This window comes from Sphingobium indicum BiD32, assembly GCF_000382885.1.
Classification (GTDB): Bacteria; Pseudomonadota; Alphaproteobacteria; order Sphingomonadales; family Sphingomonadaceae; genus Sphingobium; species Sphingobium japonicum_C.
Genome location: NZ_CAVK010000150.1, coordinates 1 through 86423 on the forward strand (window position 1 = coordinate 1; position 86423 = coordinate 86423).

Annotated in this window: 79 protein-coding genes, 2 tRNA genes and 3 pseudogenes; 42 read left to right on the plus strand and 42 right to left on the minus strand. The window is 63.1% G+C overall.

Features of this window, described 5'->3' with window-relative positions; all coding sequences use genetic code 11:
* The 3 genes and pseudogenes from EBBID32_RS14935 to EBBID32_RS23685 form a co-directional block, all read right to left on the minus strand.
* Positions 1-842 (minus strand): annotated as a pseudogene (locus tag EBBID32_RS14935) (ribonuclease R); the annotation flags it as partial.
* 288 nt (positions 843-1130) lie between these two features.
* Complete coding sequence (locus EBBID32_RS14940; protein WP_006959867.1) at positions 1131-1784, minus strand: MOSC domain-containing protein; 654 nt, start codon at positions 1782-1784, stop codon at positions 1131-1133.
* Positions 1785-1842: 58 nt separating this feature from the next.
* A complete protein-coding gene (locus EBBID32_RS23685; protein WP_006959868.1) occupies positions 1843-2061 on the minus strand; it encodes a DUF2945 domain-containing protein in 219 nt (72 codons plus the stop codon).
* A gap of 127 nt (positions 2062-2188) precedes the next feature.
* Between EBBID32_RS23685 and EBBID32_RS14950 the strand changes: the two genes are divergently transcribed.
* The 5 genes from EBBID32_RS14950 to EBBID32_RS14975 all read left to right on the plus strand — a co-directional run bounded on the left by EBBID32_RS14950 (position 2189) and on the right by EBBID32_RS14975 (position 6644).
* Positions 2189-3367, plus strand: a complete 1179-nt coding sequence (locus EBBID32_RS14950; protein ID WP_006959872.1) for a glycosyltransferase family 4 protein — start codon at positions 2189-2191, stop codon at positions 3365-3367.
* A gap of 28 nt (positions 3368-3395) precedes the next feature.
* A complete protein-coding gene (locus tag EBBID32_RS14955) occupies positions 3396-4718 on the plus strand; it encodes a replication-associated recombination protein A (RefSeq protein WP_037491006.1) in 1323 nt (440 codons plus the stop codon).
* On the plus strand, positions 4715-5572 hold the full coding sequence (locus EBBID32_RS14960) for a hypothetical protein (protein WP_006959875.1): 858 nt from the start codon (positions 4715-4717) through the stop codon (positions 5570-5572). The genes EBBID32_RS14955 and EBBID32_RS14960 overlap by 4 nt, the downstream gene beginning before the upstream one ends.
* Before the next feature lie 28 nt (positions 5573-5600).
* Positions 5601-5675: transfer RNA gene (locus EBBID32_RS14965), tRNA-Thr, on the plus strand.
* A gap of 666 nt (positions 5676-6341) precedes the next feature.
* Entirely contained in the window at positions 6342-6644 is a 303-nt protein-coding gene (locus EBBID32_RS14975) for a glycine zipper 2TM domain-containing protein (RefSeq protein WP_006959876.1), read from the plus strand.
* A 69-nt stretch (positions 6645-6713) separates the two neighbouring features.
* Here the strand turns inward: EBBID32_RS14975 and EBBID32_RS14980 are convergent, their stop codons facing one another.
* Both EBBID32_RS14980 and EBBID32_RS14985 read right to left on the minus strand, forming a co-directional pair.
* The gene (locus EBBID32_RS14980) at positions 6714-6995 is read right to left on the minus strand and encodes a hypothetical protein (protein WP_037491046.1); all 282 of its coding nucleotides are present in this window, start codon (positions 6993-6995) and stop codon (positions 6714-6716) included.
* A gap of 152 nt (positions 6996-7147) precedes the next feature.
* Positions 7148-7555: an EVE domain-containing protein gene (locus EBBID32_RS14985; protein WP_006959878.1), complete on the minus strand. Its 408-nt coding sequence runs from the start codon at positions 7553-7555 to the stop codon at positions 7148-7150.
* 118 nt (positions 7556-7673) lie between these two features.
* On the opposite strand from EBBID32_RS14985, the gene EBBID32_RS14990 reads away from it, so the two are divergent.
* Entirely contained in the window at positions 7674-8618 is a 945-nt protein-coding gene (locus EBBID32_RS14990; protein WP_037491049.1) for an isopenicillin N synthase family dioxygenase, read from the plus strand.
* A 209-nt stretch (positions 8619-8827) separates the two neighbouring features.
* Here the strand turns inward: EBBID32_RS14990 and EBBID32_RS14995 are convergent, their stop codons facing one another.
* Positions 8828-9211, minus strand: a complete 384-nt coding sequence (locus EBBID32_RS14995) for a dihydroneopterin aldolase (RefSeq protein WP_006959881.1) — start codon at positions 9209-9211, stop codon at positions 8828-8830.
* 134 nt (positions 9212-9345) lie between these two features.
* Here EBBID32_RS14995 and EBBID32_RS15000 point away from each other — a divergent pair, with 134 nt between their 5' ends.
* The 4 genes from EBBID32_RS15000 to EBBID32_RS15015 are packed head-to-tail and all read left to right on the plus strand — an operon-like array spanning position 9346 to position 12270.
* Entirely contained in the window at positions 9346-9858 is a 513-nt protein-coding gene (locus EBBID32_RS15000; RefSeq protein ID WP_006959885.1) for a GNAT family N-acetyltransferase, read from the plus strand.
* Positions 9859-9902: 44 nt separating this feature from the next.
* Positions 9903-10469: a DUF1285 domain-containing protein gene (locus EBBID32_RS15005; RefSeq protein ID WP_037491012.1), complete on the plus strand. Its 567-nt coding sequence runs from the start codon at positions 9903-9905 to the stop codon at positions 10467-10469.
* On the plus strand, positions 10466-11062 hold the full coding sequence (locus EBBID32_RS15010; protein ID WP_006959887.1) for a CoA pyrophosphatase: 597 nt from the start codon (positions 10466-10468) through the stop codon (positions 11060-11062). The genes EBBID32_RS15005 and EBBID32_RS15010 overlap by 4 nt, the downstream gene beginning before the upstream one ends.
* A complete protein-coding gene (locus EBBID32_RS15015; RefSeq protein ID WP_006959888.1) occupies positions 11059-12270 on the plus strand; it encodes a CCA tRNA nucleotidyltransferase in 1212 nt (403 codons plus the stop codon). Before EBBID32_RS15010 ends, EBBID32_RS15015 begins: the two co-directional genes overlap by 4 nt.
* Here the strand turns inward: EBBID32_RS15015 and EBBID32_RS15020 are convergent.
* The 5 genes from EBBID32_RS15020 to EBBID32_RS15040 form a co-directional block, all read right to left on the minus strand.
* Positions 12234-13988 (minus strand): putative bifunctional diguanylate cyclase/phosphodiesterase, encoded by a 1755-nt coding sequence (locus EBBID32_RS15020; protein ID WP_006959889.1) that lies wholly within the window; start codon positions 13986-13988, stop codon positions 12234-12236. The two genes, EBBID32_RS15015 and EBBID32_RS15020, sit on opposite strands and share 37 nt — an antisense overlap.
* Before the next feature lie 68 nt (positions 13989-14056).
* Positions 14057-16384: a DNA topoisomerase IV subunit A gene (parC, locus tag EBBID32_RS15025; protein ID WP_037491014.1), complete on the minus strand. Its 2328-nt coding sequence runs from the start codon at positions 16382-16384 to the stop codon at positions 14057-14059.
* 66 nt (positions 16385-16450) lie between these two features.
* Positions 16451-16747: a CcdB family protein gene (locus tag EBBID32_RS15030; protein WP_006959897.1), complete on the minus strand. Its 297-nt coding sequence runs from the start codon at positions 16745-16747 to the stop codon at positions 16451-16453.
* Complete coding sequence (locus tag EBBID32_RS15035) at positions 16747-16995, minus strand: type II toxin-antitoxin system CcdA family antitoxin (protein ID WP_006959898.1); 249 nt, start codon at positions 16993-16995, stop codon at positions 16747-16749. The genes EBBID32_RS15030 and EBBID32_RS15035 overlap by 1 nt, the downstream gene beginning before the upstream one ends.
* Positions 16996-17037: 42 nt before the next feature.
* Positions 17038-17964 (minus strand): LysR substrate-binding domain-containing protein, encoded by a 927-nt coding sequence (locus EBBID32_RS15040; protein WP_006959899.1) that lies wholly within the window; start codon positions 17962-17964, stop codon positions 17038-17040.
* Positions 17965-18081: 117 nt separating this feature from the next.
* Between EBBID32_RS15040 and EBBID32_RS24605 the strand changes: the two genes are divergently transcribed.
* The 6 genes from EBBID32_RS24605 (at position 18082) to purC (ending at position 23375) form a co-directional block, all read left to right on the plus strand.
* Positions 18082-18240, plus strand: a complete 159-nt coding sequence (locus tag EBBID32_RS24605; protein WP_196805673.1) for a hypothetical protein — start codon at positions 18082-18084, stop codon at positions 18238-18240.
* Positions 18241-18247: 7 nt separating this feature from the next.
* Positions 18248-19048 (plus strand): trehalose-phosphatase, encoded by an 801-nt coding sequence (gene otsB, locus EBBID32_RS15045; protein WP_006959903.1) that lies wholly within the window; start codon positions 18248-18250, stop codon positions 19046-19048.
* 29 nt (positions 19049-19077) lie between these two features.
* Positions 19078-20922 (plus strand): glycoside hydrolase family 15 protein, encoded by a 1845-nt coding sequence (locus EBBID32_RS15050; protein WP_006959905.1) that lies wholly within the window; start codon positions 19078-19080, stop codon positions 20920-20922.
* Entirely contained in the window at positions 20919-22325 is a 1407-nt protein-coding gene (gene otsA / locus EBBID32_RS15055) for an alpha,alpha-trehalose-phosphate synthase (UDP-forming) (protein WP_006959907.1), read from the plus strand. The genes EBBID32_RS15050 and otsA overlap by 4 nt, the downstream gene beginning before the upstream one ends.
* A gap of 9 nt (positions 22326-22334) precedes the next feature.
* On the plus strand, positions 22335-22466 hold the full coding sequence (locus EBBID32_RS25145; RefSeq protein WP_006959909.1) for a hypothetical protein: 132 nt from the start codon (positions 22335-22337) through the stop codon (positions 22464-22466).
* 126 nt (positions 22467-22592) lie between these two features.
* On the plus strand, positions 22593-23375 hold the full coding sequence (gene purC / locus EBBID32_RS15060) for a phosphoribosylaminoimidazolesuccinocarboxamide synthase (RefSeq protein ID WP_006959912.1): 783 nt from the start codon (positions 22593-22595) through the stop codon (positions 23373-23375).
* A gap of 50 nt (positions 23376-23425) precedes the next feature.
* Here purC and EBBID32_RS15065 read toward each other — a convergent pair whose 3' ends face one another.
* Complete coding sequence (locus tag EBBID32_RS15065) at positions 23426-24178, minus strand: sulfite exporter TauE/SafE family protein (RefSeq protein WP_006959914.1); 753 nt, start codon at positions 24176-24178, stop codon at positions 23426-23428.
* A gap of 46 nt (positions 24179-24224) precedes the next feature.
* Positions 24225-24374, minus strand: coding sequence for a hypothetical protein (locus EBBID32_RS24610; protein ID WP_006959916.1), 150 nt, complete (start codon positions 24372-24374; stop codon positions 24225-24227).
* A gap of 166 nt (positions 24375-24540) precedes the next feature.
* Between EBBID32_RS24610 and purS the strand changes: the two genes are divergently transcribed.
* Entirely contained in the window at positions 24541-24774 is a 234-nt protein-coding gene (gene purS / locus EBBID32_RS15070; protein WP_006959918.1) for a phosphoribosylformylglycinamidine synthase subunit PurS, read from the plus strand.
* A 3-nt stretch (positions 24775-24777) separates the two neighbouring features.
* On the plus strand, positions 24778-25452 hold the full coding sequence (gene purQ, locus EBBID32_RS15075; protein WP_006959920.1) for a phosphoribosylformylglycinamidine synthase subunit PurQ: 675 nt from the start codon (positions 24778-24780) through the stop codon (positions 25450-25452).
* Positions 25453-25498: 46 nt separating this feature from the next.
* Here purQ and EBBID32_RS15080 read toward each other — a convergent pair whose 3' ends face one another.
* The 4 genes from EBBID32_RS15080 to wecB all read right to left on the minus strand — a co-directional run bounded on the left by EBBID32_RS15080 (position 25499) and on the right by wecB (position 31053).
* Positions 25499-27583 (minus strand): GumC family protein, encoded by a 2085-nt coding sequence (locus EBBID32_RS15080; RefSeq protein ID WP_006959922.1) that lies wholly within the window; start codon positions 27581-27583, stop codon positions 25499-25501.
* A complete protein-coding gene (locus EBBID32_RS15085; protein WP_006959924.1) occupies positions 27583-28278 on the minus strand; it encodes a polysaccharide biosynthesis/export family protein in 696 nt (231 codons plus the stop codon). The genes EBBID32_RS15080 and EBBID32_RS15085 overlap by 1 nt, the downstream gene beginning before the upstream one ends.
* 102 nt (positions 28279-28380) lie before the next feature.
* Positions 28381-29676 carry a UDP-N-acetyl-D-mannosamine dehydrogenase gene (gene wecC / locus EBBID32_RS15090; RefSeq protein ID WP_006959926.1) on the minus strand — a complete coding sequence of 432 codons (1296 nt, stop codon included), beginning with the start codon at positions 29674-29676 and terminating at the stop codon, positions 28381-28383.
* A gap of 267 nt (positions 29677-29943) precedes the next feature.
* Positions 29944-31053: a non-hydrolyzing UDP-N-acetylglucosamine 2-epimerase gene (wecB, locus tag EBBID32_RS15100; RefSeq protein ID WP_006959927.1), complete on the minus strand. Its 1110-nt coding sequence runs from the start codon at positions 31051-31053 to the stop codon at positions 29944-29946.
* Between the two features lie 220 nt (positions 31054-31273).
* Here wecB and EBBID32_RS25150 point away from each other — a divergent pair, with 220 nt between their 5' ends.
* Complete coding sequence (locus EBBID32_RS25150) at positions 31274-31399, plus strand: hypothetical protein (RefSeq protein ID WP_269213077.1); 126 nt, start codon at positions 31274-31276, stop codon at positions 31397-31399.
* A gap of 3 nt (positions 31400-31402) precedes the next feature.
* Here EBBID32_RS25150 and EBBID32_RS15105 read toward each other — a convergent pair whose 3' ends face one another.
* Positions 31403-32263, minus strand: a complete 861-nt coding sequence (locus tag EBBID32_RS15105) for an ABC transporter permease (protein ID WP_006959931.1) — start codon at positions 32261-32263, stop codon at positions 31403-31405.
* Between the two features lie 115 nt (positions 32264-32378).
* On the opposite strand from EBBID32_RS15105, the gene EBBID32_RS15110 reads away from it, so the two are divergent.
* Positions 32379-33083 carry a GcrA family cell cycle regulator gene (locus tag EBBID32_RS15110; RefSeq protein WP_006959933.1) on the plus strand — a complete coding sequence of 235 codons (705 nt, stop codon included), beginning with the start codon at positions 32379-32381 and terminating at the stop codon, positions 33081-33083.
* 68 nt (positions 33084-33151) lie between these two features.
* Here the strand turns inward: EBBID32_RS15110 and EBBID32_RS15115 are convergent, their stop codons facing one another.
* On the minus strand, positions 33152-33994 hold the full coding sequence (locus EBBID32_RS15115) for an outer membrane protein (protein ID WP_006959935.1): 843 nt from the start codon (positions 33992-33994) through the stop codon (positions 33152-33154).
* Positions 33995-34153: 159 nt separating this feature from the next.
* Here EBBID32_RS15115 and parE point away from each other — a divergent pair, with 159 nt between their 5' ends.
* Both parE and EBBID32_RS15125 read left to right on the plus strand, forming a co-directional pair.
* Complete coding sequence (gene parE, locus EBBID32_RS15120; RefSeq protein ID WP_006959942.1) at positions 34154-36130, plus strand: DNA topoisomerase IV subunit B; 1977 nt, start codon at positions 34154-34156, stop codon at positions 36128-36130.
* 125 nt (positions 36131-36255) lie between these two features.
* Positions 36256-37509: a serine hydrolase gene (locus tag EBBID32_RS15125; RefSeq protein ID WP_440590967.1), complete on the plus strand. Its 1254-nt coding sequence runs from the start codon at positions 36256-36258 to the stop codon at positions 37507-37509.
* A gap of 35 nt (positions 37510-37544) precedes the next feature.
* Here EBBID32_RS15125 and ccoS read toward each other — a convergent pair whose 3' ends face one another.
* The 13 genes from ccoS to EBBID32_RS15190 all read right to left on the minus strand — a co-directional run bounded on the left by ccoS (position 37545) and on the right by EBBID32_RS15190 (position 50325).
* A complete protein-coding gene (gene ccoS / locus EBBID32_RS15130; RefSeq protein WP_006959946.1) occupies positions 37545-37685 on the minus strand; it encodes a cbb3-type cytochrome oxidase assembly protein CcoS in 141 nt (46 codons plus the stop codon).
* The gene (locus tag EBBID32_RS15135) at positions 37682-39817 is read right to left on the minus strand and encodes a heavy metal translocating P-type ATPase (protein WP_006959948.1); all 2136 of its coding nucleotides are present in this window, start codon (positions 39815-39817) and stop codon (positions 37682-37684) included. The genes ccoS and EBBID32_RS15135 overlap by 4 nt, the downstream gene beginning before the upstream one ends.
* On the minus strand, positions 39817-40272 hold the full coding sequence (locus EBBID32_RS15140; protein WP_037491020.1) for a FixH family protein: 456 nt from the start codon (positions 40270-40272) through the stop codon (positions 39817-39819). Before EBBID32_RS15140 ends, EBBID32_RS15135 begins: the two co-directional genes overlap by 1 nt.
* Entirely contained in the window at positions 40269-41699 is a 1431-nt protein-coding gene (gene ccoG / locus EBBID32_RS15145; protein ID WP_006959952.1) for a cytochrome c oxidase accessory protein CcoG, read from the minus strand. Before ccoG ends, EBBID32_RS15140 begins: the two co-directional genes overlap by 4 nt.
* A gap of 142 nt (positions 41700-41841) precedes the next feature.
* Positions 41842-42732: a cytochrome-c oxidase, cbb3-type subunit III gene (gene ccoP, locus EBBID32_RS15150; protein ID WP_037491023.1), complete on the minus strand. Its 891-nt coding sequence runs from the start codon at positions 42730-42732 to the stop codon at positions 41842-41844.
* Entirely contained in the window at positions 42725-42898 is a 174-nt protein-coding gene (locus EBBID32_RS15155) for a cbb3-type cytochrome c oxidase subunit 3 (RefSeq protein WP_006959956.1), read from the minus strand. The genes ccoP and EBBID32_RS15155 overlap by 8 nt, the downstream gene beginning before the upstream one ends.
* Positions 42895-43641, minus strand: a complete 747-nt coding sequence (gene ccoO / locus EBBID32_RS15160; RefSeq protein ID WP_006959958.1) for a cytochrome-c oxidase, cbb3-type subunit II — start codon at positions 43639-43641, stop codon at positions 42895-42897. Before ccoO ends, EBBID32_RS15155 begins: the two co-directional genes overlap by 4 nt.
* Before the next feature lie 13 nt (positions 43642-43654).
* On the minus strand, positions 43655-45307 hold the full coding sequence (ccoN, locus tag EBBID32_RS15165) for a cytochrome-c oxidase, cbb3-type subunit I (protein ID WP_006959959.1): 1653 nt from the start codon (positions 45305-45307) through the stop codon (positions 43655-43657).
* Positions 45308-45435: 128 nt separating this feature from the next.
* Positions 45436-46188 (minus strand): Crp/Fnr family transcriptional regulator, encoded by a 753-nt coding sequence (locus tag EBBID32_RS15170; protein ID WP_006959961.1) that lies wholly within the window; start codon positions 46186-46188, stop codon positions 45436-45438.
* 58 nt (positions 46189-46246) lie between these two features.
* On the minus strand, positions 46247-46855 hold the full coding sequence (gene fixJ / locus EBBID32_RS15175; RefSeq protein ID WP_006959964.1) for a response regulator FixJ: 609 nt from the start codon (positions 46853-46855) through the stop codon (positions 46247-46249).
* A gap of 4 nt (positions 46856-46859) precedes the next feature.
* Positions 46860-47996, minus strand: a complete 1137-nt coding sequence (locus EBBID32_RS15180; RefSeq protein WP_006959969.1) for a sensor histidine kinase — start codon at positions 47994-47996, stop codon at positions 46860-46862.
* Between the two features lie 20 nt (positions 47997-48016).
* A complete protein-coding gene (locus EBBID32_RS15185) occupies positions 48017-48832 on the minus strand; it encodes a universal stress protein (protein WP_006959971.1) in 816 nt (271 codons plus the stop codon).
* Positions 48833-48960: 128 nt separating this feature from the next.
* Positions 48961-50325: a methyl-accepting chemotaxis protein gene (locus EBBID32_RS15190; RefSeq protein WP_006959973.1), complete on the minus strand. Its 1365-nt coding sequence runs from the start codon at positions 50323-50325 to the stop codon at positions 48961-48963.
* Between the two features lie 143 nt (positions 50326-50468).
* Here EBBID32_RS15190 and EBBID32_RS15195 point away from each other — a divergent pair, with 143 nt between their 5' ends.
* The 3 genes from EBBID32_RS15195 to EBBID32_RS15205 are packed head-to-tail and all read left to right on the plus strand — an operon-like array spanning position 50469 to position 53490.
* On the plus strand, positions 50469-51644 hold the full coding sequence (locus EBBID32_RS15195; RefSeq protein WP_006959976.1) for a vWA domain-containing protein: 1176 nt from the start codon (positions 50469-50471) through the stop codon (positions 51642-51644).
* A complete protein-coding gene (locus EBBID32_RS15200; protein WP_006959978.1) occupies positions 51644-52624 on the plus strand; it encodes a 2OG-Fe(II) oxygenase in 981 nt (326 codons plus the stop codon). Before EBBID32_RS15195 ends, EBBID32_RS15200 begins: the two co-directional genes overlap by 1 nt.
* Positions 52621-53490, plus strand: a complete 870-nt coding sequence (locus tag EBBID32_RS15205) for a DUF817 domain-containing protein (protein ID WP_006959979.1) — start codon at positions 52621-52623, stop codon at positions 53488-53490. The genes EBBID32_RS15200 and EBBID32_RS15205 overlap by 4 nt, the downstream gene beginning before the upstream one ends.
* A gap of 71 nt (positions 53491-53561) precedes the next feature.
* On the opposite strand, the gene EBBID32_RS15210 is transcribed toward EBBID32_RS15205, so the two are convergent.
* Entirely contained in the window at positions 53562-54647 is a 1086-nt protein-coding gene (locus EBBID32_RS15210) for an anhydro-N-acetylmuramic acid kinase (protein WP_006959981.1), read from the minus strand.
* Between the two features lie 54 nt (positions 54648-54701).
* On the opposite strand from EBBID32_RS15210, the gene tyrS reads away from it, so the two are divergent.
* Positions 54702-55919: a tyrosine--tRNA ligase gene (tyrS, locus tag EBBID32_RS15215; protein ID WP_006959983.1), complete on the plus strand. Its 1218-nt coding sequence runs from the start codon at positions 54702-54704 to the stop codon at positions 55917-55919.
* 76 nt (positions 55920-55995) lie between these two features.
* Positions 55996-56349: a PilZ domain-containing protein gene (locus EBBID32_RS15220; RefSeq protein ID WP_006959984.1), complete on the plus strand. Its 354-nt coding sequence runs from the start codon at positions 55996-55998 to the stop codon at positions 56347-56349.
* On the opposite strand, the gene EBBID32_RS15225 is transcribed toward EBBID32_RS15220, so the two are convergent.
* The gene (locus EBBID32_RS15225; RefSeq protein ID WP_037491030.1) at positions 56321-57394 is read right to left on the minus strand and encodes a mechanosensitive ion channel family protein; all 1074 of its coding nucleotides are present in this window, start codon (positions 57392-57394) and stop codon (positions 56321-56323) included. The genes EBBID32_RS15220 and EBBID32_RS15225 overlap by 29 nt on opposite strands.
* A 54-nt stretch (positions 57395-57448) precedes the next feature.
* Positions 57449-59512 carry an ATP-dependent DNA helicase RecG gene (recG, locus tag EBBID32_RS15230; RefSeq protein ID WP_037491032.1) on the minus strand — a complete coding sequence of 688 codons (2064 nt, stop codon included), beginning with the start codon at positions 59510-59512 and terminating at the stop codon, positions 57449-57451.
* An 87-nt stretch (positions 59513-59599) separates the two neighbouring features.
* Between recG and EBBID32_RS15235 the strand changes: the two genes are divergently transcribed.
* From EBBID32_RS15235 to EBBID32_RS15245, 3 genes are all read left to right on the plus strand, one after another.
* Positions 59600-59866, plus strand: a complete 267-nt coding sequence (locus EBBID32_RS15235; protein ID WP_019053692.1) for an FAD assembly factor SdhE — start codon at positions 59600-59602, stop codon at positions 59864-59866.
* Positions 59867-60037: 171 nt separating this feature from the next.
* A complete protein-coding gene (gene mfd, locus EBBID32_RS15240) occupies positions 60038-63502 on the plus strand; it encodes a transcription-repair coupling factor (protein WP_037491035.1) in 3465 nt (1154 codons plus the stop codon).
* A gap of 62 nt (positions 63503-63564) precedes the next feature.
* A complete protein-coding gene (locus EBBID32_RS15245) occupies positions 63565-63960 on the plus strand; it encodes an MAPEG family protein (RefSeq protein ID WP_037491062.1) in 396 nt (131 codons plus the stop codon).
* A gap of 179 nt (positions 63961-64139) precedes the next feature.
* Here the strand turns inward: EBBID32_RS15245 and EBBID32_RS15250 are convergent, their stop codons facing one another.
* The gene (locus EBBID32_RS15250; protein WP_006959991.1) at positions 64140-66155 is read right to left on the minus strand and encodes a putative bifunctional diguanylate cyclase/phosphodiesterase; all 2016 of its coding nucleotides are present in this window, start codon (positions 66153-66155) and stop codon (positions 64140-64142) included.
* A 120-nt stretch (positions 66156-66275) separates the two neighbouring features.
* On the opposite strand from EBBID32_RS15250, the gene moaA reads away from it, so the two are divergent.
* The 4 genes from moaA to EBBID32_RS24615 all read left to right on the plus strand — a co-directional run bounded on the left by moaA (position 66276) and on the right by EBBID32_RS24615 (position 68745).
* On the plus strand, positions 66276-67289 hold the full coding sequence (gene moaA, locus EBBID32_RS15255; RefSeq protein ID WP_006959992.1) for a GTP 3',8-cyclase MoaA: 1014 nt from the start codon (positions 66276-66278) through the stop codon (positions 67287-67289).
* Positions 67286-68062, plus strand: coding sequence for an NAD kinase (locus EBBID32_RS15260; RefSeq protein WP_006959993.1), 777 nt, complete (start codon positions 67286-67288; stop codon positions 68060-68062). Before moaA ends, EBBID32_RS15260 begins: the two co-directional genes overlap by 4 nt.
* 124 nt (positions 68063-68186) lie before the next feature.
* A tRNA-Asn gene (locus EBBID32_RS15265) sits at positions 68187-68261 on the plus strand.
* 319 nt (positions 68262-68580) lie between these two features.
* Positions 68581-68745 (plus strand): hypothetical protein, encoded by a 165-nt coding sequence (locus EBBID32_RS24615; RefSeq protein WP_196805674.1) that lies wholly within the window; start codon positions 68581-68583, stop codon positions 68743-68745.
* Between the two features lie 33 nt (positions 68746-68778).
* Here EBBID32_RS24615 and EBBID32_RS23690 read toward each other — a convergent pair.
* A pseudogene (locus tag EBBID32_RS23690) lies at positions 68779-69816 on the minus strand (recombinase family protein); the annotation flags it as partial.
* A gap of 472 nt (positions 69817-70288) precedes the next feature.
* Positions 70289-70798, minus strand: a complete 510-nt coding sequence (locus EBBID32_RS15270) for a lytic transglycosylase domain-containing protein (RefSeq protein WP_006959997.1) — start codon at positions 70796-70798, stop codon at positions 70289-70291.
* A 592-nt stretch (positions 70799-71390) separates the two neighbouring features.
* On the opposite strand from EBBID32_RS15270, the pseudogene EBBID32_RS15280 reads away from it, so the two are divergent.
* Both EBBID32_RS15280 and EBBID32_RS15285 read left to right on the plus strand, forming a co-directional pair.
* A pseudogene (locus tag EBBID32_RS15280) lies at positions 71391-72428 on the plus strand (conjugal transfer protein TraH); the annotation flags it as partial.
* Between the two features lie 14 nt (positions 72429-72442).
* Positions 72443-76183 (plus strand): conjugal transfer protein TraG N-terminal domain-containing protein, encoded by a 3741-nt coding sequence (locus EBBID32_RS15285; RefSeq protein ID WP_006960003.1) that lies wholly within the window; start codon positions 72443-72445, stop codon positions 76181-76183.
* On the opposite strand, the gene EBBID32_RS15290 is transcribed toward EBBID32_RS15285, so the two are convergent.
* Positions 76180-76698, minus strand: a complete 519-nt coding sequence (locus tag EBBID32_RS15290; protein WP_231382214.1) for a hypothetical protein — start codon at positions 76696-76698, stop codon at positions 76180-76182. The genes EBBID32_RS15285 and EBBID32_RS15290 overlap by 4 nt on opposite strands.
* Before the next feature lie 194 nt (positions 76699-76892).
* On the opposite strand from EBBID32_RS15290, the gene EBBID32_RS15295 reads away from it, so the two are divergent.
* The 6 genes from EBBID32_RS15295 (at position 76893) to EBBID32_RS15320 (ending at position 84042) form a co-directional block, all read left to right on the plus strand.
* Positions 76893-77180, plus strand: a complete 288-nt coding sequence (locus EBBID32_RS15295; protein WP_006960007.1) for a type II toxin-antitoxin system TacA family antitoxin — start codon at positions 76893-76895, stop codon at positions 77178-77180.
* A gap of 8 nt (positions 77181-77188) precedes the next feature.
* Positions 77189-77692, plus strand: a complete 504-nt coding sequence (locus EBBID32_RS15300) for a GNAT family N-acetyltransferase (RefSeq protein WP_006960008.1) — start codon at positions 77189-77191, stop codon at positions 77690-77692.
* Positions 77693-77719: 27 nt separating this feature from the next.
* Positions 77720-78634 carry a nucleotidyltransferase domain-containing protein gene (locus EBBID32_RS15305; protein WP_006960009.1) on the plus strand — a complete coding sequence of 305 codons (915 nt, stop codon included), beginning with the start codon at positions 77720-77722 and terminating at the stop codon, positions 78632-78634.
* Positions 78635-79113: 479 nt separating this feature from the next.
* Positions 79114-80184 (plus strand): AAA family ATPase, encoded by a 1071-nt coding sequence (locus EBBID32_RS15310; protein ID WP_037491039.1) that lies wholly within the window; start codon positions 79114-79116, stop codon positions 80182-80184.
* The gene (locus EBBID32_RS15315) at positions 80159-82606 is read left to right on the plus strand and encodes a S8 family peptidase (RefSeq protein WP_231382215.1); all 2448 of its coding nucleotides are present in this window, start codon (positions 80159-80161) and stop codon (positions 82604-82606) included. The genes EBBID32_RS15310 and EBBID32_RS15315 overlap by 26 nt, the downstream gene beginning before the upstream one ends.
* A gap of 26 nt (positions 82607-82632) precedes the next feature.
* On the plus strand, positions 82633-84042 hold the full coding sequence (locus tag EBBID32_RS15320; protein WP_231382216.1) for a hypothetical protein: 1410 nt from the start codon (positions 82633-82635) through the stop codon (positions 84040-84042).
* A 63-nt stretch (positions 84043-84105) separates the two neighbouring features.
* Here the strand turns inward: EBBID32_RS15320 and EBBID32_RS15325 are convergent, their stop codons facing one another.
* The 3 genes from EBBID32_RS15325 to EBBID32_RS23695 all read right to left on the minus strand — a co-directional run.
* Entirely contained in the window at positions 84106-85464 is a 1359-nt protein-coding gene (locus EBBID32_RS15325) for a hypothetical protein (protein WP_006960015.1), read from the minus strand.
* 123 nt (positions 85465-85587) lie between these two features.
* Positions 85588-85827 (minus strand): hypothetical protein, encoded by a 240-nt coding sequence (locus EBBID32_RS15330; protein ID WP_006960016.1) that lies wholly within the window; start codon positions 85825-85827, stop codon positions 85588-85590.
* Between the two features lie 157 nt (positions 85828-85984).
* Positions 85985-86423 (minus strand): helix-turn-helix transcriptional regulator (locus EBBID32_RS23695; RefSeq protein ID WP_231382217.1); only part of this gene is annotated, 439 nt, incomplete at its 5' end.

Genomic DNA, 86423 nt, shown 5'->3' on the forward strand with positions numbered 1-86423 from the left:
GACACCCCTCCGTCAGCACTTCGTGCTGCCACCTCCCCTGCAAGGGGAGGAGCGATGGGGCCAAGGTCGATCTTGGAAGCCGCCACGGCTTCCTCCTCCACCGCATCGGGAAAGACGTGGGGGATGCCATGTTTGTGGATGGCGATCATGCTGAAGCTGCGCGGGGCGAAGGGATCGCCGAGAATGTCGGTGACGCGGGCGGAAATGCGCGGCGGCCGGCCGGTTGGTTCGGCGAGGACAAGGTCGCCCTTTTTGGCCAAGCCAAGGTCGCTGATCGGCGTGTCCTTGCGGATGCGCTTGTCGACCGGGCGGAGCCACAGCTTGCCGTCGGCCATTTCCTCGACCACGCCCAGCAGCATTTCGGTCGCCTTGGGCAGCTTCTTCATAGGATGGGCAATCCAGCCCTTCCCGGCTTCCTCGGTACGGGCGAGGATGCGGTCGCCGACCGTCAATGCTCCACGTTTGCCGCGCTCCACTATGCGCAGGCGGGGTGCGCGCTGGCCTTCGGCTTCCCAGCGTTCGGGGGTGGCGATCAGGGTAGTGTCGTCCACGTCGATAATGCGCAGCACGGTAACCTTGGGCACGCCGCCCAGCTTGTGGAAGGCGCGGGCCGGGCCGAGGTCGATCAAGCCTTCGTCTGCCATATCCTTGAGCAGGGCTTTGAGGGCGATTTTTTCCTGGCCCTTCAGGCCGAATGCCCTGGCGATTTCGCGTTTGCCAGCGGGCTGGTCGGACGTGGTGATGAAGTCCATGATTTCGTTGCGGGTCGGGAAACCGGCGGGACGCACCTTGTCGCGGACGGGGCGCCTGGGGGGCGAAACCTTTTTATCGTTCGATGTCATGGGAAAGCTATAGGGACGGCGCTGGCGCTGCGCCAGAGGGATGGCGGTATGCGGAACTTCGCAAACTTCGCCCATATCGCATATGAGGAATTTGGGTGAAGTTTGCCGGTCGACCGTGTGGTGTGCGGTCGTGCTTGGGTGCGGACGATAGGAAGGAGCCGCGCAGGTGTGTAGCAGTTTGGTAGGGCGTAGGACAGAGAACAGCGCGCCGTTCCCCCTCTTCCAACTTCGCCTAAACTCACGGCGTTCGTTAAGGCTTCTTATCCTTCTCCTCCAAGGGGAGAAGGGTTAAGGGACTAGCCTGCGGGCGCGGTCTCGCCAGGCTTCGGCGAGGACGGATGTGTTGGCGAGGGCGCGGACGGCAGACGGGTCGCTTTTGTGGCCACCGCTGATCAGCAGGTGAAAGACGCGGGCGATGCTCCAGTCGGGGAGCGGACGGTCGATCAGGGTCATGGCGGTCCCTGCCTGCGCCTGCCCTTCGCGAATGACGCGGAAATAGAGGCCGCAGCGGCCGGTCTTGACGATGGTGGCCAGGACATCGCGCGCAGCGAAGCGATGGTCGAGTTTCCAGCAGGGCTGGCGGCCATGGCTGACCTCCACGATGGCGCTGCCCAAAGTGAAGCGATCGCCCAGACAAATCTGATCCTCGGTCATCCCGCGCGAGGCGATATTTTCGCCAAAGGCGCCGGGCGCGTCCAGCAGCTTCTGACCGGGCTTGCGGTCGCGCCACCAGTCATAATGGTCCTGCGGGTAGAGGTGGATCGCCTTGTCCCAACCGCCATGGTGGATGGGGTCGGCGACCTGATTGCCGACGAAGCCGTCCCATGTGATCTGCACCGGGCCATCGACCGGGGTTTTGGCTATGGCGCTATAGTCACCGTCGCGAAAAGGGACGGGCGTACCGACGAGCAAAGCGTCGATAGTCATGAAGGGCGTGTCCATGCCCCGTCATGCCATGGCTGCACCGATGATGCGAGGGGCCGATCCGAAGTCAGTGGCGTCAGGCGGCGTCGATTTCCGAGCTGAGCTTCAGCACCTGCCCTCCGGTATCAGCGTGGATAAGGAAGGCAGGATTGTCGGGCGATCCGTTGCGGCGGACAGGCACGCCTTCAATATGGCGCTCTACGGGACGGTCGAACCGTTCCGCTATATGTCCCCGGCCGACGCCCTGCCCCCAATTCCATCTGACTCGCGCACCTTTACGGAATGTCTGCGGCATCGGGGCATCCTCTTTCCCTTGGGCGCAACCGCGTCAGCCGGTGTCCCAATCCTAACGAAGGGCATAATTCCCAAAGGCTTACCCGGTTCCCTTGGGTTTTCACATTTCTTGGGCTAAGGGGGCTGCGATGGATGCTAGCGGCCTTCGCATTGCCCTGTTCAGCGGCAATTATAATTATGTGCGCGATGGGGCCAATCAGGCGCTCAATCGCTTCGTGGGCTATTTGTTGCAGCAGGGCGCGGCGGTGCGGGTCTATTCGCCCACCACCGATACGCCGGCCTTTTCGCCCGCTGGCGATCTGGTCAGCACGCCCTCCGTGCCGGTACCGGGGCGCAAGGAATATCGCATTCCCTACGCCATGTCGGCCAGGGTTCGCCGCGATCTCAAGGCGTTCGCGCCCAATCTGATCCATCTGTCCAGCCCCGATCCGCTGGGTCATCGCGCGCTCAGTTGGGCGCGGGACAATGGTTTGCCGACGGTCGCGTCGGTGCATACGCGGTTCGAGACCTATCCGCGCTATTATGGCCTCGCTTTTCTGGAACCGGTGATCGAAGGGATATTGCGCCGCTTCTATCGCCGCTGCGACGCGATCGTCGCGCCATCCGAATCGATGGCGCAACTGCTGCGCGAACAGCGGATGAGCTATGATGTCGGCATATGGACGCGGGGGATAGACCGGGAGATTTTCAATCCGGGGCGGCGCGATCTGGACTGGCGGCGCTCCATCGGCATTGGTGACGATATGCCGACCATCGGCTTTATCGGTCGGCTGGTGATGGAAAAAGGGCTGGACGTTTTTTCCGACACGATCGACCAGCTGACCGCGCGCCAGATAGCGCACAAGGTGCTGGTCGTAGGCGAAGGCCCGGCGCGCGAATGGTTCCAGAACCGCCTGCCCGGTGCGATCTTCACCGGATTCCAGCAGGGGCATGATCTGGGCCGTGCGGTCGCCAGCATGGACATGCTGTTCAACCCGTCGGTGACCGAGACGTTCGGCAATGTCACGCTGGAGGCGATGGCGTGCGGCGTGCCGACTGTTGCGGCGCGCGCGACGGGCAGCGAAAGCCTGCTGAGCGATCGGGTTACCGGGCGGCTGATCCGCCCCGGTGCGATCGGGGCGTTTGCCGATGCCTTGCAGGATTATTGCCTGGATAGCGATGCACGGGCGCAGGCGGGTGCGGCGGCGCAGACGCGAGCGGAGCGCAACGGATGGGATCAGGTCAATCAGGCCCTGGTCGATACCTATTTGCGGATCATCCGCCAGCGCGAACAGGGCATGATGCCGCGATCCAGCCCGGTTCCCTGAGCGCGCTTTCGTCCCTATATCAACTGGCATGGCCGATCTTTTCGCTTCCGATGACGCCCTGACCGGCGCTGATGCCGTCAGCGATACCGCGCCGCTGGCCGACCGATTGCGTCCGCGCACTTTGGCGGAAGTGGTGGGTCAGGAACATCTGACCGGATCGGAGGGGGCGATCGGGCGGATGGTGGCGGCGGGGCGCTTGTCCTCCATCATCCTGTGGGGACCGCCCGGCACCGGCAAGACCACGACGGCGCGCCTGCTGGCCGATGCAGTGGGGATGCGGTTTGAGCCGATTTCGGCGGTGTTTTCCGGCGTCGCGGACCTCAAGAAGGTATTTGCCGCGGCCAAGGAGCATGGGCGGCGGGGCGACAAGACCCTCTTGTTCGTGGACGAGATCCACCGCTTCAACCGGGCGCAACAGGACGGGTTTCTGCCCTTTGTCGAAAATGGCACGGTGACGCTGGTTGGCGCGACGACCGAGAATCCGAGTTTCGAGCTGAACGCGGCCTTGCTGTCGCGGGCGCAGGTATTGATCCTGCGGCGACTGGATGCGGCGGCGCTGGAGCAGTTGCTGGACCGGGCCGAAGCCGTGACGGGACGCGCCCTGCCGCTGGACGCCGACGCGCGCGAGGCATTGGTGGCGAGCGCGGATGGCGACGGGCGGTTTTTGCTCAATCAGGTCGAGACGCTCTATGCGATCGACATAGCAGAGCCGCTCGATCCGGCAGGGCTGTCCGCGCTGCTCCACCGCCGGGTTGCGGTATATGACAAGGATCGGGAGGGGCATTATAACCTCATCTCGGCGCTGCATAAGTCGCTGCGCGGGTCGGACCCGCAGGCCGCGCTCTACTATATGGCGCGGATGCTGGTGGCGGGCGAGCAGCCGCTTTATGTGCTGCGGCGGCTGGTGCGCTTTGCGGCGGAAGATATCGGGCTGGCGGACCCGCAGGCGCTGGTCCAGTGTCTGGCGGCCAAGGAAGCCTATGATTTTCTGGGCAGTCCCGAAGGCGAAGTGGCGATCGTGCAGGCCTGCCTCTATTGCGCGACCGCGCCCAAATCCAACGCAGCCTATATGGCGATGAAGGCGTCGTTCAAATCGGCGCGCGACACCGGATCGCTGATGCCGCCGCAGAATATATTGAACGCCCCCACCAAGCTGATGAAGGATGTCGGCTATGGCAAAGGCTATCAATATGACCATGACGCGGCAGACGGCTTTTCGGGGGCGAATTACTGGCCGGACGAGATGGTGCCGCAGACCTTCTATGCGCCCACAGATCGGGGATATGAGGCGCGGATTGCCGAGCGGATCGCCTATTGGCAACGGCTGCGGGCGGAGCGCGGCGCGGGGTGACGCCCGGTTTCACGCGCTTTGCCGCGATCGACTGGTCCGGAGCGAAGGGCGCGCGGCACAGGGGGATTGCGGTCGCGCTGTGCGAGGCGGGGTGCGCGGTGCCACGATTGGTGGAAGCGCCGGATGGCGCATGGTCGCGGACGGGCGTGGCCGACTGGCTGATGGGAATCGCGGGTGACGCCCCTACCCTGTTCGGATTTGATTTCAGCTTTGCGCCGCCCTTTGTGGCGCGTGGCGGCTATCTGCCGGGCGATCATGTGCCCAACAATGGACCAGCCTTCTGGGCCTATGTCGATACGCTGTGTCAGGACGAGGATCTGGGCGCGGCGAGCCTGCTGGAAGTGGCACACCGGCGGCATTTCTATTTCGGCAAGGCGGACGGGGTGAAGGCCGACTATATGCATCATCGCGCGTGCGAGGCGCGCTATCTGGCCGGTGGCGGGGGCAAGCCGTCCACCGTCTATGACGCGATCGGCGCGGCCCAGGTGGCCAAGGCGAGCTTTGCCGGGATGCGATTGCTGCACCGGGTGCGGGGCGATGTGCCGGTGTGGCCGTTCGATCCTGTCCCGGCGCGCGGGTCGCTGATCGTGGAAATCTATACCAGCCTTGCAGCGTCAGCGGCAGGACGGACGAAGGGGCGAGCCAAGATGCGCGATCTGGCGGCGCTCAACGACGCGCTGGGGGTGATCGGATCTGCGCCGCATGAAGGTGCGGCGCCGGACGACCATGGCGCGGACGCAATCCTGACGGCGGCGTGGATGCGGGCGGTGGCGGGGCAGAACGCGCTGTGGACGCCAGCGACGCTCGATCGACAAATTGCTGCAACGGAGGGCTGGACGTTCGGCGTCATCTGATAGTAAGGGCGTGTCGCCTGACTGGTGCGCCGGATTAGCACAGTGGTAGTGCAGCGGTTTTGTAAACCGAAGGTCGCGGGTTCAAATCCTGCATCCGGCACCAGCCAGCGCAATGCCCCCGATTCGATGATGTCCGCTGCCCCAAACGCAAAATGGGGGCCGACATTGCTGTCGGTCCCCACTGCCGTCGGGTCAAGCGATCCGCTTCTCTTGCCGAGAGGCGATCATCGGCCCGGCGTTGTCCTGGCACCGGCCTGAAAGGCTGTTTGCCAAGGACTGCTCCAGATCGGGCCAAGGGCAGCCAATCTGGCTCTGGTCCGCAATATCCGATGCCCGACGTTCACTTTCGCGCGTACCCGGCTACGGTCTTTTGGACCGGCCCGTTGGTTGGTGCCGTCTTTGCGAACGACGCCTTCCAGCAGACCTTCGAGACAGGTTAAATTCCTGTTTTACCAGGGATTTCTGAAAATGGATCGCTCCGTTTCCTGCTGTTTCGATAGGAGGATGGTCTCACCAAAAGCGAGTCGCGCAAAGCGGAATCGGCGGTCGCCCGTATCAAAACTGTCATAAAGCTGTGGATAAGTTTTCGGCTTGTTCAGGTTCACCGAAATTGGCAGCTGTGAATCCCGTTCACCGCGGTCCGCCACCAATTCATCTTAAGTTTTAATCGATGATAAACAACGGCTTATCTCGTTGTGAGACGTTCATGCAACTTCCATCAAGATGCAGGGGTTCAAGCGTCAAATCAACGCAATTGGAGGAGATACTCATGCGTAAAGCCCTACTCGCCCTGGCCGCCGTCTCGCTGGCCGTTCCGCTGTCCATGGCCGTGCCGACCGATGGCGCACAGGCGCGCAAGGATTATCGGTACAAGGAATGGCGCGGTCGCGATGGCCGGACCTATTGCCGCAAGTCCAATGGCACTACGGGCCTGATCGTCGGTGCCGCCGGTGGCGCGCTGCTGGGCCGGGCGATCGACACACGCGGCGAACGCACGACGGGTACGATCCTGGGCGCAGTTGGTGGCGGCCTGCTCGGCAAGGAAGTCGACAGCAAGCGTCGCTGCCGCTGAACCTGGCCCAATGAAAAAGGCCGCTTCCCGTCGGAAGCGGCCTTTTTAATGGCTCAAGAGGCGTGACGCTCAGTTCGCGGCAGCGCCGCGAGCTTCGTCGACCTTGAAGGCAACCGACTGGCCGCCCGATACGCCGGAAACCTTGCCGTTCTTGATCGAGAGGTTGAAGGCAACCGCATCGGGAAAACGACGGCCGGAAATAACCTGGCCAGCCTTGGTGTCCTTCACCTGATAGACATAGGTATAGCCTTCGTGGGTGAAGCGCTGCTTGCCGGCTTCTTCAGCCTGGGCAGGAGCAACGATGGCAACAAGAGCGCCGAGGGCGCTGGCGGCAACAAACTTGGACAGCATTCGCATGGGTAAACTCCTTGTGAATGCCGATCAAACACCTCTGAAATATTCTTATTCTGTTGAGGCGCTTCTATGTCGCAGCGCAGCATAGCGACAATCGCAAAAAGCGCCGAAACAGTTGCGCGGAACGCAACCGGAACGGTTTCGGCGCCTTAAGCCTTTGATAGCGCAACAATATGATCAAATTCAACCTTTGATACAGGCGACACGGACAGGCGCGACTGGCGCAGCATGACCATGCCCGCCAGGGCCGAATCAGCTTTCATCGTCTTGAGCGTCACCGGTTTGGCAAGCTTTTCGCGCGCATGGACATGCACCGCCATCCATTTGCCGGTCTCGTCCGTACTGTCGGGCGCGGCTTCCTCGACAATCTCCATGATGCCGACCGCCTCGACCCCGATATTGCTGTGGTAGAAGATCGCCAGATCGCCCTTGCGCATCGCCTTCATATTGATTTGGGCGGTGTGATTGCGCACGCCGTCCCATTCCGCCTTCCCCTTGGCGACGAGGTCGTCATAGGAAAAAACATCGGGTTCCGATTTCATCAGCCAATAGTTCATTTTGCCTCCTTGCATCACCGCCTCGCCGCGATCAAGGATGGGAATATCGGTGCACGATCCTTATGTTGCGCGCCCTGCCCCCAGCGTTTTCGGACCTGAATTTTCGGAGAAGTGCAAAGTGTCGCAATCGGTGCTGGATCAGGTGCCCGTCCTGTCGATGGCGGAGTTGAGCAAGGCTGATTTCGCGCAAGGGTTCGGCGAATCCTTTCAGCGATTCGGCTTCGCCATGGTGCGCGACCATGGCATGGACCCGGCGCTGATCGATGCAGGATGGACGCTGGCGCGCGATTTTTTCGCCCTGCCCGAAGCGGCCAAGCGCGCCTATGATGCCAAATATAATGGTGGTCAGCGCGGCTATACCGCGTTCGGCACGGAAATTGCCAAGGGCGCGAGCGAGAATGACCTGAAGGAATTCTGGCATGTCGGACGCGATTTGCCGCCGGGCGATCCGCTGGCGGAAACGATGCCACCCAATGTCTGGCCGGATGAATTGCCCGGCTTTCAGGCCATTTTCACGAAACTCTATGCCGAGTTCGACCGGGTCGGCGCGGAATTGCTGTCGGCCATCGCGCTTTATCTGGGGCTGGAGGAACGCTGGTTCGACGGGCCGATCGACCGGGGCAATTCGATCCTGCGGCTGCTCCATTATCCTCCTGTCTCGCCGGAAGCGCCGGGCATCCGCGCGGGTGCGCACGAGGATATCAACCTGATCACGCTGCTGCTGGGCGCCGAGGAAGGCGGGCTGGAGTTGAAGGACCGTAATGGCAACTGGCTGCCGGTGGTGCCGCCCCCCGGCGCGCTGGCGATCAATGTCGGCGACATGCTCCAGCGGCTGACCAACCATGTTCTGCCATCGACCAGCCATCGCGTGGTCAATCCGCCACCGGAGCGGCGTGGCCATTCGCGCTATTCGATGCCCTTCTTCCTGCACCTGCGCCCCGATGTGATGATCGACGCGCTGCCGCAATGTGTGAGCGAGGCCAACCCGCGCCGCGACCCGCCGATCAGTGCGCATGATTATCTGACCGAGCGGCTGATCGAGATCGGGCTGATCAAGAAATAGGCGGGCCATGTGGTTTGCAAACGCATATTGGCGTGTGGAACAAAGCTGATCCTCCCCTGCAAGGGGAGGTGGATGGCCGCAGGCCAGACGGAGGGGTGTCGCCCTCTCGATAGGGTGCCCCCCCTCCACCACTGGCTACGCCAGCGGTCCCCCTCCCCTTGCAGGGGAGGATTTTGATGGCGGAATTACAAACTAAGAAATAAGGGGCGCTATTTCCGGCTACGCCCCAGGGTGATGCCGATTTCCTCGCCCCGTTCGGACAGGGCCAGCTTGACGATCTTCACCTCGACATGGGTGACATCGTCGCCCTGAAGGAAGATGGTGTCGATGACATGGTCGGCCACCGCCTCGATCAGGGTGAAGTGGACGCCATCGGGCAGCGCGGTCGAAGCCGCATGTTTTAGGTCCATATAGTTTTTGGACTGCGACAGCGGCGTGCCGGGATCATAATGATCCGCGATCGTCAGCCGCGCACGGATGGAGATTCGCAGCGGCTGGGGGAGATGGGTCTCCTCCGAATAAATGCCGGTCAGCACATCGACATGGAGGTTATTGACCTCCAGCGTCAAAAAATCGTCAAATCCAGTCTGCATGGCCCGCCATATCCGGCCCTTTCCTGCTGTCAGGCGGGGCCAGTTTAGTCTTTCATTTTGCGAAGCGGGCGGTAAAGCCCGCCGCTCCCGGCGCGGTCCATGCGCCATTGATGGCGGATCGGCAAGACGTGTCTATGATTGTCCCTCTTGAAAGCCAGCGGCCAGACGCGATCGAGCGGCTGCTCGACGATGCGTTCGGTGCGGATCGGCATGGGCGGACAGCTTATCTGATTCGCGGGAAGGCCGCATGGATTCCCGCGCTCTCCTTTGCCGTGGTGGATGATGACGGCGCTCTGATCGGATCGCTGCAAAGCTGGCCGGTTGCGCTGACCCAGGCCGATGGGTCGCGCAGTCCCTATATCATGGTGGGACCGGTTGCAGTCGATCCCTCGCATCAGGGTGGCGGCCATGGCCGGGCGATGATGGACGCTGTGGTCGCGGCCGCGCGGGTGCAGGGGACGCCGCCACTGATGATGATCGGTGACCCGGAATATTATGGCCGCTTCTGGGGCTTTAGCGCGAATGATACCAACGGATGGCGCGCCCCCGGGCCGGTCGAGCAACGGCGCCTGCTGGCACTGTCGGTCGATGGCCGCGCGGTGGGCGGCAGCGGGATGCTTGGCCCCGATATTCGCGTCACCGCCTGAATACCCCTTTGCCATCGGGGCGTAGCGATCCTATCTGCTAGGCCATGCCGATGGACCCGATACCTGACCTTGCCGATCTGTCGCTCAGCGACATAGCGCGCCTGCTTGCCGAAAAAAAACTGCCGCCGGTGGAGAAATGGAACCCGGACCATTGCGGTGACAGCGAGATGCGGATCGCGCGCGACGGGACATGGTTTCATCAGGGATCGCCGATCGGCCGCGAGGCGATGGTGCGGCTGTTTTCCACCATATTGCGGCGCGAGGCGGACGGCAGCTATGTGCTGGTCACACCGGTCGAGAAATTGAGCATCGCGGTCGAGGATGCGCCGTTCGTGGCGGTCGAACTCAAGAGCGAGGGCGAAGGGCGTGCGCGGGCGCTGGCGTTCCGGCTGAACACCGGCGATCTGGTCGCGGCGGGACCGGACAATGCGCTGCTGATCCGTGAGACGGCGGATGGGCCGCACCCCTATCTGCATGTCCGCGCGGGGCTGGAGGCGCTGGTCGTGCGCAGCGTCTATTATGAGCTGATGAACATGGCGCTGGATGAAGGGGCCGAGCGGGTCGGCCTGTGGAGCAATGGCGCCTTCTTCCCGCTGGACGGCGCGGCATGACTCTCGCGGAGCGGCTGCGCGCCGCGCTGGCCGAGGGACACCGGCGTGGTGGCGAATTCCTGCTGTCCGACACGCGCGATCCGCGCATTGATGAAGAAATTGCGCTGGCACCTGCGGCCGTGCTGGTGGCGATTACCGACCGGGCCGAACCGGGGCTTATCCTGACCCAGCGATCGGAGCGTCTGCGCACACATGCGGGGCAGGTCGCCTTTCCGGGCGGCCGCGTCGATGCCAGCGATGCCGACGAGATTGCCGGGGCACTGAGGGAAGCGGAGGAGGAGATCGGCCTGCCGCCGCATCTGGCGCAGGTGATCGGCACGTCCGACCGCTATCATACCTATACCGGCTTCGACATCGTGCCGGTGTTGGCGGTAATTCCCCCCGACCTGCCGCTGCGGCCGCAGGAAAGCGAAGTCGCCGACTGGTTTGAGCTGCCGCTTGCCTATGCGCTCGATCCAGCCAACCGGACCCAGCATGCCGTGGAGTTTGAGGGGGCGGTGCGGCATTATTATGAGATTCTGTGGCAGGAGCGCCGCATCTGGGGCGTGACCGCCGCGATTCTGGCGAACCTGTCACGCAGGCTGGGCGCATGAGCGCGCTGCTGCCCGATGCCGAATGGCGGCATCGCCCCGGTCTGGATGCGTTGCTCAGGGCGCTGGATGCGGCCGGCGGCAAGGCACGCTTTGTTGGCGGCGCGGTGCGCGACGGGTTGCTGGGGCTGCCGGTCAACGATCTGGATATTGCCACGACGCTGGACCCGCATGATGTGGTCGACCGGCTGAAGGCGGCGGGAATCAAGGCGGTGCCGACCGGAATCGAGCATGGCACGATTACGGCGGTGATTGCGGGCTGGCCGGTGGAGATCACGACGCTGCGCCGTGATGTCAGCACCGACGGGCGACGCGCGATCATCGCCTATACCGACGACTGGCGCGAGGATGCGGCGCGGCGGGACTTTACGATCAACGCGCTGTACGCCGATCCGCTGAGCCGGGAGGTGACGGATTTTTTCGGCGGGGTCGCTGATCTGGAGGCGCGGCGGTTGCGCTTCATCGGCGACGCCGACGCGCGGATTGCCGAGGATCATCTGCGCATATTGCGCTATTTCCGCTTCCTGGCGCGCTATGGCGACGATGAGCTGGACAATGTGGCTTATGCCGCCTGCGTCGCCGCAGCCAACAGCCTGATGGCTTTGTCTCGCGAACGGATTGCCGATGAGCTGCTGAAATTGCTGGGGGTGGCGGCGCCGATCCATGCGCTGCGGCTGATGGTCGATGGCGGGATATTGATACCGGTTTTGCCCGAAGTGGATGGCGCGGGGATTGACCGGCTGAAGCGGTTGATGGCGCGGGAGGCAGCGGCCGGAGTGGCGCCGTCCGCGCTGCGGCGGCTGGCGGCGTTGTTGCCGCCCGATGCGGCGCGGGCCGATCTGGTGGGCGCGCGGCTCAAATTGTCGAACAAGGCGCGCAAGCGGCTGGTCACCGCCCTGGAGGACGGATTGGGCAATGCGCCGATCCGGGCGCTGGCGTGGCATATCGGGGTGGAGGGGACGATCGACCGGTTGCTGCTGGATGCGGAGGCGCCCTTGTCGGGCGTCGCCATGCTGGAAAAATGGACGCCGCCCAAGCTGCCGATCAGCGGTGGCGCGTTGATTGCGCGCGGGCTGGTGCCCGGCCCGGATGTCGCCAAAGCATTGAATATCGTGCAGGAACTATGGGTAGCCGAGAGTTTTCCCGATGCGGCGCGGGTTGGCGAAATTGCCGATCAGACCGTCTCGAAATTCCAGCGGGCGCGCCAATAGTCGAAGGCGTCCTGTTCCGTCATGGCTTTGGCGAAATGATAGCCCTGCCCCTGCCAGCAGCCCATTTGCTGGAGCGCATGGGCCAGTTCCTGCGTCTCTATCCCTTCGGCCGTGACCTTGAGGTTCAGCGATTCGGCGAGCGAGAGGATGGTGCGGACGATGACCGCCTTGTCGCGATCCTCCAGCATGGACGACACGAAGCTGCGGTCGATCTTCAATATGTCGATCGGCAGGCTGTGCAGGCTGGCGAGGTTGGAAAAGCCGGTGCCAAAATCGTCCATCGCGATCGGCATATGCAGATCCTTGAGCGCGAACAGCAATTTGCGCGCCTTGTCGGGATCGGCGATGATCGCACTTTCGGTGACTTCGGCGGTCAGGCGGTGGCCAGCGATACCGGAATAGCGCAACGCTTCCTCGAACATGGAAGCAACGTCATCGCGCGCCATCTGGATGGGCGAGAGGTTGACGTTGACGCCGACGGGCATGGGCTGGCCGAATTTGGCGTCCCAGCGCGATAAGGTCTGCGCCGCTTCATAGGCCGCCCAGCGACCCAGCGGGGTGATGAGGCCGCTTTCCTCAGCCACGGCGATGAATTCGACCGGGGATACGTGCCCCAGTTCCTCGTCATCCCAGCGGGCGAGCGCCTCGAATCCGGTAATCTCGCCGGTTTGCAGGTGGATGAGCGGTTGATAGGCGAGCGAAAGGCCACCCTGTGCCAGCGCGTCGCGCAGGCGGCTTTCGATCGAAAAGCGGCGCTGCGCTTCCTTGAGGACGCCGTTACGGTAGATTTCCACCTTGCCGCTGCGCTTGGCGATCTTGACCGCGGCCTGCGCCTTGCGGACGATATCGTCAGGGTCATCGCTCAGGTTGGTCGACAGGGCGCAGCCGATCGCGCAGTCGACCCGGATTTGCAGATCGCTCAACCGAATCGGCGAACTGAGCGCTTCCTTGATACGCTGAACGATATGAAGAGCGTCCGACAAGCCATTGTTAAGACGCGCAAATATTGCAAAATCATTGCCGCCGATGCGGGCCAGGACATCGCCCTGCCGCAGGCTGGATTTCAGCCGCTTGGCGACCGTGATCAGCAATTCATCGCCTGCCATCGGGCCGAGCGATTCATTGACCCTGCTGAACCGGCTAAGATCAATGGCGATGATGCCGAACTGGGCGTTGTCGGGCCAGACAGTGTTGGCGATCCGGTCGTCAATTTCCTCGCCAAAGCCGGTGCGGTTGGGCAGCGCGGTCAGACCGTCGGACAAAAGCTCACGACGCAGATTTTTCTCGATCGTCCGCTCATTGGTGCGGTCGGTCGCGGTGAGCAGATAGAGTTCTGGGTGGTTCGCATCGGCCGGTAGTCGGCCAAGCGTGCACATAAAATATTCCGGGCCGAGTTTTCCGTCGCGACGCAGTTCAAAACTGTCACATATCCGATTCGACTGGACGAACTGACGGACCCGTTCGATCCATTCGCTACTCGTTGTCGGGTTGGCCCCGGTCAATTCCTGCTGACGACTGAAGGCGGCGGCAAAACGCTCATTGGCGTTGAGTACATTTATCTGGTCATTTTCAAACGACAAAACCGCAGAATATTGCGGCATGGCTTCGAGCCATTGGCTGACGTCGACCATCGGCGACAGGTGCGCGCCCGCATCCCCTGACGAGGGGTCACTGCTGGTCTTGCCGACTGGCCAGTTGCGCGCCGAAATGGATTCCATGCGTTGGCCATATCGGGAAGCGGTAAATTTTCAGGAAACGATCCGGCAAGCATTGTAAAAAATGGTCATTAAAAGCGATTGTCGCGCGGAAAACCGGTCGGCGGCATGCGTCCGGCAGCCCCTCGCGCCACTTTCCATGGCGTCATGTCCGATTCGGTGCGGGTCCGCCCGGTTTCGCCACCCATGGTCCAGCTGAGGCCATCGGCGAGGCGGAAGGCGATGGCGTCGGACAGGCCGCCGTCACGATAGCGCTGCATCTGCACCCCCTGCCCGCGCGCCATACGGGGCATTTCATCAAGGGCAAAAACCAGCAATTTGCGATTTTCGCCGATCACCGCGACGCTATCCGCCCCCGGCGCGATCGGGCGGATGACGGCGAGCTTGGCACCGGGGCGGATATTCACGACCTGACGGCCCTTACGGGTTTCAGCCATGATCTCCGCTACGGCCGCAATGAAGCCACGCCCGTCGGACGAAGCCAGCAACAGGTCCGTGCCAGCGCGCGCGGGCATGAAGGCGACGATCGTGCCTTCATTGTCCATGTCCACGAGCGAACGCACCGGATCGCCAAAGCCGCGTCCGCCGGGCAGCTTGTCCGACCCCAGCGTATAGATGCGGCCGGTGGAGGTGGCGAGCAGCAGCTTGTCCGTCGTATAGGCGTGGAACGCATATTGCGGCCCGTCGCCTTCCTTGAATTTCAGCGTATCGGCGGCAGCCAGATCGCGGTGGCCGCTCATCGCCCTGATCCAGCCGCGTTCGGAGAGGATGACGGTGATCGGCTCACGCTCGATCATCGCCTCCAGCGGGATTTCCCGCGCGGGTCCGGCTTCCTCGACCAGCGTGCGGCGATGGCCAAGGACGGTGTCCGGGCCGTAGCGCTTGCGCAGCGCGGCGATGTCGCGCTTGAGCTTGGCGCGCTGGCGCTGCGGGCTTTCGACCAGCTTTTGCAGATCGTCCCGCTCCGCCACCAGATCGGCATGTTCGCGGCGCAACTCCATCTCTTCCAGCTTGCGCAGGGAGCGTAGCCGCATGTTGAGGATGGCTTCGGCCTGCCGGTCGGTCAGGGCAAATTCGTCCATCATCACCAGTTTCGGCTCATCCTCGGTACGGATGATCTCTATTACCCGGTCGAGGTTGAGATAGGCGATGATATAGCCGTCGAGCAGTTCGAGCCGGTCGGCAATCTTGGCGAGGCGATGCTGCGCGCGGCGGACCAGCACGTCGATCTGATGCTTGAGCCATTCGACCAGCACGGCGCGCAGCCCCAGCACGCGCGGCGTGTGGGTGGCGTCCAGCACATTGAGATTGAGCGGAAAGCGATTTTCCAGATCGGTCAGGCGGTAGAGGCTGTCTTTGAGTATCTGCGGATCGACATTGCGCGTCTTGGGCGTGATGACGATGCGGATCGTCTCATCGCTTTCGTCGCGCACATCCTCCAGGATCGGCAGCTTCTTGTCGTTGATGATCGCGGCAATCTGCTCGATCAGCTTGCCCTTCTGCACCTGATAGGGGATTTCGCTGACGATCAGCTGCCAGGTGCCGCCGCTTAGCTTCTCGATGCCGGTCGGTTCCCAGACGCCCTGATCATCCTTGCCGGTTGAAAAGCGCGCGCGGGTACGGAACGCGCCGCGCCCCGTGGCATAGGCTTCCGCGATGATCGCCGGGCTGTCCACCAGCACGCCGCCGGTCGGGAAATCCGGTCCCTTCACCACTGCCATCAGCGCGGCATGATCCGTATCGGGATTGTCGATCAGCAGGCTGGCGGCGTCGAGTATTTCGGTGACATTGTGGGGCGGGATGCTGGTCGCCATGCCGACGGCGATGCCGCTGGCCCCATTGGCGAGGAGGTTTGGGAAAAGGCCGGGGAAAATCTCCGGCTCCTCATCCTCACCATTATAGGTCGGGCGGAAATCGACCGTGCCTTCGTCCAGCCCCGCCATCAGGTCAGCGGCAGGCTGGGTCAGGCGCGCTTCGGTATAGCGCATGGCCGCCGCATTATCGCCATCGATATTGCCGAAATTGCCCTGACCATCGACCAAAGGCGTGCGCAGGACGAAATCCTGCGCCAGCCGCACCATCGCGTCATAGACGCTGCTGTCGCCATGGGGGTGATATTTGCCGATGACGTCGCCCACGACGCGGGCGCATTTCTTGTAACTGGTGCCGTTGCGCGCCGGGTTGGCGACCAGCACGTCCGCCGATGCGCCGGACGGCTCCATCTTGAGCAGCCGCATCGCCCAGAGCAGGCGGCGATGCACCGGCTTCAGCCCGTCGCGCAGATCCGGCAGCGACCGCGCCGTGATGGTGGACAGCGCATAGACAAGATAGCGTTGCGACAGCGCAGCGTCGAACGGATGGTCCTTGATACTGTCGAAGGGATCGCGAAAATCGGTCATCACGGGCGGGATAGCAGCACGGGGACGAAACGGAAACGGAGATTTGGCAGGGATGGGACGGGAGCGCTAAAATCCCACCAGAAGCATGTCGAGCGCAGCGGCGATGGCGTCCTGATGATCATGGAGAGACAAAGCGGGCTGTCCCAGCGATCGGGCCGGAATCGCGCCAGCAAACTGGGTCATCATGACCAGTGTTTCGCCTTCAACCTCGAAACGCGGATTGAGCCGCGCCATGGGCGTGCCGACATCTGCTACAGGAATGAGCGGCACGACGAAACGGGTAGTCAGATGGTCGAGCAGATCAGCCTGACAATCGACGACCCACCCGCCGTCCGGCAAACGGTGCGCGCAAAACCGCGCCATCAGAACATCCGATATTTTTCGAGTGGCAGGCCATGTTTTTCGACATAGGCATTGGAGGCGGCAATGCCTTGCGCATTCTCTTCCTTCCACCTTCGCCCACGTTCGGCAGCGATTTCCTGGCGGAGGGCGGCTTCGCAGGTGCGCGAAAGGTTGATCCCCAACGCCTTGGCATCCTCCACCAGCACGCTGTCGAGCGACAGGTTGGTGGCTTTACGGGTCGTGAAGCCTTCGCGGTCATGCCGGGTCATGGGTGGATCATCCTTCATGGGCCATGCGCATGAACATACGCATCATTCGTCACGGGGCAAGTAGCGGCCATCCGGGTCATCGGCGATGGCGGTGGCGAATTCGGCGCTGATCCAGTCGCGAAACGCCTTCACCTTGGGTGTGTTGCGGGCGTGGGGCGGATAGACGATCCAATAGCTCGCAATCTCACGCACATAGGAGGGCATGGCTTCGACCAGCAGTCCCGCGTCCACCTCTGCCTTCCACAGAAACAGGTTGAGGATGGCGATGCCCTGCCCGCCAATGGCGGCGCGGCCTTCCATCACCTGGCTGTCGAGCGCGATGCCGGGCGGGCCGTCGGCGGGATCGGCCTCCACCCCCATGGCGGCGAACCATTCATGCCACCACATATCATCGGGCGACAGACGCGGCAGGGCGTGGAGCGTCTGTGCGTCGGCGATGGGACCGTTGCGGGCGAGCCAGGCCGGGCTGCACATCGGCGCCAAACGGTTATGGGTCAACAGTCGTGCCTCCAGCCCCGACCAGACGCCCTTTCCACCCCGGATCGCAAGATCCACCCCGGCGCGGGCGAGGTCGACCACGGCATCTTCGGCCTGAATCCGCACCGCCAGACCCGGATGGCGCATCTGGAACGCGCCAATTCGGGGGGCGAGCCAGAGATGGGCGAAACTGTTGGTGCAACTGATGGTAAGGACGGTCGAATGATCCTGCGCCAGTGCGGCAAAGCCCTGCCGCATCTGATCGAAGGCGCGGATGATGACGGGCGCGATTTCCCGCCCCTTGTCGGTCAAAAGCACGCGGCGACCGGCGCGCTGGAACAGGCTCAGCCCCAGCCGTTCCTCCAGCAACTTCACCTGATAGCTGACGGCGGCCTGGGTCATGCCCAGTTCCTGCGCGGCGGCAGTGAAATTTTCGAGCCGGGCGGCAGCCTCGAACACGCGAACGGCGGAGAGCGGGGGCAGGACAGACATGGTTTTGCATAAGGCAGGCTTATCATGACTGTCCATGCTTTTGTTGGTGATCGCTACGGAAACGGGGCATTGGCTGTATCGCAAAGCTGCACCATTTCAATCGAAAGGATCGCGACCATGCGTGACCAATATGACGCCCAGTTGTGGACCCAGAATCATACCGAAACCAGCGCCGGGATCGACCGGCTGATTGCGCGGATCATGCAGGCATTTCGCGTGCTGCATTGCATAAACTGGTCGGCGCCCTGGTCCGACGACAGCCGGTGCGGCGCGTAAAATCGACATGCAGGTCAAGGACGGGGGTTGCGGATTGGCTGCGAAGCGCCACTTTGCGCCCGTGTCAGACCATCCCCTCCCCCCGCCCCCGCCCGCATTGTTGACCGGTGCCGCGCTGTTCCTGGATTTTGACGGGACGCTCACCCCCATTAGCGCGACCCCCGACGGGGTGATCGTGGACGATGGGCTGGTGCAATTGCTCCTGACGCTGCGGGAGCGGCTGGACGGGCGGCTGGCGATTGTGAGCGGTCGGTCGGTTGCGACATTGCGCGCGCTGGGCTTTGGCGATTTTCTGCTGGCCGGGACGCATGGGCTGGAATTTGCAAATCCGGGCGGCACAGTGGAAGCACCGCCGCGCCCGGCGGCGATTGATGAAGCCGAAGCCGCTTTCCACGCCTTTGCCGCCGACAAGCCCGGCATACTGGTCGAGCGCAAGTCGATCAGCGTCGGGCTGCACTATCGCGGTGCGCCTGTCTGGCAGGATGCTGCCCATGTCTTGGCGCGCCACTGGGCGAACCGCGATGGCCTGACGCTCCAGCAGGGCAAGATGCTCTATGAGTTGCGGCCGGGCGGCGCGGACAAGGGCAGCGCGGTCCATGCGTTGATGGCGCAGGGTCCGATGGCGGGCGGCGTTCCCGTCTTTATCGGCGACGATGTGACCGATGAGGAAGGTTTTGCCGCTGCCGCCGAGCTGGGCGGGGCCGGGATATTGGTCGGACCAAAGCGGGCGACGCGCGCGGCATATAGTTTGGAACAGGTTGCGGCCGTCAGGCATTATCTAGGCGAAGGGGTCGCACGGCTCGGCTGATCCGTGTCCCCTCACTTTGCCAGAAAAGCATGAGGGGCAGACCGATAGACAGCATCAACCACCCAATATCGGGCGGCAACGCCCGCACACTTGACCTGTGGCCGATCGGCAATTGCCAGGCGTCGGCGCTGATCGACCGGGCCGGACGCATGGTGTGGGCCTGCGTCCCGCGCGTCGATGGCGATCCGGTCTTTTCCGCGCTGCTGGACGATGCGGAGTGGGAGGAAGAAGCAGCGCGCGGTTTCTGGGCGATCGAGCTGGAAAATTGCGTTGCGATCGAGCAGCATTATCTGCGCAATACGCCGGTGCTGGTCACGCGGCAGAGCGACGCGCAGGGCAATGCCATCGAGATTTTCGATTTCTGCCCGCGCCACAAGCATAAGGGCCGGATGTATCGGCCAGTCGCCTTTGCCCGGATCGTGCGCCCGGTGGCCGGTTCGCCGCGTATCAGAGTTAGGCTGCGGCCAACCACCGCCTGGAACGCGGAAAGCGTACCGATCAACTATGGCTCCAACCATATTCGCATGGTGCTGTCCTACATGGCGATGCGGGTGTCGACCGACGCGCCCATTGGCCTGATCGCGCAGGAAAGCTGGTTCCGGCTGGAGCAGGACGCGCATTTCTTCATGGGACCGGACGAGGGTTTTTCCGACGCGCTGCGCCCGGCGATCGAGCGGATGCTGGACGACACGATCGAGGAATGGCGGCTGTGGGTACGTGGCCTGGCTATACCGGCGGAGTGGCAGGAAGCGGTCATCCGGTCCGCCATCACGCTGAAATTGTGCCAGCATGAGGAAACGGGCGCGATCGTCGCGGCGCTGACGACCAGCATCCCCGAACATGCCGATTCGGGGCGGAACTGGGACTATCGCTACTGCTGGGTGCGCGATGCCTATTATACGGTCGAGGCGCTGAACCGGCTGGGTGCGCTCGATGTACTGGAATCCTATCTCGCCTATCTTCGCAACATCGTCGATGGGGCGAAGGGCGGGCATATCCAGCCCCTCTATGATGTGCGCGGCAATGCGACGCTGATCGAGTGGGAGGCCGACAAGCTGCCCGGCTATCGCGGCATGGGTCCGGTGCGGGTCGGCAATGCCGCCTATAGCCAGATCCAGCACGACGCCTATGGCCAGATCGTGCTATCGTCGGTGCAGGGCTTCATCGACCAGAGGCTGCTGCGGATGGCGGGCCATGCCGATTTCGAGGCGCTGGAGGCGGTGGGCGAGCGGGCCTGGGCAGTATATGACCAACCCGATGCGGGATTGTGGGAATTGCGGACCCGCGCGCATGTCCACAGCTATAGCGCCGTGATGTGCTGGGCGGCGTGCGACCGGCTGGCCCATGCGGCACAAGCGCTTGGCCTGCCCATGCGGGCGGCGCATTGGCAGAACCGGGCGGACACGATGAAGGCGCGGATCGTCGAGTCGGCATGGCGGGCGGACAGTCAGGCGATTTCGGCCAATTTCGAGGATGATTCGCGCGACGCTTCGCTGCTGCAACTGCTCGATCTGCGGTTCCTGACAGCCGATGATCCGATGTTCATTGGCACGCTGGCGGCGCTGGAGGCGGACCTGCGGCGCGGCAATGACATGCTGCGTTACAGCGCGCCCGATGATTTTGGCGAGCCGGTGACCGCATTCAATGTCTGCACTTTCTGGCTGATCGAGGCGCTGCATCGCACCGGTCGCACGGAGGAAGCGCGAACCCTGTTCGAGGAGATGCTGACCCGCCGCACGGCTGCTGGATTATTGTCCGAGGATATTGATCCGGCGACAGGCGAATTGTGGGGCAATTATCCACAAACCTATTCGCTGGTCGGCATCATCAACTGCGCCGTCCTGCTGAGCAAACCGTGGAGCGTGATGCGATGAGCCGCCTGATAGTTATCTCCAACCGTGTGTCGCGGCCCAGCAAGTCGGGCAATCAGGGTGGGCTGGCTGTCGCACTGTCGCAGGCCTTGCGCGAAAGCCGGGGGATGTGGATCGGCTGGTCGGGTGAGGTCACCGACAATTTCACCGGCCATATCGGCTTTTCCGAGGATGATGGCGTCAAGACCGCGACGATCGACCTGGAAGAACAGGATGTCGATGAATATTATAATGGTTACGCCAACAAGACGCTGTGGCCGCTGTTCCATTTCCGCATCGACCTGGCCGAATATGCCCGCGATTTCGAGGGCGGCTATAATCGCGTCAACCAGCGCTTTGCCGATACCGCAGCCCCACTGATCGAGCCGGAAGATGTCATCTGGGTCCATGATTATCACATGATCCCGCTGGGCCAGATGCTGCGCGACCGGGGCCATCGCAACAGGATGGGCTTTTTCCTGCACATACCCTGGCCGCCGACCCGGCTGCTGGTGTCGCTGCCCCATCATACCAAGCTGGTCAGCACCCTGTTTGCCTATGATGTCGTCGGTTTCCATACCGAGGAATGGCTCGAATCCTTCCGCCATTATGTGGAAAAGGAAATGGGCGGCAGCGTGGACGGTGATTTCGTCACCGTGGGCGACCGCACGATCCAGGCCGTTGCCTGCCCGATCGGCATCAATGCCAGGGAATTTGCCGAGGCCGCTGTCAGCGACGCCGCACGCGATATGTACGAACAGATACGCGCGTCGCTTCAGGAGCGCGCAATGATCGTCGGCGTCGACCGGCTCGACTATAGCAAGGGGCTGGAAGAGCGGTTCAACGGCTATGCCCGTTTCCTGAAGGACAATCCCGACCAGCATCGCAAGGTCCTGCTGACCCAGATCGCGCCGCCGTCTCGCGGGGAAGTAGAGAGCTATCAGCAGATTCGCGCGACGCTGGATGCGTTGGCAGGACGGATCAACGGCGAATATAGCGATGTCGACTGGACCCCGATCCGATACGTCAACCAGGGCTATCCGCGCGACAAGCTGGCGGGCATCTATCGCAGCGCCCGGATCGGGCTGGTCACGCCTCTGCGCGACGGGATGAACCTGGTTGCGAAGGAATATGTCGCGGCCCAGAACCCCGACGATCCCGGCGTGCTGATCCTCTCGCGCTTTGCCGGGGCGGCGATGCAGTTGAAGGACGCACTGCTGATCAACCCCTATAGCCCGGAGGAAATGTCCGACGCGATCCTGCGCGCGCTCGCCATGCCGCTGGATGAGCGCAAGCGCCGCTGGCGGGCGATGATGAACAGCGTCGAAGGGCAGGACATCAGCTGGTGGCGGCAATCCTTCACCGAACGGCTGATGGCGGTGGAACGCGACACGGCGCGGGTTGAGCCGGAGGCAGCGGACGGCTAGCATTGCGCCATGATCGAGGATGATGACGAACAGCGCGGCATAGCTGCAACCCTGCGCGCCCGTTCCGGCGTCATTATCGGTGCGATCGGCATGGTGGCCTGGATAGCGCTGATCTGGGCGATGTTCGGGGACGTGCTATAGGCTGGCACCAATTGCACCCCTGCACGCTTTGCTCTAAGGGCGAGGCCCAAGCAGCCCCGGCACCCGCTGATCCTTCTCGATTCGCGATTGTCGGGGCGCAGTATTTTTGACCAGACAGGAACGCGCATGGCCCGTCGCCGCCAGATTTACGAAGGCAAGGCAAAGATCCTTTATGAAGGCCCGGAACCGGGCACGATCATCCAATATTTCAAGGATGACGCCACCGCCTTCAACGCGCAGAAGAAGGGCACGATTTCCGGCAAGGGCGTGCTCAATAACCGGATTTCCGAGCATATTTTCACGTTGCTCGGCCAGATCGGCGTGCCGACCCACTTCATCCGTCGCCTCAACATGCGCGAGCAGCTGGTGCGTCAGGTGGAGATCGTGCCGATCGAGGTTGTGGTGCGTAACGTTGCCGCCGGATCGCTCAGCAAGAAGCTGGGGATCGAGGAAGGCACGCAGCTGCCCCGTACACTGATCGAATATTGCTACAAGGATGATGCGCTGGGCGACCCGCTGATCTCCGAAGAGCATATCGCCTGCTTTGGCTGGGCGACGCAGGAAGAGATGCACGACATTGCCGACATGGCGATCCGCATCAATGACTTCATGTGCGGTCTGTTTGCCGGGATCGGCATCCGCCTGATCGACTTCAAGCTGGAGTTCGGGCGCCTGTATGACGGCGATTACAGCCGCATCATCCTGGCCGACGAGATCAGCCCCGATGGCTGCCGCCTGTGGGACGCGGTGACCAACGAGAAGCTGGACAAGGACCGGTTCCGCCGCGATCTGGGCGGTGAAGTGGAAGCCTATCAGGAAGTCGCGCGCCGCCTGGGCCTGCTGCCTGAAGGGCTGGACACCACGGTGCTGGACCTCGACACGCATCGCAAGAAGCGCGAGAAGGAATAAATCCTTCGGTCCACCGTCATCCTGACGAAAATCAGGATGACGGTTGTGGATCATGCCATCAGTGCGTCGGCCATCAGCTTGGCGCCCAGCAACACCATCAGCACATAGATGAGCGTGTAGAAGCGCGCCGCGTCGACCCGGCGCACCAGCGCTACACCTGCCAGCGTCGCCACTACCGCGACCGGCACCAGCATCACCGTCGCGGTCAGATTGGCGCGGGTGAATTGGCCCAGCGCGGCATAAGCGGGCACCTTCATCCAGTTCATCGTGGCGAAGGCGACGGCGGTGGTGCCGACCAGCATGTCGCGCGGCAGGCGTTTGGGCAGCACCCACATCTGGAACGGCGGCGAACCGGCATGGGCGATCTGGCTGGTGAAGCCGCTGGCGATGCCGAACAGCACGCCGATCCAATCCGGCGAGGTGGACGGCAGCACGATCGCCCCGCCCCGTTCGACCCACAGCCGTTGCAGCCCGAACAGTATCGATATCGCGCCCAGAGCGCCCAGCACCGTCGTTTCGGGCACCTGCGCGGCAAACAGATAACCAAGCCCGACGCCGACCGCCATGCCCGGCAGCATCACCCGCAAGATATGCCCGTCCCAGCTTTTGCGGAACGCCCAGACGCTGACGGCATCCTGCAGGATCAGGATCGGCAGCATGATCGCCGCGCCGCGCACCGGATCGACGCCCAGCGCCATGATCGGCATGGCCAGCGCGCCAACGCCGGCAAAGCCACCCTTGGCAAGGCCCGAAATGGCGACGGCGATGAAGGCGCAGGCGAGGTAGATATAGTCAGGAGTCATGCCGGTCGCCTAGCGCAGCGGCAGGGCGATTGGCATAGAAAAACGATCAATGATTGGCGCGATAGCCGATCAGCAGGCCGAAGCTGAAGGTGGCGAGCAAAGCAAGCTGCACCTTTCCCTGCGGGTCATCATAGCCCACAATCTGCTGTCCCCATGCGAACAGCCCGACAAACATCGCCAGCGCCAGCCCGGACATGCCCTAAATGCTTCCCCCGCAACTCTACAGCCTAACAATATCGCCTGAGATGCTAACAAAAGCATAATGGCTTGCCACCCCGCCGCGCCGGGACTAGGGGAGCGGCAAAGTCGATCCCCCCGATCCGCAGGGATCGGTCCTGTCGTTGCCAAGGAGTTCGCCCCTCATGAAAGCCCGCATTTTCGTCACCCTCAAGGGCGGTGTCCTCGATCCGCAGGGCCGGGCGATCCACCATGCGCTGGAAGGCCTGGGCTTTGATGGCGTCAATGACGTGCGCGCGGGCAAGCTGATTGAGCTGGACCTGGCCGATGGCACCAGCGACGAGGATATCGACGCGATGTGCCGCAAGCTGCTGGCCAATACGGTGATCGAAAACTACCGCATCGAAAAGGTCGCCTGAGCCATGAAGAGCGCCGTCATCGTCTTTCCGGGCAGCAATTGCGACCGCGACCTGGCTGTGGCGTTCGAGGCCGCGACGGGCGCGAAGCCGACCATGATATGGCATCGTGATACGGAACTGCCCGACGACATCGACCTGATCGGCGTGCCGGGCGGTTTTTCCTATGGCGACTATCTGCGCTCCGGCGCGATGGCCGCGCGGTCCCCGGTAATGCAGGCGGTGGCGCAGGCGGCGGATCGCGGCACGTTCGTGCTGGGCATCTGCAACGGTTTTCAGGTACTGACCGAAAGCGGCCTGCTGCCCGGCGCGCTGCTGCGCAACGCCGGTGGGCATTTCGTGTGCCGCGACGTCGCGCTGACGGTGGAGAATGCGCAGAGCGCCTTTACCAGCCGCTATGCGGCGGGTGAGCAGATTTCCTATCCGGTCGCGCATCATGACGGCAATTATTTCGCCGACGAAGCCACGCTCGACCGGCTGGAAGGCGAAGGCCGGGTCGCGCTGCGCTATGCCGAAAACGTCAATGGTTCGGCCCGCAATATTGCGGGCATTTTGAACGACAAGGGCAATGTGCTGGGCATGATGCCGCACCCCGAACGGGTGATCGAGGCCGCCCATGGCGCGACCGATGGCAAGCGGCTGTTCGACGGGCTGGTCGAGGGTCTGCTGGCACGGGCTTGATGGCGCTGAAAAATCCTCCCCTTGCAGGCGAGGATTGAATTAGTCCTCACCCGCCCCGGTGATAATCATATTCCATCGTTCGGCCCTGCTGCTTGGTCAGGATGCCGCCGATGATCGCCCCGCCCGCGCGGCGCAGGCGGTCCACGGCGGCGCGCAGGCCGCCATGATGATTGCGGCCCCATTCGACCACCAGCAGGCTTGCCTGCGCCTTGCCCGCCAGCAACAAAGCGTCCGTCCCGCCCAGGATCGGCGGCGCGTCGATCAGCACCGTGTCATAGCTGTCGCGCACGGACAGCAGCAGGGCTTCGAGCGCAGGGGTCGCCAGCAACTCGGCCGGGTTGGGCGGTACAGCGCCGCAGGGGATCAGCGCCACGCCGGTCGTGCCGGTTTCCACAATGACCTGATCCGCACTCGCTTGCCCGGTCAGCAATTCGCTGATGCCGCGCCCTGCGGGCAGGCGGAACAGGCTGTGCTGGACCGGGCGGCGCATGTCGCCATCGATTACCAGCACGCGCTTGCCGAGACCCGCCAGCGCCAGCGCCAGGGCGTGCAGAGTCAGTGACTTGCCCTCCCCTTCCTGCGCGCTGGTGACAAGGATCGAACGGGGCAGGCCGCCCGCGGATGCCAGCAGCAGCGATGAAGCGAGCGGCGAGAAAATGTCGACCGGCTGGGGCGCATCGCCGGTCACCGGCACCGCGCCCAGCAATGGCAGGCCGACCCGCTCCGCCAGCGTATCCGCGGACGTCACGGCATCGTCGAACATATGCCGCGCCGCGACCAGCAGCAGACCCAGCGCGATCCCGCCCAGCGACGCCAGCAGCAGCGTCACGCCGATGTGGGGCGAGAAGGGCCGGGTCGGCACCGCCGCGCGATCGAGCGGCTGGATGCGCCCGGCCTGAAACCCGGCCTGCGACGCCATGTCGCGATAGCGCTGGAGCAGGCTGTCATGCAGCATCCGGTAGGTATCGACCGACCGTTCCAATATGCCGGTCTGCACGTCACGTCCGCGCTCTGCCTGCGCCTGCCGTTCCAGATCGGCGATTTCGGCGGCTATCTGGGTTTCGCCGTGAAGCGCGACCTCATATTGTTCGCGCAGTGACGAACGGATCATGTTGGCCATCACCTCCGCCTGATCGTCCAGCGCGGCCAGGCGCGCGCGGGCTTCGCGCATGTCGGGATGAGCGTCCTTGCGGAACTGGCGTTCCTCGACAATCGCGGCGCGGGCTTCGGCGCGGCTCGCCATCAAAGTCTGCATCGCGCCATTGCCCAGCACTTCGGGCAGTGTTTCCGCACTCGCCCGGCGTGCTCCTTCCCAGCGCTTCTGCGCCGCAATCCGATCGGCCAGCGCCTGCGCATGATAGGCGTTGAGCTGCGCAAGACGGGCGGTGATGCTGCCTTCCGCGGGTCGTGATTTGCTGCCTTCTTCGTCCGTCGCGGCGCCGGTGCGCGCGGCATAGACCGCCAGATCACGCTCCGCCCGCGCCAGATCATTGCGCGCGCCATCCAGTTCGCCCAGCAGAAAACGGCGGGCCTGCACACCCGATTCAAAGCCGCGTTTCAGGTCCGCGCGGATCAGGCTGTCGGCATAGCTGTTGGCGACGCGCGCCGACAGGACCGGATCGGCGCTCACGAAGCTGATGCGCAGGACGCGCGACTTGCCGGGCAGATCGACTTCCAGATTGTCGCGCAGCAGGCGGACGACCATATCCTGTTCGACCTGTCTCTGGGTCAGGCTGCCTGCGCCCTCGGTCGGTCGCTTGCGGTCCATCCCGGCAAAGAAGGTGGGCGAGCCGACCAGCGCCAGGTCGCGCGCGACCTCTTCGGCCAGGGCGCGGCTGCGCAGCACTTCCAGTTCGGTCTGCATCAGCGATTCAATGTCGCCCGGTGCGACGCGCGAGGTGGCCTGCGCGCCTGCCGCGCCTGCGGGCACGTCCTGCACCTCGACCGACGCCGTTGCGCGATAATCGGGGGTGGACATCAGGATGAACAAGGCGCCTGCCAGCAGGCACAGGGCCATGGTGACGAACAGGATCACGCGATGGCGGCGCAATACCGCCCAGCCATGGCGGGTGGTGGCGGCGAAGCGGGCGGCGCGGCCCTCGTCCGATACCATGATCATGGGCGCGGCCATCAATTTTTCCCGTCCAGCGCGATGAACCCGGCTGCAAGCGCTGGCGCGGCAAGCAGGGTTCCGCCCAATATCGCCTTCGCCCGTGACAGGCCGACGATGATCGTATCACCAGGCAGGATTTCGGGATCGGCAGCCTTTCCCCGCCGGATCGCGGCAAGATCAAACATCGCGGCTTGCCGCTGTCCGTCGATCTGCCGCACAATAACAATTTGCGTGAGGCTGGCGAGGCGGGTCGGTCCCTTGGCCAGCATCACCGCCTGGCTGAGGGTCAAACGCCCATCGAACGGGAAGAGGCCCGGCTCACGCACTTCGCCGTCCACGGTGATGCGGCGGCCGACCGCCTTTTTCACGAAAATGGTAACCTGTGGCGACACCAGATAGCGCTGGCCCAGCCGCGTGGCGATAAGGTCGGCGGCGTCGCCCGACGACAGGCCAGCCACGGGCACATCGCCGATCAGCGGCATCCGCACCGTACCCGCAGCGCTGATCTGCGCATCCTCCAGCGACAGGCCCGGCTCATGATAGACCTGGATGCGCAGCACATCGTCGGGGGATAGGCGATAGTCGGCACCGATGGCGGGCGCGGGCGGGATGACGGCATAGGCGGCTTCACCGCGCGGTGCCTGCTCGACGCTGGCACAGGCCGACAGCAATGCGCAGCCCGTCATCGCGGCATGGATTTGCCTGAAGGTCATCTGCACATCTGCCCCCTTATGGCCCAATTGAGGCCGGGGGGTAGCGATGCGGCACCCCGATGGCAACCATAGGCGCGACGGATCGCGCCCAGCCGCCGCCTGTCAGACTGCGATGCGCCCCGGTGCGGGTTCGACAATGCGGCGCGGCTGGTCTGGCCAGATGCCGCGCGTGTCATAGACCGCCTTGCCGACACGTTCATCGACGGGGACAGATTTGAACATGTCATGATCGACAAGAATGACGAACACGCCACATTGTTCCAGTGCCGTATCGAGATCGATCAGTTCAGCGCCGGTCCCGACAAATTCCATCGGCAGGGCATGGGCATAAGGTTCGACCAGCTTGATCCGGCGGCCATAGCGGCGGGCGAGACGCGCGGCGACCTTGACCGCCGGGCTTTCGCGGAAATCGTCGATATTCGCCTTGAAGGCGAGGCCGAGGCAGGCAATGTCCTCGCCAGCGAAGGCGTCGATCATGTCCGATGCCTTGGCGACGACATAGTCGGTCTTGCCGTCATTCACTTCGCGCGCAGTGCGGATGATGCGGGCATTTTCCGGGTCGCCATGGACGATGAACCAGGGGTCGACCGCGATGCAATGACCACCGACGCCGGGACCGGGCGAGAGGATGTTGACGCGCGGATGGCGGTTGGCCAGCCGGATCACTTCCCACACATCGATGTCCATATTCTCGGCGATCACCGACAATTCATTGGCGAAGGCGATGTTGACGTCGCGGAAGCTGTTTTCAACCAGCTTGACCATCTCCGCCGCGCGGGCGGTGGTGGTGATGCAGGCACCGCGCACGAACTGGCGATAGAAGCCCAGCGCCTTGCGCGCGCAACGGGGGGTGATGCCGCCGATGCAGCGATCATTATCGATCAGCTCGACAAGGATACGGCCAGGCAGAACCCGCTCCGGGCAATAGGCGATGGCGATATCGCCCTGCACGCCCTTGCCGGGCATTTTGAGGTCAGGGCGCATGGTGCCGATGACGTCGCGCATCGCCTCGGTCGTGCCGACGGGCGATGTGGATTCAAGGATCACCGTGTCGCCCGCCTTCAGGACGGGCGCGATGGTGCGGGCAGCTTTGAGGACATAGCTGATGTCGGGCGCGCGATCCTCCGACACCGGGGTCGGCACGGCGATGATGAACACGTCGCTGTCCTCGACAGTCAGGCTGGCGCGCAGATTGCCGCGCGCGACGACGCCCTGCACCAGCCCGTCGAGATCGACTTCCTCGATATGCACGCGGCCCGAATTGACGGTTTCCACGACATGGGCGGACACATCCACGCCAACCACCTGGCATCCCCCACGGGCGATCAGGGCTGCGGTCGGCAGGCCGATATAGCCAAGGCCAATGACGGAAACCTTCTGCTTGGTGTCGACGGGCATGGAGGGGCAGTCCTTATGAGAATAGGATTTGCCTCAGTTTCTGCCCGGAAATGCTGAAGATTTCGGTAACGGTGGTGCGAAGATCGACCTTCTCCCCGCGGGGGAGAAGGATATGGAGCCTTACCGCATCCGCAGGATCGGTTAGGCTCAGTTGGATGAGGGGGCTGTGCGCCAACGTCAGGGCGGACGCCCTCACCACTGCGACTAAGGCAGCAAGCCGCCAAGTCTCGTTGCCTCTCCCCTACGGGAGAGGAAGATTTGGGTGCGTTATCCCGCAATCACCCCGGCGATCCGCTCCGCCGCATGGCCATCACCGAACGGATTATGCGCGCGGGCCATGGCGTCATAGGCATCCGCATCGTCCAGCAGCGCCAGCACTTCGCGCACGATGCGGGTGCGGTCTGCGCCCACCAGCTTGGCGGTGCCAGCCTCCACCCCTTCGGGCCGTTCGGTGGTTTCGCGCATCACCAGCACCGGCTTGCCGAGCGAGGGCGCTTCCTCCTGCACGCCGCCGCTGTCGGTCAGGACCAGATGGCACAGGTCGAGCAGGCGAACGAAATGGGGATAGTCCAGCGGCTCGATCATCGCGACATTGGGCAGGTCGCCCAGCACCGCGTCCATGATCGGGCGGACATTGGGGTTGGGATGGACCGGAAAGATGACCGCAACGTCGGGCCGGGCGGCGATGTCGGCGATGGAGCGGGCGATCGCCTCCATGCCGCCACCGAAATTCTCCCGCCGGTGGCTGGTGACGGCGATGATGCGTTTGCCCGAAAAGCGCGCGGCGAGATCGTCCAGCCCGCTGGCGAGCGAGGGATCGGCCAACACCCGGTCGCGGGTGGCGAGCAGCGCGTCGATCACGGTATTGCCGGTGATATGGATACCGGCCGCGTCACGGCTTTCGCGCAGCAGCGCGTCGGCGGCGGCCTGTGTGGGGGCGAAATTCATGTCGGCGATGCAGGCAACCACGCGGCGGTTCACCTCTTCGGGCCATGGGTGATGGATGTCGCCGCTGCGCAAGCCCGCCTCGACATGGGCGACCGGGATCTTGCGATAATAAGCGGCCAGGCTGGCGACCATGGTGGTCAGCGTGTCGCCATGGACGACGATGCGATCGGGCTTTTCGGCGTCGAACGCCTTGCCCAGTTCGACGATCAGCTTGGCGGTCAGCCCGTCGAGCGTCTGGTTCGGGACCATGACGTCAAGGTCGACGTCCGGCACGATGCCGGCAATCTCCAGCACCTGATCCAGCAGGCCGCGATGCTGGGCCGTTACGATGACGCGGGTTTCGATGCCCGGTCGCGCGCGCAGGGCGTGGATGACCGGGAACATCTTGATCGCTTCGGGCCGGGTGCCGAACACTATGGCTATCTTCATGCGGCAACCTTCATCATCAAGCCTTCATTCTGCGAAGCGGTATCGCAGCCCCATGTGGCAGAGAAATGTAACCATCGCCTGAACGCGGACGGGTCGCCCATGGTTTTGCAACGTCGCGATCCCATGCTAAGGCAACCACCCTTTCGCGGGTGATACGGATCTATGAAATCATGATGATCGAGGCAGGCATTACCTCCACGCGCGCTGGCGGTGTCGATCATTGATGTGGCCGTGGGAACAAGAGGATGACGATCACGCCCTGCCCCGCTGGCATCACTGGCTGCTGGCGGCGACGATGCTGATCGTCCTGAGCGCCGTCATGCCGATCGTGGCCGCCTTTTCCTGACGGTCAGGCCTTGATCTTCCAGCCGCGCTTCAACAGCGTGTAGCAGAGCGTGCCGAGGCCGATATTGAGCGCCAGCAGCACGCTGCTGCCAACGACGATATTCGTATCCGCCGCGGCCACGAAGCCATAGCGAAAGCCGGAAATGATGTAGAAGAAGGGGTTGGCATGGCTGATCGCCTGAAAGAAGGGCGGCAACCGGTCGATCGAGTAGAAGGTGCCAGACAGCAGCGCCAGCGGGCCGATGAGGAAATTGGTGACTGCGGCGTTATGGTCGAACTTGTCCGCCCAGATGGACGTCAGCACGCCCAGAAAGGCGATGAAGCTGGTGCCGATCACCCCGAACCACAGCACCGCCCACAGATGCGCAGGGGTGACATGGACACCGGGCCACAGCGCCATCGCCGCCCACAGCGCCGAACCGACGAACAGCGCGCGCGTGACCGACGATGCGACCAGCGCGCCCAACAATTCGCCGACCGAAATGGGGGGCATCAGATAATCGACCAGCGTGCCCTGCACCTTGCCCACCATCAGCGGGAAGCTGGCATTGGCAAAGCAGGCGTTGATCATGCCCATGATGATGAGGCCGGGCGCGACGAAATCGGCAAAGGGCACCGCCTGCCCGCGCAGCATCACGGTGCGCCCGCTGCCGCCCAGGGCAACGATGAAGATGACCAGGAACAGCAGGGTCGTAATCGCCGGTCCCCACACCGTCTGAAGCTGCACCTTCATGAAGCGACGCACTTCCTTCAGATAGAGCGCCCAACTGCCCGCCCAGTTGATGTTGCGAATCACCGGCACCCCCGGTTCGGGGAATGGCGGCAGAGTCGGCGGGGTCGGGACAATTTTGGGCTGGTCGTTCATGATGGGATCGACTATCGGCTGGGAGGATTTGCTGCAAGGGCGCTGTTCACGGATTTGAACCTGCGCACCGACTTCCCATATAGGGATGCAGCCAGATATTTTGAGGAGTGTTTCATTGTCCTGGACCGACGAGCGTATCGACCAGCTCAAGGGGATGTGGGAGCGCGGCCTGACCGCCAGCCAGATTGCCGAGGAACTGGGCGGCGTCAGCCGCAATGCGGTGATCGGCAAGGCCCATCGCCTGGGCCTGCAATCGCGTCCTTCGCCGGTCAAGGCCAATGACGCGCCCAAAAAGGCAGCCGTACCACCGCGCAAGCCGGTAAGCGCCGCCCCGGCAGCCGAGGTGGAGGCAGCGCCGCGCCCGGCCACGCCCGCGCCAGTGGCGCAAGCCCCTGCCCCGGTCCGCGCCTTCACGCCCGCCGCCGCTCCAGCCGCGCCTGCGCCCGTCACCGACGAAGCACCGGTCGTAGCACCAAAGCCGCAGCCGCGCATCGTGTCGGTTGGTCCCGGCGGATTCCTGCGCCAGGGTCCGGGCGATCAGCAGGCACCGATCCCGCCTGCGCCGCCCCGCCGTCTGGTTCCCGCCAAGCCGAGCGCCGAGATTGCAGGCAAGACATCGCTGCTCGACCTGACCGAGCGCATCTGCAAATGGCCGATGGGGCATCCGGGCGAGCCGGACTTTCATTTTTGCGGTGAGCAGGTGAACCCCGGCTTCCCCTATTGCGTCGAACATTGCGGTCGCGCCTATCAGGCGCAATTGCCGCGCGGCACCCGCCGCCCACCCCCGCCGCTCCCGTTTGGCGGGCCAAGGGTTCGATAAGAAATTTGGCCAAGGCACAAAAAAAGGGCCGGTTCCTTCGCAGGAACCGGCCCTTTTTTTAGAATCGATCAGAAGCGGAAGCTGGTGGTCACCATCACGCTCTGGGTGTCGAACTTGTCGCCACGGTTCATGCTCGTGCCGCCCGATGGGGTGATCAGGAACGGGTTGGTTGCAGGCGCGCTGCCCGCGCCGACATCGACGCGATAATCGCCGACATTATAGCGGGTCCACAGATAGCGGGCGCCGATCGAGAAATTGTCGGACACTTTGGCTTCGATGCCGCCGCCTGCGGTCCAGCCCCATGCATCTTCCTTGGCATCGACCTGCGTAAAGCTGTTCGCGCCGTTGCTGGTGCCGAAACTGTTCTTGACCTTGGCATAGGCAAGGCCACCGGTAACATAAGGCATGATGCCGCCGGGCGTGGTGTAGCCCAGGCGCGCGCGCAGATTGCCGTTCCAGTCGATCCGGCGCGTCATGGTGTAGAAAGCGGGCGTGGTCGAATATTCGGTCACGCTGTCGCTGATATAGGCCTTGCCCGCTTCGGCGACGACACCGGCGACGATGCTGCCGAACTGGCGATCATAGCCGACATGGCCCATCCAGCCGATCGCGTCCTTGTCATCATCGCAACCTGTTGCCGGGGTAGAGCCACGCGCTGCGCCGCCGCAGGTGCCGGGGGAAAAGGCATTGGCACCGGTCGTTGTGGTCACAACATCATCATAATCACCATCGGCATCGGTATCGAAACGCAGATGCTCGGCGCCGTCCTTCTTCTGGAAATTATAGCCGAACGACCCGCCGACATAGGGACCGGTCCAGTCGACGGTGCCGCTATCCTGCGCAAGGACAGGCGACGCCGCCAGGACGAGCGCCAGGGTGGCGCCAAGTGGCGCGATACGGTTGAAATGCATTGAAAAATCTCCTCGCCTGATCGGGTATCAAAACCCAACTGCGAACCGCTAACGGATTGAATTGGGGTTTTGTTTCACATCGCAATGCAACATTTTGTTGCTGTTGCCATTTCAGCACAGCGCTTGCGCGGATCGCCCGCCTGCCTATAGCTTGCAATCATGTCCGATGACCTGTTCGCCGCCCAGCCCACATCCTCCCCCGGCTATGATGCCTCCGCCATTGAAGTTCTCGAAGGACTGGAACCGGTCCGTCGTCGTCCCGGCATGTATATTGGCGGTACGGACGAGCGCGCGCTGCACCATCTGGCGTCCGAAGTGCTGGACAATAGCATGGACGAGGCGGTGGCTGGCCATGCCACCCGGATCGAGGTGACGCTGGAGCCGGGCAACCGGCTGACCATCACGGACAATGGCCGGGGCATCCCGGTCGATCCGCACCCCAAATTCCCCGGCAAGTCGGCGCTGGAGGTCATCATGACCACGCTCCATTCGGGCGGCAAGTTCACCGACAAGGCCTATGCGACGTCGGGTGGCCTGCACGGCGTTGGTATCAGCGTGGTCAACGCCCTGTCGACCAGCACGGTCGTGGAGGTTGCCCGCAACAAGGAATTGTTCCGCCAGAGCTTTTCGCAGGGCCATCCGACCAGCACGCTCGAAAAAGTCGGCGCGGCCCCCAACCGGCGCGGCACGTCCGTCACTTTCATCCCCGATACGGAAATTTTCGGCGAGCAGAAATTCAAGCCCGCGCGGCTCCATCGCCTCGCCCGGTCCAAGGCCTATCTGTTCGCGGGCGTCGAGATACGCTGGAAATGCGCGCCGGAACTGATCAGCGACGATACGCCAGCCGAGGCCGTGTTCCAGTTTCCCGGCGGACTTGCCGATCATCTGAAAGAGCAGGTCGGCGACCGCGAATGTGCGACCAGCATATTCTTCGCGGGCAATCAGGATTTTCCCGGCACCGCTGGCCGGGTCGAATGGGCGGTCGCCTGGCCGCTCTGGTCCGATGGCAGCTATAGCTGGTATTGCAACACCATCCCGACGCCCGATGGCGGCACCCATGAAGCGGGGCTGCGCACCGCTCTGGTCAAGGGCATCCGCGCCTTTGGCGACCTGATCGGCCAGAAAAAGGCCAAGGACATCACCGCCGACGACATCATGACGTCATCGGAAATCATGCTGTCCGTGTTCATCCGCGATCCGCAATTTCAGAGCCAGACCAAGGATCGCCTCACCAGCCCGGACGCCGCGCGGCTGGTGGAAAATGCGGTGCGCGACCATTTCGACCATTTCCTCACCGACCATATGGATCGCGGCAAGGCGCTGCTGGCCTATGTCATCGACCGGATGGACGAGCGGCTGAAGCGCAAGCAGGAAAAGGACGTCAAGCGCAAGACAGCGACCAGCGCGCGCAAGCTGCGCCTGCCCGGCAAGCTGACCGACTGTTCGACCGACAATCCCGAAGGCACCGAGATATTTCTGGTCGAAGGCGATTCGGCAGGCGGCTCCGCCAAACAGGCGCGCGACCGCAAGACGCAGGCGATCCTGCCCCTGCGGGGCAAGATATTGAACGTCGCGTCGGCCAACAATGCCAAGATCCTGGCCAATCAGGAAATTGCCGACATGATCCTGGCGCTGGGCTGCGGCACGCGCAAGGACTGCAACCCCGACAATCTGCGCTATGACCGCATCGTCATCATGACTGACGCAGACGTGGACGGCGCGCATATCGCGACATTGCTGATGACCTTCTTCTTTCAGGAAATGCCCGAACTGGTGCGGCGCGGGCATCTCTATCTGGCGCAGCCGCCGCTCTACCGCATCGTGGCGGGCGGCAAGAGCCTCTATGCCAAGGATGATGCGCATCGCGAGGAATTGATGCGCAAGGAATTCAAGGGCAAGAAGGTCGAGGTCAGCCGCTTCAAGGGGCTGGGCGAGATGAACCCGATGCAGCTGCGCGAAACCACCATGGACCCCAAGACCCGCAGCCTGATCCGCATCACCCTGCCCGCCGATGTCGAGGAACGCGCCAGCGTGCGCGATCTGGTCGATCGGTTGATGGGCACCAACCCTGCGCACCGCTTCGCCTTCATTCAGGAAAATGCGGCGGCAGTGGACGAGGAAGCGATCGACGCATGAGGGGCCGTTTAACCCCGGCACCCGTTCGCTTCGAGCGTAGTCGAGAAGCCGCTTGGTCTGCTTTCGCGTTTCTCGACTGCGCTCGAAACGAACGGATTTAGCGTGTGCGGCTCTGGTTGACCCTCATCACCCTGTTTGTGATTTTTCTGCCGACCGGCAGCCTTGCCCAACCCACTGTCGCCTATCAGCAACGGGCATCGCAACTGCTCGACATGCTCAGCGCCCCTGGCGGCGAGGACAGCTATTTCTCGACCCTTTTCCTGGACGCGGTGCCGGTGGCGCAATGGCGCGCGCTGGCGGCCGATCTGCGCAAACAGCATGGCAAGCCAGTCGCACGCGGGGCGGTGCAGGTGGAAAGCCCGACGACGGGCGTGGTGGAAATCCGCTATGAGCGGGCGACGATCGGCTTCACGCTGGTGATCGCGCCGCAAGCGCCCAACCGCGTCATCGGCCTGCAACTGGTGGGCGCGCGGCAAAGCGGTGACAGCATGGACAAGCTATTGGCCGACATCGCCGCCCTGCCGGGTCATGCCGCTCTGTCGATAGCCCGGCTGGGCGAGGCTGGACCGGTCTGGCTGCATGGCCATCGCGACGACGCGCTGATGGCCACCGGGTCATCGTTCAAACTCTATATAATGGCGGAACTCGCCCGCGCTGTGGCAGCCGGAGAACGGCGCTGGAGCGATGTGATCCCGCTGGAACACAAGAGCTTTTCGGGACGGTTGCTGACAAGCCCGGATGGTGCGCCGATGACGCTGCACAGTCTGGCGCTGGCGATGATCGCGGAGAGCGACAATAGCGCGGCTGACACGCTGTTGCTGGCGCTGGGGCGGGCGCGGGTGGATGCGATGGTCGGGTTGAGCGGCCATGCCCGCCCGGCGGCGACGCTACCGTTACTGGCTACGGCGGAGGCGTTCGCACTCAAAATGCCCGCCAATGCCGATCTTGCGCGCCGCTATGCCACAGCCACGCCAGACGCGCGCCGCGCGCTGATCGCCGCGAACGCCAAACGGCTGACGGCGGGTGCTGTGGACATCGGCACTGTCGCGGAAATGCCGACCGCGATCGACAGTATCGAATGGTTCGCCACGCCGCGCGATATGGTTCACCTGCTCGACTGGCTGCGGCGCAACGGCGGCGATGTTCTGCCGATCCTGGCGGTCAATCCCGGCATCGCGCCCGCCGACGCGAAACGCTGGCGCTATCTGGGCTATAAGGGCGGATCGGAGGCGGGCGTCATCGCCATGAATTTTCTGGCGCAGGGACAGGATGGTCGCTGGTTCGCGATTGCGGCCAGCTGGAACGATGGCACCGCCCGCGTCGATGAGCCGCGCTTCATTGCGCTGATGACCCGCGCGCTGAACCTGCTCGCCCGATAATATTGAACTGAAGGGACAGGCTTCAGCGCGGCGGATCAATCATCATCATTCAGGATGCGCAGCGCCGAACCGTCGGGATCGTCAAATTGCCCGGCCGTCAGCGCCCAGAAGAAGGCACCAAGCCCGACCAGTCCCAGCAGCAGGGCAATGGGAATGAGGAGGGCAAGGCCGATCATCGCGCAGCCCGCCGCAAACGCAGGGCATTGGCAATGACGATCAACGACGAACTGGACATGGCCAGAGCAGCGACCAGGGGGGTGACAAGCCCGGCAATCGCCAGCGGCACCGCCAATATATTATAGCCCACAGCGAGCAGGAAATTCTGACGCACCACCGCCAGCGTGCGCCGCGCCGCACGCACGGCAACCGCGACGGATGCCAGGCTGTCGCCCAGAAACACGACATCGGCGGCCAACTGGCTGACATCACTGGCCGAGGATGGGGCCAGGCTGACATGCCCCGCCGCGAGCGCGGGACCATCATTCAGGCCATCCCCCACCATCAGCACACGATGCCCCTGCGCCTTGAGCCGCTCGATCATCGCCAGCTTGGCCTGCGGGCTCATATGGCCCGTCGCCAACATGCCCGTCGCGACGGCGACATCGTGCAGCGCCTGGGGCCGGTCGCCGCTCGCGATGATGGGATCAAGGCCAAGAGTCCGCAGGTCGGCTGCCGTCGCGGCGGCGTCGGGACGCAGCATGTCGGCAAAGGTCAGCAGAATATGGCGCTCGCCCTCCCGATATTCCGTGGAAAGGCTGGTCCAGTTGCCCGCATGTTCCGGCCGGGCAAGCGATACGGCCCTTCCCTGCCACAGCCCGCTTACGCCAACGCCAGCATCCTCGCGCAGGTCGGACAGCGTGGCGGCGGTGACGCCCTGTCTTTGCAGCGCCTCGGCCAGTGCCGCGCTCAGCGGATGGCGGCTGGCACGGGCCAGTGCCAGCACGACGGGCCGGGCATCGGACGGCAGCGCATCGAGGTTCACGGGCATGGGCCGACCGAGCGTCAACGTGCCGGTCTTGTCGAAAATCGCGCGGTCTGCCTCGGCCAGCCGCTCCAGCGCGGACCCGTCCTTCACCAATATGCCGCGCCGCATCAGCGCGCCGCACGCCACCACCTGCGCGGCAGGCACAGCCAGGCCAAGGGCGCAGGGACAGGTGATCAGCAGCACGGCGGTGGCGATCAGCAGCGCCTGATGCAGGCCAGCGCCCGCGATCATCCACCCTGCAAACGACAGGGCGGCCAGCAGATGTACGGCAGGCGCGTAAAGCCGCGCGGCCCGGTCGGCAATGCGGACATAGCGTGACTTGCCCTGCCCTGCCGCGTCCATCATCCGGGCTATATCGGCGATCAGCGTATCCGCACCCGCGGCGCGCACGACGACGCTCAGCGGCCCGTCCATATTGAGCGCACCGGCATGAACGCCGTCGCCGACCCCGACCGCCATCGGCTGGCTCTCGCCAGTCAGGAAAGCAAGATCGACGCTGCTCTTGCCTTCGCGAATTTCGCCATCGGCCGCGAAGCGTTCGCCCGCCGCCACCTGCATCATCATGCCCGGCACCAGCGCCCGCGCGGCGACCCAGCGACGCTGCCCCGCTTCGATCACATAGGCACCCGGTGCGGTCTGGCGCAGCAGCGCGGCGACGCCATCGCGCGCCCGGCCACGCATCATGGCGTCAAGGCATCGTCCGGCCAGCAGGAAGGTCAGCAACATCACCGCGCCGTCGAACCAGGCATGGGCGCCACCGGTGATCGTCTCATAAAGGCTCATGCCGGTTGCCAGCAGCACCCCGATGCTGATCGGCACGTCCATATTGGTGCGCCCCGCGCGCAGCGCAGCGATGGCGGAACGGAAGAAGGGCTGCCCGGCATAGGCGACGGTCGGCAGGGCGATCAGGGCGGACAGCCAGTGAAACAGTTCACGGGTCGCGCCCATCGCCCCGGACCAGATCGATACCGACAGCAGCATGATGTTCATCGACGCAAAGCCCGCGACGGCAAGCGCGCGCAACAGTCGCTTGTCCTGCGCACTCTCCACGTCGATCGTCGGATCGGCCAGTGGCTCGGCGGCAAAGCCGATGCCCGCAATTGCCGCGCGCAGGTCCGGCACGGTCAGCGCCGGATCATGGGTGATGGCGACACGCCGGGCCGAATAGTTGACGCGCGCGGCATGGATACCCGGCAACATGGTCAGCCCGCGCTCGACCTTGGCGATGCAGCCGGCGCAATGCATGTCGGGCACCGCGAATATGCTATGGGCCGTGTCCCGCACGACCGGATCGGGCGACAAGGTGACAGGCACGCCCTGCATCATCCGTTCCTTTCCAGAAAGCGCATGTCCTGGCCGTCGGCCTGAACGGTCCAGTGGATGATCCATCGCCCAGCGGGCAGCGGGGTTACCGCGCGCCAGTGGCCGTCCGCCTGCGCCTCAAAGCGCAAAGGAATGTCGGCAGCGCGCCCCAGCGGATGTTCGGCCGTCGCGCTGACCGACGTCGGCGTCGCGCTTGGCCCAACCAGCGTCAGCACCAGATGGCGTCCGGCGTCCAGGCGCGTTTCCTGCCGCCAGCCAAGGGCATCCTGCCGTCGCGCCATGGCGAGCCAGTCATTGAAGCGCTGGCTCGCGACATAGCTATTGTCGACCACCGTGCCGCCGAAGCCCCCAACGGCGTAACTGGCCATCAGGACATTCACCGCGATGACCACGGCAAAGAAGCTGACGAAGATCGCCGCGACATGGCGACCGTTGAGGCGAAAGCTGGACATCATTGCGGCCTTTCAAAATGAGCGGCTTCGCGGTCGGTGCCACCTTCGCGATCGGTCGCGCGAACGGTGAAGGCGAAATCCTGGCGCGCAGGCCCGGCGCCGGGCACGGCGAGGAAGATGCGCAACTTGGCCACGCTGTCGGCCGGGACGATCGTGTCGATCGCGGCGCGAGCGTCGCCCCTGTCGTCACGGTCGGTCCACAGGCTGGCGCCCGGCAGTCCTTCTACCGCGACGCGCATGGTCCGGGGACGCGATTCCATGTTGCGCAACTTGACCATATAGGCGTTGCGGATAGCGCCGTCGGACAGGCGCACGGCAATCGGGTTGCGATCCTGCTGCGCGCTGATGTCGATGCGCGTACGGGTTCCCAGCGCAAACAGCATCGCCCCACCAATCCCACTCCACAGCGTGAGATAGACCAGGGTGCGAACGTGCAGCAGTGACCGGATGACCGAGCGTGGGGCACGGCCCGCCTTTTCGGCAGTGGCGTCATCTTCGGTGCAATAGTCGATCAATCCGCGTGGCCGCCCGACCTGCGCCATCACCTTGTCGCAGGCGTCGATACAGAGCGCGCAGGTGATGCAGCCGATCTGCGGTCCTTCGCGTATGTCGATGCCGGTGGGGCAGACCGCGACGCACTGGTCGCAGTCGATGCAGTCGCCAAAGGCGTCGGGTTGCGCCTGCGCCTTCTTCAGGCTGCCCCGCCGTTCGCCCCGCCAATGCTTGTAGGTGACGACCAGCGACTTTTCATCGAGCATCGCGGTCTGGATACGCGGCCACGGGCACATATAGATGCACACCTGTTCGCGCATGAAGCCGCCCAGGACGAAGGTGGTCGCGGTCAGGACGGCGACGGTGGCATAGGCGACGGTCGCTGCCGTTCCTGTCCAGAACTGGTGCTGGAGCGTCGGCGCGTCGGCGAAATAGAATATCCACGCGCCGCCGGTGCCAAAGGCGATGACCAGCCAGACGCTCCATTTGGCGATCCGCCGGGCGATCTTGGAAATGCTCCAGGGTGCTTTGGCGAGACGTATCTGGGCGTTGCGATCGCCATCCATGAACCGTTCGACATGCTGGTAGAGGTCGGTCCACACCGTTTGGGGACAGGCATAGCCGCACCATGCGCGCCCGACAGCGGAGGTCACCAGGAACAGGCCGATACCCGCCATCACGAGCAGGCCCGCGACATAATAGAATTCATGCGGCCATATCTCGATCGCGAACATGTAGAAGCGACGATTGGCCAGGTCGATCAGCACCGCCTGATCGGGCGCATAGGGTCCGCGATCCCAACGCAGCCAGGGGGTGATCCAGTAGATGGCGAGCGTGACCACCATGACCGCCCATTTGAGGCGACGGTAAAAGCCATCGATCGCCTTGGGATAGACGCCCTTGCGCTTTTCGTAGAGGGACAGGGGAGCGGTGGTCATTCCCCCATTCCTCCCCTGCAAGGGGAGGTGGCAGCGCGCAGCGCTGCCGGAGGGAGCGTGCGTTGACGCGCGCGCCCTCCGCCAATCGCTTCGCGATCGGTCCCCCTCCCGGAAACAGGCAGGAATTTGGAGCAGGGAATGATCATCGCGGCGCAGCCTCGCCCCCGCCCAGGCTGTGGACATAGACCGCGAGCATCCGTACCGTCGCCGCGTCCAGCCTGTCGCCCCAGCGTGGCATCACGCCCTGGCGGCTGTTCCACACGGTCTGGTGCAGGGATTCCCCGTCGCCGCCATAAAGCCATATGCCGTCGGTCAGCTTGGGTGCGCCCAACTGACGATTGCCCTCGCCTGCTACGCCGTGACAGACCGCGCAATTGTCGGCAAAGAGCGTCGCCCCGCGCTGCGAAGCCGCGTCACCCTTCTGCTGGCCGCTGATGGTGCGGACATGGGCAACGACATCGTCGACCTGCTGCGCCGTCATCAACTGGTCGCGGCCAAAAGCAGGCATTATCGAAATGCGGGTTTCGGCATGATCGGGATTGCGAATGCCATCAACAATCGTCTTTTCGATGGTGGCAAGATCGCCGCCCCACAACCAGTCGTCGTCATTGAGATTGGGATAGCCCTTCGACCCGGCCGCGCCGGACCCATGACACTGGACGCAATGCACTTTGAAGGCGGCACGGCCACCCTCGACCGCCGCCTGCATCAGCGCGGGCCTGGCCGGAAGTTCATCAATCGGGGTCGCGGCGATGGCACGGTGGATCGGCGCCACCTTCTCCGCCTGCGTCGCCATCTCCCGCGCCAGATCGCCACGGCTGGACCAGCCCAGCATCCCGGTGGTGTAGCTGTCGATCAGCGGCCACGCCGGATAGGCGACGACATAACCGATCGAAAAGAGGATGCAGGCATAGAATGTCCACAGCCACCAGCGCGGCAGGGGCGTATCGAGTTCCTCAATCCCGTCCCACTCATGCCCCATGGTCGGGGTTCCGGTGGGCTGGTCAATCTTGCTTCTGGTCGGGTCAGCCATGGTCGCTTCCCTTCGCTTCACTGTCGGTGAGGATCATCATGGCGGCGTCGCTGCTGCGGCGCTTGCCGCCGGGACGGAAATGCCAGCCGATGAGGATCAGATATAGGAGGCCCATGAAAACCAGACCCCAGCTGTCTGCGAAATGCCGCATAGCGTCATAGCTCATCGCGGTTTCTCCTGCGGGGCTGCCGCATCGACATCAACCAGCGTGCCGATCATCTGGAGATAGGCGACCAGCGCATCCATTTCGGTCAGCTTGGCCGGATCGCCGTCGAAATCGCGCACCTGCGCCTTGGGATAGCGTTTCACCAGCGCCGTGCTGTCAGCGGTGGGATCGGCCTGCGCCTTCAAATCCTCATTGGCGGCGGCGATGGCGGCCTTGTCATAGGGGACGCCAACGCGCGACAGGGCGGTCAGGTCGCCGCTCATATCGCCTGCCTTGAGTTCGCGTTCCGCCAGGAAAGGATAGGTCGGCATGATCGATTCCGGCACGACGGCGCGCGGATCGACCAGATGCTGGACATGCCATTCATCCGAATAGCGGCCGCCCACGCGCGCCAGGTCCGGCCCGGTGCGCTTGGACCCCCACTGGAAGGGATGATCATACATGCTTTCGGCGGCCAGGCTGTAATGGCCGTATCGTTCGACTTCATCGCGGAACGGGCGGACCATCTGGCTATGGCAGTTGTAGCAGCCTTCGCGGATGTAGATATTGCGCCCGGCCAGTTCGAGCGGGGTGTAGGGGCGCATCCCCTCCACCTTCTCGATCGTGGAGTCGATCCAGAAGAGCGGCGCGATCTCCACGATGCCGCCAATGGCGACGACGATCAGCGACGCGATGCCCAGCAGGGAGACGTTACGCTCCAATCGGCCATGATCGAAAAATTTGCGTTTTGTCTTGGTTTCCATGTCGGTGTCTCCGTCACGCGGCGTGCGGCTGGAGGGGACGATCTGCGGCGGGATCGAAGGCTGCGTCGCGCATCGGCTTTTCCTGCCGCTGGCGTCCCGCGATGGTCAGGCCGATATTGACCGCCATGATGATCGCGCCAGCCAGATAGAGCAGACCGCCCGCTGCGCGGATGACGTACATGGGGAACATGGCCTTCACGACTTCGGAGAAGGCATAGACGAGGTAGCCGTCGCTCCCATATTCGCGCCACATCAGCCCCTGCATGATGCCTGCGGTCCACATCGCGGCGGCGTAGAGAACGATGCCGACGGTCGCGAGCCAGAAGTGCCAGTTGACCATCCGCAGCGAATAGAGGCGTTCCCGGCCCCACAGGCGCGGCGTCATATAATAGAGGCAGGCGAAGGTGATCATGCCGTTCCAGCCCAGCGCGCCGCTATGGACATGGCCGATCGTCCAGTCGGTATAATGGGACAGGCTGTTGACCGCCTTGATCGACATCATCGGGCCTTCAAAGGTCGACATGCCGTAAAAGGCCAGTGCCATCACCATCATGCGAATGATCGGGTCGGTGCGGATCTTGTCCCAGGCACCGTTCAGGGTCATCAGGCCGTTGATCATCCCGCCCCAGCTGGGCATCCACAGCATGATCGAAAACACCATGCCCAGCGTCTGCGCCCAGTCGGGCAGCGCGGTGTAGTGAAGGTGGTGCGGACCCGCCCAGATATAGAGGAAAATCAGCGACCAGAAGTGGATGATCGACAGGCGATAGCTATAGACCGGCCGTTCCGCCTGTTTCGGCACGAAATAATACATCATCGCCAGAAAACCGGCGGTCAGGAAGAAGCCCACGGCATTATGGCCGTACCACCATTGGGTCAGCGCATCCTGCACGCCCGCAAAGGCGCTATAGCTTTTGGACCCCAGCAGGCTGACCGGCATCGACAGATTGTTGACGATGTGCAGCATGGCCACGGTGATGATGAACGACAGGTAGAACCAGTTGGCGACATAGATATGCGGTTCGCTGCGGCGCATGATGGTGCCGCCATAGACCAGCAGGTAGCAGACCCACACGATCGTCAACCACAGGTCGACATACCATTCCGGCTCGGCATATTCCTTGCCTTCGGTAATGCCCAGCAGATAGCCGGTTGCCGCCAGCACGATGAACATCTGGTAGCCCCAGAACACGAAGCGGGCCATGGCGGGAAAGGCGAGCCGCGCGCGGCAGGTGCGCTGCACGACGTAGAAGCTGGTCGCGATCAGCGCATTGCCGCCAAAGGCGAAGATAACCGCAGACGTATGCAGCGGCCGCAACCGGCCGAAGCTGGTATATTCAATCCCCAGGTTCAGCGCCGGGAAGGCCAGCTGGAGCGCGATGTAGAGCCCGGCGAGAAACCCGGCCAGACCCCAGAATATCGTCGCGATCACGCCCCAGCGGATCATGTCGTCATCATAGCGCCCCGGATCGGGCATTTTGAGCGCGCCACGCACGATCGCGCCATAATCGGCGCGATTGAGGGTGAGCGCCGCGAGCAGCAGTCCAGTCGCTGCCACGATCGTCATGTGGACGGCAAAGCCGGTGTCCGCCGCCATGACTGCCGCAGCGGCTGCAAGCAGGGCCAGTGCGAACCATCCGCCCGCCTTGATGACCAATTGTTCCATGCTTATCCCCCAGGAGATATGTTCGTCGCCGCGCCTGCACGGCCGGGCTTCGACTGTCCTTGTCCTCTGTCAAAAGGGGGGATCGGGGTCTGTAGGGGAATGTCCCTATCCCGGCCGAAACTGGCCGATCAGGCCGCTTCGGCGCAGCAGGCCAACTGGTCGCGGTCCAGAATTTCGACCGTGCGCCGGTTGGGCAGCGCGATGATTCCGGCGCGCTTCATGTCGGTCATCTGGCGGCTGACCGTCTCGATCGTCAGGCCCAGCACATCGGCCACCTGCTGGCGCGAAAGGGGTAGCGCGAACCTGTCGAGCGGCCCTGCGCCCTCCCCCGCCAGCCGGTGCGACATATCAAGCAGGAAGGTCGCAATCTTTTCCCGCGCATTCTTGCGGCCCAACAGCAGCATCCAGGCCCGCGCCCGGTCGAGGTCATCGAGCGTGCGTTGCAGCAGGCGATGGCCCAGTTCGGGATGGGTGCGGGCAAAACCATCGAACGCGCCACGGGTGAACAGGCACAATCGTGCATCGGTCAGCGCGGTGACGCTGTGCGGGGTGCTGCGGCCAAAGGGCCGGCCGATGAAATCGGATGGATAGACCACCCCCACAATCTGTTCGCGCCCGTCGCCGGTGGATGCTGATAATTTGAGCGTGCCTTCGATGACATTGGCGACGATGGTGGCATCGTCGCCCTCCCACATCACCGTCTGTCCGGCCTGCACCGTGACCCGCCTGCCCAGGCGATTGAGCGCAACGCGCTCGTCATCCTCCAATGTACCGCAAATGGCGCGCGCGCGCACGTCGCATTGCTGGCAGAAGCTGGCATCCTGACAAGGGACCGGGGCGGCGGCGGGCGCGGTTTGCGCCAGATCAAAATGCATCATCATGATCGCTGCCTGACGCAGCGGGCGACATGCGCCTATCCGTAATGTCCCTGATCAAGCCTCATTCCAGCCCCGCCTGAAAGGCGATGCGCAGCGCTTCAGACAGGCTGCGCACGTCCAGCTTCTGCATCAGATTGGCGCGATGGATTTCCACCGTGCGGGGGGAAATGCCCAGATCATAGGCGATCGACTTGTTGGGCAGCCCTTCGACCAGCCCGGCCAGCACTTCACGCTCACGATCGGTCAATATGTTGAGGCGCGCCTGGGCTTCGTCGCGCCGGGCACCGGCATCGCGATGCGCGGCAACCTGTGCGCAGGCGGCGGCGATGGCATCCAGCAACGCTGCCTTCTCGAACGGCTTTTCGATGAAGTCGGTCGCGCCCGCCTTCATCGCAGCGACCGCCATGCCAACATCGCCATGACCGGTCATGATGATGACGGGCAGGACGATCCCCCGCGCGCGCAGTTCGCGCTGCACCTCCAGCCCGTCCATGTCCGGCATCCGCACGTCGAGCAGAACGCAGCCCTGGTCCAGCCCGGCGACCTCCTTGAGGAAGGGCAAGCCGCCCGAAAAGCTCTGCACCGGAAAGCCGCTCGTCTTGAGCATGAAGCTCAGCGACCGGCGGATCGCCTCATCATCATCGACGACATAGATCGGAGGTTGGGTCATGGCGTCAATCCGCAGGATCAAGGGTGAAGTGAAAGGCGACCCCGCCCCAGCGTGATCGCGTGGTCCAGATGCGACCGCCATGGCCTTCGACGATAGTGCGGCTGATCGACAGGCCAACCCCCATGCCCGTGGGCTTGGTGGTGCTGAACGGGGTGAAGAGCGATCGTTCGGCCGCAGGATCAAGGCCGGGGCCGCTGTCGGCGATGATGATTTCCACCCGGCCTTCCTCATCCGGCGTCGCCGACAGATGGAGGATACGCATCGGCCGCCCCTCCATGGCTTCCACGGCATTGCGGACCAGGTTGATGATCACCTGCTGCACCTGAACGCGGTTGGCCATGATCCGGCCGACACGCGGATCGACGGCGATGTCCATGTCGATGCCCCGGCTGTTGATGCCGATAAAGGCCAGCGCGACCCCTTCCGACAACAAGGTGGAGACCGTTTCGGGCTGGCGGTCGGCTTCGCCCCGGCGGATGAATTCGCGCAGCGACCGGATGATTTCCCCCGCGCGCAGCGCCTGGGTCGCGGCTTCGTCCATGGCTTCGCCCAGCAATGCGCGATCGATCGCGCCGTCCTGTGCCAGCAGGTCGCGGCCCGCTTCCATATAATTGGCAATCGCGGTCAGGGGCTGGTTGAGTTCATGCGCCAGCGCGGCGGCCAGCGTGCCCATGGCGGTGACGCGCGACGCATGGCTGAGTTCCGCCTGCAAATCCTGCACCCGCCGCTCGGTGCGCTGCCGTTCGGTCAGATCGCGGATGAAACCGGTGAACAGCGGCTCCCCCTGATCATGCACCTCACCCACCGCCAGTTCGATCGGGAAAGTCGATCCGTCGCGCCGCCGCGCCGTGGTCAGGCGGCCGATGCCGATGATCTTCTTTTCGCCTGTCTCGCGATAATGATCGAGATAGCCATCATGCCGCTCGCGATCGGGCGATGGCATGAGCATCGCCACATTCTCGCCCAGCACTTCGGCTTCGCTATAATGGAACATGCGCTGTGCGGCCGAGCTGAACGATATGATGCGCCCGCGTGCGTCGATGACGATCAAGGCGTCAGGCACCGTCGCCAGGATCGACCCCAGCAACGCCTGTTCCAGGCTGTGCGCATCATCGCGCGGATCGACATCGTTGATCGCCATCGCCCATCACTGACCGGAAATCAGTGCGCCAGCAAGAGCGGAACTCGCGCTTCGCTGAGCAGGTAGCGGGTGACCCCGCCAAAGATCGTCTCGCGCAGGCGGCTATGGCCAAAGGCGCCCATAGTGATCCAGTCCGCGCGCAGTTCGTCGGCCGCAGCGGCCAGCGCCTCCTCGACCGTGCGCCCCTTGCGCGGCCATTCGTGGATTTCCGACGCAATGCCGTGGCGCGACAGATATTCGCTGGCGTCGATCGGGGGGAAATCGCGCTTGGTCTTTTCCTCGACCGTGACGACATGCACCTCGCCAGCCAGCGCCAGCAGCGGCCTGGCGGCGCACAGGGCGACGGCGGCCTCATGCGATCCGTCCCACGCCACCATCGCCCGCCCCTGACAGGCAAAGCTCTGGCACGCCTGCGGCACGGCCAGGATCGGTGCGCGGCTGCTGATCGCAAGGTCAGCGACGATCGGTAGCGGATCGCCGATCGCGCGGCGCCCCGGCGTCGGCAAGGTCACGACGATCGCATCGGCCAGCCGCGACGCGGACAGCAGGCATTGCACCACCTCGCCATCGCTGTGTCGCCAGTCCCATGCCACGCCTTCGCGCTGCAACCGCGCTTCAACCTTCGCCTTCACCTTGTCCTCAGCCTTGCGTATCTCGTCGATGTCGCTGGGCAGCACATAGCTGCCCCCATACATATCCGCCGAAACAAATTCGATCACCGGCGTCACCTGAAGGCAGCGGATATGCGCGCCGGTCGCGCGGGCAATATCCAGCGCAACCTCCATCCTGCTGTTCTGGGCGTTATCCTCATGAATGTGCAGCAGGATGGTTTTCATGGACGGAACTCCGGGCATAAGGGCGTTGGGCGATTGGCTTCCTGATTATGCCGGTCCAGCCGCACCCTCCATCCGCAAATGTCCCTATGCCCGCCGGTCTTGCCGACAGCCTGTCCTGATCCAATCCGTCAGATCAGATAGCCGACCTCATACAGGCCCCAGCGCCGCCCTTCAAAAACCAGCGGCACGAACACGCTGCGCAGCGCGCGATAGCGGCCCTCGCCCAGATCCTGCCGATAGGTGAACAGGAAAAAATCCCCCTCCCCGTCCAGCGCGCGGCGGGTCTGGCTGTCCATGAACATCTGCCGGTTGCGCGCATGTTCCATGTTCCAGCGCGGATCGCCCGGCCGCTGCGGCTGGCTGCGCGCGCTGATATGGGTGGGCAGATAGCCATTCATGTCGATCAGGCAGCACCCGACGATCGCGCTGTCCTCCCCGGTCCGCCGGTCCAGCGTCGGGCGCAGCAGCGTGTCGGCAAAGGCAGTGAAACGGGTTTGATATTGCGCGGGGTCGGAACCCTCGATCCGGCGATAATCGGTATCGAACAGGTCCGCCAGGCTGAGCTGATTGTCTGCAATCCCCCGATGAATCACCGCCATCACCTCGTCCGCGCCTTCCTCGGCCAGCGCGATATAGCGGCTGTTGCGGGTGCGTTGCGGGCCGTGGGCAGCGGTATCCAGCATGGCGTTGGCCATCCCCTCCAGCCCTTCCAGTTGCCCGCGCGCCACCTCCACCCGCGTCGCGCTCTCGCTCGCCGACTGGCTGAACAGCGCCAGCCCCTGCCGCAACGCCGCGACATCGCCATCCGCCTCGTCAGTGCAGGTCACGATCGCGTCGGACCGCTCGGCAAATTGCGTCACCAGCGACGCGATCTCCGCCATGCTCAGCCGCAACCTGTCGATATGCGTACCGACATCGCGCCCGCGCACGATATTGGCCTCCACTCCGCCGATCAGCCGCCGCGCATCGCGGTCCAGCTGGCCCAGCTTGTCGCCCACCGAAGCCGCCGATTCGCCTGCCTGCCCCGCCAGTCGACGGATTTCATCGGCCACCACGGCAAAGCCCTGCGTCGCCTCCCCGCCGCGTGCCGCCTCGATCGCGGCATTGATGCCCAGCAGTCGCGTCTGCCGCGCGATCGCGCCCAATTCGTCGGAAATGTCGCCCACCGCTTCGATCACGGACAGGAACTGGCGCAAATGCCCCTCAAGTCCTGTGACATGCTCGACCAGCCCCGCCACCTCGCCCAGCGACAGGGTGACAACCTCATGCCCGTCGGCGATGATCCGCCCGGCGCGGCGCGCGGTCAGGCTCAATTCCTGCGCGGCGGCAACGCTTTCATTCTGGCTGGTGGCAAGCGTGTTCATGTTGGCCTGCAAATCCGACAGGCGCGCCGAATCCTGCTGGATGCGCAAGTTCAACTCGCTCAGAAAGCCCGCCGTTTCGCTGCATTGCAACGCGATGTCACCTGACCGTTCGCCAAGATCAGCCAGCAAGTCCCTGTTTTCCAAGCGTGCGCCCCAAATTTTCGGATCAATGGATAGTGACGTATTAACCATGCACTGCAACACTTAATATTCCGACAAGCCATCGCCCCAGCCGCTTGCATCACGCGCCGCGCTGCCCGACAAGGGCAGCCATGCTGCTCAATTTTCTCGATGCGCTCCGGGCCGCTGGCATCCCCGCCAGCATCAAGGAGCATCTGCTGTTGCTGGAAGCGCTGGACCGCGACGTCATCGAACGGCGGCCGGAGGATTTTTATTATCTCGCCCGCGCCACCTATGTGAAGGATGAAGGGCTGCTCGACCGTTTTGATCAGGTGTTCGGGCAGGTGTTCAAGGGCATGCTGGGCAGTTCTGGCGTAAAGGCGGAGATACCGGAGGAATGGCTACGGCTGGTCGCCGAGAAATATCTCAGTCCCGAAGAGATGGAGAAGATCAAGTCGCTGGGCGACTGGGACGAAATCATGGAAACGCTCAAGAAACGGCTGGAGGAACAGCAGGCGCGGCATCAGGGCGGCAATAAATGGATCGGCACTGGCGGCACATCCCCCTTCGGCCATGGCGGCTATAATCCCGAAGGCGTGCGCATCGGGGGGGAAAGCAAGCATAAGCGCGCCATCAAAGTGTGGGAGAAGCGCGACTTCGCCAATCTCGACAACAGCAAGGAACTGGGCACCCGCAATATCAAGGTCGCGCTACGCCGTTTGCGCCGTTTCGCGCGCGAAGGATCGGCGGAGGAACTGGACCTGGACGAAACCATCCGTGGCACCGCGCGGCAGGGCTGGCTCGACATCCGCATGCGCCCGGAACGGCATAATGCGGTCAAGCTGCTGCTGTTTCTGGACGTCGGCGGATCGATGGACCCGTTCGTCAAGCTGTGCGAGGAGCTTTTCTCCGCCGCCACCAGCGAATTCAAGAATATGGAATTTTTCTACTTCCATAACTGCCTCTATGAAGGCGTGTGGAAGGATAATCGCCGCCGCTTTGCCGAGCGCACCCCGACCTGGGACATCCTCCACAAATATGGCCATGACTATAAGGTGATCTTCGTCGGCGACGCGGCGATGAGTCCTTATGAGATCAGCCATCCGGGTGGATCGGTTGAACATATGAATGAGGAAGCGGGCGGCGTGTGGCTGCAACGGGTCGCCCATACCTATCCCGCGACCGTGTGGCTCAACCCGACGCCAGAGGCGCATTGGGGCTATAGCCAGTCGACCCGCCTGATCCGCGAGGCGATGAACGACCGCATGTATCCGCTGACGATAGAGGGCATCGACGCGGCCATGCGGGAGTTGACGCGGAAGCGCTGATGGCGGGCGTCGCGGCGGAGGCGCTGGCGCTTCTCCAGCGCGGCGACAGTGCGTCGGCGCAGGCGCTGGTCGAGGCGGCTTGCGCACGCGGCGATGGCGATGCGCTGGCGATGCGGGCGCTCTGGCGGGTCGAGGGGCGGCTTGTGCCGCGCGACCTGATCGCCGCCCGCGCTGATCTGGCCGCTGCGAACACGATCGGTGCAGCGCGAATCCTTGCGGGCTTTCTCGCCGCCGGCACAGGCGGCAAGCGCGACTGGGCCGGGGCGCTGGCGATGCTGGATGACTGGGCGAGCCGCGATCCGGTAGCCGCGCAGCAGCGGGCCTTGATCGCCGCGATGGCGATCGACACCAAAGGCGATCCTATCGCTCTGCCGACGGTCAAGCCACTGTCCGACAGCCTGATGATCCTCGCTTTGCCCGGCCTGCTCACCGCGCCGGAATGTGACCTGCTCGCCGCCCTGTCCGACCGGCGGCTGCGCCCGGCGCTCATCTTTCACGAAGGGCAAAAACGCTTCGTCGCCGATCCAATCCGCGATTCCGACGCGGCAGGATTTCCCATCGTGTCCGAATGGCCCGCCATCCACGCGATCAACCGCCGACTGGCCGCCGTCAGCGGCACCACCGTAGAACAGGGCGAGACGCTCCAAGTGCTGCGCTACCGCCCCGGCCAGCAATATCGCCCCCATCTGGACGCCGTGCCGGGCCTCACCAACCAGCGCAGCCTGACCCTGCTGGTCTATCTCAACGATGATTATCAGGGAGGCGAAACCCACTTCACCCGCCTGCCCCTCACCCATCGCGGTCGCAAGGGCGACGGGCTGCTTTTCGCCAATACCCTGCCCGACGGCCGCCCTGACCCGATGAGCGAACATGCCGGGCTGCCGGTGCAGGCAGGTTTGAAACTGATCGCCAGCCGCTGGATCAGACAAAGGCCGCCCGAAAGCCCGGACGGCTTTGGCCAGCATGAGGCGATGGCGTGAAGCCTGTGCCGAGCGACCAGACCCGCTTTGCCCGTATCCGGCTGACACTGGAGCAGGCGGCCATTGCGCCGGGCTGGCGCGGTCCTGTTTTTGAATTTCTGATGTTCGGCTTCAAACAGGGATGGGCCTGTCAGTTCGGTGCCTTGATCCTCGCGCTTTTGCTGGGCACGCATTTTTTCTATCCGGCGTCAGCGCCGCTGCATCGGTACGACTTTCTGACCCTGTGTGCGCTGGCGATCCAGATCGGCATGATCGCCTTTCGGCTGGAAACATGGCGCGAAGTCGCGGTGATCGGGATATTCCATATCGTCGGCACGGTGATGGAATTGTTCAAGACGGCAGCGGGGTCCTGGGTCTATCCCGAAGCCAGCCTGCTGCATATCGGTGCCGTCCCCCTCTTTTCCGGCTTCATGTATGCCGCCGTCGGCAGCTATATCGCGCGTGTCTGGCGCATTTTCGATTTCCGTTTCAGCGCCTATCCGCCGCGCTGGACCAGTTTCGTCCTTGCCGCCGCCATCTATGTCAATTTCTTCGCCCATCACTGGCTGCCCGACGTTCGCCCGCTGCTGTTCGGCGTTACCGGGCTGTTGTTCGGGCGCTGCCGCATCTGGTTCAGGCCGCTCCATCATCACCGGTCGATGCCACTGTTGCTGGGCTGGTTCCTCGTTGCGCTCTTCATCTGGTTTGCTGAGAATATCGCCACCTTTGCCAATGCCTGGAACTATCCCGATCAGGCAGGAGGATGGCGCATGGTGTCGCCCATGAAAATGGCGGCATGGTATCTGCTGATGATCATCAGCTTCGTTCTGGTGTCCCTTGTGTCGCCGATCCGGCGGCCTGTCCTACAGCAAACCCGCCTGCTATGATGCGCAACGCACTTTGCGATAGGATCACGCCCACGCAACAAAATGTCACGATTGCCGGGAAATATGCGAAGTTAAGGCCGGAACAGCACACCGCCCGCCATCGGCTCCGGCGCGCCCGTGGTCCCCGGAAAGCTGATCGGCAGCCCCTCCAGATGCCGCACCGCCATATAGGCAAAACCCTGCGCCTCCAGCGCGTCGCCGTCCCAACCCAGCGCATCCACAGCCCGAACCTCAACCCCGCACCGCGCCGCCAGCATCGCCATCAGCGTCCCATTATGCCGCCCACCGCCCGCGACATGCAGGCAGACCGGCCGCTCGGCCAGATGCGCGATCCCCCGCGCTACGGCTGCCGCTGAAAAGGCGGTCAGCGTCGCCGCGCCATCTTCAACGCTCAGCCCCTGCACCGCGTCGATCGTAAACGCCTCCCGATCGATGCTCTTGGGCGGTGGCACGGCAAACCAGGGGTCGGCCAGCATGGCTGCCAGCCGTGCCTCATCCACGCGCCCTTTCGCGGCGCAAGCCCCACCCGCGTCATAGGCCGCATCCCCATGCGCCTGCATCCAGTTGTCGATCAGCCCGCTCGCCATGCCGGTGTCGAATGCGGTCAGCGCCCCGTCTGATCCGATTGCGGTGATATTGGCGACCCCGCCCAGATTGAGGATCGCCACCGGCTTTTCCAGCCCGGCGGCCAGCGCACGATGATAGACCGGCATCAGCGGCGCGCCCTGCCCGCCCGCCGCCACATCCGCGCTGCGCAGGTCACCAACCACGGATATGCCGAACGCCCCGGCCAGCGCCGCGCCATCGCCAATCTGCCAGGTCCAGCGGCGGTCAGGCCGGTGCGCCACGGTATGGCCATGAAAGCCGATGACGCCGACATCCTCCGCCATATGGCCGCTGCGGCCAAGCAGGTTGGCCACCGCCTCCACATGCAGTTCGGTCAGTTCCGCCTCGACCGACGCGATCAGCGGCTCGAACCCCCGCGCGTCCATCGCCATGGCACGGGCGCAGGCTTCGGTCAGCCGCACCCGGAAGCCGTCATGATAGGGTTGCGCATGAAAAGCGACCGGCTTCACCAGCCCATCCCCGTCGGTCTCGATCAGCGCCGCGTCGATCCCGTCGCGCGATGTCCCCGACATCAGGCCGATTGCCAGCATTTACGACTCTCCGCCTCTTTTACAGCCGCCCTCCCAATGCTACAGGCGCGCGCCATGAGCAACTATCAGTCCGACCTCCTGCGCCTGCTCGACACGCGCGGCTATATCCATGACGTCACCAATGCGGCAGGTCTCGACGCGCTGGCGCAGAAGGAGATCGTGCCCGGCTATATCGGGTTCGATCCGACCGCGCCCTCGCTCCATGTCGGCAGCCTGGTACAGATCATGATGCTGCGGCGGATGCAGCAGGCAGGGCACAAGCCCATCGTCCTGATGGGCGGCGGCACCGGCAAGATCGGCGACCCCAGCTTCAAGGATGAAGCGCGCAAGCTGCTGACCGACGATCTGATCAGGTCCAACGTCGCCAGCATCAAGCGGGTGTTCGAGAAATTCCTGACCTTTGGTGACGGCCCGACCGACGCGGTGATGGTCGACAATGCCGACTGGCTGGATAGACTGGAATATATACCGTTCCTGCGCGACATCGGCCAGCATTTCTCGGTCAATCGGATGCTCAGCTTCGACAGCGTCAAAATGCGGCTGGAGCGTGAACAGTCGCTCAGCTTCCTCGAATTCAACTACATGATCCTGCAAGCCTATGACTTTCTGGAACTGTCACGCCGTTCGGCCTGCCGGTTGCAGATGGGCGGATCGGACCAGTGGGGCAATATCGTCAACGGCATCGAACTGTCGCGCCGGGTCGATGGAACGCAGGTCTATGGTCTCACCAGCCCGCTGATCACCACGGCGGATGGCGGCAAGATGGGCAAGACAATGAACGGCGCGGTCTGGCTGAACGCCGACGCGCTGCCGCCCTATGACTATTGGCAATTCTGGCGCAATACCCAGGATGCCGATGTCGGCCGTTTCATGCGGCTGTTCACTGACCTGCCGCTGGACGAGATCGCCCGGCTCGAAGCCTTGCAGGGCGCGGAGATCAACGAGGCCAAGAAGATCCTGGCCGACGCCGCCACCGCCATGGCCCATGGCGCGGAAGCCGCTGCCGCGTCTGCTGAAACGGCCCGCAAGACATTCGAGGAAGGCGAGTCCGACGCCAACCTGCCGACCGTCAGCATCGGCGCGGAGGGGCTGACGGTGGTGCAGGCCAATGTCGCGCTCGGCTTTGCCACGTCAAACAAGGAAGCGCGGCGAAAATTGTCGGAAAATGCGATCCGCGTGAACGGAAACGTGGTGAACGATCCGGCCCTGACGCTGAAACCGGGCGACAAGGTGAGTTTCGGCGCGAAAAAGCATGGGATAGTGGTCGCCTGAGGCAGAAAGAATGTTAGAGGAACATTAACCTTTTCTCCTAATGAAGCGTCCATCTTCGCCGCCCTAGGCTGCACCCATGTCATCGCTGTTCGCCAACCTCAATCATGTCATGCGGTCCCGCGATCCGGCGGTGGATCAGCGCCGGGCTACCCGTGACCTGGTCGACATGGTGAGCCATGTCACGGCGCGCGGCCGCACCCATGGCGTGCGGATCATCAACATTTCCGCGCTCGGTGCCATGTGCCGCAGCGATGGCGAATTGCTGATGGGCGAACGACTGACGATCTGGCTGCCGATCCTGAAGGACCATCCCGCCGAAGTCCGCTGGGTCGAGGATGGGCGACTGGGCATCGAGTTCCTGCAACCCATCGCCCCGCGCACCTACAACGCGCTGATGGCGCTCATTCCCCCAAGGCAGACGGCCTGGTAAAAGCCTGTCCCGTCTCTATCGACTGGCGGGTACGGACGAGCGCTTCTGGCATTTCGCCACGGAGGAAAGACAGCATCGATTCGCGCACCTCGCATCGCAGGTCAAACGCCATCCCGGCGTTGCGCGCACTCAGCAAGCCTCGCAATTCCAGAGCATCGGCACGGTGATCAGTAACTTGTAATATCGCGACCCGTCCATCCCACCGGCTATTGCCCTGTACCGCCGCCACGAATGCCGTACGGATGCGTTCAATGTCGGCGGTCGGATCGACATAAAGAAACACTGTGCCAAGCAGGTCAGACGTGCGAGTCGTCCAGTTCTGGAACGGCTTTTCCAGAAAATAGGACACGGGCACGATCATGCGCCTGTCGTCCCAGATGCGGATGACGACATAGGTAAGCGTAATATCCTCGACCCGTCCCCATTCGCCTTCCACAATGACAACATCGTCCAGCCGGATCGGCTCGGAAAAGGCCATCTGGATGCCCGCAATCAGATTTTTAAGCGCCGGCTGCGCCGCTGCACCAACCGCCAGCCCAACTAGGCCCGCCGACGCCGCCAGCGTAACGCCGATGGTGCGCACCCCCGGTATCGCCATCAACATCATCGCGATGACAAACACCGCCACGATGCTCTGCACGATCCGATAGAGTATGCGGACGCGGGTGTGACGCTTGCGCGCCTTGAGATTATCCTCGGCGTTGATATCCGCCTGCTGCTCGACGATCTGGCGCACGGCACGCAAAATACCGAACAGCAGCCAGCCTGCCAGCATGGCAAAGGCCATCCGCGACCCGATAGACCAAAGGACTTGCGCCTTTTGGCCCAGGTCCAGCGACTGAACCCCCGCACTCAGCGCCAGCAGCACGACCAGCCAGCGGGTTGGTTGGAAAATCGCTGGCAACAGCACCGGCTGCATCCGCGTCCTAACGACGCGCACCATGATGGCATAGATGACCCAGTGCGCGGCGAAAGCGAGTGTCACAGACAGAACAATGGACAGGAGCGCCGTCGGGGCATCGGAAAATAGCTGCAGTCGAATCATGCCCCGACAACGCGACGATACCTGCTTTGTTTCGCTGTCGTAGCATGGCTGCCTCTACCCGCCCCGTAGCAACCCCACCGCAGCATCCCGCTCGAACAGATAGAGGCAGGTTCGCGCCGCCTGTCCGCGCGGGCTGTCGAGGCCGCCATCGCGGTCGATCAGCAGATGCGCGTCATCCCGCGCCGCGTCCAGCAAGGACGCCAGATGCTCAGGCGTCGCGAGCTTCAACTGCTGCTCGCCCGACTGGCGCGTCCCCAGCACTTCGCCCGCACCACGCAGCTTCAGATCCTCCTCGGCAATGCGGAAGCCGTCGTTCGTTTCCCGCATCAGCGCCAGCCGTGCCCGCGATGTTTCACCAAGCGCATTGCCGCGCAGCAGCAGGCAGACCGACGGCTTGTCGCCACGCCCCACCCGCCCGCGCAACTGGTGCAATTGCGCCAGGCCGAAGCGATCCGCGCCCTCGATGATGATCAGGCTGCTATTGGGCACATCGACGCCAACCTCGATCACGGTAGTGGCGACCAATATCTGTGTCCGGTTGGCGGCGAAGGCCTCCATCGCAGCATCTTTGTCCGGCCCCTTCATCCGGCCATGGACCAGACCCACCCGATCGCCAAAGCGCAGCTTCAGGGATTCGGCCCGCGCCTCTGCCGCCGCCTGATCGCTCGTCTCGCTCTCCTCGACCAGCGGGCAGACCCAATAGGCTTGGCCCCCACCCTCGACATGGCGGGCCAGCGCATCGACCACTTCGTCGAGCCGGGTCGCGGCCATCACCACCGTCTGGATCGGCTGGCGACCGGGCGGCATCTCGTCCAGTTTGGACACCTCCATTTCACCATAATAGGTCAGGGTCAGTGTCCGGGGAATCGGCGTTGCCGTCATCACCAGCAGGTGCGGCGCGCGCTCCGCCTTGTTGGCCAGCATCATCCGCTGGGCGACGCCGAAGCGATGCTGTTCGTCGATCACGGCGAGGCCCAGATGCTTATACTGCACCGCTTCCTGAAAGATCGCATGGGTGCCAACGAGGATGTCGATGCTGCCATCGGCCAGCCCCATCAATGTGGCCTCGCGTATCTTGCCCTTGTCGCGCCCGGTCAGGATGGCGATCTCCACCGGCAGGCCCGACGCCATTTTGCGCAGCGTCTCATAATGTTGCCGCGCCAATATCTCCGTCGGGGCGAGCATCGCGCCCTGCATCCCGGCCTCGACGGCGTTCAACAACGCCATCAATGCCACCAGTGTCTTGCCCGAACCGACATCGCCCTGGAGCAGCCGCAGCATCGGCGTGCCCTGCGCCATATCGCCCTCAATTTCGCCAAAAGCGCGACGCTGCGCTCCGGTCGGCGCGAAGGGCAGCTTGAGCATTGCCCGCAACCGCCCGTCGCCTTGGATCGGCACGCCCCGCCGCCGCCGCGACGATTGCCGCACCAGCATCAGTGCCAGTTGCCCGGCGAAAATCTCGTCATAGGCTAGTCGCTCACGCGCGACCGCGTCGGACGGATCGGCATGGACACGCGCCAGCGCCTCACGCCAGCCCGGCCAGTCCTTGCGCACGAGCAGGCTTGGTTCGATCCATTCGGGCAGGTCCGGCGCACGGGCCAGCGCCTGCCCCACAAAGTCGCGCATCCGGTTGTTGGTCAGTCCTTCGGACAGGCCATAAACCGGCTCGCGCGCAGGAATTGTAGCGGCTTCGTCGGGCGGCAGCACATGGTCGGGGTGGACGATCTGGAGATTGTCGCCATAGGCCTCCAGCTTGCCCGACACGAATTTGGGTTCGCCCAGCGGCAGCAGCTTGCGCGGCCAGGCGCTGTTCCTGCCGAAATAGGTGAGCGAGACATAATTGCCATGCCTGTCGGTCGCATGGACACGGAACGGCGCGCGCGCACTGCCGCTGGCGCGATAGTCCACCGGGGTCAGGACAATGCCGATCACCCGGCCCGCATCCGCCATATCCAGCTCGTCGGTCAGGACGCGATCGACCCAACTGACCGGCAGATGGAACGCCACATCGACCGCGCGCGCCAGCCCCAGCCGCTCCAGCGGGCGGGCCAACGCCGGTCCAATGCCCTTAAGGACAGAGATTTCGGCAAAGAGCGGATTGAGAATATCGGGTCGCATGTCTATCTGGCCAGCATCTACCCCAGCCGGGACGATGGCACAAACATCCGATCGGCTTTTTCCGCGTGTCCGCAAAAGGAACAAATTGTGAACGATGATCCCCAGATGCGCCGCCTGAAATTCCGCGCCTGGCACCGGGGCACGCGCGAATCCGATTATGCGGTGGGCGGCTTTTTCGAGCGCTATCACCAGGAATGGAACGCCGAAGAGATCGCCTGGTTTGAGCGCTTCATGGATGAACAGGATGCCGACATCATCGGTTGGGCGCTGGGCACCATTCCCGTGCCGGACGAATGGAAGGGGCCGATGATGGACAAGTTCCTGAAGTTGGATTTCGTAAAGATCGAGAATTAGAAAATCCTCCCCTGCAAGGGGAGGGGGTGGAATGGAGGCACGTGACTCCATTCAGCCAGCGTAGCTGGTGGTGGAGGGGTGTCACCCTCACGATAGGGCAACACCCCTCCGTCAGGGCTGCGCCCTGCCACCTCCCCTGCAAGGGGAGGAATATTGGATAGCGATACAGACATGACCGATCTCCAGAAAATCCTCCGCGCCAAAGCACCGCTGACCCTTTCGGGCGTCCCCGCCGGCTTCCAGCCCTGGCTGCTGGCGGATGTTGCGCGTGCGGCACCAAGCCGCGCCGTGTTTGTCGCGTCGGACGAGCAATTGATGCGCGCGGTCGCGGAAACGGCGCATTATTTCGCGCCGGAGATCGAGATCATCGAAATCCCCGCCTGGGACTGCCTGCCCTATGACCGGGCCAGCCCGTCGCTGCGTACCGCATCGGCACGGCTTGCCGGGCTGCACGCCTTGCAGGCGAAGCCGAACGGCCCGCAACTGGTCCTGACCACGCTCAACGCCCTGACCCAGCGGACGCTCACCCCATTTCGCGTCCGGCAACTGGTGGCGAAACTCGCGCCCAAGGAGCGGATCGCCATCACGCGCCTTGCCGAAATGCTCCAGGGCAACGGCTATGTCCGCACCGATACCGTCCATGATCGGGGCGAGTTCGCGATTCGCGGCGGCATTGTCGATCTGTTTCCCGGCGGCGAGGAGCAACCGCTCCGCCTCGACTTTTTCGGGGACGAGATTGAGACGGTCCGCCGCTTCGACCCAAGCGACCAGCGCACCACCGGCAGCGTCGATGGCTTCACCCTGCTCCCTGCATCCGAAGCGCTGCTGGACGAGGACACGATCAAGCGCTTTCGCGGCCGCTATCGCGAGATGTTCGGCGCGACCGCAACCGGCGATCCGCTCTATCAGGCCGTCAGCGACGGGCGGCGGCTGTCGGGCATGGAACATTGGCTGCCCCTGTTCGAGGAAAAGCTGGTTCCCCTGTCCGACCATCTGGGCGAGGATGCCGTCATCATCCGCGACCATGGCGTCGTCGGCGCAGCAGATTCCCGGTTCGAGGCGATCCGTGATTATCACGCCAACCGGGTACAGGCGAAATCGTCGGACCCCGGCGCCTATCGTCCGCTCAAGCCCGACCTCCTCTATCTCGATGCCGCCGAATGGGACGCCATCGTCGCGCGCTGGCCGATGCACGTTGCCACGCCATTCCACGAGCCGGACAGCGCAACCGTGCTGGATTTCGCCGTCGATGGCCCGCGCGATTTCGCACCCGAACGCGCGCAGAACGCCAATGTCTATGAAGCCGTCGGCAAGCATATCGGCACGCTAAGCCGGTCAAAGAAAAAGGTCGTGATCGCCAGCTACTCCGCTGGCGCACGCGAGCGATTGTCTGGCCTGCTCGCCGACCATGGCGTCAAGCGGATGGCGGCGGCGGATAGCTGGCAGGAAGCGCTGGGTCTGGCCGCCAGCGGCAGCGTGGTGCTGACCGTCCTGTCGCTCGACCATGGCTTTACCGCGCCCGATGTCGCGGTGCTGACCGAACAGGATATGCTGGGCGACCGGCTGGTCCGCCGGGCCAAGCGCAAGAAAAGTGCCGACGCTTTCCTGGCGGAACTCGCCACTCTCTCCCCCGGTGATCTGGTGGTCCATATGGATCATGGCATTGGCCGCTATGAAGGGCTGACCCAGATCCCGGTCAGCAAGACGGCGCATGATTGCGTCGCCCTGAGTTATGCGGGCGGCGACAAATTGTTCGTGCCAGTCGAAAATCTCGAAGTCCTTTCCCGCTATGGCTCCGACAGCGACGGGGTGAGCCTCGACAAATTGGGCGGCGAAGCGTGGCAGCGGCGCAAGGCCAAGATGAAGGAGCGCATCCGCGAGATTGCGGGTGAATTGCTCAAAACCGCCGCCGAACGCGCGCTGCGCGCCGCCACCGTCGCTGAACCCGACAGCGCAGGCTATCCCGCCTTTGTCGATCGCTTCCCTTATCAGGAGACCGAGGATCAGGAGCGCGCCATCATGGACGTGATCGAGGATCTGGGCGCGGGCAAGCCGATGGATCGCCTCGTCTGCGGCGACGTCGGTTTCGGCAAGACCGAGGTGGCGCTGCGCGCCGCTTTCGTCGCGGCGATGGCGGGGATGCAGGTCGTGCTGATCTGCCCCACCACGCTACTCGCGCGCCAGCATCATATGCAGTTTGAGGAGCGCTTCCGCGGTTTCCCGGTCAATATCGGCCGCCTCTCCCGCCTCGTTCCTGACAAGGAGGCGAAGGCGGTCAAGGCGGGTCTGGCCGACGGCACGGTGGATATCGTCATCGGCACCCATGCACTGCTGACCAAGGGCATCGAATTCAAGCGCCTCGGCCTTGTCATCGTCGATGAGGAACAGCGGTTCGGCGTGACCCACAAGGAACGATTGAAGGCGCTCAAAACCGATGTCCACGTCCTGACACTGACCGCGACACCCATTCCGCGCACGCTGCAAATGGCCATGTCGGGTCTGCGCGAACTGTCGGTGATCCAGACTCCGCCGGTCGATCGTCTGGCGGTGCGGACCTATATCATGCCGTGGGACGGGGTGGTGATCCGCGAAGCCTTGTTGCGCGAACATTATCGCGGTGGGCAGAGCTTCTTCGTCGTCCCCCGCATCGCCGACCTGACCGAGATTGAGGAATATCTTCGCAACGAAGTCCCTGAAATCAAGGCGATCGTCGCCCACGGCCAGATGAGCGCCACCGAGGTCGAGGAACGCATGTCGGCCTTTTACGACAAGCGCTACGACGTGCTGCTCTCCACCACCATCGTCGAAAGCGGGCTGGATATTCCCAGCGCCAACACGCTGATCATCCATCGCGCCGACCGATTCGGCCTGGCGCAACTCTATCAGTTGCGTGGTCGCGTGGGCCGATCCAAGACCCGCGCCTATGCCTATATGACCACCCCCGCCAACCGCATCATCACCGAGACAGCAGAGAAGCGCCTGAAGGTGCTGTCCGACCTCGACACGCTGGGCGCGGGCTTCCAGCTTGCCAGTCATGATCTCGACATTCGCGGCGCGGGCAACCTGGTGGGCGACGAACAGTCGGGCCATATCCGCGAAGTGGGCTTTGAACTCTATCAGTCGATGCTGGAAGAGGCGATACTGGACGCGAAGGCGGGTGGGGCTGGCCTGGAACCACGCAGCGACAGTTTCTCGCCCCAGATCAGCGTCGATGCGCCGATCATGATCCCCGACGATTATGTCCCGGACCTCGACCTGCGCATGGGCCTGTATCGGCGCATCAATGAGCTGGAGGACCGGCAGGGTCTGGAATCCTTCGCCGCAGAACTGATCGACCGGTTCGGTAAGCTGCCCGCGCCGACGCAAAACCTGCTCAAGATCATCGAGATCAAACAGAATTGCGTGAAGGCCAACATCGCCAAGATCGACGTCGGGCAAAAGGGCGCACTGGTCAGCTTCTTCGAGGATCGCTTCCCCCATCCGGCAGGTCTCGTCGCCTATATCCAGCGGCTCGATGGCGTCGCGCGACTGCGGCCCGACAGCAAGGTGGTGGTCAACCGCAACTGGGCCGACTCCGCCGCCCGCCTGAACGGCGCCCTGCAATTGTCGAAGGGACTGGCCAAGGCAGCGGCCTGACGCCTTGTAGGCCGCCCGGCGATGGCATAGATTGACGCATCAACGGGGTGGAGAGAATGATCATGGCTGTCGAACTGTTCGTGCTGGCCTGGGCCATGATACTGCTGCTCATCCACATTTTCGCCGCAGCCCATGTCAAGACAAAGCAATATGGCACCGACTGGAACATGGGCGCGCGCGATGAGGCTTTGCCGCCGCTCAACCCGGTTGCCGGCCGTCTGGCCCGCGCGCAGGCCAATTTTCAGGAAACCCTGCCCATCGCCATCGTCGCGCTGATCGGCGTGGTGGTGGCTGGCCGGTCAAGCGAGATGACCATGCTCGGCGCCCATATCTGGCTGGGCGCGCGCATCCTCTATCTGCCCGTCTATGCCCTTGGCATCCCCAAAATCCGCACGCTGATCTTTCTTGTCAGCCTGGTCGGGCTGGGCATGGTGTTGTGGCCGCTACTGCGCCTGTAGAATGTAAATACCCGTTCGTCCTGAGTAGCCATTGAGCGAAGTCGGAGTCGCAGACGACCGTAGGTCAAAAGGCATATCGAAGGACCAGGCGCTGCGCATAATGCTTCGATACGAGCCTTCGACAAGCTCAGTCTCTACTCAGCACGAACGGATGTCAGGCAAACCAAGGGCATTGCATTTCAGCCCGCCAGCACCAGCGCGACCAATTCGGCGGACGAAACCCCTGCCGATCGCAGGAAGCCCTGATAATAATCGCAGCCTTCGCGCGACAGAAGATCGAGCTGCTGCTGCGTCTCCACGCCTTCCGCCACGACCTTCAGCCCCAGTGACTTGGCCATGTGGATAACGCCGCGCACGACGATCCGGTCGCGCGCCGTCCCGGCAATATCCTGCGCCAGTCCGCTATCGATCTTGAGATAGTCGAGTGGCAGGCTCTTGAGATAGGCGAGGCTGGAATAGCCGGTGCCGAAGTCGTCGATCGCCACCGCCAGCCCCTCCGACCGGAGCGCGGTAAGCAACGCAGCGGCGGCGTCCACATCCTCGATCAGCCCGCTTTCGGTGATCTCGACGGTTAACCGCGACCGGGGGAAACCGCTGCGGTCCACGATAGCCAGCAGCCCGCTCATGAAGCCCGGCTGCGCTATGTCGGCGGCCGTCACATTGATCGACAGGCGCAGCGCCGACAGCGCGCGCGGCCATGCCGCTGCCTGCCGCAACGCCTCCACCTGGATATGCGCCGAAAGCGGCAGCATATAGTCGGATCGTTCGGCGGTCGCGAACAATATGCCCGCGCCCAGCGGGCCATATTGCGGGTGGTTCCAGCGAGCCAGCGCCTCGACGCCGCTTATAACCTCCGAATCCACCGGATATTGCGGCTGGAACACGATGCCGATCTCGCCCCGGTCCAGCGCCAGCCGCAGGTCGGTTTCCAGCTGGTCGGGATCGACCTGGCGGCTGTGACGATCCGCCGACAGGATGCGGATACCCTCCCCGCCCGCCTGCCGCGCATCCGCCAGCGCAGTGCCAGCACGACGCAGCAAATGGGTCGCATCATCTTCGGACCGCGCCTGCGCAATGCCGCAGCGGGCGATCAGGCGAATGAGATGATCGCCCGCGCTGAACGGGCGACCGATGGCCGCTATCAACTGCCGCGCCAAAAAGGTTGCGCGGTCGCTGCCTGCGACTTCGCCGGTCAGGCCGACCAGAAATTCGGTGCCGGTGATCCGCGCAACCATCGCGCCGGGCGCAACATCATCGACCATCCGCTCGATCCGCCGGGCGATCCGCCCCAGCAGCGCATCACCCACCACCTGGCCATAGGCCGCGTTCATCCGCTCAAACTGGCTGATCGACAGCAGGATAGCGGTGGTCGCCAGCCCGGTGCGCCGGTCGAGCCAGTCGAGCGCCGCCTGCCGCGATCGCAGCCCGGTCAGATAGTCGCGGCTCGCCAGGTCGCGCTCCTGTGCATCGGACAGCCACTCGACATCAGCGGCAACCACGCCATCCTCGACCCGGAGGTGATGGACCAGCCGGTTGCCGGGCCGGTCAGGCAGATCATGCGCCAGCGCGGCGGGGCGCCCCGCCCGCATCATCGCCCGTAGTGCAGTCAGCACCGCGCGCCGTTCCGCCCGTGGCAGGCGGCGGATCATCGCTGCGGGATGAATCCGCGCGCTGGGCAGATCGAGATGCCGGGCGAGACTTTCGCTCAGCCGCAGCACCGAATCGGTCCGCCCCAATTCCCAATAGAGCGCGTCACCGCGCCGGATGCGCTGGGCGCGTTGGCTGTGCGATGCCCCCCCGCCCAATCGCTCAACCAGCCGCTGCGCCGACGCCAGTACGGCACGCAGCGACGCTTCGCTATAGGGTGCCGTCAGGAAATGGGTTGCCCCGGCGTCCAGCAAGTCGGGAATGATGGCTTCGTCCGCCTGATCGACCAGCACGATCAGCGCGCCACCGCCTGCCTCCATCGCCGGCACCAGCGGCGCCAGCAGCTTCGCTTCCCCACCACCTAAGCGCATATCCACCAGCGCGACCTGCGCCTCGCTGCGCAGATAGCGTTGCGGCGCCTCGCGCGCCCGCCTTGCGCCGATCGCCCGCCATCCGGCCGCCTGCGCGGCATGGCACAGCCCGTCCCGGTCGCCGGGCGACAGGATGAAGAGGCTGCGCTGTCCGTCTGCGGCCTGATCCGCGATCACTGATATGGTCCCCTGGGCGCGCGCATGGTGTCGCCTTAGCAGCAACGGGTTACCGACGTCTTGCGTCTCCCGCAACCGGGGTGCTTGCGCGGGGCAGGTCCATCGCCTAGCTAAGTCCCCATGGCCATCATGGACTCCTCGCGCACGCAGATGACCGACGGCCTTGGCCGCCGGATCAGCTATTTGCGCATATCCGTCACCGACCGCTGCGACCTGCGCTGCCGCTATTGCATGGCGGAAAAGATGCAGTTCCTGCCCAAAAATCAGGTGCTGACGCTGGAGGAGATCGCGCTGCTGGCCGATCTGTTCATTGCACGCGGCATCAACAAGATCCGACTGACCGGCGGCGAACCGCTGGTGCGGCGTGACATTGGCGATCTGGTGCGCCGGATCGGGCGGCATCTGGGCGATGGGCTGGACGAACTGACGCTGACCACCAACGGCACCCGCCTGACCGATCATGCCGACATGCTCGCCGATGCGGGCGTGCGCCGGATCAATGTCAGCCTCGACAGTCTGGACCCGGCGCGCTTTGCCCATGTCACTCGTGGCGGCGATATTATGGCGGTGTTCACGGGGCTGAAAGCGGCGCAAGCAGCCGGGCTGGCGATCAAGATCAATATGGTCGCGCTCAAGGGCGTCAATGACGATGAAATCCTGCCCATGCTGCGCTGGTGCGATGCGGAAGGGCTGGACCTGACGCTGATCGAGACGATGCCATTGGGCGAGACGGGCGAGGACCGGACGGACCATTATCTGCCCTTGACGCAAGTGGCGGACGATATCCGCGCGCACCACGCGCTTACCCCCCTGCCCGACCGCACCGGCGGCCCGGCCCGCTATCACAGCGTTGCGGGGATGACGGCGCGGCTTGGCCTTATCACCCCGCTGACCAACAATTTCTGCGCAGATTGCAACCGCATTCGCATGACGTGCGAGGGCAAGATATTCATGTGCCTGGGCCATGAGGATCATGTCGATTTCAAGACCGCGCTACGCGAAGGCGGGCTGCCCGCCGTAGAGCCGCTGATCGACCGCGCCCTGCGGCTCAAGCCCGCGCGTCATGACTTTCGCATCGGTGCCGGTGAAACCGCACCTGCAACCCGGCGTCATATGAGCGTCACCGGCGGATGAGCGGCGAAACACGGCGTGCGCTGGTCGTGTCCCCTACGCAGGCAGCCAAAGCTGCCGAGGAACGGCTGCGCGCCACTTATGATTTCGTGCCGGTCGATCAGGCCGAGATGATCATCGCGCTGGGCGGCGATGGCTATATGCTCCAGACGCTCCATTCGATGCTGGAAGCGCGGCGGATCGTCCCGGTGTTCGGCATGAACCTGGGCACGGTCGGCTTCCTGATGAACGAATGGCGGCTGGAGCGGCTGGAACAGCGGCTGGAAGCGGCCAAGATGTTCAAGGTCAATCCGCTACGGATGATCGTCGATACGGTCGATGGTGAACGTTTTTCCATACCCGCGATCAACGAAGTGTCGCTGCTGCGCGAAACCCGCCAGACCGCCAAGCTGGAGGTACAGGTCAATGGCCGTGTCGTCCTGCCCGAACTGGTCTGTGACGGCGTGCTGGTGGCAACGCCTGCGGGGTCGACCGCCTATAATCTGTCGGCCCATGGTCCCATCCTGCCTCTGGGATCAGCGCTGGTCGCGCTGACCCCGATTAGCCCGTTCCGCCCGCGTCGCTGGCGCGGTGCCATCCTGCCGGAAAACACCGTCATCCGCTTCACCGTGCTTGATCCGGTCAAGCGCCCGGTCAGCGCCGTGGCAGACCAGCGCGAAGTCCGCGACGTCGCGCAGGTGGAAATCAAGATCGACCGCGCGACCCCGCTGACCTTGTTGTTCGACCCCGAACATACGCTGGACGACCGCATTGCGGCCGAACAATTCATCGCCTGAACGGGGGCTTTAACGGGACCAAAGCCCGGCCTCACGGGGAGCCAAAAAAATCATCAGATTAGCGCTTGCCAATTCTTAAAAGCCGCTGCTATAGGCGCGGCCTGCCCGGCGGAAGTCGGGCTGCTCCCCGATAGCTCAGCGGTAGAGCATTCGACTGTTAATCGAATGGCCGTAGGTTCGAATCCTACTCGGGGAGCCAGTTCTAAAAATGGGGGTTTTTTGCCCCCTTTCGGTGCTGGGCCGGAACCGCCAGTTCCGCCGATTTTTTCAAGAATTCCAAACGGTTCGCGGAACGTGACGGTCAGTCCTCCACCCGCGAATGACGAGTTCGATAATATCAAATTCAGAGCCCGTCGCTTGGTCGCCAAGGGCTGATCCGCAAACTGGTTGTGGGCGGTCCTCGCGAAATCCAGCAGCGCCAGACCATCATCAATCAGGTCGTCCTCGGCGGCATGCAAGCTCTCCATATCTCGCATCGTCCGATCCCGCTCTTCACGCCAGGACGCTGAAACCCGGTCGTGGAATTCGACCGTGACCCGCCCATCGATCTTGTCGAGGTAAAGAGTGTCCAATCGGTGTTGAAGGCGATCGGCCTCAGCCCGCAATCGCTCAACCGATTCGTCGCGGTCGCGCCGCTCGTCTGCATGACTCTCACGGATGGCTCGCTCAATGAGCCGGAATGACTCATCATCCAACCGAAGCCGTCTGAGGACAGCTGCGAACTGCTCGTCGAGCGCCTCCTCCCGTATGTATCGTTCTGGGCAGCGCCCCTTGAACCTGGAGCAGTGGTAGTAGATGTATCGGCCCTTCTTAATCTCAGCCGTGACCGCGCAACCGCAGTGACCGCAGGTGATCAGTCCGGTGTAAGCAAATTGAAGCCGATTGCCGTGGACGTTGGAGATGCTCCGGCCATCCAGGATCTCCTGCACGTTGGACCAGGTGGCGAAGGTCGTCAGCGGAGTATGAGAACCCTTATAGAGTTTGCCCAACCATTCGAACGAGCCCGTGTAAATCCGGCTGCGTAGCATTGTGTTGATCGTGCTCACGCCCACCGGTTTTCCGCTCTTGCGGTACCGGAGGCCAGCCCTGACGGCCAATTGGGTCACTTCCTTGAGCGAATATTGGCCGCTCTCGAACCATTCGAACACGCGGGTCACCAACGGACCGATATCCGGATCGATTGTGATGACCTTCTTGCCGAGCGGGCCCATCACATTCACATAGCCGAGGGGAGCGAAGGTCGGCCAAATCCCCTGCTCTGCCTTTTCGAGCATTCCCTTGCGGGTCTCCTCAGAGAGATTGTCGATGTAGTTCTTGGCCATCAAAACCTTGATGCCATGCATGAACTTCTCCGACGATCTCGAATCCCGAGAGAGAACGACATTCTCCTTCACGAAATGTATCTCGATATCCAATCCATCGACGGTCACCCAATCCTTGAGGTTGCGGTAGAGCCTGTCGGTCTTCTCGACCAGAATCGTTCTGACGCTTGGATGGGATCTGATGTAGCGAAGCATTTCCTCGAATCCGGTACGACCGGCGCGCTTCGCAGTCTCCACGTCAACATGTTCAGAGGCAATCGTTATGCCGTTCTGAACCGCATACTCTCGCATCAACTTCTGCTGTGCCGGGATAGAAAATCCTTCCTTCTCCTGCTCGCTGGTCGATACTCGTGCGTACATGACGGCCTTATTGCGCTCGTGAATGATACGCTTTGCTTTCGCCTGTACGATCTTTGCGCGGGGTCTCGTCATCTCAATTGCTCCTCCTTACCCCAATATACCATCCATACTCCCGTTTTTGAAAGTCATCCGAAAAGTTCGATATGTGCATTACTTGGGGTTGTTTGATTTTCGTTGCAGTTGGCGGTTCCCCCCCGATCCTATTTGCGACTGTCAAAGGCGGTGAAAAAATCCGCGAAATCCCCCAGAAAGTTTCTCGCTTCATCGTCGCTGACAGGACGATCGAGGTGCTGTTCGAAATACGCTCTGGCATCAGCGACTAGGGCGGCCGAGAACATCGCGCGCCTGGAAACCCGTCGCCTTCCAAAGCCAGGCGGTGTGTCATGCATCCCGGAGGCCACAGTCACCAAGGATAGTGGTGGCGGTTCGACGGGCTCTGGATCGTGCTCGGAATCGAACGCTGGAGGTGAGGCGACAACTTCTGCCACTACGGGCGGCGGGGGTGGTGAACTGGCTCCCAGAACCTTGGGCCGACGACGACGCCTCATGGCGTAGTCACGGAAACTGGCGATGGCCCCTTCGAGGGTCGAGCAAAGAGGCTGGCCCCGAACCGTCGCCGTAGATGAACGAGGACGCTCGAGGTGTAGCGTTGTTGCCGCCATTCCGTGGGACTATGATAGACGCCGATCGCCTTCCAATAGTCACGCGTGGCGGCCAAGCCGGAGAGGAATATCCAGCGTGCAGCCTCGACGTTGAAGCAGGCATCCTGTTTCAGCCAATGGCGGATGTGGCGCTCCGGCCGCCCGGTGACGGCGGCCAACCGGGGCACCCACCAGCTGTTGACCTGCAGCGGCCCGAGATCGTGGCTGCCGTCACTGTTGGCGACTTCCGCGCCAATCCAGCCGCCTTCCTGATCACGCAATCCCCAGAGCGTCTTGGCAAGCCAATTGCGGCCGGCGGCTGACCGGGCGATGCACGTCGCGACGATCTGCTCATCGATCGTGTTTCGACGGGTCGTTCGGGCTTCCAGGGAATGGACAGGGAATGCGAACATCAGGGCAGCCAAGACCGCCCTGATGAAGATCGGCGCGAACCTGGGTGCAAAAGCGGCCCTAGTGATCATGGCCAGCCCCATGGTCGTGCTCTTGTGCGGGGGCCGGATCAACACGTGAGGGCGCCGTCGGGGCGTGCTGGCCCTCCTCGACACTCCGGGTCAGGATGTTCGTAAGCCACCGATCTACGGCCTCGGCCGCAGATTGCGCTCGGCCAGCAAGCAGGTGGGCAAGGCCATCTGATTCCGGGCGCTCGCGAGCCTCTCGCTCCGCGCGCATCCGATCCTTGCGCTCCTCGCGATCGGCGCGCTGCACATCCCGCAGTCGGTCCCAGCGTTCTGCGTGGCGCTCCTCGCGAGCCTTGTGACTGTCGCGATCGAGACGGCCAAGGCCTTCGAGTGCAGAGGTCTTCTCGCCGGAGTGGCGTTCAAGCTTGTCGACGAGGCGTTCTCGATCCTCTGTCCACAGCTTCACGCCGTAACGCGCGCGCGTGATCGCGGTGTAATAGTTTTGGCCGGTCACCAGCCCGGAGTTCACCGGCGCGAGCACATAAGCGCGGTCATAGGTCTTCGACTGGGCAGAATACACCGTCTCATCATCTCGAAGATGGAGGCGGCGACCAACTTCCTCAATTCGATCCAGGTCAATGATTGCCGGCTCGCCAACCGCATGGTCCAGATCGCCAAGGGCGACGACAATATGTCCGGCATCATCGAGGAGATGACCGGCTATCGCTCGGTCAAACAAGGCTTCTCGAAGAGCTACCAGCAGAGCCGCGAGCGGATCGAGGCGAACAACAACAATCCGACCGAGGACCTGCGCGATTCCCTGACCAACTGCCCGGCCGAGGTGACCGAGATCTTCCGCACCGGCTCGCTCCTCAGCCATGCCGCCACTCGCGTCGGCGCGGGCGACTGGGCGAGCGTGATGCGCGCCAGGGTCGGCGACGTCTATATGCGCTGGGACCCCGCGGACAAGGTTCCGCTGTTCACGGCTATTCCCCAATGTCCGGCGCAAGACACCGAAAGTGCGCAGGATTTCCTGACCGGGCGTGTGCAGAAGCGAACATTGAACGTGCCACCAACCGCCGCCGATTGCTCGCAGGATGGTCCTGGCCGAGGTGCGCTGGTCCTTGCGCGCGAACGGATGCAGTCGATCGCCACCAAGATCCGCACGCGCGCGGCGCTCACGCCCGAGGAGCGGCAGTTCGTCGCCAATGTCCGGACGCTGCCAGTTTATCGCATGCTGGAATGGGGCGTTCGGCAGGGAGTAGTGGACTCGGTCATTGGCGACACCGATGAGCTGGTGGCGCTGACCCTCGCCTATCAGATGCTCAACGATCTCACGCGCTCCATCGACTTCGCCGTGAGCAATGCCGAGCGGGGCGCCAGCGCGGCGGGTGCCGCGGACGGGAACAGCGCCAATATTTGCCAGACGCGGATTCTCGTCAAAGGGATCGAGCAGTTGCGCGACCTGCGCGATGAAGTGCTGCGTCAGCGCGCGCAGATGCGCCAGAGCTACATGGCGGCGCTCGACCAGGCGAACCTCTCCGCCAACTATGCGGGCCTGATCCGCCAGCGCGACCGCGATGCGCGCGACGCCGCCGGCGCCGCCGCCGCACGCAACCAATAGCCGAGGAGATCGCCGTGCGCCGCCTCACCAAGGCTCTCGCCTCCCTGCCCGCGCTGCTTGCCGCGACCCCGGCCCTGGCGGTCGATACCAGCTTCCACACCTATGACGGCTTTGCCGAGACCGTCGATGCGTTCCGCCTGGTCTCGATGATCTTCGCCGACCCGCGTTACGAGACATTGGTGCTGATCGTCGCGACTGTCGGCATCGGCCTGGGCGCGCTACTCGCCAGCGTGCGCGGTTCCGGCATGGGACTGGTGGCGTTCGGGTTCCAGATCCTCATCGGAGTCGGGCTGTTCGTCGGGCTCATCGCCACTACCGGGACGGTCCATGTCTATGACCGGGTCCGCAACGCCTATCAGCCAGTCGGCAACGTCCCGGTCCTCCTGGTGCTGGTCGCGGGTGCCACCAACATGATCGAGCGTGCTCTGGTCGAGACGATCGACGACAACACGCTCGATCCGGATGCCAAGATCGAGTTCGGCGCCGGCGGCCATTCGTTCGATCTTTTCCTCAACGCCGTCAGCCCACGCGGTCCCATGACCGACACCTTCCTCGACGCGACGATCAAGGACTATGTCCGCCAATGCTATCCGGTCGCGCGCGTTTCGGCAGCCTATGGCGTGGATGACGACCAGTTGTTCAGGACGGCGACGGACCTGCCTTCTGCCTTCGCCGCAATGGCAGGCCCGTCGACCTTCTCTACCGTCTATACGGCTGCAGACAAGGGCGGCACGACGGTGAGTTGCACCGAGGCCTGGGCTCACATCTCGGATCGATTGTCCGACCCGACCCTGTTTGAGGGCTATAGCCGCCAGGTGTGCGCGCGGACCGGGTTCGATACCGGCAACGCCCAACAGCTCGCGCGATGCCGTGAGCAACTAGGCGAAATGGGGCAGATGATGCTCGGCCGCGCGCTCACCACGCAGGCGCTGATGACCCATATCCTGCTCGGCAACACCGTCGGCGACGTATTGTTCGAGGATTCGCCCGCAACTGCGGCACGCGTGATGGCGAACCGCGCAGTGGTGTCGAACGGGCTGGCGACCATGTCAGTCGCGAACGAATGGATGCCGACGATCCGCGCGACCGTGTTCGGGATCATGCTGTTCATGATCCCCGTCGCGTTGCTGTTCATCCTGACGCCGATCAACTTGCGTGTCGCCAGTTTCGCGCTCGGCCTGTTCGTGTTCGTCGCGCTTTGGGGCGTGATCGATGCCGGGATTTATCAGCTGACCCTCGGCCGCGCCGCCGACGTGCTCGAGGAGATGCGCTCGAACGCGCTCGGCGCCAATGCCTGGCTGCTGGCGCCTTCAGCTTCGATGAAGGCCTTGGCGATCTTCGGCAGTTTCCGCACGGCGGCAGCGGGCCTCGCCGGCGCGTTCGTGTTCACCGTGTTCCGCTTCTCTGGCAATGTGTTCACGTCCTTCACCAGCGGCGCGCTTGGTGTCGCCGGCCAGGGCACCGCCGCCGCGGCTCCCATGGCCACCACCGAGGGCTATGCGTCGGCGCTTGAAAGCCAGGCGTCGGCCTCTGGCACCCGCGCCCGGGCTGGCGCGGCTACGAGCTTTGGGGATTTCGGCGAGCGTTCGACCTTCGGCACCAATCGCGCCTTCGGCGAAGCCAACCGAATCCTCGGGGAGCGGCCCGGCACGGCCGGAGGCACGGCGTTCGCGCTCGGCGGCATCGAGGGAGCTCGGCAGATGGGCAGCCTGGCGCCCGCGTTGAACGGCCGCGACCTGGGCGACCCACAGGTAGCGCGGGCGGTCCAGGCCAATGCCGCAACCAGCGCGATCCACCAGTTCGCGGAGAAGGACGCGCTCCGGCGACTTGGCAACACTTATTTCGGCCAGGGCGAGGCCGGTGAGAAGGCGTTCGGCGCATTTGCGCAGAATCTGGTCCAATGGCGCGCGTTCGGCGACCAGCGTGCCTACGGGATGATGATGCAAGGCGCGACGCGGCATTTCGAGCGCGGCGGCTATTCGGCGAAGGACGCCGAACTGAAAGCCTCGGGCGTGATCGGTGAAGCCCAGTCCGACCCGACCTTCGCCAAGCTGATCGCCAATGCCTATGACCAGGAGCAGATGATTGCCAACGACCTGACATCGGCCCAGATTCAAGTTGGCGCGATGGAAGGCCGGCGGGATTTTGCCGGGGATAGTGTCGCCGGGATCGAGCGCGGCAACGTCGCGACCGAGCAGGCGCTGCGCACCGGCACCAACCAGGGCCAGCGCGACGCCGCGCAGATGCTCGGCCTTCCTCCCCAGGAGACCGCACGCCGCATCGGCTTCGTCAACGCGCTATCCGGTGAAGCCCGCAGTTCCGCAATCTCCCAACTCTCCCGCGCCACTGGGCGCAACGAGGCGCAGGTGCTTCACGCTCTCGAAACCTATAATGCCGCGACCCAGGTCGGCACCGCCGATGGTGCGACGGCCGAGGCCGGTCGCGAAGGCACAAGTGTCTATGGGCGGACCCGCGAAGCGGCAGGATATGATTTCGCCGAGCGCTCGGGCAAACTCGACGCCCAGCGCGAGGTGGGCACCGGCGGCACGCGGTCGGCTGCGCGGATCGGGGAGCAGCGCCGGCAGTCCGACAATTTCGGGTTTGCGGAAGGTGCCGCAGCGGCCGGCGTCTCAACGCGCGATGCTGCGCGGCTCGACAGCTTCATCCAGGCGCTCAGTCGCACGGCCGGCAACCAGGTCGACATGGCGGAAGGCGGTGCTGCAGGTATTGCCGATCGCGCGGGCAACGAGCGAATGACGCGCATCGTCGAAAATGAGAGACTCAGCCGCATGCAGGGTCTGCTGCGCAGCCATGGCGTCACCATGTCGAAGCGCGAGTTGGCGATGGCGCAGAATGGCGACCTGGCGATGAACCTGAACGCCGATCAGGCAGGCCAATTGCTCCGCGCCGGTCTCATCAACGACAGCCAGTTTGGTGCGCTTGCCCAAGGCGGCCATGCCCGCTTTAGCTTCGCCGAGAACGACCTTCTCGTTTCCAGCAGCGCCGGCTTCCTGCAGTCGGCACGCAGCGACACCAGCACCCGGTTCGAAGCCGGCAAGCAGGCCGGACCCGACACGATTGAGCATTTCCTTGGCGGTGGAGCAGAAGGCCACGCCACCATGGAGAACTGGCTGAAAGGCGGATTCGAGATGGATCGCTCGGGCAACTGGAGGCTCAAGCCTCAGGTCGCGGACACCTTGCAACGCGATGTCCAGGCAATCATGACACAGACGGGTTGGGAGCGGTCGATCAGCCGCGACGCGCAGGATCAGACAACGATGGGTACGGAGGTCGGCGGACGGATCGGGGGAACGGTCGAGTCCACGAGAGCGACGCCCCGTGAGGGCGGTGGTGGAAAAGCCGGGGCTGGTCGTAGCGCTGGCGTTTCCGGCGGGCGTGTAGGTGGCGAGATTGGTTTCACTAGTCGCGATGTCGGAGTGACGAGCGAGACAGCCCATGCCCGCTTGGATGCCGTCAACTACGATGTCCGCGAAACTATTGCTGCCGCGGAAAGAGTTGCCTCTCGATCTCCTACACCCGAAAAGGCTTTCACCGAAGAGCTTGGCCGGCAGATTCTTGGCAGCGATGGCCTTCGCAATCGCTATCTCGGGGAGGCCGATTCAGGCCGCGGTATATGGGATATTACCGGGCCACTGACTTCGGTTGAGCAATCGTCTGTAATAAACAGCGGGCGCTTCTCGAACGATCTCGGGAATGGTCCGGCTGACGGCGATTCCAGCTTCAAGAAGCGCTAGCGATGACGCATCGTGTCTTCGCTGTGGGCATTTCTATATATCGCGCCCGACAGAGGATTTCCTGGGTCGGTATAGGGATCATAGAGCGAGCGGGGGAAAAGCTCTTCGTGCATCACAGCGCGGCCTTCTCCACCCCATTCGATGCGAGCGAGCCAAGCCCGTGCAAATCCGACACCCAGCACGATGAGCGCGGTGATGGGGTAGAACAGGACGTTGAGGAAACCCGCAAGCGCGCTCGCATAGAAATCCGCCAGCACCGGAACAAAGGACGATGCCGCCATGCCCAACCAGTAGGTCGGGATCGCAGCCCACCAAAGCTTCGCATACCATGGATGCCACAGATAGTCCGCAGTCCGAGGCCGAACCCACTCCTCAGCCGGCACGACCGGTTCATCCGTATTGGTGGTAGAATCTGGCGACATTTGATCCGCGTTCCTGTGCGTGACGGTTGTAGCAAAATCCGCACACTTTTGGAATCGCCGATCTGGAAGCGACGGGAAATATTCGTGGCGCATAGCCAACCTCCTTCAGCCACAACCGCTCCCTTCCCCTCCGACCCAGAATTTCGGCCATTGGGTCACGCCATGCGGCCGAGGGGGGCTCCAATCAACATTAAGACCCCGTCGGCAAGATGTGATGGAAACGCAAATTATGTCATGACATTGTCAGGCATATCGGATATGAGGGGTGGATCGAAAGGAGGTGTGTCATGGCTTCTGCTACCGCCCGAACTGAGAAACTCGATCTACGCCTGTCGCCCACTGCAAAGCGGACGCTTCAGCAGGCTGCGCTCGCTGCGCATCGCTCGGTCAGCGAATTCGTGCTGGAGAGTGCATTGGCGCGCGCTGAAGAGACGCTCCCCGATCGCCGGGAGTTCAATCTGGACGCGGACCAGTGGGCGGCATTCCTTGCGGCACTCGATGCGCCCCCTCGCCACACGCCAAGGCTGGCCGAACTGCTTACAAAACCGAGTGTGTTCGAGCAGGACCCAGGTTAAGCGCATCGATGACGACCCAGTTTCGCATTGAAAAGCTCCGCCGCGATCATGCTATCGATGCTTTCGATTGCGGTCGTGAGGAGCTAAACCGGTTCCTGTCGCGCTACGCCTGGCAGGCGCAACAAGGCGGGGCATCTCAATCCTACGTTGCCCTGACCGGAGACGAGATCGTGGGTTTCCACACGCTGGTTGTGGGGCATGTCGATCATAATGATGCGCCCGATCGCCTGACGAAGGGAATGGCGCGGCACCCCGTTCCGTTGATGATCCTTGCGCGGCTCGGCGTTTCGACTGGCCATCAAGGGAAACGGCTCGGCTCCGGTCTTCTGAAAGATGCACTCATGCGGACTTTGCAGGCAGCCGATATCGCTGGAATTCGTGCAATCGCAGCACATGCCAAGGACGACGCTGCACGCCAATTCTACCAGCATTTCGATTTCATGCCGGGTCTCTCGGATCCCAACCATATGTTCCTTTTGTTGAAAGATGCCCGACGATACATTCAGGGATAATTGCGAAGAACGAGAACCAGGATAGCCATGCGAACAGAACTCGATCATCTCCCCCCGGCGAAACGGCGCGAACTTGATCGTGTCGTACACATCCTGTTCGAGGAATTCGAAGACGCACACGGCGAACCGAACGGCCAGCGTAAGCTTGGTCGCATTCTAAAGGTCGTTCTATATGGATCATATGCGCGAGGCGGATGGGTCGATGAACCTCATACGGCGAAGGGATATCAATCTGACTTCGACCTGCTCGTCATCGTCAACCAAAAGGAACTGACGGATCGGGTGGCCTATTGGGAGAAGGCGGACGAGCGTCTGAACCGCGAACGAGCAATCATCCAAAATCTAAAGACGCCCGTAAACTTCATTGTTCACTGCCTTCAGGAGGTGAATGACGGCCTCGCCCATGGTCGCTCCTTCTTCATAGATGTCGCGCGCGATGGAATCGCGCTTTATCAGGCTGAGGACAGCGAGCTGCACCAACCGAAGCCGAAAACCCCGGATCAGGCGTACGAGGCGGCATCCGAGTATTTTGAGGAATGGTTTTCCTCAGCCCTGAGCGCTCAAAAGGGCTTTCACTTCTACATGTCTCAGAAAGAATACCGAGATGCCGCATTCACGCTGCACCAGGCATGTGAACGGCTCTATCATTGCGTCCTTCTCGTCACGACCTTCTACACGCCGCATGTCCACAATCTAGCGTTCCTGCGCACGCAAGCGGAGCGGCAATCCAATCATCTTTTCGAGGCCTGGCCCCGAGACAATGCCCGAGCCAGAGCGCGTTTCGCAAAACTCAAGGACGCCTATGTCAAGGCGCGCTTCTCAAGGCACTATCGGATCACCGAGGAAGAACTGATCTGGCTATCCGAACGCGTGGACGAGCTCGGTCGCGTCGTCCACGAGGACTGCACGGCGCGTCTCGCTGAGCTGCGCGCAGCATTGTGATCAGATCGGCTGCTGAAATTCTGGCGGCGTCGGCGAGCCCGGCCCTGGCGGATCCGTGCGAAGTTGCCCTGCCCCGCCCGAGGACCACGTTCACCGGCATCACGACAGGCCGGCGGAGACTGGCAGGCCATATCGTTGTAAGGTGCAGCCAAGGCTAAATTTTTGCTCGCCCGCAACAGTGCCCAACAGCTACCGCCCATGCGCGGCGGCGACTTCGGCGCCAGCACCGGGATTGACGATGCCTTGGCGAGGTTGTGGTTCGATTTGCAACTTTATCAACCTGGCACTCTGTCGGCCGCGGGGCATAGCCTGGGCGGATAGTTCGCCTCTAATCGGCCGAGTAGATTCACCCTGGCCCATTTTCGATTCGGACGGACGCAAAAGAGCGATTTACCCCATTACACGAGTTACCAAATTCGCTAGGCTCAGCTGGCGCCATTTATGGCGACTAGGATTTCGGTGTGAATTGACGGACTTCAATGGCGCGTAGCGATCATCTTATCTCACTCGTCCGCGCTGGCGCTGCCGGCGATCGGGAGTCGTTGCGTTCGGCCGCGCAAGCTATCGCCGCTGATGAACGCGCGAAAAAGCATCACATTCTGGCTGACCGAATCGAGCGCGCTCTATCGACGGTTCCTATCACACCGCCCCCTTTGACAACGTCAGCCCCGCTTGTCGGAGCCGGTCGAGATGCGATCATTGAGGTCGAGGCGCGCGTCCAGTTCGATGACCTGCTTTTGCCTCTCCCGGCTCGGGAGAACGGCCGGCAACTCATCGAGGAGCATGTGCGCGCGGACGTCCTGCGCGCGCATGGTTATGAGCCACGCCATCGCGTCCTGCTTTCCGGGCCTCCCGGCAATGGCAAGACATCCTTCGCCGAAGCAGTGGCCGAAGGGCTCGGCCTGCCGCTTTTCGTTGTTCGCTACGACGCCCTGATTGGGAGCTATCTCGGCGAAACCAATGCTCGGCTTCGCAAGCTGTTCGACTTCGTTCGTACCCAACCCAGTGTTCTCTTCTTTGACGAGTTCGATGCGATCGGCAAGGAGCGTGGAGACACCCACGAAACCGGTGAGATTAAGCGGGTCGTATCGTTCCTGCTGATGCAGCTCGATCAGCTCCCCAGCTATGTCATCGTCATTGCCGCCACCAATCACGCCGAACTGCTCGATCGCGCCGTCTGGCGTCGGTTCCAGTTGCGCCTTGGGTTTCCAGCGCCAGACAAAAAGCTGGTTGAGGTCTTCCTGGACCGCATCATATCGGGCTGGCCGGAATTGCCTCGTCTTTCGGTGCAGAAGATCGCTGCAAAACTTGGCGCAGTAAGTTATGCCGAAGCACTGGACTTTTGTCAGAGCATAAGACGCCGACATATATTGGGGCTTGGGGAGGTTGGAATTGACGAGGCGTTGGCAAAGGAACTTGAACTCTGGGCCTCACGCGTTCGCCCTGATTTCCTGAATGCCGAGCGATCCGACAAAACCTCTTCTGAGGTTGACGCCCCAACCGCAACGACAGCGCCCCGCAGGCGTGGCAAGGTTCCCCCGCCCGCCTGAAGCCTTTTCGGTCGCGCGTCAGACGGGCGCGTTCACGCCTAAGTTTGATCGGCTGGCTCAAGTGCTCGCCCGCGATCCCACAGGGCTTGAATTGCGCGCCGATCCCACGGCGCTTGCGCCGGAACGCTTGCTCGTCTTTGAGGTCCGGGGCTCCATTGCGAACTTCGCGGCCGCGATACAGCGTATTCCGGGCATAGAGCTTGTCGATGAAGAAGAACTGAGCGCCAGCGCCGAGGACAAGGCGCCCGTGGCCTATCTCATGGTGCCTGATGCGCGGGCGCTCCGCGAGTTGGAGTCGCTCTGGCGCCGTTGGTTGGCCGGAACGCTCAATCGGGGCGAGACGCCGTGGCAAGGCGTGTTCGCTCTGTTGCGGGATCTGCGGCCTTGGGGACCGACCGATCGTGTCGCACCTGAGGATAGCGGCGTCCTGGCCGAGGAAATCTTCGGTCGCGCAGACGCGGACCGCATTCCGCTGGAGATTGAGATCATTTTCCGGGCCAACGACAATGTCGCCCGTGAAAATGAGGAGGAAGTGCGGGCAGCCGTGATCGCTCGGGACGGTGCCATCATCAGCAGGGCAAGATTACCTGACATCGCCTATCATGCTCTGCTCGTGGATCTCCCGGTGAGGGCGGTGCGCGAGATCATCGAACGGGCACCCGGCGGTATCGCGGGTCTTGATCCGGTTATGCATATCCGACCGCAAAGCGTCGCTTCGTCGATTGAAATCGCCGAGGCGGAAGGCGGCGGCGTGGCCGACACGATAACACCGTTGCGCGAACCGATCCTGGCGATGCTGGATGGGGTGCCCGTCGCTGCACACCCCTTGCTCGCACGTCATGTCATCCTCGATGACCAATTTGGCCTCGAACCGGACGCGCCGGTTAACCAGCGCGTGCATGGAACGGCGATGGTCTCGCTCGCCATTCATGGTGACCGGAACAACCCAGCGCCGACCCTTCCGCGGCAGGTGCATGTCGTTCCCGTGTTAGGCGCAGGCGATCAATTTCCGCCGCGCCGATTGGTCGTGGACATCATCTATCTGGCGGTCAGAGCGATGCGCGAGGGCGTCGATGCCACGGCGCCGGGCGTCCTCATCGTCAATCTCTCACTCGGGAACGCTCGGCGGCCCTTTCACGGGACGCTATCGCCCTGGGCACGGCTCCTGGATCGCCTTGCCTATCGATACGGTATTCTTTTCCTGGTCAGCGCAGGCAACAACACGGACGCTATCGGACTACCGACCTTCCCGACCCACACCGCATTCGAGGACGCCACTGGCGCGGATCGGTCGACTGCGACCCTTCACGCCATCGGCAACTCGATGGCGGATCGTCGGCTTTTTTCTCCATCCGAAACAATCAACGGCATTACGGTGGGAGCCTCCAACGACGACGCCGTCGCCCCTGTCGATCGACACCTCGCACGTGGTAACGTCGATCCCTATCCGGATTTCCGTAGCCCCAATCCGTCGAGTACGCTCGGCCCTGGCTTCGCCAAATCGGTCAAACCCGACATCCTCATGCCCGGCGCTCGCGAGCATCTCCGGTTCGTGCGAACCGACGACCATTTGTTCGTCACGCCGGCCGGTCCCGGCAGAGCCGCCGGCCTCAAGGTCGCCGCGCCGCCAGCACGCGGGATCGAGAACGCTGAAAGCTATACCAACGGCACCAGCGCCGCGACGGCGCTTGCCTCCCGGACCTGCCATCGAATTCATGATGCCCTCGAAGCGGCATATCCCAATTTCATGGCGCTGACCCATCTGCAACGCGCCGTGATCCTGAAGGCGTTGCTCGTGCATCCCGCCCGCTGGCCCGAGGATGCAGCGGAACTCATCAAAGGGACAATAGGCCCAGTGGGCGGCCATCATACCCATATCAAGGACAATATCCGGCGCTTTCTCGGCTATGGCTATGTCGACGCCGAGGATGCCGTCGCCTGTGCTGCCGATCGCGCGACGTTCTGGGCGGTGGGCGCGCTGCAACCGGACCGGATAGCGACGATCAGCGTGCCTGTTCCCGTAGCGATCGGCGGGCAGCCTCGCCCACATCACGTTGCCGCGACCCTGGCCTGGTTCACCCCAGTCGCGCCCGGACGCAAAAGTTATCGTTCTGTGCGGTTGAAGCTGTTGGAGCCTGACAATCTCGGCGCACTGAGCGTAACCCCGTCTAAACATCAACCTGATACGAACCAGACCAATCGCGGGACCGTGTTCATGCGTTGCTGGACGGGTGACAAGGCACCGGCGGTAACGGCAAATATGACGATTGATCTGGTCGTTCAGCGCGATCCCGATCCAGGGACGCCGATCGACGAACCCGTACCGTTTGGCCTTGCCGTAACCTTGGCGATGCCGGGCATTGTGGAAATCTACGATCAGGTCCGTCAGCGTCTCGCAATTCCACAGCAGCAGCCTGTCTAACACTGGCGGCCATGGTCCAAGGGCGGGTGCAACGCACGATCGAAATTGCGGACTTCGAACTTCCTCGGGGCGCCATTTCAATTGCTGACCTTATGGCGATGGAGCAGGCGCGTTGGGAGCACATCCGCACGGAAATCAATCTCCGAAGGAGGGCCGACCCGACCAGCCCGCTGGCACGATGCCGTCTTTGCGAAGGCGGAATCTTCATCCGAGCTCAATTAACTGCAGCCGGAACCTACCCTGTCTACGCCCATTTTTCGGGAAGTCCGCTGGATTGCCCCTGGTATGACGGCGAAAACCTGAAGCCAGACGACGCGCGCGCTGCCCAGTATAACGGGCACCAGGAATCGGCTCTTCATCGGTGGCTGTGTCAAACCGTGGAGCAGGTCGCCAAGGTCGATCCGCGGTGTAGCCACTCTGCTATCGACACTTATCTCCGCCCTTCGATTGCCGAGCGTGGACGATGGCCCGACGTTTTTCTGGAGATGGGCGCGCTTGGCGCATTCGCCCTTGAAATCCAGTTGTCGAAGCCTTTCGCGCCGGAGATCGCCGCCCGTCATTTGCACTATGACCGCGAGGGTGTCTCTCTCATCTGGATTTTCCGTGACTTGGCCTCAGGCGCTGGAGCCGACCTTCCACAGGGCTTTCGCGATGTCATCACCATGCAGCGAGGCAATGCCTTTGTGTTCGACGCTGACGCGCTCGCTGCCTCGATCGCGCGGAACACGCTTATTCTGAATTGCTACCTGGAAACCGAACGTGGCGGCTACTTGAAGCCGCGTCTGGTTGCGCTCGATGATCTCGACACCCGCTCCGAGCGATCCGTATTCCTTGAGGACCGTCGGACCGGGCGCTTGCTCGAATATTGTACCAATGGCCGCGCCAAATGGTGGGAGCCCTTCAAACAAGCCGATCCTCACAAGGTTCGCTATCCGTTCAACGAGACCTGCTTCGGCCCAGCATGGGATTCGATCCGGGCATTCGTGCCGGAGTTATCGGAATGGAAGCGCCACTATCGTGAGGAGAAGCTGGAAAATGGCGAGCATCACTTTCTCGAAATCGCTGCGATCCTCTTCTCCATAGCAAACAGCGCCCGCCTTGGCCGCGATCGTCTGCATATAACGCGCATTCAGGGGGAGGGTGCCCTGATCAATATGCTGAACAGCAAGATCGGCTCCGCACGATTTGGCTGTTATGCGGTGCTTGCGGAGACGATGCTGTCGAACACGGCCGCCCATGATCGCCTCGATCGGGATTCGCTGCGGGCCACGTTTGAACAGGCCAAGGCGAGCCATGCGCAAATTGAACCCAGGCACCCTGTTTGGGTCGCAGCAAAACGTCTTTTCCCCGAGGTGCTGGATGGGCCCCTCCGCGCTGAACTGCATGATCTTGGAAAACTGCCCCAGTGGGCGATTGGCGGGCCAACTCCGGCCTGATTTAGAGCCGCTCTGCACAAGAGCTCTTCTTTGGCAGCGCTTTTCTTGAAGGTGTAAGGAGGATCATCGCTCCCCCTTGTCCCAGTGGACTCCCGCTCGGTTCTTGTCGTCCGGGGATATCAGCAAATGTCCGGGCAATGGTTCGCCGGTAGAATGGCGACCGATCCGATACGGTGCCATCGTTTCCTCGATCGCCCAGGACTCATCCTCGCGCGTCGTAACTTCGGGCGCGAAATAATTGCCATAGACCCAGCGCAACCTGCTCTCGCCTGGGTCGAATTCCCGCGTCGCAGTGATGTTCTGCATATGGCGGACCCCATCCTCAATATCGCCCGCCCAAGATTCCGATCCGACATGAATAACGCCTGGGCGATCAGCGGGGAGTTGGCCGTTGGCATCAGCGATGATCGACCGGAAATGGCGAGCCTTTCTCCGTACAGCAACGCGCGACTGGCTTCGCCAGCTCACCACGCTCGCCTGGTAGACTGTTTCGGCCCAGAATGGTCGCTTGCGCGAAGGCCGCCATTTGGCGGTCATGCTGTGATCGGCTCCATGGTCGTAATGACCAACCAACAGTTCGATCATCCGGCTTGAGCCATAATAGACGTCGTCTTCCGCAAGCACTCTGCGGGCCAGCCGCCAATCGATGTCGAAGATCATCCCTTTGCCCATTGCATCGTCCCAGATTGGCGTGCCGTCCTTCAGAAACGCCTCCGCACGGTCAGCTAGATAGTTGTCGGGAACGACGTTCAGCTCCGCTCTAAATGCGACATGCATCTCTATCGACCGGCCTGCGTCCAAGCTGATCTCATGCACACGGCGGGCGAGTGCATCACCCCGCCGCTTTTCGCTGATATGATAGGTGGAACGCCCCATTCGCTTGCATTCGACCGCCCAACGCCTTCGGCCCGACGATACCAGCAGATCCGGCGTCCGACCTGCACCGGGTGTTTCGGGGACGAAGCTTACGCTCTCCCATCCCTTCCGGCGATATGCGAGAGCAACCAGAAGTTCGAACAGACCACTATCAGGCTGCCGCCGTTCTGCATTCATAAGGCGCGCTGCGCGCGTCTCCGCACCTGGAATCGCCAGCAATCGCTCCAGCTCCTGCCCGATCCGCGTCAAGGTCGGAACGATTCGTACCGCCTCCTCGGGCACCCAGTTCATGCGATCCTGCGCATAGGCTTTGGCTTGGAAGATATACCAGGCGATCAGATCGCTAGCGTCATACAGGGGAACTATCTCTCCTCGCAGCCAGTGCGATTTCGCGTTGAGGAAATCACTGCGAACCTGGTCGAGCCTTCGCCCCCAATCTCGCTTGCTGGCGAGAGACTCAAGCCAAGCCGTCGCCAGCAGGACTGTGTCGTCCCGCCAGTCATGGCCTTCCTTGGGAGCGACCCAGAGCGGGTCAAGCTCGGGCATGTGCCGGCACGATCATGTGTCCCTTCGATTTCGGCTAGACTAGGGCTAACCTGACCATAGCTTCGCTTTGCGAACCCTGGCTTGGTTTGGCGCCTGATCGACGCACGCGACGGCGAGCGTGGCCTAGAGGTTGTCGACGGTCAGAATAAGCAGATCGACCAGATTACCGCCACGCTCGGATGAGACATGATCCTTGAAGATCGCATACCCGTCGCCCTCATTCTCACGAACCCGGCGCACAACTGTCTGGAAGGATTCGAGATCAGCATCTCGGTTGCTGACGGGCCGCAGAATGGCGCTACCTTCCTTGCGTTCAGCAATGAAATTGCCCCCATTCTCCAACAAATCATTCAGAAAACTCATACCTTCCCCTTTCAATGGGCGTCTGATTGGACATGTCTACGTTCGCAAAGTGACGATCGATGCAGACTTGTGGGTCCACAGTATCCCAATCCAGAGGTCGGCAGAATGGTGAACTGAAGCGTCTTCCACCCATTAAGCGAACTCTTGCCGGCCAGTGCTATTTCGAACGAGGGCGTCTTGGCAATGATCGATCGCCCCATGCCGCTCGTCGCCACTGAAGCGGCGTTGTGCCAACTCGCCGGACAAAGGTGTTGGTAAAATGGCTTTGATCAACAAAGCCGCATTCGAGAGCGATCTCGACCAACGGGACATGCGACTGTGCCAGAAGGTCTTTGGCGAGAATAATCCTCTGTCCGATAAACCAGCTGTACGGCGCGACACCGACCGTGTTGCTGAATGCCCGGACGAAATAGCTCATCGACAGTCGGCACGCCCGAGCGACGTCAGAGATCGCAATGGTTTGCCCGAGATGCGTGCCCATGGTTTCCTTAGCCAGCCGCTCTTGCCACGGAGCGAGGTGAGGCCCTGCGGGCGAAAATACCGTCCGGCGCTCGCGCCTCGCCCCCTGCGTCAAGAACGACGGCGTGCGCTCGCCC

What these genes read in the sequence shown, in the direction of transcription:
- EBBID32_RS14940 (WP_006959867.1), bottom strand. Translation starts at nt 1,784, where the DNA reads ATGGACACGCCCTTCATGACTATCGACGCTTTGCTCGTCGGTACGCCC.
- EBBID32_RS23685 (WP_006959868.1), bottom strand. Translation starts at nt 2,061, where the DNA reads ATGCCGCAGACATTCCGTAAAGGTGCGCGAGTCAGATGGAATTGGGGG.
- EBBID32_RS14950 (WP_006959872.1), top strand. Translation starts at nt 2,189, where the DNA reads ATGGATGCTAGCGGCCTTCGCATTGCCCTGTTCAGCGGCAATTATAAT.
- EBBID32_RS14955 (WP_037491006.1), top strand. Translation starts at nt 3,396, where the DNA reads ATGGCCGATCTTTTCGCTTCCGATGACGCCCTGACCGGCGCTGATGCC.
- EBBID32_RS14975 (WP_006959876.1), top strand. Translation starts at nt 6,342, where the DNA reads ATGCGTAAAGCCCTACTCGCCCTGGCCGCCGTCTCGCTGGCCGTTCCG.
- EBBID32_RS14980 (WP_037491046.1), bottom strand. Translation starts at nt 6,995, where the DNA reads ATGCTGTCCAAGTTTGTTGCCGCCAGCGCCCTCGGCGCTCTTGTTGCC.
- EBBID32_RS14985 (WP_006959878.1), bottom strand. Translation starts at nt 7,555, where the DNA reads ATGAACTATTGGCTGATGAAATCGGAACCCGATGTTTTTTCCTATGAC.
- EBBID32_RS14995 (WP_006959881.1), bottom strand. Translation starts at nt 9,211, where the DNA reads ATGCAGACTGGATTTGACGATTTTTTGACGCTGGAGGTCAATAACCTC.
- EBBID32_RS15000 (WP_006959885.1), top strand. Translation starts at nt 9,346, where the DNA reads ATGATTGTCCCTCTTGAAAGCCAGCGGCCAGACGCGATCGAGCGGCTG.
- EBBID32_RS15005 (WP_037491012.1), top strand. Translation starts at nt 9,903, where the DNA reads ATGCCGATGGACCCGATACCTGACCTTGCCGATCTGTCGCTCAGCGAC.
- EBBID32_RS15010 (WP_006959887.1), top strand. Translation starts at nt 10,466, where the DNA reads ATGACTCTCGCGGAGCGGCTGCGCGCCGCGCTGGCCGAGGGACACCGG.
- EBBID32_RS15015 (WP_006959888.1), top strand. Translation starts at nt 11,059, where the DNA reads ATGAGCGCGCTGCTGCCCGATGCCGAATGGCGGCATCGCCCCGGTCTG.
- EBBID32_RS15020 (WP_006959889.1), bottom strand. Translation starts at nt 13,988, where the DNA reads ATGGAATCCATTTCGGCGCGCAACTGGCCAGTCGGCAAGACCAGCAGT.
- parC (WP_037491014.1), bottom strand. Translation starts at nt 16,384, where the DNA reads ATGACCGATTTTCGCGATCCCTTCGACAGTATCAAGGACCATCCGTTC.
- EBBID32_RS15030 (WP_006959897.1), bottom strand. Translation starts at nt 16,747, where the DNA reads ATGGCGCGGTTTTGCGCGCACCGTTTGCCGGACGGCGGGTGGGTCGTC.
- EBBID32_RS15035 (WP_006959898.1), bottom strand. Translation starts at nt 16,995, where the DNA reads ATGACCCGGCATGACCGCGAAGGCTTCACGACCCGTAAAGCCACCAAC.
- EBBID32_RS15040 (WP_006959899.1), bottom strand. Translation starts at nt 17,964, where the DNA reads ATGTCTGTCCTGCCCCCGCTCTCCGCCGTTCGCGTGTTCGAGGCTGCC.
- EBBID32_RS24605 (WP_196805673.1), top strand. Translation starts at nt 18,082, where the DNA reads ATGCGTGACCAATATGACGCCCAGTTGTGGACCCAGAATCATACCGAA.
- otsB (WP_006959903.1), top strand. Translation starts at nt 18,248, where the DNA reads ATGCAGGTCAAGGACGGGGGTTGCGGATTGGCTGCGAAGCGCCACTTT.
- EBBID32_RS15050 (WP_006959905.1), top strand. Translation starts at nt 19,078, where the DNA reads ATGAGGGGCAGACCGATAGACAGCATCAACCACCCAATATCGGGCGGC.
- otsA (WP_006959907.1), top strand. Translation starts at nt 20,919, where the DNA reads ATGAGCCGCCTGATAGTTATCTCCAACCGTGTGTCGCGGCCCAGCAAG.
- EBBID32_RS25145 (WP_006959909.1), top strand. Translation starts at nt 22,335, where the DNA reads ATGATCGAGGATGATGACGAACAGCGCGGCATAGCTGCAACCCTGCGC.
- purC (WP_006959912.1), top strand. Translation starts at nt 22,593, where the DNA reads ATGGCCCGTCGCCGCCAGATTTACGAAGGCAAGGCAAAGATCCTTTAT.
- EBBID32_RS15065 (WP_006959914.1), bottom strand. Translation starts at nt 24,178, where the DNA reads ATGACTCCTGACTATATCTACCTCGCCTGCGCCTTCATCGCCGTCGCC.
- EBBID32_RS24610 (WP_006959916.1), bottom strand. Translation starts at nt 24,374, where the DNA reads ATGTCCGGGCTGGCGCTGGCGATGTTTGTCGGGCTGTTCGCATGGGGA.
- purS (WP_006959918.1), top strand. Translation starts at nt 24,541, where the DNA reads ATGAAAGCCCGCATTTTCGTCACCCTCAAGGGCGGTGTCCTCGATCCG.
- purQ (WP_006959920.1), top strand. Translation starts at nt 24,778, where the DNA reads ATGAAGAGCGCCGTCATCGTCTTTCCGGGCAGCAATTGCGACCGCGAC.
- EBBID32_RS15080 (WP_006959922.1), bottom strand. Translation starts at nt 27,583, where the DNA reads ATGGCCGCGCCCATGATCATGGTATCGGACGAGGGCCGCGCCGCCCGC.
- EBBID32_RS15085 (WP_006959924.1), bottom strand. Translation starts at nt 28,278, where the DNA reads ATGACCTTCAGGCAAATCCATGCCGCGATGACGGGCTGCGCATTGCTG.
- wecC (WP_006959926.1), bottom strand. Translation starts at nt 29,676, where the DNA reads ATGCCCGTCGACACCAAGCAGAAGGTTTCCGTCATTGGCCTTGGCTAT.
- wecB (WP_006959927.1), bottom strand. Translation starts at nt 31,053, where the DNA reads ATGAAGATAGCCATAGTGTTCGGCACCCGGCCCGAAGCGATCAAGATG.
- EBBID32_RS15105 (WP_006959931.1), bottom strand. Translation starts at nt 32,263, where the DNA reads ATGAACGACCAGCCCAAAATTGTCCCGACCCCGCCGACTCTGCCGCCA.
- EBBID32_RS15115 (WP_006959935.1), bottom strand. Translation starts at nt 33,994, where the DNA reads ATGCATTTCAACCGTATCGCGCCACTTGGCGCCACCCTGGCGCTCGTC.
- parE (WP_006959942.1), top strand. Translation starts at nt 34,154, where the DNA reads ATGTCCGATGACCTGTTCGCCGCCCAGCCCACATCCTCCCCCGGCTAT.
- ccoS (WP_006959946.1), bottom strand. Translation starts at nt 37,685, where the DNA reads ATGATCGGCCTTGCCCTCCTCATTCCCATTGCCCTGCTGCTGGGACTG.
- EBBID32_RS15135 (WP_006959948.1), bottom strand. Translation starts at nt 39,817, where the DNA reads ATGCAGGGCGTGCCTGTCACCTTGTCGCCCGATCCGGTCGTGCGGGAC.
- EBBID32_RS15140 (WP_037491020.1), bottom strand. Translation starts at nt 40,272, where the DNA reads ATGATGTCCAGCTTTCGCCTCAACGGTCGCCATGTCGCGGCGATCTTC.
- ccoG (WP_006959952.1), bottom strand. Translation starts at nt 41,699, where the DNA reads ATGACCACCGCTCCCCTGTCCCTCTACGAAAAGCGCAAGGGCGTCTAT.
- ccoP (WP_037491023.1), bottom strand. Translation starts at nt 42,732, where the DNA reads ATGGCTGACCCGACCAGAAGCAAGATTGACCAGCCCACCGGAACCCCG.
- EBBID32_RS15155 (WP_006959956.1), bottom strand. Translation starts at nt 42,898, where the DNA reads ATGAGCTATGACGCTATGCGGCATTTCGCAGACAGCTGGGGTCTGGTT.
- ccoO (WP_006959958.1), bottom strand. Translation starts at nt 43,641, where the DNA reads ATGGAAACCAAGACAAAACGCAAATTTTTCGATCATGGCCGATTGGAG.
- ccoN (WP_006959959.1), bottom strand. Translation starts at nt 45,307, where the DNA reads ATGGAACAATTGGTCATCAAGGCGGGCGGATGGTTCGCACTGGCCCTG.
- EBBID32_RS15170 (WP_006959961.1), bottom strand. Translation starts at nt 46,188, where the DNA reads ATGATGATGCATTTTGATCTGGCGCAAACCGCGCCCGCCGCCGCCCCG.
- fixJ (WP_006959964.1), bottom strand. Translation starts at nt 46,855, where the DNA reads ATGACCCAACCTCCGATCTATGTCGTCGATGATGATGAGGCGATCCGC.
- EBBID32_RS15180 (WP_006959969.1), bottom strand. Translation starts at nt 47,996, where the DNA reads ATGGCGATCAACGATGTCGATCCGCGCGATGATGCGCACAGCCTGGAA.
- EBBID32_RS15185 (WP_006959971.1), bottom strand. Translation starts at nt 48,832, where the DNA reads ATGAAAACCATCCTGCTGCACATTCATGAGGATAACGCCCAGAACAGC.
- EBBID32_RS15195 (WP_006959976.1), top strand. Translation starts at nt 50,469, where the DNA reads ATGCTGCTCAATTTTCTCGATGCGCTCCGGGCCGCTGGCATCCCCGCC.
- EBBID32_RS15200 (WP_006959978.1), top strand. Translation starts at nt 51,644, where the DNA reads ATGGCGGGCGTCGCGGCGGAGGCGCTGGCGCTTCTCCAGCGCGGCGAC.
- EBBID32_RS15210 (WP_006959981.1), bottom strand. Translation starts at nt 54,647, where the DNA reads ATGCTGGCAATCGGCCTGATGTCGGGGACATCGCGCGACGGGATCGAC.
- tyrS (WP_006959983.1), top strand. Translation starts at nt 54,702, where the DNA reads ATGAGCAACTATCAGTCCGACCTCCTGCGCCTGCTCGACACGCGCGGC.
- EBBID32_RS15220 (WP_006959984.1), top strand. Translation starts at nt 55,996, where the DNA reads ATGTCATCGCTGTTCGCCAACCTCAATCATGTCATGCGGTCCCGCGAT.
- EBBID32_RS15225 (WP_037491030.1), bottom strand. Translation starts at nt 57,394, where the DNA reads ATGATTCGACTGCAGCTATTTTCCGATGCCCCGACGGCGCTCCTGTCC.
- recG (WP_037491032.1), bottom strand. Translation starts at nt 59,512, where the DNA reads ATGCGACCCGATATTCTCAATCCGCTCTTTGCCGAAATCTCTGTCCTT.
- mfd (WP_037491035.1), top strand. Translation starts at nt 60,038, where the DNA reads ATGACCGATCTCCAGAAAATCCTCCGCGCCAAAGCACCGCTGACCCTT.
- EBBID32_RS15245 (WP_037491062.1), top strand. Translation starts at nt 63,565, where the DNA reads ATGGCTGTCGAACTGTTCGTGCTGGCCTGGGCCATGATACTGCTGCTC.
- moaA (WP_006959992.1), top strand. Translation starts at nt 66,276, where the DNA reads ATGGCCATCATGGACTCCTCGCGCACGCAGATGACCGACGGCCTTGGC.
- EBBID32_RS15260 (WP_006959993.1), top strand. Translation starts at nt 67,286, where the DNA reads ATGAGCGGCGAAACACGGCGTGCGCTGGTCGTGTCCCCTACGCAGGCA.
- EBBID32_RS15270 (WP_006959997.1), bottom strand. Translation starts at nt 70,798, where the DNA reads ATGTTCGCATTCCCTGTCCATTCCCTGGAAGCCCGAACGACCCGTCGA.
- EBBID32_RS15290 (WP_231382214.1), bottom strand. Translation starts at nt 76,698, where the DNA reads ATGCGCCACGAATATTTCCCGTCGCTTCCAGATCGGCGATTCCAAAAG.
- EBBID32_RS15295 (WP_006960007.1), top strand. Translation starts at nt 76,893, where the DNA reads ATGGCTTCTGCTACCGCCCGAACTGAGAAACTCGATCTACGCCTGTCG.
- EBBID32_RS15300 (WP_006960008.1), top strand. Translation starts at nt 77,189, where the DNA reads ATGACGACCCAGTTTCGCATTGAAAAGCTCCGCCGCGATCATGCTATC.
- EBBID32_RS15305 (WP_006960009.1), top strand. Translation starts at nt 77,720, where the DNA reads ATGCGAACAGAACTCGATCATCTCCCCCCGGCGAAACGGCGCGAACTT.
- EBBID32_RS15310 (WP_037491039.1), top strand. Translation starts at nt 79,114, where the DNA reads ATGGCGCGTAGCGATCATCTTATCTCACTCGTCCGCGCTGGCGCTGCC.
- EBBID32_RS15325 (WP_006960015.1), bottom strand. Translation starts at nt 85,464, where the DNA reads ATGCCCGAGCTTGACCCGCTCTGGGTCGCTCCCAAGGAAGGCCATGAC.
- EBBID32_RS15330 (WP_006960016.1), bottom strand. Translation starts at nt 85,827, where the DNA reads ATGAGTTTTCTGAATGATTTGTTGGAGAATGGGGGCAATTTCATTGCT.